General features: G+C 71.1%; 101 protein-coding genes, 4 tRNA genes and 1 pseudogene. 85 read left to right on the forward strand and 21 right to left on the reverse strand.

Translation table 11 applies throughout. The features are described from left to right. A partial coding sequence (locus tag ACFP3U_RS20970) for an HAD family hydrolase (RefSeq protein ID WP_380227135.1) occupies positions 1-620 on the reverse strand: 620 nt, incomplete at its 3' end. Positions 621-927: 307 nt separating this feature from the next. Here ACFP3U_RS20970 and ACFP3U_RS20975 point away from each other — a divergent pair. The 8 genes and pseudogenes from ACFP3U_RS20975 to ACFP3U_RS21010 form a co-directional block, all read left to right on the forward strand. Further along, positions 928-2,124, forward strand: a pseudogene (locus ACFP3U_RS20975) (APC family permease); the annotation flags it as partial. A 475-nt stretch (positions 2,125-2,599) separates the two neighbouring features. After that, positions 2,600-4,594: an APC family permease gene (locus ACFP3U_RS20980; RefSeq protein ID WP_380227204.1), complete on the forward strand. Its 1,995-nt coding sequence runs from the start codon at positions 2,600-2,602 to the stop codon at positions 4,592-4,594. A gap of 442 nt (positions 4,595-5,036) precedes the next feature. Beyond that, a complete protein-coding gene (gene kdpF / locus ACFP3U_RS20985; protein WP_380227136.1) occupies positions 5,037-5,126 on the forward strand; it encodes a K(+)-transporting ATPase subunit F in 90 nt (29 codons plus the stop codon). Between the two features lies 1 nt (position 5,127). Then, complete coding sequence (kdpA, locus tag ACFP3U_RS20990) at positions 5,128-6,789, forward strand: potassium-transporting ATPase subunit KdpA (RefSeq protein WP_380227137.1); 1,662 nt, start codon at positions 5,128-5,130, stop codon at positions 6,787-6,789. After that, positions 6,789-8,936, forward strand: a complete 2,148-nt coding sequence (kdpB, locus tag ACFP3U_RS20995) for a potassium-transporting ATPase subunit KdpB (protein WP_380227138.1) — start codon at positions 6,789-6,791, stop codon at positions 8,934-8,936. The genes kdpA and kdpB overlap by 1 nt, the downstream gene beginning before the upstream one ends. A gap of 16 nt (positions 8,937-8,952) precedes the next feature. After that, positions 8,953-9,576: a potassium-transporting ATPase subunit KdpC gene (kdpC, locus tag ACFP3U_RS21000; protein ID WP_380227139.1), complete on the forward strand. Its 624-nt coding sequence runs from the start codon at positions 8,953-8,955 to the stop codon at positions 9,574-9,576. Positions 9,577-9,712: 136 nt separating this feature from the next. Continuing rightward, complete coding sequence (locus ACFP3U_RS21005) at positions 9,713-12,421, forward strand: ATP-binding protein (RefSeq protein WP_380227140.1); 2,709 nt, start codon at positions 9,713-9,715, stop codon at positions 12,419-12,421. Further along, a complete protein-coding gene (locus ACFP3U_RS21010; RefSeq protein WP_380227141.1) occupies positions 12,418-13,098 on the forward strand; it encodes a response regulator in 681 nt (226 codons plus the stop codon). Before ACFP3U_RS21005 ends, ACFP3U_RS21010 begins: the two co-directional genes overlap by 4 nt. A gap of 55 nt (positions 13,099-13,153) precedes the next feature. Here ACFP3U_RS21010 and ACFP3U_RS21015 read toward each other — a convergent pair whose 3' ends face one another. After that, positions 13,154-14,425, reverse strand: a complete 1,272-nt coding sequence (locus tag ACFP3U_RS21015; RefSeq protein WP_380227142.1) for an amidohydrolase family protein — start codon at positions 14,423-14,425, stop codon at positions 13,154-13,156. Between the two features lie 239 nt (positions 14,426-14,664). Between ACFP3U_RS21015 and ACFP3U_RS21020 the strand changes: the two genes are divergently transcribed. The 6 genes from ACFP3U_RS21020 (at position 14,665) to ACFP3U_RS21045 (ending at position 17,223) form a co-directional block, all read left to right on the forward strand. Further along, positions 14,665-14,737 (forward strand) — tRNA-Thr (locus ACFP3U_RS21020). A gap of 43 nt (positions 14,738-14,780) precedes the next feature. Then, a tRNA-Met gene (locus ACFP3U_RS21025) sits at positions 14,781-14,853 on the forward strand. An 84-nt stretch (positions 14,854-14,937) separates the two neighbouring features. Beyond that, a complete protein-coding gene (gene rpmG, locus ACFP3U_RS21030; protein WP_006604855.1) occupies positions 14,938-15,102 on the forward strand; it encodes a 50S ribosomal protein L33 in 165 nt (54 codons plus the stop codon). A 129-nt stretch (positions 15,103-15,231) separates the two neighbouring features. Next, positions 15,232-15,693 (forward strand): FAS1-like dehydratase domain-containing protein, encoded by a 462-nt coding sequence (locus ACFP3U_RS21035; protein WP_380227143.1) that lies wholly within the window; start codon positions 15,232-15,234, stop codon positions 15,691-15,693. A gap of 5 nt (positions 15,694-15,698) precedes the next feature. Then, entirely contained in the window at positions 15,699-16,121 is a 423-nt protein-coding gene (locus tag ACFP3U_RS21040) for a MaoC family dehydratase (RefSeq protein WP_380227144.1), read from the forward strand. Between the two features lie 58 nt (positions 16,122-16,179). Beyond that, positions 16,180-17,223, forward strand: a complete 1,044-nt coding sequence (locus tag ACFP3U_RS21045) for a UDP-N-acetylmuramate dehydrogenase (protein ID WP_380227205.1) — start codon at positions 16,180-16,182, stop codon at positions 17,221-17,223. A gap of 21 nt (positions 17,224-17,244) precedes the next feature. Here the strand turns inward: ACFP3U_RS21045 and ACFP3U_RS21050 are convergent, their stop codons facing one another. Then, complete coding sequence (locus ACFP3U_RS21050; RefSeq protein ID WP_380227145.1) at positions 17,245-18,273, reverse strand: adenosine deaminase; 1,029 nt, start codon at positions 18,271-18,273, stop codon at positions 17,245-17,247. Positions 18,274-18,542: 269 nt separating this feature from the next. Beyond that, complete coding sequence (locus ACFP3U_RS21055) at positions 18,543-19,787, reverse strand: pyridoxal phosphate-dependent aminotransferase (RefSeq protein WP_380227146.1); 1,245 nt, start codon at positions 19,785-19,787, stop codon at positions 18,543-18,545. A gap of 308 nt (positions 19,788-20,095) precedes the next feature. Between ACFP3U_RS21055 and ACFP3U_RS21060 the strand changes: the two genes are divergently transcribed. The 18 genes from ACFP3U_RS21060 to ACFP3U_RS21145 all read left to right on the forward strand — a co-directional run bounded on the left by ACFP3U_RS21060 (position 20,096) and on the right by ACFP3U_RS21145 (position 41,426). Then, positions 20,096-20,168: transfer RNA gene (locus ACFP3U_RS21060), tRNA-Trp, on the forward strand. Positions 20,169-20,390: 222 nt separating this feature from the next. Beyond that, entirely contained in the window at positions 20,391-20,654 is a 264-nt protein-coding gene (secE, locus tag ACFP3U_RS21065; protein ID WP_380227206.1) for a preprotein translocase subunit SecE, read from the forward strand. A gap of 211 nt (positions 20,655-20,865) precedes the next feature. Further along, on the forward strand, positions 20,866-21,795 hold the full coding sequence (nusG, locus tag ACFP3U_RS21070; protein WP_380227147.1) for a transcription termination/antitermination protein NusG: 930 nt from the start codon (positions 20,866-20,868) through the stop codon (positions 21,793-21,795). A 165-nt stretch (positions 21,796-21,960) separates the two neighbouring features. Further along, positions 21,961-22,395, forward strand: a complete 435-nt coding sequence (gene rplK / locus ACFP3U_RS21075; protein WP_030232334.1) for a 50S ribosomal protein L11 — start codon at positions 21,961-21,963, stop codon at positions 22,393-22,395. Between the two features lie 78 nt (positions 22,396-22,473). Further along, positions 22,474-23,196, forward strand: coding sequence for a 50S ribosomal protein L1 (gene rplA, locus ACFP3U_RS21080; RefSeq protein WP_030311713.1), 723 nt, complete (start codon positions 22,474-22,476; stop codon positions 23,194-23,196). A 181-nt stretch (positions 23,197-23,377) separates the two neighbouring features. Further along, positions 23,378-24,265, forward strand: coding sequence for a hypothetical protein (locus ACFP3U_RS21085; protein WP_380227148.1), 888 nt, complete (start codon positions 23,378-23,380; stop codon positions 24,263-24,265). A 114-nt stretch (positions 24,266-24,379) separates the two neighbouring features. Next, positions 24,380-25,285, forward strand: coding sequence for an SCO4651 family lipoprotein (locus ACFP3U_RS21090; protein ID WP_380227149.1), 906 nt, complete (start codon positions 24,380-24,382; stop codon positions 25,283-25,285). 359 nt (positions 25,286-25,644) lie between these two features. After that, the gene (gene rplJ / locus ACFP3U_RS21095) at positions 25,645-26,208 is read left to right on the forward strand and encodes a 50S ribosomal protein L10 (protein WP_380227150.1); all 564 of its coding nucleotides are present in this window, start codon (positions 25,645-25,647) and stop codon (positions 26,206-26,208) included. Between the two features lie 91 nt (positions 26,209-26,299). Beyond that, a complete protein-coding gene (rplL, locus tag ACFP3U_RS21100; protein ID WP_380227152.1) occupies positions 26,300-26,683 on the forward strand; it encodes a 50S ribosomal protein L7/L12 in 384 nt (127 codons plus the stop codon). Positions 26,684-27,416: 733 nt separating this feature from the next. After that, positions 27,417-30,893, forward strand: coding sequence for a DNA-directed RNA polymerase subunit beta (gene rpoB, locus ACFP3U_RS21105; RefSeq protein WP_380227153.1), 3,477 nt, complete (start codon positions 27,417-27,419; stop codon positions 30,891-30,893). Positions 30,894-30,994: 101 nt separating this feature from the next. Next, positions 30,995-34,888, forward strand: a complete 3,894-nt coding sequence (locus ACFP3U_RS21110; RefSeq protein ID WP_380227154.1) for a DNA-directed RNA polymerase subunit beta' — start codon at positions 30,995-30,997, stop codon at positions 34,886-34,888. A 146-nt stretch (positions 34,889-35,034) separates the two neighbouring features. After that, a tRNA-Met gene (locus ACFP3U_RS21115) sits at positions 35,035-35,108 on the forward strand. A gap of 170 nt (positions 35,109-35,278) precedes the next feature. Next, complete coding sequence (locus ACFP3U_RS21120) at positions 35,279-35,956, forward strand: DUF4097 family beta strand repeat-containing protein (RefSeq protein ID WP_380227155.1); 678 nt, start codon at positions 35,279-35,281, stop codon at positions 35,954-35,956. Between the two features lie 91 nt (positions 35,957-36,047). Further along, positions 36,048-37,295 (forward strand): sensor histidine kinase, encoded by a 1,248-nt coding sequence (locus ACFP3U_RS21125; protein ID WP_380227156.1) that lies wholly within the window; start codon positions 36,048-36,050, stop codon positions 37,293-37,295. Next, entirely contained in the window at positions 37,292-37,972 is a 681-nt protein-coding gene (locus tag ACFP3U_RS21130; RefSeq protein ID WP_380227157.1) for a response regulator, read from the forward strand. Before ACFP3U_RS21125 ends, ACFP3U_RS21130 begins: the two co-directional genes overlap by 4 nt. Positions 37,973-38,114: 142 nt before the next feature. After that, positions 38,115-38,771: a hypothetical protein gene (locus ACFP3U_RS21135; protein ID WP_380227158.1), complete on the forward strand. Its 657-nt coding sequence runs from the start codon at positions 38,115-38,117 to the stop codon at positions 38,769-38,771. 114 nt (positions 38,772-38,885) lie between these two features. Next, the gene (locus ACFP3U_RS21140; protein ID WP_380227159.1) at positions 38,886-40,205 is read left to right on the forward strand and encodes a DUF2786 domain-containing protein; all 1,320 of its coding nucleotides are present in this window, start codon (positions 38,886-38,888) and stop codon (positions 40,203-40,205) included. A 111-nt stretch (positions 40,206-40,316) separates the two neighbouring features. Beyond that, positions 40,317-41,426, forward strand: a complete 1,110-nt coding sequence (locus tag ACFP3U_RS21145) for an ADP-ribosylglycohydrolase family protein (RefSeq protein WP_380227160.1) — start codon at positions 40,317-40,319, stop codon at positions 41,424-41,426. Between the two features lie 41 nt (positions 41,427-41,467). Here ACFP3U_RS21145 and ACFP3U_RS21150 read toward each other — a convergent pair whose 3' ends face one another. The 10 genes from ACFP3U_RS21150 to ACFP3U_RS21195 form a co-directional block, all read right to left on the reverse strand. Further along, entirely contained in the window at positions 41,468-42,790 is a 1,323-nt protein-coding gene (locus ACFP3U_RS21150) for a serpin family protein (protein WP_380227161.1), read from the reverse strand. Between the two features lie 120 nt (positions 42,791-42,910). Beyond that, positions 42,911-44,125 carry a cytochrome P450 gene (locus ACFP3U_RS21155; protein ID WP_380227162.1) on the reverse strand — a complete coding sequence of 405 codons (1,215 nt, stop codon included), beginning with the start codon at positions 44,123-44,125 and terminating at the stop codon, positions 42,911-42,913. Between the two features lie 128 nt (positions 44,126-44,253). Then, the gene (locus tag ACFP3U_RS21160) at positions 44,254-45,240 is read right to left on the reverse strand and encodes a hypothetical protein (protein ID WP_380227163.1); all 987 of its coding nucleotides are present in this window, start codon (positions 45,238-45,240) and stop codon (positions 44,254-44,256) included. Next, entirely contained in the window at positions 45,237-46,493 is a 1,257-nt protein-coding gene (locus tag ACFP3U_RS21165; RefSeq protein WP_380227164.1) for a protein phosphatase 2C domain-containing protein, read from the reverse strand. The genes ACFP3U_RS21160 and ACFP3U_RS21165 overlap by 4 nt, the downstream gene beginning before the upstream one ends. Before the next feature lie 13 nt (positions 46,494-46,506). Continuing rightward, positions 46,507-47,169, reverse strand: a complete 663-nt coding sequence (locus ACFP3U_RS21170; protein WP_380227165.1) for a vWA domain-containing protein — start codon at positions 47,167-47,169, stop codon at positions 46,507-46,509. A gap of 54 nt (positions 47,170-47,223) precedes the next feature. Beyond that, a complete protein-coding gene (locus ACFP3U_RS21175; RefSeq protein ID WP_380227166.1) occupies positions 47,224-47,748 on the reverse strand; it encodes a hypothetical protein in 525 nt (174 codons plus the stop codon). Next, positions 47,745-49,136 (reverse strand): methyl-accepting chemotaxis protein, encoded by a 1,392-nt coding sequence (locus ACFP3U_RS21180; protein ID WP_380227167.1) that lies wholly within the window; start codon positions 49,134-49,136, stop codon positions 47,745-47,747. Before ACFP3U_RS21180 ends, ACFP3U_RS21175 begins: the two co-directional genes overlap by 4 nt. 346 nt (positions 49,137-49,482) lie before the next feature. Continuing rightward, positions 49,483-50,223, reverse strand: coding sequence for an SIR2 family NAD-dependent protein deacylase (locus ACFP3U_RS21185; protein ID WP_380227168.1), 741 nt, complete (start codon positions 50,221-50,223; stop codon positions 49,483-49,485). Between the two features lie 99 nt (positions 50,224-50,322). Then, positions 50,323-51,984, reverse strand: a complete 1,662-nt coding sequence (locus ACFP3U_RS21190) for a transporter (protein ID WP_380227169.1) — start codon at positions 51,982-51,984, stop codon at positions 50,323-50,325. Next, positions 51,981-52,790 (reverse strand): ABC transporter ATP-binding protein, encoded by an 810-nt coding sequence (locus ACFP3U_RS21195; protein WP_380227170.1) that lies wholly within the window; start codon positions 52,788-52,790, stop codon positions 51,981-51,983. The genes ACFP3U_RS21190 and ACFP3U_RS21195 overlap by 4 nt, the downstream gene beginning before the upstream one ends. Positions 52,791-53,080: 290 nt before the next feature. Between ACFP3U_RS21195 and ACFP3U_RS21200 the strand changes: the two genes are divergently transcribed. From ACFP3U_RS21200 to ACFP3U_RS21240, 9 genes are all read left to right on the forward strand, one after another. After that, a complete protein-coding gene (locus ACFP3U_RS21200; RefSeq protein WP_380227171.1) occupies positions 53,081-53,713 on the forward strand; it encodes a DUF1707 and DUF4190 domain-containing protein in 633 nt (210 codons plus the stop codon). Between the two features lie 463 nt (positions 53,714-54,176). After that, complete coding sequence (rpsL, locus tag ACFP3U_RS21205) at positions 54,177-54,548, forward strand: 30S ribosomal protein S12 (RefSeq protein WP_014144289.1); 372 nt, start codon at positions 54,177-54,179, stop codon at positions 54,546-54,548. Between the two features lie 2 nt (positions 54,549-54,550). Beyond that, positions 54,551-55,021 carry a 30S ribosomal protein S7 gene (gene rpsG, locus ACFP3U_RS21210; RefSeq protein ID WP_188306747.1) on the forward strand — a complete coding sequence of 157 codons (471 nt, stop codon included), beginning with the start codon at positions 54,551-54,553 and terminating at the stop codon, positions 55,019-55,021. Positions 55,022-55,060: 39 nt separating this feature from the next. Beyond that, positions 55,061-57,166, forward strand: a complete 2,106-nt coding sequence (gene fusA, locus ACFP3U_RS21215) for an elongation factor G (protein ID WP_380227172.1) — start codon at positions 55,061-55,063, stop codon at positions 57,164-57,166. A gap of 195 nt (positions 57,167-57,361) precedes the next feature. Then, entirely contained in the window at positions 57,362-58,555 is a 1,194-nt protein-coding gene (gene tuf / locus ACFP3U_RS21220) for an elongation factor Tu (protein WP_380227173.1), read from the forward strand. Between the two features lie 186 nt (positions 58,556-58,741). Beyond that, on the forward strand, positions 58,742-60,802 hold the full coding sequence (locus ACFP3U_RS21225; protein ID WP_380227174.1) for a hypothetical protein: 2,061 nt from the start codon (positions 58,742-58,744) through the stop codon (positions 60,800-60,802). 194 nt (positions 60,803-60,996) lie between these two features. Next, the gene (locus ACFP3U_RS21230) at positions 60,997-61,977 is read left to right on the forward strand and encodes a glycosyltransferase family 2 protein (protein WP_380227175.1); all 981 of its coding nucleotides are present in this window, start codon (positions 60,997-60,999) and stop codon (positions 61,975-61,977) included. A gap of 40 nt (positions 61,978-62,017) precedes the next feature. After that, on the forward strand, positions 62,018-64,408 hold the full coding sequence (locus ACFP3U_RS21235; protein ID WP_380227176.1) for a hypothetical protein: 2,391 nt from the start codon (positions 62,018-62,020) through the stop codon (positions 64,406-64,408). A gap of 27 nt (positions 64,409-64,435) precedes the next feature. Beyond that, positions 64,436-64,873 carry a GtrA family protein gene (locus ACFP3U_RS21240; RefSeq protein WP_380227177.1) on the forward strand — a complete coding sequence of 146 codons (438 nt, stop codon included), beginning with the start codon at positions 64,436-64,438 and terminating at the stop codon, positions 64,871-64,873. Positions 64,874-64,946: 73 nt separating this feature from the next. Here ACFP3U_RS21240 and ACFP3U_RS21245 read toward each other — a convergent pair whose 3' ends face one another. The 5 genes from ACFP3U_RS21245 to rfbA form a co-directional block, all read right to left on the reverse strand. Further along, positions 64,947-66,272, reverse strand: a complete 1,326-nt coding sequence (locus tag ACFP3U_RS21245) for an acyltransferase family protein (RefSeq protein ID WP_380227178.1) — start codon at positions 66,270-66,272, stop codon at positions 64,947-64,949. Positions 66,273-66,394: 122 nt separating this feature from the next. Further along, positions 66,395-67,357 carry an NAD-dependent epimerase/dehydratase family protein gene (locus ACFP3U_RS21250; protein WP_380227179.1) on the reverse strand — a complete coding sequence of 321 codons (963 nt, stop codon included), beginning with the start codon at positions 67,355-67,357 and terminating at the stop codon, positions 66,395-66,397. 94 nt (positions 67,358-67,451) lie between these two features. Next, a complete protein-coding gene (locus ACFP3U_RS21255; RefSeq protein WP_380227180.1) occupies positions 67,452-68,348 on the reverse strand; it encodes a glycosyltransferase family 2 protein in 897 nt (298 codons plus the stop codon). A gap of 44 nt (positions 68,349-68,392) precedes the next feature. Further along, positions 68,393-68,992: a dTDP-4-dehydrorhamnose 3,5-epimerase family protein gene (locus ACFP3U_RS21260; protein WP_380227181.1), complete on the reverse strand. Its 600-nt coding sequence runs from the start codon at positions 68,990-68,992 to the stop codon at positions 68,393-68,395. Beyond that, entirely contained in the window at positions 68,989-69,864 is an 876-nt protein-coding gene (gene rfbA, locus ACFP3U_RS21265) for a glucose-1-phosphate thymidylyltransferase RfbA (RefSeq protein WP_380227182.1), read from the reverse strand. Before rfbA ends, ACFP3U_RS21260 begins: the two co-directional genes overlap by 4 nt. Before the next feature lie 116 nt (positions 69,865-69,980). On the opposite strand from rfbA, the gene rfbB reads away from it, so the two are divergent. From rfbB to glmM, 42 genes are all read left to right on the forward strand, one after another. Next, a complete protein-coding gene (gene rfbB, locus ACFP3U_RS21270; RefSeq protein ID WP_380227183.1) occupies positions 69,981-70,958 on the forward strand; it encodes a dTDP-glucose 4,6-dehydratase in 978 nt (325 codons plus the stop codon). After that, positions 70,955-72,304: a lipopolysaccharide biosynthesis protein gene (locus ACFP3U_RS21275; RefSeq protein ID WP_380227184.1), complete on the forward strand. Its 1,350-nt coding sequence runs from the start codon at positions 70,955-70,957 to the stop codon at positions 72,302-72,304. Before rfbB ends, ACFP3U_RS21275 begins: the two co-directional genes overlap by 4 nt. An 82-nt stretch (positions 72,305-72,386) precedes the next feature. Then, complete coding sequence (locus ACFP3U_RS21280; protein ID WP_380227185.1) at positions 72,387-73,076, forward strand: glycosyltransferase family 2 protein; 690 nt, start codon at positions 72,387-72,389, stop codon at positions 73,074-73,076. Next, positions 73,073-73,477 carry a DUF2304 domain-containing protein gene (locus ACFP3U_RS21285; RefSeq protein ID WP_380227186.1) on the forward strand — a complete coding sequence of 135 codons (405 nt, stop codon included), beginning with the start codon at positions 73,073-73,075 and terminating at the stop codon, positions 73,475-73,477. The genes ACFP3U_RS21280 and ACFP3U_RS21285 overlap by 4 nt, the downstream gene beginning before the upstream one ends. Positions 73,478-73,612: 135 nt before the next feature. Next, complete coding sequence (locus ACFP3U_RS21290; RefSeq protein ID WP_380227187.1) at positions 73,613-75,139, forward strand: hypothetical protein; 1,527 nt, start codon at positions 73,613-73,615, stop codon at positions 75,137-75,139. A gap of 80 nt (positions 75,140-75,219) precedes the next feature. Then, positions 75,220-77,046: a hypothetical protein gene (locus tag ACFP3U_RS21295; protein WP_380227188.1), complete on the forward strand. Its 1,827-nt coding sequence runs from the start codon at positions 75,220-75,222 to the stop codon at positions 77,044-77,046. A 392-nt stretch (positions 77,047-77,438) separates the two neighbouring features. After that, positions 77,439-77,747, forward strand: coding sequence for a 30S ribosomal protein S10 (rpsJ, locus tag ACFP3U_RS21300; RefSeq protein WP_012785157.1), 309 nt, complete (start codon positions 77,439-77,441; stop codon positions 77,745-77,747). Positions 77,748-77,761: 14 nt separating this feature from the next. Beyond that, entirely contained in the window at positions 77,762-78,409 is a 648-nt protein-coding gene (rplC, locus tag ACFP3U_RS21305; RefSeq protein ID WP_380227189.1) for a 50S ribosomal protein L3, read from the forward strand. Between the two features lie 5 nt (positions 78,410-78,414). Further along, positions 78,415-79,092 (forward strand): 50S ribosomal protein L4, encoded by a 678-nt coding sequence (gene rplD, locus ACFP3U_RS21310; protein ID WP_380227190.1) that lies wholly within the window; start codon positions 78,415-78,417, stop codon positions 79,090-79,092. After that, complete coding sequence (gene rplW, locus ACFP3U_RS21315) at positions 79,092-79,409, forward strand: 50S ribosomal protein L23 (protein ID WP_030300381.1); 318 nt, start codon at positions 79,092-79,094, stop codon at positions 79,407-79,409. The genes rplD and rplW overlap by 1 nt, the downstream gene beginning before the upstream one ends. A 36-nt stretch (positions 79,410-79,445) precedes the next feature. Next, complete coding sequence (rplB, locus tag ACFP3U_RS21320) at positions 79,446-80,282, forward strand: 50S ribosomal protein L2 (RefSeq protein ID WP_030393297.1); 837 nt, start codon at positions 79,446-79,448, stop codon at positions 80,280-80,282. A gap of 11 nt (positions 80,283-80,293) precedes the next feature. After that, positions 80,294-80,575, forward strand: a complete 282-nt coding sequence (rpsS, locus tag ACFP3U_RS21325) for a 30S ribosomal protein S19 (RefSeq protein ID WP_030055821.1) — start codon at positions 80,294-80,296, stop codon at positions 80,573-80,575. 57 nt (positions 80,576-80,632) lie between these two features. Continuing rightward, a complete protein-coding gene (gene rplV, locus ACFP3U_RS21330; protein WP_030055822.1) occupies positions 80,633-80,980 on the forward strand; it encodes a 50S ribosomal protein L22 in 348 nt (115 codons plus the stop codon). Continuing rightward, complete coding sequence (rpsC, locus tag ACFP3U_RS21335) at positions 80,980-81,804, forward strand: 30S ribosomal protein S3 (protein ID WP_030393298.1); 825 nt, start codon at positions 80,980-80,982, stop codon at positions 81,802-81,804. Before rplV ends, rpsC begins: the two co-directional genes overlap by 1 nt. 5 nt (positions 81,805-81,809) lie before the next feature. After that, the gene (gene rplP / locus ACFP3U_RS21340; protein WP_380227191.1) at positions 81,810-82,229 is read left to right on the forward strand and encodes a 50S ribosomal protein L16; all 420 of its coding nucleotides are present in this window, start codon (positions 81,810-81,812) and stop codon (positions 82,227-82,229) included. Then, positions 82,229-82,453 (forward strand): 50S ribosomal protein L29, encoded by a 225-nt coding sequence (rpmC, locus tag ACFP3U_RS21345; protein ID WP_049649042.1) that lies wholly within the window; start codon positions 82,229-82,231, stop codon positions 82,451-82,453. The genes rplP and rpmC overlap by 1 nt, the downstream gene beginning before the upstream one ends. After that, positions 82,453-82,725, forward strand: coding sequence for a 30S ribosomal protein S17 (gene rpsQ, locus ACFP3U_RS21350; RefSeq protein WP_042367669.1), 273 nt, complete (start codon positions 82,453-82,455; stop codon positions 82,723-82,725). Before rpmC ends, rpsQ begins: the two co-directional genes overlap by 1 nt. Before the next feature lie 102 nt (positions 82,726-82,827). After that, positions 82,828-83,199 (forward strand): 50S ribosomal protein L14, encoded by a 372-nt coding sequence (gene rplN / locus ACFP3U_RS21355; RefSeq protein ID WP_030055827.1) that lies wholly within the window; start codon positions 82,828-82,830, stop codon positions 83,197-83,199. Positions 83,200-83,214: 15 nt separating this feature from the next. Continuing rightward, on the forward strand, positions 83,215-83,526 hold the full coding sequence (gene rplX, locus ACFP3U_RS21360; protein WP_030055828.1) for a 50S ribosomal protein L24: 312 nt from the start codon (positions 83,215-83,217) through the stop codon (positions 83,524-83,526). Beyond that, positions 83,526-84,095, forward strand: coding sequence for a 50S ribosomal protein L5 (rplE, locus tag ACFP3U_RS21365; protein WP_030393302.1), 570 nt, complete (start codon positions 83,526-83,528; stop codon positions 84,093-84,095). The genes rplX and rplE overlap by 1 nt, the downstream gene beginning before the upstream one ends. Positions 84,096-84,098: 3 nt before the next feature. After that, a complete protein-coding gene (locus tag ACFP3U_RS21370) occupies positions 84,099-84,284 on the forward strand; it encodes a type Z 30S ribosomal protein S14 (protein ID WP_030393303.1) in 186 nt (61 codons plus the stop codon). 279 nt (positions 84,285-84,563) lie between these two features. Next, a complete protein-coding gene (gene rpsH, locus ACFP3U_RS21375; protein ID WP_030055831.1) occupies positions 84,564-84,971 on the forward strand; it encodes a 30S ribosomal protein S8 in 408 nt (135 codons plus the stop codon). Between the two features lie 22 nt (positions 84,972-84,993). Then, the gene (rplF, locus tag ACFP3U_RS21380) at positions 84,994-85,533 is read left to right on the forward strand and encodes a 50S ribosomal protein L6 (protein WP_380227192.1); all 540 of its coding nucleotides are present in this window, start codon (positions 84,994-84,996) and stop codon (positions 85,531-85,533) included. Between the two features lie 3 nt (positions 85,534-85,536). Further along, on the forward strand, positions 85,537-85,920 hold the full coding sequence (gene rplR / locus ACFP3U_RS21385) for a 50S ribosomal protein L18 (protein ID WP_327677862.1): 384 nt from the start codon (positions 85,537-85,539) through the stop codon (positions 85,918-85,920). A gap of 48 nt (positions 85,921-85,968) precedes the next feature. Next, the gene (rpsE, locus tag ACFP3U_RS21390) at positions 85,969-86,592 is read left to right on the forward strand and encodes a 30S ribosomal protein S5 (RefSeq protein WP_350542294.1); all 624 of its coding nucleotides are present in this window, start codon (positions 85,969-85,971) and stop codon (positions 86,590-86,592) included. Further along, on the forward strand, positions 86,592-86,774 hold the full coding sequence (rpmD, locus tag ACFP3U_RS21395; RefSeq protein ID WP_030300409.1) for a 50S ribosomal protein L30: 183 nt from the start codon (positions 86,592-86,594) through the stop codon (positions 86,772-86,774). The genes rpsE and rpmD overlap by 1 nt, the downstream gene beginning before the upstream one ends. 1 nt (position 86,775) lies before the next feature. Beyond that, positions 86,776-87,228 (forward strand): 50S ribosomal protein L15, encoded by a 453-nt coding sequence (gene rplO, locus ACFP3U_RS21400; protein WP_380227193.1) that lies wholly within the window; start codon positions 86,776-86,778, stop codon positions 87,226-87,228. Between the two features lie 330 nt (positions 87,229-87,558). Then, positions 87,559-88,869, forward strand: coding sequence for a preprotein translocase subunit SecY (gene secY / locus ACFP3U_RS21405; protein ID WP_380227194.1), 1,311 nt, complete (start codon positions 87,559-87,561; stop codon positions 88,867-88,869). Next, positions 88,869-89,522 carry an adenylate kinase gene (locus ACFP3U_RS21410; RefSeq protein WP_380227195.1) on the forward strand — a complete coding sequence of 218 codons (654 nt, stop codon included), beginning with the start codon at positions 88,869-88,871 and terminating at the stop codon, positions 89,520-89,522. The genes secY and ACFP3U_RS21410 overlap by 1 nt, the downstream gene beginning before the upstream one ends. 128 nt (positions 89,523-89,650) lie before the next feature. Beyond that, positions 89,651-90,490: a type I methionyl aminopeptidase gene (map, locus tag ACFP3U_RS21415; protein WP_380227207.1), complete on the forward strand. Its 840-nt coding sequence runs from the start codon at positions 89,651-89,653 to the stop codon at positions 90,488-90,490. 153 nt (positions 90,491-90,643) lie between these two features. Further along, the gene (gene mscL / locus ACFP3U_RS21420; RefSeq protein ID WP_380227196.1) at positions 90,644-91,084 is read left to right on the forward strand and encodes a large conductance mechanosensitive channel protein MscL; all 441 of its coding nucleotides are present in this window, start codon (positions 90,644-90,646) and stop codon (positions 91,082-91,084) included. Between the two features lie 171 nt (positions 91,085-91,255). Then, entirely contained in the window at positions 91,256-91,477 is a 222-nt protein-coding gene (gene infA / locus ACFP3U_RS21425) for a translation initiation factor IF-1 (protein ID WP_003956442.1), read from the forward strand. A gap of 34 nt (positions 91,478-91,511) precedes the next feature. Further along, positions 91,512-91,625 (forward strand): 50S ribosomal protein L36, encoded by a 114-nt coding sequence (rpmJ, locus tag ACFP3U_RS21430; RefSeq protein WP_003956441.1) that lies wholly within the window; start codon positions 91,512-91,514, stop codon positions 91,623-91,625. A 173-nt stretch (positions 91,626-91,798) separates the two neighbouring features. Beyond that, a complete protein-coding gene (gene rpsM / locus ACFP3U_RS21435) occupies positions 91,799-92,179 on the forward strand; it encodes a 30S ribosomal protein S13 (RefSeq protein ID WP_030393312.1) in 381 nt (126 codons plus the stop codon). A 72-nt stretch (positions 92,180-92,251) separates the two neighbouring features. Beyond that, the gene (rpsK, locus tag ACFP3U_RS21440; protein ID WP_014136257.1) at positions 92,252-92,659 is read left to right on the forward strand and encodes a 30S ribosomal protein S11; all 408 of its coding nucleotides are present in this window, start codon (positions 92,252-92,254) and stop codon (positions 92,657-92,659) included. A gap of 130 nt (positions 92,660-92,789) precedes the next feature. Then, a complete protein-coding gene (locus tag ACFP3U_RS21445; protein ID WP_030232516.1) occupies positions 92,790-93,812 on the forward strand; it encodes a DNA-directed RNA polymerase subunit alpha in 1,023 nt (340 codons plus the stop codon). 127 nt (positions 93,813-93,939) lie between these two features. Next, complete coding sequence (rplQ, locus tag ACFP3U_RS21450; RefSeq protein ID WP_359897505.1) at positions 93,940-94,419, forward strand: 50S ribosomal protein L17; 480 nt, start codon at positions 93,940-93,942, stop codon at positions 94,417-94,419. A gap of 246 nt (positions 94,420-94,665) precedes the next feature. Beyond that, positions 94,666-95,613 (forward strand): tRNA pseudouridine(38-40) synthase TruA, encoded by a 948-nt coding sequence (gene truA / locus ACFP3U_RS21455; RefSeq protein ID WP_380227197.1) that lies wholly within the window; start codon positions 94,666-94,668, stop codon positions 95,611-95,613. A 41-nt stretch (positions 95,614-95,654) separates the two neighbouring features. Next, positions 95,655-97,313: an ABC-F family ATP-binding cassette domain-containing protein gene (locus tag ACFP3U_RS21460; RefSeq protein ID WP_380227198.1), complete on the forward strand. Its 1,659-nt coding sequence runs from the start codon at positions 95,655-95,657 to the stop codon at positions 97,311-97,313. Between the two features lie 239 nt (positions 97,314-97,552). Continuing rightward, the gene (gene rplM / locus ACFP3U_RS21465; RefSeq protein ID WP_030055846.1) at positions 97,553-97,996 is read left to right on the forward strand and encodes a 50S ribosomal protein L13; all 444 of its coding nucleotides are present in this window, start codon (positions 97,553-97,555) and stop codon (positions 97,994-97,996) included. A 46-nt stretch (positions 97,997-98,042) separates the two neighbouring features. Further along, entirely contained in the window at positions 98,043-98,546 is a 504-nt protein-coding gene (gene rpsI, locus ACFP3U_RS21470; RefSeq protein ID WP_030300426.1) for a 30S ribosomal protein S9, read from the forward strand. A 169-nt stretch (positions 98,547-98,715) separates the two neighbouring features. Beyond that, the gene (glmM, locus tag ACFP3U_RS21475; protein ID WP_380227199.1) at positions 98,716-100,080 is read left to right on the forward strand and encodes a phosphoglucosamine mutase; all 1,365 of its coding nucleotides are present in this window, start codon (positions 98,716-98,718) and stop codon (positions 100,078-100,080) included. Positions 100,081-100,151: 71 nt separating this feature from the next. On the opposite strand, the gene coaA is transcribed toward glmM, so the two are convergent. Next, a complete protein-coding gene (gene coaA, locus ACFP3U_RS21480; RefSeq protein WP_380227200.1) occupies positions 100,152-101,147 on the reverse strand; it encodes a type I pantothenate kinase in 996 nt (331 codons plus the stop codon). Positions 101,148-101,246: 99 nt separating this feature from the next. Here coaA and glmS point away from each other — a divergent pair, with 99 nt between their 5' ends. Next, complete coding sequence (gene glmS / locus ACFP3U_RS21485) at positions 101,247-103,103, forward strand: glutamine--fructose-6-phosphate transaminase (isomerizing) (RefSeq protein WP_380227201.1); 1,857 nt, start codon at positions 101,247-101,249, stop codon at positions 103,101-103,103. A 32-nt stretch (positions 103,104-103,135) separates the two neighbouring features. Here glmS and ACFP3U_RS21490 read toward each other — a convergent pair whose 3' ends face one another. After that, positions 103,136-103,693, reverse strand: a complete 558-nt coding sequence (locus ACFP3U_RS21490) for a Uma2 family endonuclease (protein WP_380227202.1) — start codon at positions 103,691-103,693, stop codon at positions 103,136-103,138. Between the two features lie 177 nt (positions 103,694-103,870). Between ACFP3U_RS21490 and ACFP3U_RS21495 the strand changes: the two genes are divergently transcribed. Then, a partial coding sequence (locus tag ACFP3U_RS21495; RefSeq protein WP_380227203.1) for an NAD(P)H-hydrate epimerase occupies positions 103,871-105,039 on the forward strand: 1,169 nt, incomplete at its 3' end.

Below are 105,039 nucleotides of genomic sequence, written 5' to 3' on the forward strand. Positions count from 1 at the left end.
TCCCCGGTGTGGGTGGGGGTGGGGTGGGATGGGGGGAGGGGTGGGGGTGGGGAGGGGGTGATCCAGATGGAGCGGAGGCCGGTGGCGTGGGCGCCGCGGAGGTCGGTGGCGGGGTTGTTGCCGACCATCCAGTCGGTGGGGGTGAGGGTGCGGCCGAGGCGGGTGGCGGCTAGGTGGAAGATCGCGGGGTCGGGCTTGCGGGCGCCGGCCTCTTCGGAGACGCAGACGGCGTCGACGGCGGGGAGTAGGCCGGTGCGGGTGAGTTTGGCGCGCTGGATGTCGGTGGAGCCGTTGGTGACCACGGCGATGGTCCAACCGGCCGCGCGGAGGGTGGCGAGGGCCTCGGGGACGCCAGGGAGGAGGTGGGTGCGGGCAGCTTCCTGGGTGACGTGGTTCGCCCAGAGGGTGGCGCCGGTGTGCGGGAGGCCGTAGTGGGCGGCGATCCGGGCGAAGCCGGTGGGGGATCGGTCGGCGCGCAGGAGGGTGAAGACGGTGGGGGCGGCCTCGGGCGGCAGGCCGTGGGTGGCGCAGAAGGCCGGGGTCCAGGCGTCGGGGCCGCCGTCGCGTTCGACGAGGGTGTGGTCCAGGTCGATCAGGAGCAACGGGGAGCGATGGCGCATGTTCGGAGAGTAGTGGATTGCCGGGGAGGTGGGTTATTGCGAGCGACTTGCAATTACGTCAGCTGGGCAGCACAGTGGTGGGGCAGGGTGGGGTCGGACCGTTTCAGCTTGCGCGCCGGGAGTCCTCCGTCACGGCTGATCGTCTTCCCAACCGGCGCCCGCCGGGACAGCGGTCCGCCCACCCCGCCCAGGTCAGGGGCCCGTCAAGAGTGGCGGACGGGGCGTCAAGAACCCGTACGGACCGGGGCCGGCGGTGGAGCGCCGCCCGCAGGATCGGAGCAACCGATCACCGCGGAGGTCCCGTCCGATGTCCAGCCACCTAGCCGCCGAGCCCGACACCACGGCCGGGAAGGCCGGGAAGGCCGGCGCGCACGGTGACGACCGGCACCGGCTGACCGTGCTCGGCGGGCTCGCGGCGCTCTCCCCGGACGCGATGACCTCGGTGGCCTACGGGCCGGAGTCGATCGTGCTGGTGCTCGCGGCGGCCGGGTCGTACGGCCTGGGGTTCACGCTGCCGGTCACGGTGGCGATCGCGGTGCTGCTGGCCGTGCTGGTGGCCTCCTACCGGCAGGTGATCGCGGCCTTCCCCGACGGCGGCGGCTCGTACGCGGTGGCCAAGGCGCACCTGGGCCGCCGGACGGCGCTGACCGCCGCGGCCTCCCTGGTGGTCGACTACGTCCTGAACGTGGCGGTGTCGGTGACGGCCGGGGTGGCCGCCCTGACCTCCGCGGTGCCGGGCCTGTACGGGGGCCGGGTGTGGCTCTGTCTGGGCGTGCTGGGGCTGGTGACGGCGGTGAACCTGCGGGGGATCGCCGAGTCGGCCCGCTGGTTCCTGGCGCCGACCGCTGTCTTCGTGCTGTCGATCCTGGCCATCGTCGTGGTCGGCCTGTTCCGGGACGCGCCCGCGAGCACCGCGGCCGCCGCCGGGCACGCCTCGGTGCTGACGGAGAACGCCACCGCGGTGGGCGCGCTGCTGCTGCTCAAGGCCTTCGCGGCCGGCTGCTCGGCGCTGACCGGCGTGGAGGCGGTGGCGAACGCCGTCCCCTCCTTCCGCGCGCCGGGCGTGAAGCGGGCCCAGCGCACCGAGGTCGCGCTCGGCGCGCTGCTGGGCGTGATGCTGATCGGACTGGCCGTGCTGATCGGCCGCTTCCACCTCCAGCCGGTCGAGGGCGTCACGGTGCTCGCCCAACTGGCCGACGCCTCGCTCGGCCACGGCGCCGGCTTCTACCTCGTCCAGTTCGCCACCGTCGTCCTGCTCGGCCTGGCCGCCAACACCTCCTTCGGCGGACTGCCCGTCCTGCTCCACCTGCTGGCCCGCGACAACCACCTGCCGCACGTCTTCGCCCTGCGCGCCGACCGCCAGGTCCACCGCCACGGCGTCCTCTTCCTGGCCGTCGCCTCGGCCGTGCTGCTGATCGGCTCGGGCGGCGACGTCAACGGCCTGGTCCCGCTGTTCGCGATCGGGGTGTTCGTCGGCTTCACGATCTGCCAGGTCGGTATGGTCCCCGGATCGGCGAGCGCCTCGAAGCGGTCACCGCGATCACCCGCCTCGCCCGTGACGGCCTCTCCGCCGCCCTCTCTCTCGGCGACGAGGTCATGGCCGTCACCGTCGTCCACGACCCCGCCGAGAGCGACACCGACGCCGACACCGAGACCGACACCGAGGCTGAGACGTCGGGGGCAGGGAATGGCGCGGCAAGGCGGCAGGAAAATAAGACGATATGCCCCAAATGAGCGGGTCGATCGTCATATCTTGACGATGTCTTAACGGCCCCCCTTGACGCCCCCGAAACACCCCCGCCCCGCCCACCCCGCCCCGCCCATACCGCCTCTGACCTGCGCGAACATCCCGCCCATCGGGCGTTCCGGCCGCCCGGTACGCGCCGAGACGGCCCATTGCGCGCCCGGCGTGCGCCCTTACGCTCGCCCATGTGTTCAACGTGCCCCAGGCGCTCAAGCGCCTAGTGATCGGCAGAGCCATGCGCAGCGAGGAGCTCGGCGAGACGCTGCTCCCCAAGCGCCTGGCCCTGCCGATCTTCGCTTCCGACCCGCTCTCCTCGGTCGCCTACGCGACCCAGGAGATCCTGCTGGTGCTCACCGTCGGTGGCGCCGCCTTCCTCTCCCTGACCCCGTGGGTCGCGGCCGGCGTGGTCGCGCTGATGGCGGTCGTGGTGATGTCCTACCGCCAGGTCGTGCACGCCTACCCGAGCGGCGGCGGCTCCTACGAGGTGGTCTCCCGCAACCTGGGCGCCAACTCGGGCCTGGTGGTGGCTGCCTCGCTGCTGGTCGACTACGTGATGACGGTCGCCGTCTCGGTGGCCTCCGGCGTGGACAACATCATCTCGGCGCTGCCCTCGCTGGCGGACCACCGGGTGGAGATGGCGGTCGGCTTCGTCGTCCTGCTGATGGCGATGAACCTGCGCGGCGTCCGGGAGTCCGGCAAGGCCTTCGCCGCGCCGACCTACCTGTTCATCGGCGGCATCCTGCTGATGGTGGCCACCGGACTGGTGCGGATGCTGCTCGGCGACGCCCCGGTGGCGGCCAGTGCCGCGTACGGGATCGTGCCGGAGGGCGGCAACGACACCCTGGCCGGGCTGGGGCTGCTGATGCTGGGCCTGCGGGCGTTCGCCTCCGGCTGCACGGCGCTGACCGGCGTGGAGGCGATCTCCAACGGCGTGCCGGCGTTCCGGGCGCCGAAGTCGAGGAACGCCGCCGCCACGATGGCCGTGATGGGCACCACGGCCGTGGTCATGTTCGTCGGCATCACCGCCCTGGCGCTGGTCGCCGACGTCCACATCGCCGACAACGCCTGCCAGCTCACCGGCTTCCCCGGGGACTGCGCCACCGCGCCGCAGCAGACCGTGATCGCCCAGCTGGCGGCGGCGATCTTCGGCGGCGACGGGAGCGTCCTCTTCTACTTCATCCAGGCGGTCACCGCGCTGGTGCTGATCCTGGCGGCCAACACGGCGTTCAACGGGTTCCCGCTGCTCGCCTCGATCCTGGCCGAGCACCGCTACCTGCCCCGGCAGATGCACACCCGCGGCGACCGGCTGGCCTTCTCCAACGGCATCATCGCGCTCGCGGTGGTGGCCGGCGGCCTGCTCTGGCTGTACGACGCGGACGTCACCAGCCTCATCCACCTCTACATCCTGGGCGTCTTCACCTCCTTCACGCTGTCGCAGATCGGCATGGTGAAGCACTGGAACCGGACCCTGGCCACCGAGACCGACCCGGCGGCGCGCGGCGGCGCCCAGCGCTCCCGGGTGATCAACTCCTTCGGCGCGGTCATCACCGCGCTGGTGCTGGTCATCGTGCTGCTGACCAAGTTCACCCAGGGCGCCTGGCTGGCGGTGGTCGCGGCGGTGGTGCTGTGGGTGATGATGCGCGGCATCCGTCGGCACTACGACAGCGTCGCCGAGGAGTTGGCGGTGGACGACCCGGAGGCCGAGTCGGTCCGCCCCTCCCAGGTGCACGGCATCGTGCTGGTCTCCAAGGTGCACAAGCCCACCCTGCGGGCGATCGGCTACGCGCAGGCGTTCGCGCCGGACACCCTGGAGGCGGTCACCGTCGCGGTCGAGCCGGACGCCACCGGGGAACTGCGGCGCCGGTGGGAGGAGTTGGACCTCCCGGTGCCGCTGAAGGTGCTGGACTCGCCGTACCGGGAGATCGCCAAGCCGGTGGTCCAGTACGTGCGGGAGTACCGGCAGACCAGCCCTCGGGGAGCGGTGGCGGTCTTCATCCCGGAGTACGTGGTCGGGCACTGGTGGGAGCACCTGCTGCACAACCAGTCGGCGCTCTGGCTGAAGAGCCGGCTGCTGTTCACCTCCGGCGTGATGGTGATCAGCGTGCCGTGGCAGCTGTCCTCCTCCAGCCGGGCCAACCGGCCCTCGCGGCGCGCCCCGGGCGCGGTCCGGCGGGGTGAGCCGGCCGTGCGCTCGGAGCGCGAGAAGCTGACGGCGCCCGAGCACGCGTAGCAGCGGACCCGGGCGCGGCGGAACGCGGATCGGGCCCCGGACGGCACCTGCCGTCCGGGGCCCCGGCGTACCCGGTCACGGGGCCTCGGCGTATCCCGTCACGGTCCGAACAAGACCCCGGACAACGCCCGGACGAGACCCCGGTCACGGCCTGGACAACGCCCGGACGAGACCCCGGTCACGGCCCGGACAAGGCCCCGTATGGAGCCCGTCAACAATCGAACGGGCGCCGTATGGAGGGCGTCAAGAGCGCCGTTGACGCTCGGTGAGCGCGGTTGGCTGGCTCCTGCCGGCCTTCCGCCGGTGCCGTGCCGGCGGACGAACGCGGGCCGCGGCCACTTCCGAACCACCGTGGTGGAGCCATGTCCGATCTCATCTACGTCGCCGTCACGGTCGCCGTGTTCGGCGTCATCGCCCTGATCGCACGGGGGGTGGAGAAGCTGTGACCGCGGAGAACGTCGTAGGTCTCATCGTGGCCGTCGCTCTCGTCGGGTACCTCGTCGTGGCGCTGATCTACCCGGAGAAGTTCTGACATGAGCTCCACTCTCGCGGGCTGGCTGCAGGTCCTCGCCCTGGTGGGCGCCCTGGCCCTGTGCTACCGCCCCCTGGGCGACTTCATCGCCCACACCCTCACCACCTCCAAGCACCTGAGAGCCGAGAAGGCGCTCTACCGGGTGATCGGCGTGGACGCCGACGCCGATCAGCGCTGGCCGGTCTACCTGCGGTCGGTGCTGGCCTTCTCGGCCGTGTCCGTCCTCTTCCTCTACGCCCTGATCCGGGTGCAGCAGTGGCTGCCGCTGGGGCTGGACGTGCCGCAGATGTCGGGCCACCAGGCGTGGAACACCGCGATCTCCTTCGTGGCCAACACCAACTGGCAGTCCTACAGCGGCGAGGCCGCGATGGGGCACCTGGCCCAGATGGCCGGCCTGGCGGTGCAGAACTTCGTCTCCGCGGCCGTCGGCATCGCGATCGTCGCCGCGCTGATCCGGGGCTTCACCCGCAACCGGACGGACCGGCTGGGCAACTTCTGGGTCGACCTGACCAGGATCAGCGTCCGGCTGCTGCTGCCGATCTCGATCGTCTTCGCGCTGGTCCTGGTCGCCACGGGCGTGGTGCAGAACTTCCACGGCTTCCACGAGGTCGCCACCCTGGCGGGCGACCCGCAGGCGGTGCCGGGCGGGCCGGTGGCCTCGCAGGAGGCCATCAAGCTGCTGGGCACCAACGGCGGCGGCTTCTACAACGCCAACTCGGCGCACCCCTTCGAGAACCCGACCGGCTTCTCCAACCTGGTCCAGGTCTTCCTCATCCTGGTGATCCCGTTCGCGCTGCCGCGTGCCTTCGGGCGGATGGTCGGGGACAACCGGCAGGGCTACGCGATCGTCTCGGTGATGGCGCTGTTCTGGGTCGCCTCGACGGTGCTGATCACGATCGCGGAGTCGCGGCACGCCGGCAGTGCGCTGCAGGCGGCGGGCGGGGCGATGGAGGGCAAGGAGCAGCGGTTCGGCATCGCGGCGTCCAGCCTGTTCGCCGCCTCGACGACGCTGACCTCGACCGGCGCGGTGAACTCCTTCCACGACTCGTTCACGCCGTTCGGCGGCGGTCTGGCGATGTTCAACATGATGCTGGGCGAGATCGCGCCCGGCGGTGTGGGTTCGGGCCTGTACGGGATGCTGGTGCTGGCGATCGTCGCGGTCTTCGTGGCCGGTCTGATGGTCGGGCGCACCCCCGAGTACCTGGGCAAGAAGCTCGGCGGCCGGGAGATGAAGTTCGCCTCCCTCTACATCCTGACCACGCCCACCCTCGTGCTGGTCGGCACGGGTGTGGCGATGGCGCTGCCGGGTGAGCGCGCCGGGATGCTCAACTCGGGCGCCCACGGCTTCTCCGAGGTGCTGTACGCCTTCGTCTCGGGCGCGAACAACAACGGTTCGGCGTTCGGCGGCATCACGGTGAACACCGACTGGTACGACACCGCGATCGGTCTGGCCATGGTGTTCGGCCGGTTCCTGCCGATGGTCTTCGTCCTGGCCCTGGCCGGCGCGCTCGCGCAGCAGCAGCCGGTCCCCGCCACCCCGGGCACCCTGCCCACCCACAAGCCGCTGTTCGTGGGCCTGCTGTCGGGCGTCGTCCTGATCGTCGTCGGCCTCACCTACTTCCCGGCCCTGGCTCTCGGGCCGATCGCGGAAGGTCTCTCCTGATGTCGTCCACCCTTACCGAGAAGCCGGCCCCGCAGCCGGAGCCGGCCCCCCAGTCGCAGCCGGAGCCGGCGCCCGCCGCGCTCGCCCCGCACAGAGCGGCCGGCGGCCTGCTGGACCCGAAGCTGATCGCGGCCTCCCTGCCGGACGCGGTGCGCAAGCTCGACCCCCGGGTGATGGTCAAGAACCCGGTGATGTTCGTCGTCGAGGTCGGCTCGGTCGTCACCACCGTCTCCGCGATAGCCGACCCGTCGGTCTTCGCCTGGGCGATCACCGTCTGGCTCTGGCTGACCACCGTCTTCGCCAACCTGGCGGAGGCCGTCGCCGAGGGCCGCGGCAAGGCGCAGGCGGACACCCTGCGCAGGACCAAGACCGACACCATGGCCCGCCGGCTGCTCGACTGGCCGACGAGTCAGGCCGAGGAGGAGGTGGCCGGCACCGCGCTGCGGCTGGGCGACCACGTGGTGGTCGAGGCCGGACAGGTCATCCCGGGCGACGGCGACGTCGTCGAGGGCGTGGCCTCGGTGGACGAGTCGGCGATCACCGGCGAGTCCGCGCCGGTGATCCGCGAGTCGGGCGGCGACCGCTCCGCGGTGACCGGCGGCACCAAGGTGCTGTCCGACCGGATCGTGGTGAAGATCGCCTCGGAGCCCGGCAAGTCGTTCATCGACCGGATGATCGCCCTGGTCGAGGGCGCCGCCCGGCAGAAGACCCCCAACGAGATCGCGCTCAACATCCTGCTGGCCTCGCTGACCGTCGTCTTCCTGATCGCGGTCGTCACGCTCCAGCCGATGGCCACCTACGCCGGTGCGCCGCAGTCGATGGTCGTCCTGGTCGCGCTGATCGTGGCGCTGATCCCGACCACGATCGGCGCGCTGCTCTCGGCGATCGGCATCGCGGGCATGGACCGGCTGGTCCAGCGCAACGTGCTGGCGATGTCCGGCCGCGCCGTCGAGGCCGCTGGCGACGTCACCACCCTGCTGCTCGACAAGACCGGCACCATCACCCTCGGCAACCGCCAGGCCGCCGAGTTCCTGCCGGCCCAGGGCGTGAGCGTCGGGGACCTCGCGGACGCCGCGCAGCTGTCCTCCCTCGCGGACGAGACGCCGGAGGGCCGTTCGATCGTCGTCCTCGCCAAGACGGAGTACGGTCTGCGGGCCCGCGCCCAGGGCGAGTTGACGCACGCCACCTGGGTGCCGTTCACCGCGCAGACCCGGATGTCCGGCGTCGACCTGGCCGAGGCCGAAGGCGTGCACTCGGTGCGCAAGGGCGCGGCGGGCTCGGTCACCCACTGGGTCACCGAGAACGGCGGCACGGTCGGCGGCGACGTCGCCGAGCTGGTCGACGGCATCTCCGCCGCCGGCGGCACCCCCCTGCTCGTCGCCTCCCGGACCGGCGGTGCGGTGCCCAGGGCCCTCGGCGTGATCCACCTCAAGGACGTGGTGAAGGAGGGCATGCGGGAGCGCTTCGACGAGCTGCGCCGGATGGGCATCAGGACCATCATGATCACCGGCGACAACCCGCTGACCGCCAAGGCGATCGCGGAGGAGGCGGGCGTGGACGACTTCCTCGCCGAGGCCACCCCCGAGGACAAGATGGCCCTGATCAAGAAGGAGCAGGCCGGCGGCAAGCTGGTCGCGATGACGGGCGACGGCACCAACGACGCCCCCGCCCTCGCCCAGGCCGACGTCGGTGTCGCGATGAACACCGGCACCATGGCGGCCAAGGAGGCCGGCAACATGGTCGACCTGGACTCCAACCCGACCAAGCTGATCGAGATCGTCGAGATCGGCAAGCAACTGCTCATCACCCGCGGCGCGCTGACCACCTTCTCCATCGCCAACGACGTCGCCAAGTACTTCGCGATCATCCCGGCGATGTTCGCGGCGGTCTACCCGGGCCTGGACAAGCTCAACATCATGCAGCTGCACAGCCCGCAGTCCGCGATCACCTCGGCCGTCATCTTCAACGCCCTGGTCATCATCGGCCTGATCCCGCTGGCCCTGCGCGGGGTGAAGTACCGGCCGTCCGACGCCAGTTCGCTGCTGCGCCGCAACCTCGGCCTCTACGGCCTCGGCGGCCTGGTCGTCCCGTTCGTCGGCATCAAGCTGATCGACCTCGTCGTCCAGTTCATCCCCGGCCTGAGCTGAGAGAGGAGAACGCATCATGTCCAAGCCCCTGCCCACCACCGTGCGCACGCACTTCACCGCGCTGCGGATGCTGCTGGTGATGACGGTGCTCCTCGGCATCGCCTACCCGCTGCTGGTCACCGGAGTCTCCCAACTGGCCTTCGCCGACAAGGCGAACGGCTCGATCGTGAAGGTCGACGGCAAGGAGGCCGGCTCCAGCCTGCTGGGCCAGAACTTCAACCTGCCCAAGCAGAACCCGGACGACCCGAACGAGGCCCCGCGCCCCGACCCGCGGTGGTTCCAGCCGCGCCCCGGCGCCTACGACCCCAAGGCCTCCGGCGCCTCCAACCTCGGACCCAACAGCGCGGACCTCGCCAAGACCGTCGAGGAACGCCGCCAGGCGGTCGCCGCGTTCGACGGCGTCGACCCGGCGAGCGTCCCGGTGGACGCCCTCACCGCCTCCGGCTCCGGCCTCGACCCGGACATCTCCACCGCCTACGCCCAGCAGCAGGTCGAGCGGGTCGCCGCGGCCCGCGGGCTGCCGGCGGACACCGTCCGCAAGCTGGTCGAGAAGTACACCGACGGCCGCTCGCTGGGCTTCCTCGGGCAGTCGGGCGTCAACGTCGTCCTGCTGAACCGGGCGCTGGCGGAACAGAAGTGACGGTCGATCGGCTGAGCACCTGAGGCGGGCCGGTCCGGGCCGGGGCGAGCACCCCGCACCCGGACCGGCCCGCCGCCCGGCCCCCCAGCCCCCGTATGTCGCAGCAGACGAAGCAGCAGACGAAAGAGCAGCGCCCATGGCCCGCGACCTCACCCCCGGCACCGGACACCGACGTGGCCGGCTGAGGGTGTACCTCGGCTCCGCCCCCGGTGTCGGCAAGACCTACCGGATGCTGGACGAGGCACGGCGCAGACGGGACCGCGGCGCGGACGTCGTGGTCGGCTGGATCGAGTGCCACGGCCGCCGGCACACCGAGGCCATGCTCGACGGCCTGGAGGTCCTGCCCCCGGCCCACCGCTCCTACCGGGACGCCGAGTTCGCGGAGATGGACCTCGACGCCGTCCTCGAACGCGCCCCGGCCCTCGTGCTGGTGGACGAACTCGCCCACACCAACATCCCCGGCGGACGCAACGGCAAGCGCTGGCAGGACGTCGAGGAGCTGCTGGCCGCCGGCATCGACGTCATCACCACCGTCAACGTCCAGCACCTGGAGTCGCTGAACGACGTCGTCCAGAAGATCACCGGCATCCCGCAGCGCGAGACCGTCCCGGACGAGGTGGTCCGCCGGGCCGACCAGATCGAACTCGTCGACATGGCCCCCCAGGCGCTGCGCCGCCGGATGGCCCACGGCAACGTCTACCGGGCGGAGAAGGTGGACGCCGCGCTCTCCAACTACTTCCGGGTCGGCAACCTCACGGCCCTGCGCGAGCTCGGCCTGCTCTGGGTGGCCGGGCGGGTCGACGAGGGGCTGCGCGACTACCGGGCCAGCCACAACATCGACCGCGTCTGGGAGACCCGCGAACGCGTCGTGGTCGCCCTCACCGGCGGCCCCGAGGGCGAGACGCTGATCCGCCGGGCCGCCCGGATCTCCCGCCCGTCGCCCACCGCCACCCTTGGCCGAGACGCTCCGCGCCGCCCCTCTCTCCGCACCGCCGGCGGGGACCTGCTCGCCGTGCACGTCACCCGCAGCGACGGCCTGGCCGGCGCCTCCTCCGGCGCGCTCGCCCAGCAGCGGCAGCTGGTCGAGACCCTCGGCGGCAGCTACCACGTGGTCGTCGGCGACGACATCCCCACCGCGCTGCTCGCCTTCGCCCGCGCCCACGACGCCACCCAGCTCGTCCTCGGCACCAGCCGGCGCGGCCGGACCGCCCGCTTCCTCACCGGCCCCGGCATCGGCGAGACCACCGTGGACGCCTCCGAGGACATCGACGTCCACATGGTCACCCACGCGTTCACCGGCCGCGGCCGCCTCCCCGCGCTCGGCCGCCGCCACTCCCCGCGCCGCACCGCCGCCGGCTTCGTCGCCGGTCTGGTGGTGCCGTGGCTGCTGACCGCGCTGCTCTCGCACTTCCACGGCGGGGTGAACCTCACCACCGACGCGCTGATCTTCCAGCTCGGCGTGGTCGCGGTGGCCCTGCTCGGCGGCGCCACCTCCGCCCTGCTGGCCGCGCTGGTCGCCTCGGCGCTGCTCAACTACTTCTTCATCCCGCCCGTCCACACCTTCACCATCGGCGAGACCAACAACATCATCGCCCTGGTGGTCTTCGCCGCCGTCGCGCTGACCGTCTCCACCGTGGTCGACCACGCGACCCGGCTCACCGCCCGGGCCGCCCGGGCCACCGCCGAGGCCGAGACCCTCTCCACCCTGGCCGGCAGCGTGCTGCGCGGCGCGGACGCCCTGCCCGCGCTGCTGGAGAAGTCCCGCACCGCCTTCGGGATGCACGCCGTCGCCCTGCTGGAGCGCACCGGCGGCGAGGTGCTCGCCTCCTGCGACGCGGCCTCCTGCGACGCGGCCTCCGGCGACGCGGCCTCCGGCGACACCGCCGAGGGGGTCGCCGCCGGCACCGACGGCGACCCGGGCCGGATCCTGGAGACCACCGAAGTCCCGGTCGGCGCCGACGCCGTCCTCGTCCTCACCGGCCGCCGACTGCCCGCCGCCGACCAGCGCGTGCTCACCGCCTTCGCCGCGCACGTCGCCGCCGCCCTCGAACGCGACCGCCTCGCCGTGGTCGCCGCCGAGGTCGAGCCGATCAAGGCCGCCGACCGGATGCGCACCGCCCTGCTCGCCGCCGTCAGCCACGACCTGCGCACCCCGCTCGCCGCCGCCCTCGCCTCGGTCGGCTCGCTGCGCAGCCCCGACGTCGAGTTCTCGCCCGAGGACCAGGCCGAACTCCTCGCCACCGCCGACGAATCCCTCGTCAAGCTCACCCGACTGGTCGACAACCTGCTCGACATGAGCCGACTCCAGGCCGGCGCGCTCACCCTGCACCTCGCCGAGACCCACCTCGACGAGATCCTGCCGCGCGCCCTCGACTCGCTCGCCGACCCGTACGCCCCCGTCCAGCCGCTCGACCTGGAGAGCGTCCCACCCGTCCTCGCCGACCCGCCGCTGCTGGAACGCGTCCTCGCCAACGTGATCACCAACGCGCTGCGGCACAACGCGCCCGGCGCGCCCGTGCTGGTCGCCGCCAGCCACCACGCCGAACGGGTCGAACTGCGGGTGATCGACCGGGGCCCCGGCATCGCCCCCGAGGACCGCGACCGGGTCTTCCTGCCGTTCCAGCGGCTCGGCGACACCGACAACACCACCGGCGTCGGCCTCGGCCTCGCCCTCTCCCGCGGCCTCGCCGAGGCCATGGGCGGCGGCCTGGAGGTCGAGGACACCCCCGGCGGCGGCACCACCATGCTGCTCACCCTGCCCGCCGCACCGGCGCCACCCGGGCCCCCGCCCGCCGAGTACCCCGCCGACCACCCGTCCGCGTACCCGGGGGAGGTCCCCGTATGAGCGAGATCCTCGTCGTCGACGACGAGCCGGCGCTGCTGCGCACCCTGCGGATCAACCTCGGCGCCCGGCAGTACGCCGTCCGCACCGCCGCCACCGGCGGCGAGGCCCTGGACCGCGCCGCGCACACCGCCCCCGACGCCGTGCTGCTCGACCTCGGCCTGCCCGACCTCGACGGCATGGACGTCATCCGGCGCCTGCGCAGCCGCAGCGCGGTGCCGATCATCGTGCTCTCCGGCCGCGCCGGCACCGCCGATAAGGTGAACGCGCTGGACGCCGGCGCCGACGACTACCTCACCAAGCCGTTCCTGATGGAGGAACTGCTGGCCCGGCTGCGGGCCGTGCTGCGCCGCCCGCCGGTCACCGGCGCCCAGGCGGCGCCCGCGGCGGTGATCGGCGACCACACCGTGGACCTCGCCGCCACCACCGTGACCGGACCGGACGGGCCGGTGCGGCTCACCCCGACCGAGTGGCGGATCCTCGCCCTGCTGCTGGCCGACCCCGGCCGGCTGGTGCCCGGCCGGCGGATCCTGCGCGAGGTCTGGGGCCCGGCCCACGAGCAGCGCGGCAACTACCTGCGGGTCTACCTCGCCGGGCTGCGGCGGAAGCTGGAACGCGACCCGGCCCGGCCGCGCCACCTGATCACCGAACCGGGCATCGGCTACCGGTACGAGCCCTGAAGAGCGCTGTCGACGAGCCGTCAGGAGCCCCGTTCAGCCCCCGTTCAGCCCCCGTTCAGCCCCCGTCCGTGCCGTCCGACTGCCGGGGCAGCGCCAGGGCCACCGTGTCGGCGAACTCCCGCACCGCGCTGGTCCGGCTGACCACCCGCCCGCCGTGCACCACCAGCCGGCTGTGCCCGCCCGCCAGGGCGCCGGAGAGGCTGTCCCCGCGCACCGCCAGCAGCTCCGCCGGGAAGCCGGCGTCCACCCGCACCGGCGGCAGCCCGAGCGCCAGCCGCGCCTGGTTGGACACCGCGTCGTACGCGGCGTCCGGGTCCAGCACCCCGCCCGCCGCCAGCAGGTACGCGGCCTCCAGCGGATCCGCCCGCCCGACCGGGTTGGCGCCGTCGCGCAGCGAGCCGCTGCCCGCGACCAGCGGCACCCGGGCCTTCACCAGCTCGCGCAGCAACTCGGGCCGCAGGCCGCTCGCCAGGCCCTCCAGCCCCGCGCAGCCGCCGTTCTGCGGCAGGCAGACCACCCGGACCCCGCTGCTGGCCAGCACCGTCGAGGCGCCCGGCGCGAGCCCGCCGCACGGACCGACCACCACCCGGGGCCGCAGCGGCGCGAGCGCCCCGGCCAGCCGGGCCAGCTGCACCGGATCGGCGGCCGTGGTGTGCAGGTCCACCGCGCAGTCGGCCTCCCGGGCGGCCTCCAGCAGCAGCTGGACGTAGCCCGCCGGGTCCGGGTCCAGCTCGGGGCAGCCGCCGGCCGCCGTGGCGCCCAGCTTCAGCGCCTCCCGCAGCTGGACCCGGCCGTCCGCCCCGGCCCGGCCGGTGAGCAGCCGGGGCATCGCGACCGCCTGGAGGTCGGCGAGGCCGCGCACCGCCTGCTGGGCGGTGAGGACCGCCTCCAGCCGGCGCAGCCCGTGCACGTCGCCGATCCGGACGTGGGTGCGCTGGGCGGTGGCGCCGTAGCCGAGCGAGGTGAGCGCGGCCTCGGTCACCCGCCGGGTGAGCTCGGCGGGCGTCTCCGGCGGCGGGGTGGGCAGCGCGGCGGAGAAGGCGACGTCGTAGTGCGCGTGGGCCTCGGCCGGGGCCGGCAGCAGGAGGTAGCCGCGCAGGTCGATCCGGGCCCCGGTGGTGACGGTGGGGCCGCCGGGCAGGGCCGGCAGCGGGCCGAGTCCGCCCGAGGTGCCGACGGCCTGGATCCGGCCGCCGCTGATCCGGACGTCCACCACCCGGCCGTCCGCCAGCCGGGCCCCGGTGAGCAGCAGGACGGGTCCGTGCCCGAGCGGGTTGGCGGCCGGGCCGGATCCGGGGTGAGGTCCGTCGGCGGCTGCGCTGTCCATCGCCCGGCTCCTTCGTGCGTCCCGGTTCCTGCTCGGGTCAATGAGCGACGAGCCTACGGCGGGCGGGCCCGGGGCGCCGGGAGGCGGGCAATAGTCGTATCGGCTCGGGGCGCGCCCCCTGAGGCGGGCCGAACGCCCGGCCTTCGATCGTTCGCCCGTGCGCCTCGTCGACCTGCGGACTTCCCCGCGGGATACGGATTTCACCTCTGGGCGCGGAACGTGTAATCTCTTCCTCGTTCGCCCCTATAGCTCAGTCGGTAGAGCGTCTCCATGGTAAGGAGAAGGTCTGCGGTTCGATTCCGCATGGGGGCTCTGGTGAGAGTGAGTCGGCTTCGGCTGTGCTCAGGATCACCGTGGCGGTGTAGCTCAGTTGGTAGAGCAAGCGGCTCATAATCGCTGTGTCACCGGTTCAAGTCCGGTCACCGCTACCCCGCGTAGTCGGTCGGGAGATCGCACTCCCGGTCGGCTACTCTTGTCTGTGTTCTTATTCATTGTCCAAGGAAGGCACTCCCGTGGCTGCCACCGATGTCCGCCCGAAGATCACGCTGGCCTGCGTGGAGTGCAAGGAGCGGAACTACATCACCAAGAAGAACCGGCGTAACGACCCGGACCGTCTTGAGATGAAGAAGCACTGCCCCCGCTGCAACTCGCACACCGCGCACCGCGAGACCCGCTGACCCTGCTGCAGGGCAACGGGCCTGTGTGACCAGGTCTATGGCTCCGGGCCGCATCCCTCACTGGGGGATGCGGCCCGGAGTCTTTTCTGTTCGAACCGTTTGTCCACCGCGTTTGACGAGGAGCTGCCGATGGCACTCGACCCCTCCTTCATCGGGCGGACCTACCCGCCCACCGAGCCGTACGAGGTCGGGCGGGAGAAGATCCGCGAGTTCGCCGTCGCCGTCGGTGACGCCAACCCCGCGTACCTCGACCCGGAGGCCGCCAAGGCGCTCGGGCACCCGGACGTGATCGCACCGCCGACCTTCCCGATCGTGCTCACCATGCGGGCCGCCGGCCAGGTCGTCCAGGACCCGGAGCTGGGCCTGGACTACAGCCGGGTCGTGCACGGCGACCAGAAGTTCAGCTACACCCGCCCGGTGCGGGCCGGCGACCGGCTCACCGTGGCGGTCACCGTCGACAACATCAAGTCGCTGGCCGGCAACGACGTGCTCACCGTGCGCGGCGAGGTCGCGGACGTGACCGGCGAGCACGTGGTGACGTCCGTCATGACCCTGGTGGCCCGGGCCGCCGACGAGAAGGCGGGGGAGTGAGCCCGATGGCGATCGGATACGACGAGATCGAGGTCGGCACCGAGCTGCCGGCGCAGTCCTTCCCGGTGACCCGCGCCACACTGGTGCAGTACGCGGGCGCCTCCGGGGACTTCAACCCGATCCACTGGAACGAGAAGTTCGCCCTGGAGGTCGGCCTGCCCGACGTCATCGCGCACGGCATGTTCACCATGGCCGAGGCGATCCGGGTGGTGACCGACTGGGTCGGCGACCCGGCCGCGGTGGTCGAGTACGGCGTCCGGTTCACCCGTCCGGTGCCGGTGCCCAACGACGGGACCGGCTCGGTGATCGAGGTCACCGGCAAGGTGGCCAAGCTGCTCGACGACCGCAAGGTCCAGGTCGACCTGGTGGCCAGCTACGCCGGCCAGAAGGTGCTCGGCATGTCCCGGGCGGTCGTCCGGCTCGCCTGAGTCAGCACCTGGTCAGGGGGCGGTGGCGGTACGGGCTCCCCGTACCCTGGGGGGCGTGCTGGAAGAACTCGACGCCCCCCTCGCCCCGCTGACCACCCTGCGGCTCGGCGGCCCGGCCCGCCGCCTGGTGACCGCGCACACCGACGACGAGGTGATCGCCGCCGTCCGCGCCGCGGACGCGGCCGGGGAGCCGCTGCTGGTACTCGGCGGCGGCTCCAACCTGGTGATCGGCGACGCCGGCTTCCCCGGCACCGCGCTGCGGATCGCCACCACCGGCTTCGCCCTGGACGGCACCGCGCTGGAGCTGGCCGCCGGCGAGGTCTGGGCCGACGCGGTGGCCCGCACCATCGAGGCCGGCCTGGCCGGTGTCGAGTTCCTGGCCGGCATCCCCGGCTCGGCCGGCGCCACCCCGGTGCAGAACGTCGGCGCGTACGGCCAGGAGGTCGCGCAGACGATCACCGAGGTGGTCGCCTACGACCGCCGCGCCGACGAGGTGGTCACCCTCCCGAACGCCGCGTGCGCGTTCTCCTACCGGCACAGCCGTTTCAAGGCCGACCCGGAGCGCTACGTGGTGCTGCGGGTCCGCTTCGCGCTGGAGGACGCCGCCGGGCGCTCCACCCCGGTCCGCTACGCCGAGGTCGCCAAGCACTTCGGAGTGGCCACGGACGAGCGGGTCGACCTGCGCGAGGCCCACGCCGCAGTGCTGGGGCTGCGGGCCGGCAAGGGCATGGTGCTGGATCCGGCGGACCACGACACCTGGTCGGCCGGCTCCTTCTTCACCAACCCGGTGCTCGACCCCGAGCAGTACGCCGCCTTCCTGGCGCTCGCCACCGAGCGCGAGCTGACCGCCCCCGCCTACCCGGCCCCGGACGGGCACACCAAGACCTCGGCCGCCTGGCTGATCGACCGGGCCGGCTTCGCCAAGGGCTACGGGAGCGGCCCGGCGACCCTCTCCGGCAAGCACACCCTGGCACTCACCAACCGCGGCGCGGCCACCACCGAGGACCTGCTCGCCCTGGCCCGGGAGATCCGGGACGGCGTGCGGGCGGCCTTCGGGGTGGAACTGGTGAACGAGCCGGTGATGGTCGGCGTCAGCCTGTAGGGCCGCCCTCCCGGCGCGCGGCTACCCCGCCAGCCAGGCGTCGACGTCCGCCAGCAGTTCCTTCTTGACGCTGTCGGGCGCCATCGAGCCGCGCACCGACTGCCGGGCCAGCTCGGCCAGTTCGGGGTCGGAGAACCCCAGCACGTCCCGGGCCAGGCCGTACTGCTCGGCGAGCCGGCTGCCGAACAGCAGCGGGTCGTCGGCGCCGAGGGCGAGTGGCACCCCGGCGTCGAACAGCCGGCGCAGCGGGACGTCCTCGGGGCGCTCGTAGACGCCCAGCGAGACGTTCGAGGACGGGCAGACCTCGCAGGTGATCTGACGGTCGGCCAACCGCTGCATCAGCCGCTCGTCCTCGGCGGCCCGCACGCCGTGACCGATCCGGCCGGCGCCGAGGTCGTCCAGGCAGTCCCGGACGGACTCCGGTCCGGCCAGCTCGCCGCCATGCGGGGCGGCCAGCAGCCCGCCCCGGCGGGCGATGTCGAAGGCCCGGTCGAAGTCGCGGGCCAGGCCGCGCCGCTCGTCGTTGGACAGGCCGAAGCCGACCACCCCCCGGTCGGTGTAGCGGACGGCCAGCCGGGCCAGGGTCCGGGCGTCCATCGGGGACTTCATCCGATTGGCCGCGACCAGCACCCGGATGCCGACCCCGGTGGCCTCGGCGGCCTGCGCCACGGCGTCCAGGATCAGCTCCAGGGCGGGGATCAGACCGCCGAGCCGGGGCGCGTAGGAGGTCGGGTCGACCTGGATCTCCAGCCAGCGGGAGCCGTCCCGCCGCTCGTCCTCGGCGGTCTCCAGGACCAGCCGGCGGATGTCCGCCTCGTCGCGGAGCACCGAGCGGGCGGTGTCGTAGAGGCGCTGGAACCGGAACCAGCCGCGTTCGTCGGTGGCCCGCAGGCGGGGCGGCTCGCCGGAGCTGAGCGCCTCCGGCAGCCGGACACCGTGCTTGTCGGCCAGTTCCAGCAGGGTGGCCGGGCGCATCGAGCCGGTGAAGTGCAGGTGCAGGTGGGCCTTCGGGAGGTCCCTGACGTCGCGCGGATTCAGCAGGCGTTCCATTCACGAATCCTGCCGTATCGGGGGCCCCTACGGGAACCGCCCTCTTCCCGGCCCCCGAAGGGGTGAAAAGAGGGCGGTCCGGTCACCCGGCGTTGACGAGCCCCCACCTACCCGCCGTGACCCCCGCCGGGCACGACCGCGAGCGAGCCGAAGGGCCGCGCCGGTGCCGAAAGGGAGGAGCGAGGACGACGCGACGAAGGAGCGGCGTTGGAGCGACGACCGTCGGCACCGGGTCAAAGCGGCCCGGAGGCGAGCCGAGCCCCAACAAATCAGCGGGCCTCGGCGAGGAGGGTCTGGATGCGGCCGACGCCCTCGGCGAGGTCGGCGTCGCCCAGCGCGTAGGAGAACCGCAGGTAGCCGGGGGTGCCGAAGGCCTCGCCGGGGACGACCGCGACCTCGACCTCGTCCAGGATCAGCGAGGCCAGCTCGGCGGAGCTCTGCGGACGCTGCCCGCGGATCTCCTTGCCCAGCAGGCCCTTGACGGACGGGTAGACGTAGAAGGCGCCCTCGGGCTCGGGGCAGACCACGCCGTCGATCTCGTTGAGCATCTTCACGATGGTGCGGCGGCGCCGGTCGAAGGCGGTGCGCATCTCGTGGACGGCGGAGAGGTCGCCGGAGACGGCGGCCAGGGCGGCGCGCTGGGCCACGTTGGAGACGTTCGAGGTGGCGTGCGACTGCAGGTTGGTCGCGGCCTTGACGACGTCCTTGGGGCCGATCACCCAGCCGACCCGCCAGCCGGTCATCGCGTAGGTCTTGGCGACGCCGTTCACCACGATGGTCTTGTCGGCCAGCTCCGGCAGCAGGGCCGGCAGCGAGGTGAACTCGGCCTCGCCGTAGACCAGGTGCTCGTAGATCTCGTCGGTGAGCACCCACAGGCCGTGCTCCAGGGCCCAGCGGCCGATCGCCTCGGCCTCGGCCCGGGTGTACACGGCGCCGGTCGGGTTGGACGGCGAGACGAACAGCACGACCTTGGTGTTCTCGGTGCGCGCGGCCTCCAACTGCTCGACCGAGACCTTGTACCCGGTGGTCTCGTCGGTCACGACCTCCACCGGCACACCGCCGGCCAGCTGGATCGACTCGGGGTAGGTGGTCCAGTACGGCGCCGGGACGATGACCTCGTCGCCCGGGTCGAGGATCGCCGCGAACGCCTCGTAGATCGCCTGCTTGCCGCCGTTGGTCACCAGTACCTGGGACGCGTCCACCGCGTAGCCGGAGTCGCGCAGCGTCTTGGCCGCGATCGCCTCCTTGAGCTCCGGCAGGCCGCCGGCCGGGGTGTAGCGGTGGTTCCGGGGGTCGCGGCAGGCCTCGACGGCCGCCTCGACGATGTAGTCCGGGGTGGGGAAGTCCGGCTCGCCGGCGCCGAAGCCGATGACGGGCCGGCCGGCCGCCTTGAGGGCCTTGGCCTTGGCGTCCACGGCGAGGGTGGCGGACTCGGCGATCGCGCCGATCCGGGCGGAGACGCGGCGGTCGGCGGGGCGGACGGAACGGTCGGGCTGCGGGGTGGAAGCGCTCATGCCTGCATGGTCGCAGACCGCACACCGCCCGGGCATGGCGGTTTCACGATATGTACGGGCCCGTCCGGATGGCGGCCCGGTGGTGCCGGAGCGACAGCCCGGACGGCCGCCCGGGCGTCGGCCTGGGTCACGGCCCGTGCGTCGGCCCGGAAAAACAAGAGGTTCGACCAAACGCCCTTCGACCCCGTACACTCACTGCTCGACGGCCACCGAACGAACCGGAGCCTCCACCGCCGCACACAATCTGTGCGGACAATGGCGGAAGATGCGGTAGGTTGGTGGTCGCTACTGGGACCGCGAGGCCCCGTAGGGCAATAGCTCAATTGGTAGAGCACCGGTCTCCAAAACCGGCGGTTGGGGGTTCAAGTCCCTCTTGCCCTGCTGCTTGACCCGTAATCAGCCCGTTCGCTCCACAGAGCGAACGGGCTTGATGCGGAGAGGGCACCGATCAGCACCGCTAGCCGGCCGCTCGTGCCTCACCGGGTACGCAGTCGACGCTCGGCAGGACCCGGATTCAGGTGAGGACGAGTGACGGAGACCACGGGCTCCACCGCAACGCCTGAGAGCGGCAACCCCGAGGGGGCCGACGGCGCTGCCGAGACCATGTCCGCCGAGGGCGAGTCGCAGTCGCGTCGCAAGCGCTCTGGCGAGAAGAAGTCCGGCAAGCGGGCCAAGAAGGGCGTCTTCGCCCGGCTCGCCCTGTTCTACCGGCAGATCATCGCCGAGCTGCGCAAGGTCGTCTGGCCGAGCCGCAACCAGCTGGTGAGCTACACCACCGTCGTCGTCGTGTTCGTCGTGATCGTGATGGCTTTCGTCTCCGGTCTCGACTACGGCTTCTCCAAGGCGGCCCTCTGGATCTTCGGCTGACCAAGCCGTTCCGCCTGTGAATTCCACCTCCCGACCCGGGCCGGTCCTCGGCCCGGGTCGAGCTGTCTGCGTCGGGGGTACGAGGCCGCTACCGTTGACTCGGTACTGTTGAAGTCTTCGAGGCGAACTTCCGGCGACCGTGTCAGCGGAGCGGAGTCAGGTCGTCGCGGAGCGCGCCACCTTCACCATCTCCAGGAAAGAAGCAGCCACCGTGTCTGAGTCCCCCCTGTACGACGCCGACGAGACCGTCCGCGAGGCGGATGTCGCCGCCGAGGACGCGGCCGAGCTGGCTGACGCCGTCGAGTCCGACGAGCAGCAGATCGTGGACGCGGTCGACGCCGACCAGGACGAGGTCGAGGCGGCCGACGAGGCCGGGGAGCCGGCCGAGGTCGAGCTGCACGTGGAGGCCGAGGAGGAGTTCGACGAGGAGCTCGGCGAGGAGGCCACCGACGAGGAGGCCGCCGCCGAGGAGCTCGTCGAGGCGGACGACGAGACCGAGACCGAGACCGAGGACGAGGCCGAGGAGGCCGTCGAGGTCGACCCGGTCGCCAAGTTCCGCGAGGACCTGCGGTTCATGCCGGGCGAGTGGTACGTGATCCACACCTACGCCGGCTACGAGAACCGGGTGAAGCAGAACCTGGAGCAGCGCGCGGTCTCCCTCAACGTCGAGGAGTACATCTTCCAGGCCGAGGTGCCGCAGGAGGAGGTCGTCCAGATCAAGAACGGCGACCGCAAGACCATCCGCCAGAACAAGCTCCCCGGCTACGTCCTGGTGCGCATGGACCTCACCCCGGAGTCCTGGGGCGTCGTCCGCAACACCCCCGGTGTCACCGGCTTCGTCGGCAACGCCTACGACCCGTACCCGCTGACCCTGGACGAGGTCGTCAAGATGCTCGCCCCGGACGTCGAGCGCCAGGCGGCCAAGGAGGCGGGCAAGCCCTCGCCGATCAAGCCGAGCGAGATCCAGGTGCTCGACTTCGAGGTCGGCGACTCGGTCACCGTCACCGACGGCCCGTTCGCGACCCTGCAGGCGACCATCAACGAGATCAACCCCGACTCGAAGAAGGTCAAGGGCCTGGTCGAGATCTTCGGCCGGGAGACCCCGGTCGAGCTCTCCTTCGACCAGATCCAGAAGAACTAGTTCCCACGGTCTTCGGATTCGGGGCGGGGCCGTCGGCCCCGCCCCGAATCCGTTTTGGTCCAGCGACGCCGAGGCGTTAGCCTGGTCCGATGTGTGTGTGAAGGCCGGGTGTCGCCCCGGTTCCGCACGCACCAGCAATCACCTCTCGGAAGGACCCGGAGAGACATGCCTCCCAAGAAGAAGAAGGTCACGGGGCTTATCAAGCTCCAGATCAACGCCGGTGCGGCCAACCCGGCTCCGCCGGTCGGCCCCGCGCTGGGCCAGCACGGCGTCAACATCATGGAGTTCTGCAAGGCCTACAACGCCGCGACCGAGTCGCAGCGCGGCATGATCGTGCCGGTGGAGATCACGGTCTACGAGGACCGTTCCTTCACCTTCATCACGAAGACGCCGCCGGCCGCGCGCCTCATCCTGAAGGCCGCCGGTATCGAGAAGGGCTCCAGCGAGCCGCACAAGACCAAGGTCGCCAAGCTCACCAGCGCCCAGGTCCGCGACATCGCCACCACCAAGATGCCCGACCTGAACGCCAACGACCTGGACGCCGCGGAGAAGATCATCGCCGGCACCGCCCGGTCGATGGGCATCACGGTCGAGGGCTGATCACCCTTCTCGTCCACGTGGTAGGGCCCGCGCAGGCCCGCTGAACACCACAACTCCATTCACCATTCAGGAGCAGCTATGAAGCGCAGCAAGGCCCTGAAGGCCGCGGACGCCCAGGTCGACCGCGAGCGCCTTTACGCCCCCCTCGAGGCCGTCCGCCTCGCCAAGGCGACCAGCACCACCAAGTTCGACGGCACCGTCGAGGTCGCCATGCGTCTGGGTGTCGACCCGCGCAAGGCCGACCAGATGGTCCGCAGCACCGTGATCCTCCCGCACGGCACCGGTAAGACCGCTCGGGTCCTGGTCTTCGCGACCGGCGAGCGTGCCGAGGCCGCGCGTGCTGCGGGCGCCGACATCGTCGGTGCCGACGAGCTGATCGACGAGGTCGCGAAGGGCAAGCTGGACTTCGACGCCGTCGTCGCCACCCCGGACCTCATGGGCAAGGTCGGCCGCCTCGGCCGCGTGCTCGGCCCGCGTGGTCTGATGCCGAACCCGAAGACCGGCACCGTCACCCCCGATGTCGCCAAGGCTGTCAACGACATCAAGGGCGGCAAGATCGAGTTCCGCGTCGACAAGCACTCGAACCTGCACTTCATCATCGGTAAGGCCTCCTTCACCGACGAGCAGCTGGTCGAGAACTACGCCGCCGCGCTGGACGAGGTGCTCCGCGCCAAGCCGTCCGCCGCCAAGGGCCGCTACATCAAGAAGACCGCGTTCTCGACCACCATGGGCCCCGGTGTCCTGGTGGACCCGAACCGCACCCGCAACCTCCTCGTCGAGGAGGACCCGGCCGCGGTCTGATCGCAGTCGACGTCCGTACGGCGGGCCCGTACCCCCTTCGCCGGGGGTGCGGGCCCGCCGTCGTTTCCCGATCGATACCCCCGGCGGGGCGAACGGCCGCACGGTCCGTCGTACGCTCGGCCGGTCCGCCCGCGCGCTCCCGGTCAGGGGGCCCGCCGCCGTCCGACCGCCGGAGTGTGCCGTGCCCGCCCTTCGCCCCGCCGCCAAGGGGGCGGCCCTGCTGCTGCTCGCCGCAGGCCTCACCGCGTGCAGTGTGCTGGCCGTCTCCGGCGACCGCACCCCGATCAGCGACCGGCCGACCGTCCGCCCGCCCCGGCAGGTGCTGCTGTCCGCCTCCCAGCGGCTGGACGACGCCGGCGGGGCGCGCATCCAGGCGGTCGAGGAGGGCCCGGCGGGGCGGCGCAGCGCGAGCGGCACGCTGACCTGGGGCGCCCACGACGCGGCCGAGCTGACCGTCACCGACGAGCTGGGCACCGGGCAGCTGCGCGGCCGGGACGGCGTCCTGGACCTCGGGTACGCGGGGGCGGCGCCCCGGACCGCCGACCGGGACCGGGCCGAGTCCCTGGACCCGCGCGCCGTCCCCGGGGGGCAGACCGGCTGGGCGGGCGGCTGGATCACCGGCCTGCTCAGCAACCCGGGCGGGCCGGCCCGCACGATGGCGCTGGCCGGCAAGCTCACCCCGCTGGGCGGCGAGCAGCTGGACGGCGGGACGGTCGCGCACTACCGGGGCGCCGCGCCGGTGGCGGACTACTTCGGGGCCCAGGAGGGGCTGAGCCCCGCGCGGCTGAACGAGATGCTCGACTACTACGGGCGGCGCGGTGTCGGCACCGTCGAGTACGACTTCTGGGTGGCCCCGGGGGACCGGCTGCTGCGGGTGCGCTCCACGTTCCGGGGCGCCTCCGGTGCCGTGGTGACCACCACGGACGTCAGCGAGGGCGCCGAGCCGTCCGACGGCGCCACCGACGCTCCGGCCGACGGACCCGCCGCGGGAGCCACCGCCGGGCCGACCACCGGGCCGACCGCGGCGCCGGCCGCCGGGCCGACCGCGGCGCCGACTCGCGCGGGCTGAGCCCGCGGCCGCGAGCGGACCGTGCGGCCGAGTGGCGGGGGGTGCCACCGGGTGGCGTGAGGCCGGGTGGCAAGGTGGGCGGGAGTGGACGGGCCGCCCGGGTGGCCGTCCGACGTGGACGGAACCGACGGGGAGGCCTGGATGGCGGTGCGGCAGCGGTTGGCGGCGGTGGTCGCCGCCGCGGTGCTGGCGGGCGGCCTGAGCGGGTGCGGCGGGGCGGACGGCCCGGCGCCGGGCTCCTCGCCGAGCGCGTCCGGCGCCCCGACGCCGACGGCCGGCAGCTCCTCCCCGACCTGGCCGGCCAAGCCGACCGACCGCTCGCCGCACGGGGTGCTGCTCTCGGCCCAGCTGGCCATGCAGACCGCCCGCCGGGCCAAGGTGAACTACCGGCTGGGCTCGGACGCCGGCTCAGGGCCGCTGTTCTGGCAGCCGAAGACCGCGCTCCAGGTCAAACGTTCCACCCCGGCGGCGGCCGAGCAGCTGATCGTGGTGGACACCGTCGCCTACGAGGGCGGCGACGCGGCCACCGCGGCCCGGCTCGGCGGCAAGCACTGGGAGCGGTTCGCCGGGGCGCCCGGCCCGGACGGGCACCGCGAGGTCCCGTACGCCGGGCTGATCGACCTGCTCAACCCGGTGGTGGCGCTGGCCGCCGCGACCGCCGACGGGATCGGCGCCCAGTACGTGGGCGAGGAGCGGTTCGAGGACTCCGCGGTCGAGCACTACCGGGTGAACACCGACGCGGACCGCTACGCGGCGGCGCAGACCCAGCTGAGCCCGGCCCGCCGGGAGGGGCTGCGGACGGCGCTGGCGGGCGGCGGCTCGGCCTCCCTCACCCTGGACCTCTGGCTGAACGACAAGGACCAGCTGGTCCGGCTCCAGCGGACCGGGACGGGCGACACCGGCCGGCTGGACGACTCGGTGCTCTACACCGAGCCCGGCGGCCCGCTCTCGGCCCAGGCCCCGGCCGAGTCGGACACCGTGGACACCGGCACCCGCACCGTCTCCCCGCTGGCCCGCTGAGCCCGACCGGGGTCCGTGGGGCCCGCGGGGGCCCGATTTGCCCCGGGCGGCGGCGTCCGGCTACTGTGTCGGAAGCCAAAGACCGCTGGTTGTCGCAGTGCCCCCGAGAGGGAGTCCGCGACCGAAGGATCTGCGCTTCACGCGCAGGCAGCCCGCGCAGGACTGTTTGGAGCTTTGACTTCCGGGTCGCACATGTCCGCATGTGATCCCGTCGAGGTCGTGTCGAGCCCCGTGCGCCTGCGCACCGGGGCTCATCTGCTTTTCCGCAGGGGCTTTCCTTTCCTCCGGTGGTCCGAGGCACGAATGGTCGACTCTCGCGGTCGGCCGGACTTCGACATCACGGAAGGAGGCGTAAGCCTATGGCCAGGCCCGACAAGGCTGCTGCCGTCGCCGAGATCACGGAGCTGTTCCGTGGCTCGAACGCGGCCGTGCTGACCGAGTACCGCGGTCTCACGGTGAAGCAGGTCAAGACCCTGCGTCGCTCGCTGGGCGCCAACGCCCAGTACGCCGTGGTGAAGAACACGCTGACCAAGATTGCGGCCAATGAGGTCGGAATCACGGAGCTCGACGACCAGTTCACCGGTCCGACGGCTGTCGCCTTCGTCACCGGTGACCCGGTGGAGTCGGCGAAGGCTCTGCGTGACTTCGCCAAGGAGAACCCCGCTCTCGTCATCAAGGGCGGTGTCCTTGATGGCAAGGCGCTGTCCGCCGACGAGATCAAGCAGCTCGCGGACCTCGAGTCCCGCGAGGTGCTGCTCGCCAAGCTGGCGGGTGCCCTGAAGGCCAAGCAGTCCCAGGCTGCCGCGCTCTTCCAGGCCCTGCCGTCGAAGCTCGTCCGCACTGTGGACGCGCTGCGCGACAAGGTCGAGCAGGGCGGTGCCGGTACGCCGGCTCCCGCCGCCGAGGACGCGGCCGCCGAGTAATTCGGCAGGCTCACGCCTCGCTGCGGGCCCGTACGCCCGCCACCCCCGTACATACGGCACCACCTGCCGAATTAGTGGAAGGACGCCAATCATGGCGAAGCTGTCCCAGGACGAGCTGCTCGCGCAGTTCGAGGAGCTCACCCTCATCGAGCTCGCTGCCTTCGTGAAGGCCTTCGAGGAGAAGTTCGACGTCACCGCCGCCGCTCCGGTCGCCGTTGCCGGCATCGCCGGCCCGGGCGCCGTTGCCGAGGCCGTTGAGGAGCAGGACGAGTTCGACGTCATCCTCGACGGTGCGGGCGACAAGAAGATCCAGGTCATCAAGGAGGTGCGCACCCTGACCTCCCTCGGCCTGAAGGAGGCCAAGGACCTCGTTGACACCGCTGGTGCCAAGGTCCTGGAGAAGGTTGCCAAGGACGTTGCCGAGAAGGCCAAGGCCGCTCTCGAGGCCGCCGGCGCCAAGGTCACCGTCAAGTGACTTCCGGCCCCCTCTGAGGGGGCTGCGGGCCGGGCCGACCACCCTTGCGGGTGGTCGGCCCGGCTTTTTTCGTTCCCGGCCACGGACGTGTCGCGGTCGGGTCCTGGACCGGGCACCGAGGGGCCCGGTCCGGGGCGGACACGCGGGCGTGGCCGATCACGCACTCGGCACTGTCGGTGCGGACGGGTATGGTGATCGCTGTCACCGGCTGCGGCCCCGACCACGGCTTCTGTAACGCCGGGGTGCTCCGCAGCGATGAACGCGTCGAGGCCCGCACCGGAGGCGGGCCCTTGACGAACCCGGCACGGCGCGCGATTCTCGTGGCGCGAGTCCGCCCCGGGTTGGTCGACCGCCGGATGCATAACCGGCGGCTCCGGCGGGAAGTGACTCCACGTGAGTCGTGGGCCCGGGTGAGTCCGGGCCGATGCAGTACCCGGCGGGCGTTCGCGCCCGACGGCTACCGGGAGGAGTCTCCGATTCGGTCTCCGAATCAGAGCTGGACAGCAGTGTCGCCATTGGCTACACTGTCCCTTTGCGCTGCCTGTTAGCTGCTCCGTGACTCGTCGCCCGGAGTTTGCGTTGCCCTGAAGGGGTCTGGCACCGCCTCCGCAAAGCGGCTCTGACCTGGGGTTTCGACCTCGGCAGAGGCCAGTTGAGGGAGGCGGGACCAAGCCCGTGAAGGCCCGGCCGGTACGCGCGTAGTGAGCTCCGAGCCCTCGGAAGGACCCCCCTCTTGGCCGCGCCGCGCAACGCCTCGAACAATTCCGCCGCATCCACCGCCCCGCTCCGCGTCTCCTTCGCGAAGATCAAGGAGCCCCTCGAGGTACCGAACCTCCTGGCCCTGCAGACCGAGAGCTTTGACTGGCTGCTCGGCAACGCGGCCTGGAAGTCCCGGGTCGAGGAGGCGCTGGACAACGGTCTGGACGTCCCCACCAAGTCCGGTCTGGAGGAGATCTTCGAGGAGATCTCGCCGATCGAGGACTTCAGCGGGTCGATGTCCCTGACCTTCCGCGACCACCGTTTCGAGCCGCCGAAGAACTCCATTGACGAGTGCAAGGACCGCGACTTCACGTTCGCGGCCCCGCTCTTCGTCACGGCCGAGTTCACCAACAACGAGACCGGTGAGATCAAGTCTCAGACGGTCTTCATGGGCGATTTCCCGCTCATGACCCACAAGGGCACGTTCGTGATCAACGGCACCGAGCGTGTCGTCGTCTCGCAGCTCGTCCGCTCCCCGGGTGTGTACTTCGACTCCACCCTGGACAAGGTGTCCGACAAGGACATCTACTCCTGCAAGGTCATCCCCTCGCGTGGTGCCTGGCTGGAGATGGAGATCGACAAGCGCGACATGGTCGGCGTCCGCATCGACCGCAAGCGCAAGCAGTCCGTCACCGTGCTGCTCAAGGCGCTCGGCTGGACCAACGAGATGATTCTCGAGGAGTTCGGCGAGTACGAGTCGATGCGCGCCACCCTGGAGAAGGACCACACCCAGGGCCAGGACGACGCGCTGCTCGACATCTACCGCAAGCTGCGCCCGGGCGAGCCGCCGACGCGCGAGGCCGCGCAGACGCTGCTGGAGAACCTGTACTTCAACCCGAAGCGCTACGACCTCGCCAAGGTCGGCCGCTACAAGGTGAACCGCAAGCTCGGCAACGCCGAGTCGCTGGACTCCGGTGTGCTCACCGAGCCCGACATCATCAACGCGATCAAGTACCTGGTCAAGCTGCACGCCGGCGAGGTCGACTGGCGTGACGAGACCGGCCGCGACATCGTGGTCGAGGTCGACGACATCGACCACTTCGGCAACCGCCGCCTGCGCAACGTGGGCGAGCTCATCCAGAACCAGGTCCGTACGGGTCTCGCCCGTATGGAGCGCGTCGTGCGCGAGCGCATGACCACGCAGGACGTCGAGGCGATCACGCCCCAGACCCTGATCAACATCCGGCCGGTCGTCGCCTCCATCAAGGAGTTCTTCGGCACCAGCCAGCTGTCGCAGTTCATGGACCAGACGAACCCGCTGTCGGGCCTGACCCACAAGCGCCGTCTGTCCGCCCTCGGCCCCGGCGGTCTCTCCCGTGAGCGCGCCGGCTTCGAGGTCCGTGACGTGCACCCCTCGCACTACGGCCGCATGTGTCCGATCGAGACGCCCGAAGGCCCGAACATCGGTCTGATCGGCTCGCTCGCCTCGTACGGCCGGGTCAACGCGTTCGGCTTCATCGAGACCCCGTACCGCAAGGTCATCGAGGGTGTCGTCACCGAGCAGGTCGACTACCTCACGGCCGACGAGGAGGACCGCTACGTCATCGCGCAGGCCAACGCCCCGCTGACGGCGGAGCTGACCTTCGCCGAGCCGCGTGTCCTGGTCCGCCGCCGCGGCGGCGAGATCGACTACATCCCGGGCACCGAGATCGACTACATGGACGTCTCCCCGCGCCAGATGGTGTCGGTCGCGACCGCCATGATCCCGTTCCTCGAGCACGACGACGCCAACCGCGCGCTCATGGGCTCGAACATGATGCGCCAGGCGGTGCCGCTGCTGAAGAGCGAGGCCCCGCTGGTCGGCACCGGCATGGAGTACCGCTGCGCCGTCGACGCCGCGGACGTCATCACCGCCGAGAAGCCGGGTGTCGTCCAGGAGGTCTCGGCCGACTACGTCACCGTGGCCAACGACGACGGCACGTACACCACGTACCGCGCCGCCAAGTTCACCCGCTCCAACCAGGGCACCGCCTTCAACCAGAAGGTGCTCGTGGACGAGGGCGCCCGGGTCGAGGCCAACCAGGTGCTGGCCGACGGCCCGTGCACCGACGAGGGCGAGATGGCCCTCGGCAAGAACCTGCTCGTGGCGTTCATGTCGTGGGAGGGTCACAACTACGAGGACGCGATCATCCTGTCGCAGCGCCTCGTGCAGGACGACGTCCTCTCCTCGATCCACATCGAGGAGCACGAGGTCGACGCCCGTGACACCAAGCTCGGCCCCGAGGAGATCACCCGGGACATCCCGAACGTCTCCGAGGAGGTCCTCGCCGACCTCGACGAGCGCGGCATCATCCGGATCGGCGCCGACGTCGTCACCGGCGACATCCTGGTCGGCAAGGTCACGCCCAAGGGCGAGACCGAGCTGACCCCGGAGGAGCGCCTGCTCCGCGCGATCTTCGGTGAGAAGGCCCGTGAGGTCCGCGACACCTCGCTGAAGGTGCCGCACGGTGAGTCCGGCAAGGTCATCGGCGTCCGCGTCTTCGACCGCGAAGAGGGCGACGAGCTGCCCCCGGGCGTCAACCAGCTGGTCCGCGTCTACGTGGCCCAGAAGCGCAAGATCACCAACGGTGACAAGCTCGCCGGCCGCCACGGCAACAAGGGTGTCATCTCCAAGATCCTGCCGGTCGAGGACATGCCGTTCCTGGAGGACGGCACCCCGGTCGACATCATCCTGAACCCGCTGGGTGTCCCGTCCCGAATGAACCCGGGACAGGTCCTGGAGATCCACCTCGGCTGGCTCTCCAAGCAGGGCTGGGACGTCTCCGGCCTCGCCGACGAGTGGGCCCAGCGCCTGCAGGCGATCGGCGCGGACAAGGTCGAGGGCGGCACCAACCTCGCCACCCCGGTCTTCGACGGCGCCCGCGAGGACGAGATCACCGGTCTGCTGGACCACACCACCCTCACCCGTGACGGTGAGCGGCTGGTGAACTCCACCGGTAAGGCGCGGCTGTTCGACGGCCGCTCCGGCGAGCCGTTCCCGATGCCCGTGTCGGTCGGCTACATGTACATCCTCAAGCTGCACCACCTGGTCGACGACAAGCTGCACGCCCGTTCGACCGGTCCGTACTCGATGATCACCCAGCAGCCGCTCGGTGGTAAGGCGCAGTTCGGTGGTCAGCGCTTCGGTGAGATGGAGGTGTGGGCCCTTGAGGCGTACGGCGCGGCCTACGCGCTGCAGGAGCTCCTCACCATCAAGTCCGACGACGTCCTCGGCCGTGTGAAGGTCTACGAGGCCATCGTCAAGGGCGAGAACATCCCCGAGCCCGGCATTCCCGAGTCCTTCAAGGTCCTCATCAAGGAAATGCAGTCGCTCTGCCTCAACGTGGAGGTGCTGTCCTCGGACGGCCAGTCCATCGAGATGCGGGACTCCGACGAGGACGTCTTCCGCGCCGCCGAGGAGCTCGGCATCGACCTGTCCCGGCGCGAGCCGAGCAGCGTCGAAGAGGTCTGACGGAGGCCGGGCCGGCCGCTCACCGAGCGGCCGGCCCGCCCCCAGGCCCCCCTCAGACCACATGAACGACTCTCGACTTACGAAAGAGGGCTTGACGACCAGTGCTTGACGTCAACTTCTTCGACGAGCTCCGCATCGGCCTGGCCACCGCCGACGACATCCGCCAGTGGTCGCACGGCGAGGTCAAGAAGCCGGAGACCATCAACTACCGCACCCTGAAGCCCGAAAAGGACGGACTCTTCTGCGAGAAGATCTTCGGTCCGACCCGGGACTGGGAGTGCTACTGCGGCAAGTACAAGCGCGTCCGCTTCAAGGGCATCATCTGTGAGCGCTGCGGCGTCGAGGTGACCCGCGCCAAGGTGCGCCGTGAGCGGATGGGCCACATCGAGCTGGCCGCCCCGGTCACCCACATCTGGTACTTCAAGGGTGTGCCGTCCCGCCTCGGCTACCTGCTGGACCTGGCGCCGAAGGACCTCGAGAAGGTCATCTACTTCGCCGCCTACATGATCACCTGGGTGGACGACGAGCGTCGCCAGCGCGACCTCCCGTCCCTGGAGGCGCACGTCTCGGTCGAGCGCCAGCAGATCGAGAACCGCCGCGACTCCGACCTCGAGGCCCGTGCCAAGAAGGCCGAGACCGACCTGGCCGAGCTGGAGGCCGAGGGCGCGAAGGCCGACGTGCGCCGCAAGGTGCGCGAGGGCGCCGAGCGCGAGATGAAGCAGCTGCGCGACCGCGCGCAGCGCGAGCTCGACCGCCTCGACGAGGTGTGGGCCCGCTTCAAGAACCTCAAGGTCCAGGACCTCGAGGGCGACGAGCTGCTCTACCGCGAGCTGCGCGACCGCTTCGGCACCTACTTCTCCGGCTCGATGGGCGCGGCGGCCCTCAAGGACCGCCTGGAGACCTTCGACCTGGCGGAGGAGTCCGAGCGCCTGCGCGAGATCATCCGCACCGGCAAGGGCCAGAAGAAGACCCGTGCGCTCAAGCGCCTCAAGGTCGTCTCCGCGTTCCTGCAGACCACCAACAAGCCCAACGGCATGGTGCTGGACTGCGTCCCGGTCATCCCGCCGGACCTGCGTCCGATGGTGCAGCTGGACGGTGGCCGCTTCGCGACCTCCGACCTGAACGACCTGTACCGCCGCGTCATCAACCGCAACAACCGCCTGAAGCGGCTTCTCGACCTCGGCGCCCCCGAGATCATCGTGAACAACGAGAAGCGCATGCTCCAGGAGGCCGTCGACGCCCTGTTCGACAACGGCCGTCGTGGTCGCCCGGTCACGGGCCCCGGCAACCGTCCGCTGAAGTCCCTCAGCGACATGCTGAAGGGCAAGCAGGGTCGTTTCCGCCAGAACCTGCTCGGCAAGCGCGTCGACTACTCGGCCCGTTCGGTCATCGTCGTCGGCCCGCAGCTCAAGCTGCACCAGTGCGGTCTGCCCAAGGCCATGGCGCTGGAGCTCTTCAAGCCGTTCGTGATGAAGCGCCTGGTCGACCTGAACCACGCGCAGAACATCAAGTCGGCCAAGCGCATGGTCGAGCGCGCCCGCCCGGTCGTGTGGGACGTCCTCGAAGAGGTCATCGCCGAGCACCCGGTTCTGCTGAACCGTGCGCCCACCCTGCACCGCCTCGGCATCCAGGCCTTCGAGCCGCAGCTGGTCGAGGGCAAGGCCATCCAGATCCACCCGCTCGTCTGCACCGCGTTCAACGCGGACTTCGACGGTGACCAGATGGCCGTCCACCTGCCGCTCTCCGCGGAGGCGCAGGCCGAGGCCCGCATCCTGATGCTGTCCTCGAACAACATCCTGAAGCCGGCCGACGGTCGCCCCGTCACCATGCCGACCCAGGACATGGTGCTCGGTCTGTTCTTCCTGACCTCGGACCGCGAGAACGTGAAGGGCACCGACCGCTCCTTCTCGTCGACCGCCGAGGCGGTCATGGCCTTCGACGCCCGCGAGCTGGACGTCCAGGCCCCGATCGAGCTGCGCCTGCCCATCGGCACCGTCCCGCCCCGCGGCTGGACCCCGCCGCTGGACGAGGACGGCCAGTCGTCCTGGTACGAGGGCGAGTCCTTCCGCCTGAAGACCACCCTGGGTCGCGCGCTCTTCAACGAGCTGCTGCCCGAGGACTACCCGTTCGTCGACTACGAGGTGGGCAAGAAGCAGCTCTCCGCGATCGTCAACGACCTGGCCGAGCGCTACCCCAAGGTCACCGTCGCGGCGACCCTGGACAACCTGAAGGCGGCCGGCTTCCACTGGTCGACCCGTTCGGGTGTCACCGTCTCGATCTCCGACGTCGTGGTCCCGCCGAACAAGGGCCAGATCCTCGAGGGCTACGAGGCCCAGGCGGAGAAGATCCAGAAGCAGTACGAGCGCGGTCTGATCACCAACGACGAGCGCAAGCAGGAGCTCATCGGCATCTGGACCCGGGCGACCAACGAGGTCGCCGAGGCCATGAACGAGAACTTCCCGAAGACGAACCCCATCTTCATGATGGTCGACTCGGGTGCTCGTGGAAACATGATGCAGATGCGCCAGATCGCCGGTATGCGTGGTCTGGTGTCCAACGCGAAGAACGAGACCATCGCGCGACCCATCAAGGCGTCGTTCCGTGAGGGCCTCTCCGTGCTGGAGTACTTCATCTCCACCCACGGTGCCCGTAAGGGTCTCGCGGACACCGCCCTCCGTACCGCCGACTCCGGCTACCTCACCCGTCGTCTGGTCGACGTCTCCCAGGACGTCATCATTCGCGAGGAGGACTGCGGTACCGAGCGCGGCCTGAAGCTGGCCATCGGCTCGGTCGGCGCGGACGGTGTGCTGCGCAAGGCCGACGACGTCGAGACCAGCGTCTACGCCCGCATGCTCGCCGAGGACATCACGGTGGACGGCAAGCTGCTGGCCACCGCGAACACCGACCTCGGTGACGTGCTGATCGACGAGCTGATCCGCCACGGCATCAGCGAGGTCAAGACCCGCTCGATCCTGACCTGTGAGTCGGCCGTCGGCACCTGCGCCATGTGCTACGGGCGCTCGCTGGCCACCGGCAAGCTGGTCGACATCGGTGAGGCGGTCGGCATCATCGCCGCCCAGTCCATCGGTGAGCCCGGTACCCAGCTGACCATGCGTACCTTCCACACCGGTGGTGTGGCCGGTGACGACATCACCCAGGGTCTGCCGCGTGTCGTCGAGCTCTTCGAGGCCCGTACCCCCAAGGGTGTGGCCCCGATCTCGGAGGCGCAGGGCCGAGTCCGCATCGAGGACACCGAGAAGACCCGCAAGCTGGTCGTCACGCCGGACGACGGCACCGACGAGATCGCCTACCCGGTCTCGAAGCGTGTGAAGCTGCTCGTCAGCGAGGGCGAGGCGGTCGAGGTCGGCCAGAAGCTGACCATGGGTGCCACCAACCCGCACGACGTGCTGCGGATCATGGGCCAGCGTGCCGTCCAGATCCACCTGGTCGCCGAGGTCCAGAAGGTCTACAACTCGCAGGGTGTGTCGATCCACGACAAGCACATCGAGATCATCATCCGGCAGATGCTCCGCCGCGTGACGATCATCGAGTCGGGCGACGCCGAGCTGCTCCCGGGCGAGCTCGTCGAGCGCGGCCGCTTCGAGACCGAGAACCGTCGCGTGGTCTCCGAGGGCGGTCACCCCGCCTCCGGCCGTCCGCAGCTGATGGGTATCACCAAGGCCTCGCTGGCCACCGAGTCCTGGCTGTCGGCCGCCTCCTTCCAGGAGACGACCCGGGTCCTCACCGACGCGGCGATCCACGCCAAGTCGGACCCGCTGCTGGGCCTCAAGGAGAACGTCATCCTCGGTAAGCTCATCCCGGCCGGTACGGGTCTGCCCCGCTACCGCAACATCCGGGTCGAGCCGACCGAGGAGGCCAAGGCCGCGATGTACTCGGCCGTCGGCTACGACGACTACGACCTGTCGCCCTTCGGCGCCGGCTCCGGCCAGGCGGTTCCGCTGGACGACTACGACTACGGCCCGTACACCGGCTGAGTCGAAGGTCCTTGATCGCAGGGCGGTCACCCCGGACGGGGTGGCCGCCCTGCGGCGTTCCCGGCCTGCGCATTCCCCGGTTCGCGGGGGTTCGGGGAAACCGATTAGGTCTGCCGGCCGAAGTCGCGTAAGGTCGTGTTCACCGACGCGGGGTGGAGCAGCTCGGTAGCTCGCTGGGCTCATAACCCAGAGGTCGCAGGTTCAAATCCTGTCCCCGCTACTGCATCGAAGGGCCCGGAGGCATTCAGCCTCCGGGCCCTTCGGCGTTCCCCGGATCCGTCGTGCGGGGGAGGGCCGGAAACCGGTCCGGCGGGGGAGGTGCCGGACGGGGCGGGCGCGCCAGGCTCGGAGTCGTCGAGATGAGGACGAGGACGGGTGGAGGAGACGGACATGGGCGTGCGACGGGTGATGGGGGCCATGGCGATCACCGGGGCGGTGGCGCTGGGATCGGCCGGCCTGTTCCTGGACCGGTGGGACGACGAGCGGTTGACGGTCTCCTACGCGGTGGCCGAGCCGGTGCGGGAGCTGGTGGTGGACGGGCTGGCCGGCGGCATCGAGGTCCGCGCCGGGGACGCGGTGCGAGTGGTCGAGGAGCAGTCCTTCCGCGGTGATCCGCCGCGGACCCGGCACGAGGTGGTGGACGGCACGCTCCGGCTGGCCTACGACTGCTCAAGCTGCGGGGTCGGCTACCGGGTGACCGTCCCGGCCGGGACGGTCGTGCGGCTCAACAGCGGGGCCGGCGGGATCCGGCTGCGCGGGCTGGCCGGGGAGGTGCAGGCCACGGCCGGCACCGGCGGGGTGGAGGCAAGCGGCCTGACCTCGGCCAAGGTGCGGGTGACCGCGGAGACCGGCGGGGTCGACCTCTCCTTCGCCACCAGCCCGACCGCCGTGGAGGCGCGGTCGGCGGTCGGCGGGGTCCGGGTCTCGGTGCCCGGCGGCGAGCCGTACGCGGTGGACGCCGGGAGCGAGGTCGGCGGGGTCGAGGTGACGGTGCCCCGGCAGGACGGCGCGGCGCGCACCATCACGGCGCGGGCCGGGACCGGGGGCGTGGCGGTCACCGGTGCCTGAGCCCGCGGCCGGCCGGGGAGTGCCCACCGCGCTGCCGGTCGGGCATGATCTTCTCCGCGGGGGCGGATTCCCCGGACACGGGGGAGAGGCCATGACCGGACGGCTGGCACGGTGGCGGGCGCGGGTGACCGAGGTCGACCCGCACGTGGTGGACGGCCTGCTGGCGGCCGGCTCGGCGGCGGTCTCGCTCTGGTCGGTGTACTACGACGGGACGGCCTGGGCGTGGTGGGTCTATCTGTTGGCCCTGGGGACGGCCCTGCCACTGCCCTGGCGGCGGCGCGCACCGGTCACCGTGCTGGCGCTCAGCGGCGGGGTGTCGGTGGTGATCTCGGTGCTCGCCCACTCGGCGATGCCGCAGCTGCCGCTGTACGCGGTGATCGCCCTCTACACGGTGGCCGACCGGGCCCGCGACCGGGAGCGCTGGACGGTGCTGGCGGTGACCGTGGTCGCCAATGTGGTGGGCACCCGCTCGCCGAACGGCGCGCTGTTCTCGCTGCTCACCTCGGTCGGGGCGTTCGTCTTCGGCTGTCTGGTCCGGGAGCTGCGCCGGCTGGCGGCGGTGGAGGCGGAGCGGGCCCGGGAGGCCGGTCGGCGGGCGGCCAGCGACGCGGCCCGCGCGGTGGCCGAGGAGCGGGCCCGGATCGCCCGGGAGATGCACGACATCCTGGCGCACGCGGTCTCGCTGATGGTGATCCAGGCGGAGGCGGGGCCGGTGGTGGTGCGGGCCGACCCGGAGCGGGCGATCAAGGCCTTCGACACCATCGCCGACTCCGGGCGCGACGCGATGGTCCAGCTCCGGCGGGTGCTGGGGGTGCTGAAGGCGGAGGGCGCCGGACCGGAGCTGGCCCCGCAGCCCCGGCTGGCCGAACTGCCCGCGCTGGCCGAGCGGGTGCGCCGGACCGGGGTGCGGGTCGAGCTGGAGGTCGACGACCGGACCGGGGCGCTGCCCGCCGCCGTCGAGGCGGCCGGCTACCGGATCGTGCAGGAGGCGCTGACCAACACGGTCAAGCACGCGGAGGCCACCCGGATCGAGGTCCGGGTGGTCCGGGAGGGGGCGGAGCTGGCGGTGCTGGTGTCCGACAACGGCCGCGGGGTGCGGCTGCGGCCGGACCGCGTGGCGAGCGACTTCTCCGGCGGCCGGGGGCTGGTCGGTATCCGGGAGCGGGCGGCGGCCTGCGGCGGCCGGGCCGAGGCCGGTCCCGGGCCGAACGGCCGGGGATTCCTGGTGAGCGCCCGGCTGCCGCTGGGTGACGGGGTGGACGGGGTGGACGGGGTGGACGGGGTGGATGGAAGGGGCCCGGTGGACCGGGTGGGCACGGGGGGAAGGGCGGGCGGATGAAGCCGATCAGGGTGGTCGTCGCGGACGACCAGGAGCTGGTGCGGGCCGGGTTCGGGATGATCCTGGACGCGCAGCCGGACATCGAGGTGGTCGCCGAGGCGGCGGACGGCGCCGAGGCGGTCGAGGCCGTCCGCGCGCACGGCCCGGACGTGCTGCTGCTGGACGTCCGGATGCCGGTGATGGACGGCCTGGAGGCGGCCCGCCGGGTGTGCGCGGAGCACCCGGAGACCAAGGTGATCATGCTGACCACCTTCGACATCGACGACTACGTCTTCGACGCGCTGTACGCGGGGGCCAGCGGCTTCCTGCTCAAGGACGTCCGCCGGGACGACCTGGTGCACGGCGTGCGGATGGTGGCCTCCGGGGAGGCGCTGCTGGCGCCCTCGGTGACCCGCCGGCTGATCGGCGAGTTCGCCGCCCGCCGGCCGGGCTCCGCCGAGCGGGCGGCGCGGCCGCCGTCCCGGCTGCTGGAGCAGCTGACCGCGCGCGAGCGGGAGACGCTGGTGCTGCTCGCCCGGGGCCTGTCGAACGCGGAGATCGCCGCCGAGCTGGTGGTGAGCGAGCACACGGTGAAGACCCATGTCAGCAATGTGCTGGCCAAGCTGGGGCTGCGGGACCGGGTACACGCGGTGGTGTTCGCGTACGAGGCGGGCGCGGTGGTGGCGGGGGAGGGGTAGGCCCGCCCGGGGCCTCCCCCGCGCGGGGGAGCGGCCGGGTTCGCCGGTGCGGGCGATCCGCGACGAGAGCTCCGGCGGACAGGATCCGTGGTGTCGGAGCCACCGGAGTCACCGGTCTCCCGGATCCCGTCAGGAGCGCACCATGACCACCGCGACGCAGAGCACCGCAATGAAGAGCACGACGAAGAGCACCACGACGAACGCCCGCCTCACCACGGTCGCCGTCGTCGCCGCCCCCGTGCTGCTGGCGCTGTACGGCGGCATCCGGCTGCTGGACGGCTCGCGCGACCCCGGCCCGGGCTGGCTGATCGGCCACAGCCTGATGCTGCTGGGCCTGCTGCTGTTCGCCCCGCTGCTGGTCGCGCTGGAGCGGGCCCCCGGCCCGCGCCGGACCGCCGCCGCCCGGGTGGCCGGCCGGGCGGTGCTGGGCGCGGCGCTCACCGGACTGGCCGCCTCGCTGGGGCAGGTCGCGATCGACCTGTACGTCGGCGCGGTGGCGGTGGACAAGGCCGACCAGAACCGGATGTTCGAGGCGATCCAGAGCCGGCCGGGGGTCGAGCCGCTCTTCTACTCGGCGGTCCCGCTGCTGTTCCACCTGGGCCTGCTGGTGCTGCTGGTGGCCGCCTCGGTCGGCGCCGGGCGGGTGCTGCGCTGGTGGAGCCCGGTGCTGGTGGTCGCCGCGACCGTGCTCACCGCGGCCGACCTGGCGTTCATTCCGCTGGCCTCCGTCGGCTACCTGGTGGCGCTGGCCCCGCTGGCCGGGTTCGGCACGGCGGCGGCCCGTCCGGCCGCGGCCTGAGGCCGGTCCGGGGGAACGGCCGGCCCCGGGCGGGCGGTGGCCTCCGCCGGGCGGGGCGGTCCGGCATCATGGGCAGGAGGTGTACGGGACCGTTCGTGGGACGAGGTAGACGGCGTGGGCAGGCGTGGACAGAGTGGCGGCGGGGGTGGTGGCGAGGGCGGGAACGTCGGAGCACTGCTGGACACCGCGGTACGCGGGGTCGTGACCGCCCCCGAGGAGAGACTGGACCTCGCGTTGGACACCGGCGCCTCGCTGCTGGCGGCCTCCGCCGGGCAGTGGCCGGCCGTGAGCCGGGCGGTGCTGGGGTACGCCGACACGGCGGTCGGCCGGTGCTGGTCGGCCGGGTGGCGCCCGGCGGACCTCGCGCGGGTGGTGCGACGCGAGCTGAAGCCGGTGCACCTGGCCCTCGCCGTGGACCTCATCGCCGCCGAGGGGCGCCGCCACCCCGCCGCCGCGGCGGACCGGCGCTGGCAGGAGCAGCTGCGCGAGCTGGAGACGGAGGTCTGGTGGCCGTCCGACGAGGCGTACCTGGCCGGCTTCGCCCAGCGGCACCGGCTGGACCGCTTCGCGCTGGCCACCGCCCTGCTGGAGCTGCTGCGCAGCTGGGGCCGGCTGCCGCCGATCGCCCCGGTCGGCCCGGCCCCGGGGCGGTCGGGGAGCACGGCGCACACCGAGCACCGCTCGCGCGGCCCGGTGACGGGTGAGCCGCGGATGCTGTCGCGGATCCGCGCGCTGCTGGCGAAGGCCGAGTCCACCGACTTCCCCGAGGAGGCCGAGGCGCTGACAGCCAAGGCCCAGCAGTTGATGGCCCAGCACAGCATCGACGAGGCGCTGCTCGCCGTCGAGGGCGCGGACCCGCACGCGCCGGGCGCGCTGCGGATCGGCGTGGACAACCCGTACGAGAGCCCGAAGACGATGCTGCTGGACGCGGTGGCGGCGGCCAACCGGTGCCGGGTGGTGTGGGCCAAGGAGTTCGGCTTCTGCACCGTGATCGGCTTCGACGCGGACCTCGACGGCGTCGAACTGCTCTACACCTCGCTGCTGGTGCAGGCCACCCACGCGATGCAGCAGGCCGGCGCCCGCCAGCACCTGGACGGGGCCTCGCGCACCAAGGCGTTCCGGCAGTCCTTCCTGGTGGCGTACGCGGCGCGGATCCGCGAGCGGCTGGCCGAGGCGACCGAGCGGACGACCAGCGACGCGGCGGCCGGCCGGCACCTGCGCGAGGACGGCACGGCGGAGCAGCTCGTCCCGGACGAGCGGCTGCTGCCGGCCCTGAAGGCGCGCACCGAGGCGGTGGACCAGGAGGTGGACCGGATGTTCCCCAAGCTGGTGTCGCAGCGCGTGCGGGTCAGCGACGGCGAGGGCTGGGCGGCGGGCCGGGCGGCGGCGGACCGGGCCTCCCTGCGCGGCGGCTCCGGCGAGATCCGCGGCTGAGGCCCTATGGCCGGGGCCGGAGCCCTGTGACGGGGATCGCGGTGCGGATCCCCGGCCGGCATCCGGGTGCCTGGTAGAACAGGGCGCGGGCACGAGCGAGGGGCGGGCACTGTGAGCACGAGCAGTACGGAGACGGGGTACCGGGACCGGGTGCGCGGGGCGCTGCTCGGCGGGGCGGTCGGCGACGCGCTGGGCTGGCCGGTGGAGTTCCTGCAGCTGTACCAGATCCGGGAGCGCTTCGGACCGGACGGGGTGACGGGCCTGCCGGGCGGCGGACTGGTCGCCGAGGTCACCGACGACACCCAGATGACGCTGTTCACCGCCGAGGGCCTGATCCGCGGCTTCGTCCGGGGCTGGTCGGGTGGCGGCGGTTCGGTGCCGGAGGCCGTGCACGGCGCGTACCGGCGGTGGCTGCTCACCCAGCAGCAGGGCGCGCCGGACCGCGAGCCGCTGCCCGGCCCGTACGACGGCTGGCTGCTGCGCGAGCCGTTCCTGTACGCGCGGCGGGCGCCCGGCAACGCCTGTCTGACCGGGGTGCAGTACCACCCGGTGTTCGAGGCGCCGGTGGCGCTGGGGCAGCCGGGCCCGATCAACGCGCACTCCAAGGGCTGCGGCACGGTGATGCGCTCGGCGCCGTTCGGGCTGGGCCGGCTGGGGGTGGAGCAGGCGTTCGGGCTGGCCGCGCAGTGCGCGCAGCTGACCCACGGGCATCCGACCGGCTACCTGGCGGCGGGCGCCTTCGCGGCGCTGGTGGAGCGGCTGGCGGCCGGGACGGAGCCCTGGGCGGCGGTCGGCGAGACGGTGGACCAGACCCGGGAGTGGCCGGCCTCGAAGGAGACGGTGCAGGCGCTGGCCCGGGCGGTGCGGGTGGCCCAGGAGTCGGAGCCGTCGGCGGAGGCGGTGGAGCGGGTCGGGCTGGGCTGGATCGCCGAGGAGTGCCTGGCGATCGCGGTGTACTGCCTGCTGGCCGGGGCCGAGCGCCCCGAGCCGGCCCGGGCGGCGCTGCTGCTGTCGGTGAACCACTCCGGGGACAGCGACTCGACCGGCGCGGTCTGCGGCAACCTGGTCGGCGCGGCGTACGGCGCCTCGGGGCTGCCGGCCGACTGGGCGGAGGCGGTGGAGGGCCGGGAGGCGCTGCTGCGGACCGCCGACGACCTGCTGGTGCTGTTCGGCAGCCGCGAGCCGGGCCACCCGGCGCTCGGCGACCGCTACCCGGTCTGACCGGCCGCCGTCCGACCCTCCGGATCCTCGCGACCCGGCGGCTACTTCCCGGCCGACGGGTCGGTGACCTGGCCGAGGAAGAGCGGCAGACCGGAGGCGGTGTCCCGGATCAGGAAGAGGAACGGCCGGTCGATGTGCAGCTGGACGGTCTGCTTCGGCGGGGCCCCGGCCATGACCTCCACCCCGACGCCGCTGCCGGCCGCCGCGACCGTGCCCTGCTCGTCGACCTGGACGGTGGCCTTCTGCACCACCGTGCCGATCCGCAGCCGCTCGGTGCTCCCCGGCCCGGGGATGCCGGAGAGGTCGGCGGCGGCCCCGAACGCCGTGGTGACGCCGAGGGCCCGCAGGGTGGGCGTGAGCTCGTTGGCGGTGTCGAAGCGGAACTTCGGCAGGGTGAGGTCGACCGCCCGCTCGGCGAGCGCGCCCAGCACGAGGTCCAGCTGCGCCTGGTCCAGGCCCTTGCGGAACGCCTCGAAGCCGCCCTGCGCGGGCACCACCAGGTCCATCGCCAGGGTGCTGCCCGCGTAGGGGAGCTCGACGGCCTGCCAGGGCTGGCCGAGGATCCCGCCGGAGCCCTCCGCGTAGCGCAGCGGCTCGGTCGAGGCCATGGTGGGCACGGCGGCCTCGGAGCCGTCCAGGCGGTGGAACGGCCGGTCGGCGCTGTCCCCGGCCTTGAACGGCCGGGCCCAGTCGGCCTTGAGGTAGAGCGCGTCGGTGAGCGCGAGCCGGGTGCCGGGGTTGATCTGCCCCGGGCCGAAGAGGTCCTTGATCCGGCCGTCGGTGGCCTTCTCGACGGTGCTGTTGACGGCCTTGCGGGCCCCCTCCGGGTCGGCGCGGAAGTCGGCGGTGTGCACGCCGGTGTCGAAGGCGGCGGCCAGCACGCCGAGGTAGTGCGGGTCGAGCGGGGCGTCGCGCTGCGCCCAGAGGTCGTCCGACCGCCTGAGCACCGTCCCCTTGTCGGCGGCGGGCACGCCGCCGCGGTTCAGGGCGCCGGTGGCGAACGCGTACTGCTCCGGGGTGAGCTCGGTGTGCAGCGCCGCGGCGAGCTCGTCGGCGGTGGCGCCGCGGGCACCGGGCAGCACCATCGCGAGGGCGGTGGCCAGACCGGACGGCGACAGCACCAGATTGCGCCCGGCCGCGGCGGGGTCGGCCGTGAGGGTGTGCAGCAGGTCGAGCCCGAAGGCACCGGTCGCCGCCGCGGTGGCGGCGACCCGCGCGGGATCGACGGGCGGCGCCGACACGGGTTCGGCCCGGACCACCGGCGCCCCGCCGCCGGAGGACCCGCAGGCGGTGAGCAGAGCCGCGCAGCAGAGCATGAGCACCGCCGCGCGGCGGCTGCGGACGGTCGTGGCGGTGGCGGACATGACTGACCTCGCCCTGGAATCACGGCACAGGCCGACACCCGCACCTAGGTCCCACTTCGACGCACCACCCCCGAACCCGGTTCCCCGGCCCGGCCGCCGATGGCCGTTCCCCGCTCGTCGTCACACCTCGACCAGCAGTTCGTCCAGGCCTCGGATCACGTAGCCCGGGCGCCACTCGGGGTCGCGGACAAGGCGCAGGTTCGGGGCGCGGCGGAGGAGGGTGCCGTAGGACTCGGTGAGTTCCAGTCGGGCGAGTGGGGCGCCGAGGCAGAAGTGGATTCCGGCGCCGAAGGTGATGTGGGGGTTGTCGGTGCGGCCGAGGTCGAGGCGGTCGGGGTCGGGGAAGCGTTCGGGGTCGCGGTTGGCGGAGCCGAACAGCAGGGCGATCTCGGAGCCGCGGGGGACGGTCACTCCGCCGATCTCGATGTCCTCCAGCACCCAGCGCTCGAACATCTGCAGCGGGGTGTCCCAGCGCATCAGCTCCTCGACGGCGGTGGGGAGCAGGGCGTCCACGTCGGCACGCAGCCGGGCCAGTTCCGCGGGGTTGCGGAACAGTGCCCACCAGCCGTTGCCGGTGGTGTTGACGGTCGCCTCGTGGCCGGCGTTGAGCAGCAGCACGCAGGTGGAGATCATCTCCTGCTCGCTGAGCGCGTCCGAGCCCTCCTGGGCGTGGATGAGCGCGCTGACGAGGTCCTCGCCGGGGGCGGCCCGGCGTTCGCGGATCAGGCCGCGCAGGTAGTCGGAGAACTCGACGCTCGCGGTGACGGCCCGGCGGGCGGCCTCCTCGGTCGGGTTGAGCTCGAACATCCCGGTGATGTCGGCCGACCAGGGGCGCAGCAGGTGCCGGTCGGACTCCGGGATGCCGAGCATCTCGGCGATCACCGCGACCGGCAGCGGCTCGGCGACGGCGGCGATCAGGTCGCCGCCGCCGTCCGCGAGCAGTCCGTCGACGAGTTCGTCGGCCAGCCGCCGGACGGTGGGGCGCAGGCCCTCGACCATCCGCGGGGTGAAGGCCTTGGAGACCAGGCGGCGGATCCGGGTGTGGTCCGGGGCCTCCAGGTCGAGCAGGCCGTTGTCGTTGAGGGTGTGGAACGGCTCGTGCGCCGGGTCGGGTTCGGGGCGGCCGAACTCCTGGTGGCTGAACCGGTGGGTGTAGGTGCGGCCGAGGCGGCGGTCCCGCAGCAGCGCGCCGACGTCCGCGTAGCGCGGGACCAGCCACTGGTCGGTGGGCTCGAAGTACGTCACCGGGCCCTGTGCGCGCAGTTCGGCGTACGCGTCGTAGGGGTGGGCCACGAACGCCGCCGACCAGGGGTCGAACTTCACCGTCGTCGTCATCGGTCGATCACTCCAGGCCGTGAGGGGGGAGCCGGGAGGATCATCGTACGCAGGCGTGATGTCCGACCCCCCCCGGCCCCCGCCGGACCCCCGGCCCCCGCCGGACCCCCGGCCCCCGCCGGCCCTCGTCAGTCCGGCCGCTGGAGTCGGATGCTGCCCCGGGGCGCCCGGCCGTCGAAGAGCCGGGCGTCCACCGGCCGGGCCGGGCGCGGCAGCGGCGCAGCGCCCGGCGCGAGCGGGATGCTGCCCCGGCCGCCGAGCGCCAGCAGCCAGGCGGTCGGGTCCGGCCGCGTCCCGTACGGGCCGCCGGCCTGCTCCCAGACCCGGCGGACCATCCCTAGCTGCCGGTCCGTCAGCACCCCGGGCAGCGGGTCCAGCGGCGCCCCCGGCGCCACGTACGGGTCCTGCGCCAGGGTCCGGCCGACCAGCAGCGCCGCCTTGTAGCGGTCGCTGTCCACCGAGGCGGCGCTGCCGTGCGGGGAGAGCGGGTCCGACCAGTCGGGGGTGTCGGCCTGTTCCAGCACCGGCGCCGCCCCGACCCGCCGGATGCCGTCGCAGTCCAGCAGGTGCACCGCCGGCTCGGGCCGCACCGACCAGAGCACATTGGCGTGCGACAGGTCGCCGATCACCAGCCCCCAGCGGTGCAGCCGGTCGACCAGCCCCACCAGCTCCAGGACGAGGGCCAGCCGCTGCTCCGGGCCGGGGCGGACGACGCCCTGGGTGGCGGGCTTCTCCGGGTAGAGCAGGAACTGGGCCTCGGTGAGCTTGGCGGCGCCGCCGGCGGTCCGCCAGGTCATCGACGGCGGTGCCTCCCGCATGAGGAAGCCGACGCAGCGCGGGCCGTCCACCACCCGGCAGAGCGGCCAGGCGGCCTGCGCGTCCAACTGGTCCCGGTCGGCGGGCGGCAGCGCGAGCCGCAGGCCGACGAGTTCGGCCAGGGCCGGCCCGTGGACTCGGGCCGGATCCAGGTAGCGCTTGAACAGCAGGCCGGGGTAGCCGTCCAGCCGCTGCACCGAGCCCTGGCCGCCCCGGCCGGCCTCGGGGCCGACGGGGAGTAGCGCCAGTTCGACGTCCGCGCCGCCGGCCAGCGCGGTGGCGATGTCCGGGGCGGTCACGCCGGCGCCTCCCAGAGGCAGACGACCGAGCGGTCGTCGTCGTAGCTGCGCACCCGGACCTGGGCCTGCCAGAGGAACTCGGCCAGACCGGGCACCTCGCGGGCCCAGCGTCCGCCGAGGAACTCCCGCAGCTCGGGCTCCTTCAGCAGCGGGAGCGCGAGCCCGTCGGTGCAGAGCACCAGCAGGTCGCCGGGGCGGGTGTCGGTGATCAGCCTGGTCCGGGCGAGCTCGTACGCCTCGGGCAGGCAGTCCGTCCGGGTGCTGATCAGCGGGTCGTCGCCGTCCTCCTCGGCGTCCAGGTTGTCCCAGCCGCCCTCGCGCAGGCGCAGCAGACCGCCGTCGCCGACCGACACGAAGCCCCGGACCCGGACCTCCGGGTCGGCCGGCACCAGCAGCGCCCGCAGGGTCGTCGACCAGGACTTGGGCGGGTGTCCGGCCCGCTCGGCCTCCTGGGCGAGTTCGCCGGCCGCCGCCGCGACGAGCCGGCTGGTCAGACTGGCGAAGTCCGCGGCGCTGCCGGTCCGCAGGACGCCCAGCAGGGTCTCCGCCTTCGGTGCGACCTGCTTGGCCAGCAGCCGGAGGATGCCGTTGGAGCCGTGGTGGGAGTGCGGCTGGGAGCCGACGCCGTCGGCCACCGCGACCAGCAGCAGCTCGCCGACGCGGACGACCAGCGCGGCGTCCTGGCGGCACTCGGCGGCGTAGCGGTGCGAGTCGCCGCGGACGGAGGCGGCGCGGACGGTGACCGGGCCGAACCGGCCGCCGTCCACCACGGTGTCGGGCAGCAGGGCGCCGTAGGGGTCGCCGGCCCGGACGGAGGGGAGGTCGGTCGGCTCGGCGGGGTAGGCCGGGGGCTTGCGGCCGACGTGGGAGAGCGGGCCGGGCTCCCGGAACGAGGCCGGCCGTACGACCGGTCCGGATGCGGCCGTCGTGTCGGCCTCGGCGGGCCCGGCCGGTGGAGCGACGGCCGGTTCGACCGGGCCGCCGACCGGCGACACCGGGTCCGGCCGCGGCCCGTGGACCGCGGCCGGTCCCGGGCCGATCGGCCGCGGCAGGAACTCCTCGGGCGCCACCGGCCCGGGAGCGACGGCGGCCACCGCCGCGCCGACCGGGACGGGCGCCACCGGCTCCAGGTCCCAGCCGTGCTCGTAGACCGAGGAGGCGAGCTCGATCGGGTCGCCCTTGCGGGGCGGCGCGTGGTCCGGCCCGGGCTCCGGCACCCGGCCGGCCGGCGGGGCGTTCTCGTACGGGTTCATCCGGCGGCCCGGCTCAGAGCTTGTCGAGCGACACGGCGGTGAAGCCGGGCACGTGGTCGTCGACCTGGAGGCTCATGCCCGCGCCGGCGGCGGTCGCCCCGCTCACCGAGCGGACGATCGAGCGGGTCAGGCTGGCCGCGAACTCCCGCAGCGCGGGCGCCACGTCGGCGTTCCCGTCCTCCTGCATGAAGGCCTTGAACGTCGCGACCTGCGCGATCACGGCCCGGTCGGCCCCTTCGGTGATGCCGAAGGCGATGATGTGCGGCCGGAACGCGGAGGCGAGCAGCTCCTGGTAGGGCTGCTCCCAGTCGGAGTCGGTCGGCTCGCCGTCGGAGAGGAAGAAGACCACCGGCCGGTAGACGTCGTGGCCCTCCGCCTTCAGCCCCTGGACGTCCCGGTCGATCGCCTGGCGGAGCAGGCTGAACGCCCTGCCGTACGAGGTGAGGCCGGAGGCGTCGAGGGCCGGGAGCTCCTCGAGGTCGCTCAGGTCGACCAGCGGCTGGAGCTCGTGCGCGTCGGTGGAGAAGCCGATCAGCCCGAACCGGGTCTTGTCGGCGATGGTCGGGTTGGTGCTGATCTCCTGGTGGAGGGAGAACAGGGCCTTGTTGAGGGTGTCGATGTGCAAGGTCATCGACGAGGACTCGTCGCAGACGGCGTAGAACGGGAGGATCTGCACTGCACTTCTCCTTCGATGGGCAGGGCGTCGGCGGTCGGCCGGTGTGGTTGGCGGTCAGCCGGTGTAGAAGTAGATCTCCAGCGAGGCATGCCGGGGGTTGTCCGCGAGGGAGAGGAAGTCCCGGGTGGTGGTACCACGGAACATCTCCGGGCGGGCCTGTCCGAGCAGGCCGTTGACGGCGTGGGCGTAGGCCTGGCCGACGCCCGGGTCGCGGTTGCTGCCGAAGGTGAGGACCACGGCGGCCTGCCGTCCGGCGTACGGCTCGGTGGCCGCGCGGATCTGCGCGGTCAGGCCTGCGGCGTCCGAGGAGTCGCCGGTCACGTCGACGGTGACCGGGTCGTGCTCGACCCCGCGCGGGCCGGTCGGGGTGGGCGTGGGGGTGGCGCTCGCGGGGGCGCTCTCGGTGGCGCTCGCGCTGGGGACGGTGGTGGGTGCGGCGGCGGCCCGTTCGGCGGCCACCGGATCGCCCTGGTCGCCCATCGCGACCAGGGCGAGCACCAGCAGCATGTCGGCGAACAGCCAGCCGGCCAGGTGCACGCCGCGGGCCTTCGGCCGGGTACGCCGGAAGCGGCCCCTCATCGGCCCTGCCCGTGCACCGGCACCTCGTCCAGCTCCAGCAGCGTGCGGTCGTCCACGTCAGCGTCCGCATCGGGGGTCGCGCCGGAGGCGGCGGTCGTGCCCCGGGACCGGGCGGTGCCCGCGTCGGGGCCGGGGCCTGACGTGGTCTTCACCATGACGATCCCCGCCCGGTCGGCGGGCCCGGGGGCGCCGCCCAGCCGGTCCGCCGCCGCGGTGGCCGCCGAGGCCGCGGCGGCGACCCGGTCCGCCATCGCCGCGACCTCCCGGGTCAGCCCGTCGAGCCGCTCCAGCAGCTGCCCGCCGACGTCCGCGACGGTCTCCGCCCCGGTGGTGAAGCCGCGCTGGGCGACCGCGAGGTCCCGCACCGCGTCCTCCACCCGTTCGCCGGCGTCCGCGAGTTCGGTGCCGACCCGGTCGGTGGCCCGCCGGACCAGCTCGGCCGCGTCGGCGGCCTGCCGCCCGCTCCGCTGGACGAGGTCGTCGGTGGCCGCCGCGCCGTCCCGGACGGTCTCGGCGAGCCGGTCCCCGCTGTCCCGGACCGCCCGGCCGACGCCGTCGACGGCCTTGCCGATGCCGTCGACCGCCTGCTCCACGCCGTCGACGGCCCGGCGCAGCGGATCGACCGCCGCGCCCGCCTCGGCCAGCCGCTCCTCGGCCCCGGCGACCGAGCGTTCGACGGCCAGCGCCGCCGCGCTCAGCTCGCGCTGGGTGTCGGCGGCCTGCCGGCCGAGCCGTTCCAGGGTCTCCGCCGCGCCGGTGAGCTCGGCCGTGAAGCGCTGCGGCGTCGAGCGGCGGCGCTCGTTCAGCACCAGCTGGGCCCGGGTGAGCAGCGGCGCCAGCTCCGCCAGCAGGTCCTCCGCCCCGGCCTCGGCGGCCGCCTCGCGGCGCTCGGTGCCGGCCCTGCGCACGCCGTGGGCGACGGACAGCGCCAGCAGCAGCGCGATGAACAGGGTGGCGGACAGGGCGACGTCGCCGAAGGTGGCCCAGCCGGGCAGCCGGCCCTCGAAGCCGGTCTGCCAGAGCTGGAGGAAGGGGCGCGCGGCCTGCCGGGCGTCCGCGCCGATCAGCGCCCGGTAGGCGCTGGTGGCCTGCATCAGCCCGGCCCAGGTGACCAGCAGCGGGACGAACACCAGTGCGCCGAGCGTCACTTCGATCCAGGCCCAGAACCGCGGCTCGGGTCGGGGCCGCACCGCGGCCCGTACGCTCTCCGGCCGTACGAAGCTGTGCACCAGGTCGAGTTCGGTCCACCGGTCCAGATCTCCGGCGCCGGAGAGGGCCAAGCCAAGCTCCCGGAGCTCCTCCTGACGGTGCGCCAGCCCGGGGCGGTCGGCCAGTTTCCGCAGGTCGCCCCCGATCGCGGAGCGGTCCAGCAGCCGGCCTGAGGTCATGAGGGCTCCTTCGTACGCGCCGCCGCGGAGCAGGGCATGCCCGTGACCGGTGCGGCGTGCGGACGGAGCCGCCCGCGCGACCTCCCCCGGTGGCCGGAAACCGGCCACGGCCGCTCCGCGCGGCAGCGTAGCGCAGAACAGGCCGCCGGGACTTGGTAGTTCGGAACGCCGCAATCGCTTCGTCACCGAAGCCGCCCACCGACGCCGCCCAGCTGAATCCGCCGAGCTGAATCCGCCGAGCCGAAGCCGCCGAGCCGAAGCCGCCGACCGAAGCCACCGAGCCGAATCCGCTCAGCTGAATCCGCCCAGCCCCGGCGGCCTGTGCCACGCGCCGCCCGCGAAGAGGTCAGGCGTACCGGGCGACCAGCCGCTCGACCAGGGCCGGCAGAGCGGTCGAGATCGGCTCGCGGACGACCTCCTCGGCGGCCTCGTCCAACGGGGTCGGCTCGCCGTTCACCACGATCAGCCGGGCGCCGCCGCTGACCGCCTCGTACGGCAGCGCCGCCACCGGGAAGACCTGCAGACTGGTGCCGACGGCGATGAACAGCTCGCAGGCCTTGCTGATCGCGTCCGCCTGCCGGAGCACCTCCGGGTCCAGCTGTTCGCCGAACATCACGGTGCGCGGGCGCAGGATCCCGCCGCAGTCCCGGCAGGCCGGATCGGGCTCGCCCGCCGCGACGCGCTCCAGCACCTGCGTGGTCGGGCCCGTCGCCCGGCAGTCCACGCACTGCACCTCCCGGGCGGTGCCGTGGAGTTCGAGCACCTTGCGGGGGGTCTGGCCGGCCCGCTGGTGCAGTCCGTCGACGTTCTGGGTGAGCACCCGCACCGGCAGCCCGGACCGCTCCAGCGCGACCAGGGCCCGGTGTCCGGCGTTCGGCTCGGCGGCGAGCGCGCCCGTCTCGGCCCGCATCCGCCAGGCCTGCCGGCGGACCTCCGGGTCGGCCAGGTAGGGGCCGATGGTGACCAGCCGCTGCGCGTCCGGATCGCGCTGCCAAAGGCCGTTCGGGCCGCGGTAGTCGGGGATGCCGGAGTCGGTGGAGATCCCGGCGCCGGTGAGGACGGCGATCATCGGGCGCTTCGCGTTCATGCCCGGGACGCTACGGTCCGCACCGCCCGGCCGCCACCGATTACCGCCCCGGAGGAAGGCCGGGGCGGTAGTCGGTGGCGGAGGCGCCGTGCGCGGACCTCAGCGCTCGACGGCCTTGGCGAGGATCTCCGGGAGCCGCTCCAGCAGCCGGCCGGCGGCGAGCCGCAGACCGAGGGCGGCGACGGCGGCGCCGTAGAGCGGCCCGGCGAGGAGGACCGGCCAGGTCGCGGCGTCGGTCACCAGGGCCCAGACCAGGTAGCCGACGACCGGCGAGGCGACGAGGACGCTGCCGAACATCGAGCCGAAGCTGTTGAGCATCACCAGCCCGCCCTGCCCCGGGGCGGCGTTGCGCATCGGGTTGTTGTCGGCGGGCATGGTGTACGGCGCGAGCACGCTGAGCACGGCGCCGATCGCGAGGCCGCTGCCGAGCAGCGCGAACGCGACGCCGACGGCGGACGGCAGGCCGGACCAGTCGCCGGTGGCGGCGGCCAGCACGAGCGCGAGCACCAGGGTGACCGGGACGGCGTAGGAGAGCACCGCGAACGCGCGCCCGCGCAGCTCGTCCCGGGCGTCGGCCGGGGTGAGCATGGTGGCCGCGACCATCCAGAACGCGGAACCGTCCATGCCGAACAGGTTGAGCATCTGCAGACCGAGGAACATCCCGGTCATCGCCACCAGATAGACCGTCGACCAGCCCTGGACGATCGACAGCACGCAGATCACCAGCGTCATCCCGATGCTGGTGAACACGGCGGCCTTGGCCCGCGGCTCGCGCCAGGCGTAGCGCAGGTGGCGCTGCATCACCGCGCCGACCCGGCCCTCCGGCAGGAACCGCCGGCCGCGCCCCGAGTCCTGGACGCCGCGCACGACCTCCAGCGTCGAGGCGTCCGCGGTGACCATCAGCTGCTGCAGGCTGGAGCGCCACCACCGCAGCAGCAGGGCGAGCAGCGCGGCGGTCCCGGCGAGCTGGAGCAGGGCGAGCGGCCAGCGGCCCTCACCCGCGGTCCGGGCCGCGTCGACGGCGCCGATCGGCGGGACCCAGCGCAGCACGGAGGCGATCGGGGCCAGCGGGCCGAGGTCGACGCCGTTCTCGCCGGCCTTGCCGAAGACGCTCTGCGAGCCGACGTTGGCGATCTGCACCAGCAGCGCGAACAGCAGGCCGCCGAAGATGGCGAAGTCCTTGCCGCGCCGGCTGGAGAGCAGCCGGGCGTTGCCGGCGGCGACCGCGCGGGAGAGCGTCACCACGGTGAGCACCGCGAGCGGTACGCCGACCGCGCCGGCCACCGCCGAGGCGCCGCCGTTCGCGCCGGACAGCGCGGCGCCGGTGAGCAGCACCAGGCTGATCAGCGGCCCGGGGCCGAGCAGCGCGGCCAGCACCGAGCCGCGCAGCAGCGGGCCGGGCCGCAGCGGCAGCATGGTGAGCCGGGTGGGGTCGGCGCTCTCGTCGCTGCTGAAGAGGAACAGCGGGATCGCGGCCCAGCCGACGGTGAGCGCACCGGTCATGACGACGCCGGCGTCCCCGGCGGAGCCGTGCTCGATGTGGTCGCCGAGCAGCGCCAGCAGGACGGCCAGGCAGGCCGCGAACAGCACGCCGACGACGGCGCCGAGCACGTACAGGACGGCGCGGCCGCGGCTGCGGCGCAGGCCGTTGCGGAGCAGCCGGAGTTTGAGCGAGACGAGGGTGCGGACGACCGTCCGGTCCTCGGGCAGCCCGGCCGAGGGCAGCCCGGTCGCGGGGAGCCTGGTGGGGGAGGCGCTCACCGCTCGCCCCCGCCGAGCCAGCCGAGCGACCGGCCGTCGTCCTCGCGGACGCCGATCAGCTCCAGGAACGCCTCGTGCAGGCTGCGCCCGCCGCGGACGGTGTCCAGCGGGCCCTGCGCGATGACCTGGCCGGCGTTGACGACGGCGACCCAGTCGCAGAGCTGCTCGACGAGCTCCATGACGTGGCTGGAGAAGACGACGGTGGAGCCGGCCGCCGCGTACCGCTTGAGCACGCCGCGGATGGTCTGGGCGGAGACCGGGTCGACGCCCTCGAAGGGCTCGTCGAGGAAGAGCACGTCCGGGTTGTGCAGCAGGGCGGCGGCGAGGCCGATCTTCTTGCGCATGCCGGTGGAGTAGTCGGCGACCAGCTTGTCGGCGTCGCCGGCCAGGTCGAGGACGGCGAGGAGCTCCTCGGCGCGGCGGTCGACCTCGGCGCCCGGCAGGCCGCGCAGCCGGCCGTTGTACTGGAGCAGCTCGCGCCCGCTGAGCCGCTCGAACATGCGCAGGCCCTCGGGGAGGATGCCGATCCGGGCCTTGACGGAGACCGGGTCGGCCCAGACGTCGGCGCCGTGCACGAGCACGGTGCCCTGGTCGGGCCGGAGCAGGCCGGTGACCATCGACAGCGTGGTGGTCTTGCCGGCGCCGTTCGGGCCGACGAGCCCGATGAAGGCCCCGGTCGGCAGCTCCAGGCTGAGCCCGGCGACGGCGGCCTGGCTCCCGAAGTGCTTCCACAGCCCCTGGATGGACACGGCCGAGGGTGCGGGGGCGGTCGGGGCGGGGGACGGCGGCGGCGCTGAGGCCTGCATGGCGGCTCTCTCTACTGGTGGTCGGACCGGTCGGACCGGTGATCATTCCATGATCGAAACGGGCCCGACGACAGCCTGCCACCGCCCGGCCCGGCCTGTCTCCAGTCGCGGTGCCCCGGGTGTGTCCGGGCCGAACGGGTGAACGGTGGGGCGGAGGAGGGCGCGTGACGCCGACGGTGAGCCGGATCGGCAGAATCGGCAACTACTCAGAGCCCCCGTTCGTCCTGCACTATGAGAGTCCGACGGGCGGGCAGAGACCGTGGTCGCGCGGGGGTACCGGGAGGTGGCGGATGGCCGTTCAGCCGTGGGGTGAGCAGGACTTCGGGGCGGCGAAGCCGCCGGCGTCCACCCCGCACGCCCCCGTGGCGCCCCCGCCCACGATGCCGTACCACGCGATGCCGCCGGTCGCGATGCCCCAGGCCGCCATGCCGCAGTCCGCGATGCGCGCGGCGACCGCGGACCGCGAGCGCACGGTGGACGTGCTGAAGGCCGCCTTCGCCGAGGGCCGGCTGAGCGCCGCCGAGTACGGCGAGCGCTTCGAGGCGGCGAGCACCGCGCAGACCTACGGCCAGCTCGCCCGGCTGGTCGCCGACCTGCCGGCCGGGCCGATGGTGGCGCCCCAGATGGTGTCGCCGCAGCTGGCCGGGCCGCTCGTCGTCCCGGTGCCGCAGACCTTCCTGGCCCCGCCACCGCCGCGGCGGACCAACGCCGTCGCGGTGACCTCGCTGGTCCTCGGCCTGCTCTGCGTGCCCACCGGCGGCCTGCTCGGCGTGCCGGCCGTGATCACCGGCCACATCGGGCGCCGCCAGGCGGCGGAGCGGAACGAGGAGGGTGACGGCATGGCCGTCACCGGGATCGTCTTCGGCTGGCTGTCGATCGCCTTCTGGGGTCTGCTCTTCCTCCTCGCCGTCGCCTCCGGCTGACGGCACCCCCGGCACTGGTCCGGACCGCCGAACGGGTGTGACGGACGACACCGGTCGGCCGAGCGCCGGACGAGGGCCCGACGAGTTGCGGAGCGCGCGGTGGGGGAGTGTGCTATAAGCGGCGGACGCGGTGCCGGGGGCCTCGGGGGGCCTCGGCGGCACGGCCGCGACCTGCGACGTTCCATTTGTTTTGACCGAGCCGGATGCGCTAGGTACGCTCTGACCTTGTGCCTGGGGTGTCCCCGGGTCCTTGTGCGTGCATGCACACCGGTCGCCGCGCCGAGCCGGAGCGCCTTCACGGCGCGCCGCGCGTAGAGCGCCGTCGCTGTACATCAGCTCATGGGATTCCGTGCCGGAATAAATCCAACACACCCGACCGCGTGGGTCGACCACGGGGCCGTGTGTGAGGGAATCACCGCAGGTTAGTTCCACCAAGCCTTGGCACACAGAAAACGGAGAAACGGTGCCTACGATCCAGCAGCTGGTCCGAAAGGGCCGGCAGGACAAGGTCGAGAAGAACAAGACTCCCGCGCTGAAGGGTTCCCCGCAGCGCCGTGGGGTCTGCACGCGTGTGTACACGACCACCCCGAAGAAGCCGAACTCGGCCCTTCGTAAGGTCGCCCGTGTGCGCCTCACCAGCGGGATCGAGGTCACCGCTTACATCCCGGGCGAGGGCCACAACCTGCAGGAGCACTCCATCGTGCTGGTGCGCGGTGGTCGTGTGAAGGACCTTCCTGGTGTCCGCTACAAGATCATCCGCGGTTCGCTCGACACCCAGGGTGTCAAGAACCGCAAGCAGGCTCGCAGCCGCTACGGCGCCAAGAAGGAGAAGTAAGAATGCCTCGTAAGGGCCCCGCCCCGAAGCGCCCGGTCATCATCGACCCGGTCTACGGCTCCCCGGTCGTCACCCAGCTGGTCAACAAGATCCTGCTGCACGGCAAGCGCTCCACCGCCGAGCGGATCGTCTACGGCGCCCTCGAGGGCGTCCGTGAGAAGACCGGCGCCGACCCCGTCGTCGCGCTGAAGCGCGCGCTGGAGAACGTCAAGCCGGCCCTCGAGGTCAAGTCCCGCCGTGTCGGTGGCGCGACCTACCAGGTTCCGGTCGAGGTCCGTCCGGGCCGCGCCAGCACCCTGGCGCTGCGCTGGATGGTCGGCTACTCGCGCGCCCGTCGCGAGAAGACCATGACCGAGCGCCTGATGAACGAGATCCTCGACGCCAGCAACGGCCTCGGTGCTTCCGTGAAGCGTCGCGAGGACACCCACAAGATGGCCGAGTCCAACAAGGCCTTCGCGCACTACCGCTGGTAGTCCGTACCCCGTCACTAGACAGAGAGAGAACGAGCCACCATGGCTGCAACCTCCCTTGACCTCGCCAGGGTCCGCAACATCGGGATCATGGCGCACATCGACGCGGGCAAGACGACCACCACCGAGCGGATCCTGTTCTACACCGGTGTCTCGTACAAGATCGGTGAGGTCCACGATGGCGCTGCCACCATGGACTGGATGGAGCAGGAGCAGGAGCGCGGCATCACGATCACGTCGGCCGCGACGACCTGTCACTGGACGGTCGACGACGCCGACCACACCATCAACATCATCGACACCCCGGGCCACGTCGACTTCACCGTCGAGGTGGAGCGTTCGCTGCGCGTGCTCGACGGTGCCGTGACGGTGTTCGACGGTGTCGCCGGTGTCGAGCCCCAGTCCGAGACCGTGTGGCGGCAGGCTGACCGCTACGGCGTCCCGCGCATCTGCTTCATCAACAAGCTGGACCGCACGGGCGCGAACTTCTTCTTCTGCGTCCAGACCATCGTGGACCGCCTCGGCGCCACCCCGCTGGTCATGCAGCTCCCGATCGGTGCCGAGTCGGACTTCCAGGGCGTGGTCGACCTGGTCCGCATGAAGGCGCTGGTCTGGTCCGCCGAGGCCGCCAAGGGCGAGATGTACGACATCGTCGACATCCCGGCCGAGCTGCAGGAGCAGGCGGACGAGTACCGCGAGGCCCTGATCGACACCGTGTCCAACCACAGTGACGAGATCATGGAGCTCGCCCTCGAGGGCGAGGACATCCCGGTCGAGCTGCTGCAGGACGCGATCCGCAAGGGCACGCTGAACTCGGACTTCACCCCGATCTTCTGCGGCACCGCGTTCAAGAACAAGGGCGTCCAGCCCCTGCTCGACGCGGTCGTCAAGTACCTGCCGTCCCCGCTGGACATCGAGTCCATCGAGGGCACCAAGCCGGGCGACGACACCGTCAAGATCTCCCGCAAGGCCTCGGACGACGAGCCGCTCGCCGCGCTCGCGTTCAAGATCATGTCGGACCCGCACCTCGGCAAGCTCACCTTCGTCCGGGTCTACTCGGGCCGCCTGGAGTCCGGCACCTCGGTGCTGAACGCCGTCAAGGGCAAGAAGGAGCGCATCGGCAAGATCTACCGCATGCACGCGAACAAGCGTGAGGAGATCGACTCGGTGGGCGCCGGCGACATCATCGCCGTCATGGGCCTGAAGCAGACCACCACCGGTGAGACGCTGTCCGACGAGAAGCACCCGGTCATCCTGGAGTCCATGGACTTCCCGGCCCCGGTGATCCGCGTCGCGATCGAGCCCAAGTCCAAGGGTGACCAGGAGAAGCTGGGTGTCGCCATCCAGCGTCTCGCCGAGGAGGACCCGTCCTTCCAGGTCAACACGGACGAGGAGACCGGCCAGACCATCATCGCGGGTATGGGCGAGCTGCACCTCGAGGTGCTCGTCGACCGTATGCGCCGTGAGTTCAAGGTCGAGGCCAACGTCGGCAAGCCGCAGGTCGCGTACCGCGAGACGATCCGTCAGGCCGTCGAGCGCATCGACTACACCCACAAGAAGCAGACCGGTGGTTCCGGTCAGTTCGCCAAGGTGCAGATCGCGATCGAGCCGCTTGAGCAGGCCGAGGGCTACGAGTTCGTCAACCTGGTCACCGGTGGCCGCGTCCCGCGCGAGTACATCCCGTCGGTCGACGCCGGTTGCCAGGAGGCCATGGAGTTCGGCATCCTCGCCGGCTACCCGCTCCAGGGTGTCCGGGTGAAGCTGCTCGACGGTGCGGCGCACGACGTCGACTCCTCCGAGCTCGCGTTCAAGATCGCCGGTTCGATGGCCTTCAAGGAAGGCGCCCGGAAGGCCAAGCCGGTCCTCCTGGAGCCGATGATGGCCGTCGAGGTCACCACGCCCGAGGACTACCTGGGCGACGTGATCGGCGACATCAACTCTCGCCGTGGACAGATGAAGTCCATGGAGGAGCGTCACGGTGCCCGCGTCGTCTCGGCGCTGGTGCCCCTCTCCGAGATGTTCGGCTACGTCGGTGACCTGCGCAGCAAGACCTCCGGTCGCGCGAGCTACTCGATGCAGTTCGACTCGTACGCCGAGGTTCCGAGGAACGTCGCGGACGACATCATCGCGAAGGCCAAGGGCGAGTGACGTCCCGACTTTCGGGACGATAGCCACCCCTTAGGCTATTGGGAGGCAACTCGGGAGGATCCGGTCGGATCCTCCCGGGGCCTCCGGCCCCCCACCAGTGGGACGGCACGGGGTGTCCTCCGGACAGCCCACCAAAACCGATCAAAGACCAACTGACGTCACCACGGCGTACAGAACTGTCCTCAGGAGGACTCAGTGGCGAAGGCGAAGTTCGAGCGGACGAAGCCCCACGTCAACATCGGCACCATTGGTCACATCGACCACGGTAAGACCACGCTGACCGCGGCCATTACCAAGGTGCTGCACGACGCGTACCCGGACATCAACCCCTTCACGCCGTTCGACCAGATCGACAAGGCGCCGGAGGAGCGGCAGCGCGGTATCACCATCTCCATCGCGCACGTCGAGTACCAGACCGAGGCGCGTCACTACGCCCACGTCGACTGCCCGGGTCACGCGGACTACATCAAGAACATGATCACCGGTGCCGCGCAGATGGACGGCGCCATCCTGGTGGTCGCCGCCACCGACGGCCCGATGCCGCAGACCAAGGAGCACGTCCTCCTGGCCCGCCAGGTCGGCGTCCCCTACATCGTTGTCGCCCTGAACAAGGCCGACATGGTGGACGACGAGGAGATCCTGGAGCTCGTCGAGCTCGAGGTCCGCGAGCTGCTCTCCGAGTACGAGTTCCCGGGCGACGACCTGCCGGTCGTCCGCGTCTCCGCGCTGAAGGCGCTGGAGGGCGACAAGGAGTGGGGCGAGAAGCTCCTCGGCCTCATGCACGCGGTCGACGAGAGCATCCCGACCCCGGCCCGCGCCGTGGACCAGCCGTTCCTGATGCCGATCGAGGACGTCTTCACGATCACCGGTCGTGGCACCGTCGTCACCGGTCGTATCGAGCGTGGCATCCTCAAGGTCAACGAGACTGTCGACATCATCGGCATCAAGGAGACCAAGACCACCACCACGGTCACCGGCATCGAGATGTTCCGCAAGCTGCTCGACGAGGGCCAGGCCGGTGAGAACGTCGGTCTGCTGCTCCGCGGCATCAAGCGCGAGGACGTCGAGCGCGGCCAGGTCATCATCAAGCCGGGTTCGGTCACGCCGCACACCGACTTCGAGGCCCAGTCCTACATCCTGTCGAAGGACGAGGGTGGCCGCCACACCCCGTTCTTCAACAACTACCGCCCGCAGTTCTACTTCCGTACCACGGACGTGACCGGCGTCGTGACCCTCCCCGAGGGCACCGAGATGGTCATGCCGGGCGACAACACCGCCATGACGGTCGCGCTGATCCAGCCGATCGCCATGGAGGAGGGCCTGAAGTTCGCCATCCGTGAGGGTGGTCGCACCGTCGGCGCCGGCCAGGTCACCAAGATCATCAAGTAATTGGTGTTCTGACCTTCCGGCTCCAGGGCCGGTAAGGCCCGGTGGGCATGTCATATGCCCACCGGGCCTTCGGTATTTTCACATTAATGAATGACTTATGATCGTCCTGTATTGCCGGGGGGCCTCCGGCATGTCGCGCGTGTGCGGATCCGTGCACTGCCCAGGTCGGACGGAAGGGCCTTTGTCATGGCGACCACGCTCCCTGTGGCCGACAGGTTGCGGCCCGGCCGTAACGATCCTGGTGACACGAAGACATCGCCCGCCGCTCCGAGGCGGAGTCCCCTGGTCCTGGTCGGCGGCCTGGTCGCCGCGTGGCTGATCCCGCTCGCACTCGTCCCGCTCGGCCTCGGCGTCGTCGTCCTGCCGTTGCTGCTGCTCGCCGTCGGCTCCGTGATCCGGGTCGGTGGTGTGCTGCTCGACCGGCTGGTCGCGGCCGCCCTGGTGGTCGCCGGCGGTGTGGTCGTCCTCGGACTGCTGTTCTCGGTCTGGCCGTGGGGGATCGACCCGATACCCACCTCCGGGGTGCTGTTCTCCCTCGTGACCCTGGTGGGCTGGGCCTGCCGACGCGCACCGCGGCTGCCGATGCGGTTCCGGCCGTCCGACCTGATGGTGCTCGGCACCGGCGCCACGCTCTGGTACTACCTGCACAAGCCGCTGGTCGGCAAGGGTCCCGAGTGGCGGATGGAGTTCCTCGCCACCGCCGAGGACCGGCTGAACCACTTCTCCTACTTCGTGGGTATCGAGCACGTCGGCGGTTACAACTTCCTGCACCAGGAGGCCGCGCGGGCCTACCTGATGGGCCCCGGCGAGGTCACCTACCCGCAGGGCTCGCACTTCCTGCTCGCCTGGGTCGACTCCCTGGTCCGTTCCAGCACGGACCTGGGCACGCCGCTCGACGCGATGAACCGCTACCTGCTCTTCATTCTGGCCGTCTACGCACTGCTCGGCGCGGCGCTGGTCTGGGGCGCCCGCTGGATCGGCGGACCGCGGCTGCGCGGCTGGCGCACCGCGGCGGTCTGCGGGACGGTCGCCTCCCTGGTCCTCGCGAGCAACTACGCCGACCTCGTGCCGCACGGGTTCGACTCGACCGTCGTCGGTCTGCTGATGGTGGCCCTGCTGACCGCCTTCCTGATCCGCCCCGCCATGCGGACGCCGGAGCTCGTCCTGGTCGCCGCGCTCGGCCTGATCACCGTCACCTACGTCTACAACCTCTTCGGTGCGATAGCCGGGGTCGTGCTGGTCGCCGCCCTGGTCGTCCACCGGCGCCGCTTCCGGCTCCGGCGCTGGCCGCTCTACCTCGCGCTCGCGGTGGTCACCCTCGGTGTGGCCGGCCTGCCCAGCGCGATCTCCGTGCTCTCCGAGCTCGACGTGGCCGGTGCCTCCAACCTCGGCGGGCCGAGCGTCGCCGCCGACCGCGTCCTGCTCATCGGAGGCCTGCTGCTGGGAGTGCTGGTGGCCGCCGCGCCGGCCAACCGCAGGACCGGCACCGGCCGGGCGCAGCTGGCCGTGGTGCTCGGCGCCGGCGCGGTGGTCTGGGCCTTCTCCTGGTACCAGGTCCACACCATCGGCCACGTCTCCTACTACTTCGAGAAGCTGGCCGGCACCGGTGTGGTGATCGCGCTGGTCTCGCTGGGGTCGGTCGGTCCGCTGCTGGGGGCCGGCGCCCCGGCCCGGACCCCGGTGCTGCGGCGCCGGGTGGGCGACGCCGTCCTCGCGGGGGTCTCGGTGGCGACGGCGCTCAGCCTGTTCGCCGGGGTCCAGTGGGGCATGGAGTCCTTCAAGTCCGCGCCCTCGGCCTGGGACGGCAACCGGCTGGCGGCCTGGAGCCGGGGGGAGTCCTGGAGCGACATAGGGCCGCGGCACGGCGCCACGATCGCGGACGACCTCGCCGACATCTCCGGTGCGGTGATGGTGCTCTACTCGAACGACAGCTACAAGAACCTCAAGTCCACCTGGCTCGCCTCGCTGCTGCGCAACCGCGGCGGCGACATCCTGCCGCTGTACGAGACGCACTGGGTCAACATCGGTGCCTTCGAACAGCGGGAGGAGGAGTACCAGGCGTCCATGGAGCACGTCCGCAAGGGCGCGCGGCAGCTGGGCGAGCCGATGACGGTGGTCGTCGCCGACCCGGTCACCGGGGAGCGGATGCGCAAGGACGTCGAGGGCTTCCAGCCGGGGATCACCGTGGTCGTCAAGCCCGGCAACGCCTGGAGTCACCCGTGGGACCGAAGCTTCCCCGGAACCTGATCCGGCCGGCCCGGGGCACCGGGGCCGCGATCGTCCGGCGCGGGGCGCCGCCCTTCCGGGGGCGGCGCCCCGTCGGCGTTCCGCGGTGGCGCCGCCGGCCGCCGTTCCCGCGCCAGCGAGTCTCATCAGTGGCTCATCACCGGCTGCTATTGTCGGCGGCGATCGACCCCACCAGCGGAAGGCGGGACCAACTCATGACGACGGCGCCCGAGTTGTCGGTAGTCATGCCGATCTACAACGAGCAGGACGCGCTTCCGCTGACGGTCGAGCGGCTGCGGCCGATCCTCGACGGGCTCGGGGTCGAGTACGAGGTCGTCGGCGTCGATGACGGCAGTACCGATGCCACACCGCTGCAGATGCAGAAGATCCGCCAGGACTGGCCCGAGTTCCGGATCGTCCGCTTCTCCCGCAACTCCGGCCACCAGGCGGCGCTCAAGGCCGGGCTGCACCGGGCCTTCGGCGACTACGTGGTGAGCATCGACGCGGACCTGCAGGACCCGCCGGAGAAGATCCCCGAGATGCTGGAGCTCGCCCGCGAGCGGAGCCTCGACATCGTCTACGGCGTGCGCGGCGACCGCGGCACGGACAGCTTCTTCAAGCGCCGCACGGCCGGCGGCTACTACTGGCTGATGCGCAAGCTCGTCGGCAAGCGCATGCCGAACCAGGCCGGGGACTACCGCCTGCTCAGCCGGGCCGCGGTGGACGCGCTCAAGACGATGCCCGAGCACCAGCCGGTCTACCGGCTGCTGGTGCCGTGGCTCGGCTTCCCCAGCGGGGAGGTCGTCTACGTCCGCGAGGAGCGGGTGGCCGGGGCGACGCACTATCCGATCGGCAAGATGGTCCACCTGGCCCTGGACAGCGTGACCAACTTCTCCGCCGCCCCACTGCGGCTGGCCACCTGGCTCGGCCTGGGCAGCTTCCTCGTCTGCCTGGTGCTCGGCGCCTACACCGCGATCGAACACGCGATCGGCAACACCGTTCCGGGGTGGTCGTCGTTGTTCATCGGAATGCTGTTCATCGGCGCCGTCCAACTGATCTGCGTGGGCCTGCTCGGCGAGTACGTCGGCCGGATCTACTCGGCGGTCCAGGCCAGGCCCGCCTACTTCATCGGCTATGACTCGGCCGAGGAGAGCGCCGCGGCGGAGGCGGAGAAGCTGTCCGACTGCGTCCGTTAGCCCGCCGGCGGCGGCCCGGCACGGCAGAGGAGGCAGTACGGTGGACGGCTCCCCGACAACCGCGGCGGACCGCGACGCCGGAACGGCGCCGGACGGCCCGGTAGGGGCCTCGGCGCCGGGAACCGGAACCGACGGACGGCGCGCGGTCCGGCTGCTGCCGCCGCTGGCGGCCCTGCTCGTGGTCCTGGTGGTGCTGCTCGGTAGCGGCACGCCACCCCTGGACGTCGCGCGCTACGCGGGTTACGTGCTCTGGGCCGTGCTCCTCCCCGGCACACTGGTCTTTCGCTGCCTGCGCCGCCGCCCGCACACCCTGGTCGAGGACCTGGTACTGGGCGCCGTCACCGGCCTGGTGCTGGAACTCGCCGCCTGGGCGGTGCTGGTCCGCCTCGGCCTGCAGTCGGTGGCGGTGCTCTGGCCGCTCGCGGTGGTCGTCCCGTTCGCCCTGGTGCCGGCGCTGCGCCGGCACTGGCGTCCGCGCGGCTACACCCGTCCGCCGCTGAGCTGGTCCTGGACGGTCGCCGGGCTGGTCGCGCTGACCGTGGGCTACTTCGGCGAGGTCTTCCTGTTCCGCTTCCCGATCCTGCCGACGGGGGAGCCGAGCCGGATCTACGGCGACCTGCCGTACCTGATCTCGCTCGCCGGGAACGCCAAGTACCAGATGCCGCCGACCTTCCCGCAGGCCGCCGGGGAGCCGCTGCACTACCACTGGTTCACCTTCGCGCACATGGCGATGTCCTCGCTGGTCGGCGGTGTCGACCTGCCGGTGGTCGCGATGCGGTTGATGGTGCCCGCGCTGAGCGTGCTCATGGTGCTCGCCGTCGCGGTGGCCGCGCACCGGCTGACCGGTCGGCTCTGGGCCGGACCGGCGGCGGTCGTCCTGTTCATGGCGGTGGGCGAGTTCACGGCGGCGTATCCCAACTCCGTCGAGTCCTGGGCCTTCGGCGCCCCCGCGGTGGGGCTGCTGTCCTGGGCGAGCCTGTCGCTGACCTACAGTCAGCCGCTGCTCGTCGCTCTGGCCACCGCGGTCGGCGAGGTCCTGCGCGGGTGCGGCCCCGAGGCCGACCGGCGCGGGGTGCCCGCGCTCGGGCGGGGGGCCTTCGTTCTGGTGGGCCTGTTCGCGCTGGCCTCCAGCGCCGCCAAGGCCAGCACCCTGCCGGTCACGCTGGGCGGCCTGGCCCTGGTCGGACTGGTCCTGGCCGTCACCACCCGCAGAATCCCCCGGCCGGTGGTGCTGCTCGGCGGGATCCTGCTCGGGGCGCAGCTGTTCGCCACGGTGCTGGTCTTCGACTTCCAGAGCTACGGGCTGCAGCCCGGCCTGTTCGGGAGCATCCGGAAGTACTGGGCCGATCCGCAGCTGGGCCCCGCCCCCGCCCGGGCGGCGGTCGCGCTGGCGACGCTGGCGGCGTTCCTGCTCAACCACCAGCTGCGGCTGTTGGGCGCGGTGCCGCTGATCTGGCGGCGGCGGATGCGCCTGGAGCCGGTGCAGTGGTTCCTGCTCGGGGCCGCGCTCGCCGGGCCGGCGGCCTATCTGCTGATCGGCGGCTTCAACGCGAGCTACTTCACCATCGCCTCGGCCCCCTTCGCCGCGCTGCTCTCCGCCTGGGGCTGGTGCGAGCTGGTCGAGCGGGCGGCGCTGCCGCGCCGGGCCGCGGCCGGTCTGGCGGTCGGCGCGGTACTGACGGGCGCCGCGCTCACCTGGCTGACCTACCGGTTCTCGGACCGCTGGGCCGGGTTCGCGGTGCGCCTGCTGGGCCGGGGTACCGGGAGCCGCGCGCACTGGCCGCTGCTGCCGATGCTGGCCGCCGCGCTCGCGGTCGCGGCCGTGGCCGTCCTCGGCCTGCTGCTCTGGCGCGGTGCCCGCCGGGTGCTGCCGTCGCTGCGCGGTCGCGGCGGGGTCGTGGCGCTCACCGGTCTGTGCGCGGTGGCGCTGCCGGCGCTGCCGCTGGACGCCCTGCAGGGCCGGGAGTACGGCTGGGACTTCAGCTGGGCGCTGTCCGGGCGGCAGGTCGAGGCGGCCCGCTGGGTACGGGCGCGCAGCCTGCCCTCGGACGTCATCGCCACCAACAGCCACTGCTGGGAGTTCGACGACTACGCGGACGGCCCGGGCTGCGACAACTCCCGCTCGCAGTGGCTCAGCGCGTACTCCGAGCGGTCGGTGCTGGTGGAGGGCTGGGCGTACGCGCCGCGGCTGGTGGCCCGCTCCGGGGGCGGGGTGGTCGCCCGCGACGCCTTCTGGGACCAGCGGTTGTTCAGGCTCAACGAGGACGCGGTGTACCGTCCTACCGCAGAGGTGATCGAGCGGTTGCGGCGTGAGCACCGGGTGCGGTTCCTGGTGGTCGACCGGAAGGCAGGCGCCGAATCGCCCCGGCTGCGGGAGTACGCCGAGCCGGTCTTCGACAACGGACGGGTCGCCGGGTACCGGCTGCCCTGACCGGACGGAACGGACGGGTACTCCGCGATGCTTTCCACGGACGACAGAAGCGGGCAGCCGCAGACCGACGGGCGGCCGGTCCGCCGCCAGCTGCCCGCCTTCCTGGTGATCGGTGTGCTCAGCACCCTCTTCTACCTGGGGCTGTTCGTGCTGGCGCGGCGGTTCACCGACCCGCAGGCGGCCAATCTGATCGCCCTGGCGGTCAGCGCGGTCGCCAACACCGCCGCCAACCGCCGGTTCACCTTCGGGATCACCGGCTCCGAGGGAGCGGTGCGCCACCAGCTCCAGGGGGCCGTGGCGTTCCTGATCGGCCTGGGCCTCAGCGCCGGCGTGCTGGCGCTGCTCGACCTCGCGGTACCGGACGCCTCGCGGGGGGTCGAGGTGGCCGGGCTGGTCGTCGCCAACGGCCTGGCCACGGTGGCCCGCTTCCTGCTGATGAAGGTCTGGGTGTTCCGCGGGCGCTGAGCCGGTGCGCCGAACGCCGCAGCGCCCGCCCCGGAGGACCGGACGGGCGCTGCGCTGTTGTGCGGGGCGGTGGTCAGGCGGACACCTTGGGAGCCTCGCCGGCCGAGGGCGCCGCCGCCGGCGCGGTGAGCGGGTCGGCCTCGGCCGCGGCGGCGACCCGGGCGGCGCCGCGCTCCTTGAGCTTGCGCACCGGCCACGGCGTCCAGTTCTTGGCCTTCATCAGCGGCGACTCCAGCAGGTGCCAGGAGAGCGCGGCCAGCACCACGGTGCCGGCCATGGCGAGGGCCAGGTAGACCGGCTTGCCGTGCTTGGCGTAGCCCAGCATGGCCAGCGCCTGCTCGACGGTGAAGCCGTAGATGTAGATGCCGTACGAGTAGTCGCGCTTGCGGCCGACCTTCTGGAACGGGCGCGGCAGCCGGATGGCCAGCCAGAGCAGCAGGTAGGCGAAGGCCGGGTAGCCGAAGACGAACAGACCGCCGACCCAGAGGCTGAGGCCGAGCGTGACCGCGCTGATCAGCGCCAGTCCGTCGTGGATGACCAGCCGCTCGCGGTAGAGCTGGAAGGTCGCGCCGATCATGAAGATGAAGACCAGGTGGATGATGAAGTGCATCGACATCGCGCCGAGGAACGGCACGTAGACGACGGAGTTCATCTCGCCCGGGATGCCGCGCAGGGTGGGCATGTTCACCCAGTCGCGCAGGATGAGGACCCACAGGCCCAGCGCCAGCAGGGGCACGAACTTGCGGGCGCGCTGCAGTACGCCGCCCGCGGCCATCAGCCCGATGACGATGTAGCAGAGGATCTCGTACTTCAGCGACCACAGGGCGCCGTTGACACCGGCGTCGTAGTTGGTGCCCCGCTTGATACCGCCCTCGATCACCCCGGAGATGTCCCAGCCGGTGCTGATCGCGGTGTTCCAGGTGCCTTCGAGGTAGTTCACCGGGCCCTGCGGGTGGTTCCAGTACCCGTCGAAGGTCCCGTGCTGCCAGTGCCACAGCAGCGGGATGATCACCAGCGCCGACACCAGCAGCGAGCCCCACAGACCGGGCAGGATGCGCAGCGCGCGGTGCCAGGAGTAGCGCCCGATGGTCGACCGGGCGCCGCTGGCGCTGATCATGAATCCGGACAGCACGAAGAACCCGACGACCGCCATCTTCCCGAGGTCGGTCTGCTGGCCGCTCTTGATCCAGAGCGGGTCGAGGTGTCCCCACGCGATGGGGTACATGTGCGAGACGACCACCGAGGAGGCGAGCAGTAGCCGCAGCAGGCCGAAGCTGTTGGCCCGGCCCGAGTACAGCTCGGCGAGGGTCCCGCGCCGACCGGGCAGCGCGGACAGCCACCCGCCGGGTCGGTTGACGCGGGACCGGGGCGTACCCGACGAGGAGAGCCTGCGAGACATCGAGGGGATCATGCTTTCCTGGAAGTGGTGCCCAGGCGACGGCCTGGTGCACAGGCCCGATCGGGTCCTTGTCGGATCCTATCGATGCCCGCTGTCGGTCATCATGGGTGCTGTTCGAATCGTTAGCGCGCGGAACCGTCGGTGTCGGCCGACGCGGCGAGCCACAGCTCGGTGACGGCCGAGCGCAGGCTGCGTCCGGGCTGCCAGCCGAGCGCCTTGCCGGCGGCGGTGACGTCGAGCTGCTGCCACTCGGTCTCCGGGCCGCCGCCGTCCGGTGCCGGGACTTCGGTGATCGCGACCGGGACACCGCTGACCTCGATCAGCAGCTCGACCAGCTCGCGCGCCGAACTCGCCTTGCCGAGGCCGACGTTGAGCACCGCGGGGGAGGCCGGGTTGCTCGGCACGGCGGCGATGATCGCGTCCACGGTGTCCTGCAGGTCGACGAAGTCGCGCTGGGCCGTGAGCGGCTGCAGCGCGAGCTCGGCGGTGGTGTCGGCGGCCCGGGCGGCGGCGAGCTTCCCGGCCATCACGCCGAGCAGACTGTGCCCGGGCTGGTGGGCGCCGACCACGTTGCCCAGGCGCAGCACCACCGCGTCCAGGCCCTCGGTGCGCACGGCGTCCTCGATCAGCCGGGTCGCCCGCAGCTTCAGCTGCCCGTACACCATGGACGGGTTCGGCTCGGAGTCCTCGCTCAGGCTGACGCCGATCGGGCAGAGGCCGTACTCGTGCACCGTGCCGAGGTGGACCAGCCGGGGGGCGGCGGGCATGCTCCGCAGGGCCTCCAGCAGCTTGCCGACCATGCCGACGTTGGCGCCGACCATCTGCTCGTCGGTCAGGCCCCACATCCCGCCGGCGGCGTTGATCACCACGTCGATCCGGTGCGCGCCCAGCAGCGCGGCGAGCTCGGCGGGGGCGTCCTCGGTGAGGTCCAGTCGGGCGAACTCGCCGGGCAGCGGCTCGGCCGGTGCCTTGCGGGCGATGGTGAGCAGGTGGTGGCCCCGCTCGTCCAGGGCGCCCAGAATGGTGCGCCCGATGAAGCCGGTGCCGCCGAGGACGGCGATGCGGGGAAGGTCTGAGCTGCTCACGGCCATGGCCTCTGGTTCCGGTCTCGGTCGGATCTCGGTCGGATGGGGTCGCCGGGGTGTCGGCCCGGCGGGGGAGGGGAGGGGCCCCGGCCGCTCAGCGGCGGTCGTTGCCGGCGACGTGCCGCAGCAGGGTCTTGGCGCCCTCGCCGTTCCGGCTCTTGACCGCGCCGGGAACCATGGTCAGCGCGTGGATCCGGGACGACAGGTGCAGTCGGGAGGCCTTGGCGGCGTTCGACCAGCCGTGCGTGTCCAGGCGGTCGGCGACGTCGCGGAAGAAGCGGTTGGCCTCCTCGAAGCGGACGCCCGTGAAGGCCTGCGCCGAGGAGATGGAGACGGCGTGCCGGCGGTACTGGAAGCAGACCGTGTTGCTGATCATCATCTGCTCCCCGGCCTGCAATAGGTCGATGACCAGGGCGAGGTCCTGGGTGACCTCCAGGTTGTCCCGGAAGCCGGCCGCCCGGACGGCCTCGGTGCGCCAGCAGATCGACGGGAAGAACAGCCAGTTGCCGCGCAGCACGCTGATGGCGAGCTCCTCGCCGCCCATCAGCTTGCGGCCGTTGACCTTCGGCGCGTAGAGGCGCTTCTTGGCCTGGTCGGCGAGGCCGTCGGTGGGCTTGTCGTTGCCGTCGATGACCTGGACGCCCGGCTGGATCATGCCGATGTCCGGGTTGTCCTTGAGGATGCTCCGGACGGTGGCGACGTAGTCGGGCAGCATGATGTCGTCGGTGCCCATCATGACGAAGTTCTCTTCGCGCACCAGGCCGAGGCACTTGCGGTAGTTGCCCGTGACGCCGAGGTTCTGCTCGTTGCGCTGGTAGGAGACCCGGTCGTCCCCGAGCTGGGCGAACCAGCCGGGGACGTCCGGCTCCTTGCCGTCGTCCACCACGGTGAGCCGCCAGTTGGGGTCGCTCTGGGCCAGGATGCTGCGTACGGCGGCCTGCATCAGCGCGACGTTGCCGTAGTAGGGCAGCATGATGTCAAGAGTTGTCATGGGCGGCACACCAGGTTCCGGGGTAGTGGGGACGGCAAGGAAGGCTACTGGCCGCTGAGCGACCGGCGGAACTTCAGGCACTCCTCGTAGTCCGGCAGCAGGCCGGTCTCCAGGGCCTGGGCCAGCGTCGGAGCGGCGGCGTCGCGGGCCGACAGCTGCGGCACCTCGGCCGGCCACTCGATCGCGAGGTCCGGGTCCAGCGGGTGCACCGCGTGCTCGCCGGTCGGGTTGTACGTCTCCGAGCAGACGTAGGAGAGCGTGGCGTCGTCGCTCAGGGCGCAGAAACCGTGGCCGAGGCCCTCGGAGATGTACACCGAGCGGCGGTCCACGTCGTCGAGCCGGACGAACTCCCAGCGGCCGAAGGTGGGGGAGCCCACCCGCAGGTCGACGATCACGTCGAGCACCGCACCGCGCACGCAGCTGACGTACTTGGCCTGCCCCGGCGGGACGTCGGCGAAGTGGATCCCGCGCACCACGTCCTTGGCGGACACCGACAGGTTGCCCTGGGCCATCCGCAGCGGGTGGCCGACCGCCTCGGCGAGCCGGTCGAAGCGGTACCACTCCATGAACAGGCCGCGGGGGTCGCCGTGCTGCTGCGGCGTGACCTCCCAGGCGCCCTCGATGGACAGCTCGCGGAACTTCATCGGGCGGTCTCCTCGTCGAGCAGGTTCACCAGGTACTGGCCGTAGCCGCTCTTCAGCAGCGGCTCGGCGAGCTCCCGCAGCTGCTCGGCGGTGAGGAACCCGGCCCGCCAGGCCGCCTCCTCGACGCAGCCGATCTTGAAGCCCTGGCGCTCCTCGATGACCCGGACGAACTCCGAGGCCTGCACCATCGAGACGAAGGTGCCGGTGTCCAGCCAGGCGGTGCCGCGGTCCAGCACGGTCACCTGGAGGTCGCCGCTCTGCAGGTAGGCGTCGTTGACGGCGGTGATCTCCAGCTCGCCGCGGGCGCTCGGGGTGATGGTGCGGGCGATCTCCACCACGCGGTTGTCGTAGAAGTACAGACCCGGCACCGCGTAGCGGGACTTCGGCCGCTCCGGCTTCTCCTCGATGGAGATGACCTGGCCGGACTCGTCGAACTCGACCACGCCGTAGGCGGTCGGGTCGGCCACCGGGTAGGCGAAGACCATGCCGCCCTTGGGGTCGGTCCGCTGGGCGAGCCGGGTGCCGAGGCCGCTGCCGTGGAAGATGTTGTCGCCGAGGATCAGCGCGACGGGCTCGTCGCCGATGAAGTCGGCGCCGAGGACGAAGGCCTGGGCGATGCCCTCGGGCCGCTCCTGCACGGCGTACTGCAGGTCGAGGCCGAACTGCGAGCCGTCGCCGAGGAGCCGCTCGAACTGCTCGCGGTCCTGCGGGGTGGTGATGATCAGAATCTCGCGGATCCCCGCCATGATGAGCGTGGAAAGCGGGTAGTAGATCATCGGCTTGTCGAAGACCGGGAGAAGCTGCTTGGAAACGGCCCGGGTCAGGGGCCAGAGGCGGGAACCGGTGCCGCCCGCAAGAAGAATGCCGCGCATGGCGCACACCTTACGTGGCCCGGGGAACCGGGCGGCAACCAGCCGTCACGGGGCCGTCCGGCCTCGGGCACCTGGTGCGATGACGCCTGCGCGCGCGCACTATACTCAGCCGCATTATGCGCATCCTCGTCACCGGCGGCGCCGGATTCATCGGTTCCCAGTTCGTGCGCGCGCTGCTGGCGGGGGACCCCGCGGCTCGCGTCACCGTTTTCGACAAGCTGACCTACTCGGGTGTTGAGGAGAACCTCGCGCCGGTGGCCGACCACCCCGGCTACTCCTTCGTCCGCGGCGACATCTGCGACGTCGACGACGTCGACGCCGCGATGCCCGGCCACGACGCGGTGGTGCACTTCGCCGCCGAGTCGCACGTGGACCGCTCGATCGCCGGCGCCGGCCCGTTCGTGATGACCAACGTGGTGGGCACCCAGGTGCTGCTCGACGCGGCCCGCAAGCACGGCGTCGGCCGCTTCGTCCACGTCTCCACCGACGAGGTCTACGGCTCCATCACCGAGGGCTCCTGGACCGAGGAGTGGCCGCTCTCGCCGAACTCCCCGTACTCCTCCTCCAAGGCGGCCTCGGACCTGCTGGCGCTGGCCTACCACCGGACCCACGGCATGGACGTCGTGGTCACCCGCTGCTCCAACAACTACGGGCCGTACCAGTTCCCCGAGAAGGTCATCCCGCTCTTCACCACCAACCTGATCGACGGCAAGAAGGTCCCGCTGTACGGCGACGGCGGCAACGTCCGCGACTGGCTGCACGTCTCGGACCACTGCCGCGGCATCGACCTCGCCCTGCGCAAGGGCCGCGCCGGTGAGGTCTACAACATCGGCGGCGGCACCGAGGCCACCAACAAGGAGCTCACCGGGCTGCTGCTGGAGGCTGCCGGGGTCGGCTGGGAGATGGTCGAGTACGTCGAGGACCGCAAGGGCCACGACCTGCGCTACTCGATCGACATCAGCAAGATCCGCGAGGAGCTCGGCTACGAGCCGCAGGTCCGCTTCGAGGACGGCCTCGCCGAGACCATCGCCTGGTACCGCGAGAACCGCGCCTGGTGGGAGCCGCTCAAGGTGAGGGCCGCGCAGCAGTCGTGAACAGCGAGGGCAGCACGGCGACCGGACGCCGTTCACCGCTGGCGAAGCTGCTCAGCGCGCTCCCCCCGGGCACCCAGCTGGTGATCGGGGGGACCGTGCTGCTCGGTGCGGCCTCCTACGTCCACCTGATGGCCGCGGGCTACACCCTGAGCAAGCCGGCCATGGCGTCGGTCTCGCTGCTCTGGACCATCCTGATGTCGGTCGGCCTCGGCCTGTTCTTCCCGGTCGAGCAGGAGCTCACCCGGATCGTGGCGGCCCGGGTCGTCGCCGGGCAGGGTGTCGCCCCGGTGCTGCGCCGCACGCTGGCGATCACGGTCGGCATGCTCGTGCTGCTGGTCGGCGGGATGGCGGTCGCCGTCGGCCCGCTGGCGGACACCTTCTTCGACGGCCGCAAGGACATGGTCCTGGCCCTGGCCGCCGCGTTCGTCGCCATGGCGGCGGGAAACGTCACCCGCGGCGTGCTGGCCGGCCTCGGCCGATTCGGCGCGTACGGCACCCAGCTGGCCGTCGACGGCGCGCTGCGGATCGCGATCGCGGTCGGCTGCGCGGTCGGCCATGTGCGTTCGCCCCTGGTGTTCGCGCTGATCCTGGTCGTCGCGCCGATCGTCGCCGCCCTGGTCACCCTGCCACCGCTGCTGTCGGGCGTGCGCCAGGGCCCGCAGGCGGCCTGGTCGGCGCTCACCTCGGGGCTGGCCCCCCTCGTCGCCTCGACCCTGCTCTCGCAGGTCGTGGTCAACGCGGCGGTGGTCAGCACCCAGCTGCTCGCACCCGACAACGCCGCCCTGGTGGCCGGTCTGCTGAACGCCGTGGTGCTGGCCCGGGTGCCGTTGTTCGTGTTCGGCTCGCTGCAGGCCTCGCTGCTGGCCGGGCTGTCGAGCACGGCGGCCGCCGGCGACCGCGCGGGCTTCTCCAAGCTGCTCGGCAGGACCTGCGTCGTGGTCACCGTCCTCGGCCTGGCCGGCGGCATCCCCGCCACCGTCCTCGGCCCCTGGCTGATCCAGGTGCTGTTCAAGGCGGACGACGTCCTCGGCTCGCTGGACTTCCTGTTGATGTCCGCCGGCACGCTCTGCTACATGCTCGCGATGGTTCTCGGTCAGGCCCTGCTGGTGCTGCACCGGCACCGTCTCCAGTTGCTCGGCTGGGCGTTGGGAACTGTTGCGCTGATCGTGATCACCCTGGTACCTGGGCCGATCGCGACCCGGGTCTGCCTCGCATACACTTTGGGTTCGCTGACCGCTGTCGTATGCATGTTCGCCGCTGTTCGGCTGACCTTTCTGCGCGAGCCCCCGGCCGCTCAGGCCGGCGCCGACCCGTCCGCGCGCCCCTCACTCGTGGACACGGTATGACACCGCCGACACTGCCGACGTCCGCGTTCGCCGATCCTCGCACCTCGAAACTCGCGGCCTACCGCTGCGGCATGGAGTCATGATGTCCGACTATGACGATGTGTGGCTGGTCATCCCGGCCTACAACGAGGGGCCCGTCATCGCCGACGTGATCGAGGCCGCTCGCAAGACGTTCCCCAACATCGTCGTCGTGGACGACGGGAGCACCGACGACTCGGTCTCGTCGATCATGAAGACCGGTGCGCACCTGGTCCAGCACCCGGTCAACCTCGGCCAGGGCGCGGCCCTGCAGACCGGCCTGAACTACGCGCTCAAGCAGCCGGGGGCCGCGTACTTCGCGACCTTCGACGCGGACGGCCAGCACCAGACGCACGACGTCGAGCGCATGGTGGCCCTGCTGCGCACCGGCGACTTCGACGTCGTCCTGGGCTCCCGGTTCATCGAACAGACCGGCCAGGTGCCGTGGATCAAGCGGGTCGTCCTGCGGACCGCGGCGACGGTCAGCCCGACCGCGCGCAAGCTCAACCTGACCGACTCGCACAACGGTCTGCGCGTGATCAACCGCGCGGCGGCCGAGAACGTCCGTATCACCATGAACGGCATGGCTCACGCTTCGGAGATCGTCGCCTTCCTGGCCTCCTCCGAGTTGCGGGTCACCGAGGTGCCGGTGGACATCCTGTACACCGAGTACTCGCGTTCCAAGGGCCAGTCGCTGATCAACGGCGTCAACATCCTCTTCGACATCTCGCTCCGGGAGCGTGGCCGCAAGTGAAGTACATCTGGATTCAGCTGGTACTGCTGGTCGGTACCGGCACGCTTGTCCTGGCGTTCGTCCGCAACTGGGACCGCGCGCACACCCGCGCCTGGAAGCGCATGGCGTTCTTCGCGTTCGTCCTGGCCAACGTGTACGCCGTCTTCCGGCCCCAGGACGTGACCTGGGTCGCCAACCAGCTCGGCGTCGGCCGCGGCACCGACCTGGTGCTCTACCTGCTGGTCGTCGGCATGGCGTTCATGACCCTCAACACGTTCATGCGCTTCCGCTCGCTGGAGAAGAAGCTCACCGACCTGGCACGGTCGGTCGCCGTCAACGACGGCCAGCGGGTGAACAACGACCGCTTCGGTGACGAGCTCGGGGCCGTGCGGGCCGAGAGCGAGAAGGTCTCCCGGAACTAGCGGGTCGGTCAGGGCCACAGGGGGGCAAGTGACGGGCCCGTCGACCCGATAACCGTTCGGAGGCAAACAACCATGTCCAAGCGGGCCGCGAGGCCTCGAATAGCCTTTGTCGCGCGCCGGGCCGGCCTGGTGGGGGTGGAGGCGTCAGCGGGAACGCTGATCGCTCTCGGGTTCACCTGGCTCTGCACGCGGATCGAGGTCAACCCGCTGACCCGGACCGGTCAGGTCAGCGGTCTCGCGGCACTCCAGTTCCGCTTCCTGCTGGTGTTCGTCGGCCTCGCGCTCGTCTGGTGGGCCGTCAGCAGGCGGATCTCCCGCCCGCTCGCCCTGCGGCTGGCGTGCTGCTCGCTGGCCGGACTCGCCACCGGGCTCTACGCCGGCGGCATCGCGGTGGCCCTGACCGGTACCACCTGGCCGCTGAACGGCCCGTTCGGCGACTCCGGCCAACTCCAGATCTGGGTGGGGGAGATCCAGGAGGGACGGCCGATCTCCGGGGTCTACCCGCCGCTGTTCCCGCACACGCTCGCCTACTGGACCGAGCTGTTCTACCCGGGCGAGCCGCATGCCGCGCTCAAGACGCTCGGCCTCGTCCTGCTCGCCATGACCGGCCCCGCGGCCTACCTGGCCTGGCGGATGGTCCTGCCCCCGCTGTGGTCCCTCGGCATCGGCGTGGTCTCGGTGTTCCCGATCGTCCACGCGGGCAAGCCGTACGTCGACATCGTGCTGATCATCCTGATCCCGGTGCTCGCCAAGCTGATGTCGACCCTGCGACGGGCCGGCGGGCTGGGCACCCGCCTGCTCCTGGTGCTGGGCGCCTCGTACGGCCTCGGGCTGGCTGTGCTGTTCCTGTGGTACTCCGGCTGGTTCGTCTGGTCGGCCCCGGGTGCGCTGGCCGCGTTCGCGCTGATGCTGATCCACCTGTACCGGGACGGCGGCGTGGCGGCCCTGCGGCGCGGCGCCCTGCTGCTGGGCGTCACCGGCGGAGTCTTCCTGGCGCTGACCGGCCGCTACCTTGGCCGGATGCTCGCCGGTTCGGGCACCCCGGACGTCTACTTCTACTTCGACACCGACGTCGACCCGGCCTACTTCCTCATGTGGCAGGGCGATCAGCCGAACAACCTGGCCAAGGTGGCGTGGCCGCTGCCGGGTGAACTCGGTGGCGTCGGTGTCTTCGCGCTCCTGCTGGTGGCGGGCGTGGCCGTGTCGCTCTGGCTCGGCCCGCGGCTGCCGGTGGTCCAGATCGCCGGGCTCTGCATGCTCGGCGCCTTCGGTCTGCGCTACTGGTTCGCCTCGCACATGGAACGCGACCAGGTGGTCCAGCTCTACCCGCGGACCTCGGCCGAACTCCTCTACTGCTCCATCGTGTTGTGCGGCATGGCCGGTTACCTGGTGACCCAGAAGCTGACCGGCCGTTCGGCGTACGCCATCATCAACGGCCGCAAGGGCCCGGTGCCCTCGCTGCGCGCCAGCGGAGCCGTGCTCTGCGCACTCGCCTTCTTCTTCTCGATGGCGGGCTCGGCCACCGTCGACCGCTTCATGCCGTTCAACGGGGCCTGGGGACAGCTCGCCTGGAACTCCCACACCACGGTCCAACCCGACGGCACCTGCCCGCGGTTCGCGCCCCAGGGGAAGTGCGACCAGCAGCCGGCCCCCGCGGGCTGATCGCCCGTGGGGACGGCGTTGTGCCACAGTGGTCTGGCCCTGCCCAGCACCCGTCCGCAGTCCTACGGAAGTGAAGCGACATGACCGATCTGGCAACCGACCGGCTCGACGGGCCGGAGACGTCATCCGGCGAGCCCGCCCGGGACCGGTCCGCCGACCTGGCGGGCGCGCCCCACTGGTCCGAGCGGCGCGGGATCCTGGTGGCCGGGGAGATCCTGGTCGGTGTGGTGGCCGCGCTCGCCTTTACGCTGCTCTGCGGGCACATCAGCGTCAATCCGCTGAACCGGATCGGCCAGGTCAGCGGACTCGCCAAGATCCAGCAGTACGTCGCCCTGCTCGGCCTGCCGATCCTGGCGGTACTGGTCTACACCGCCTGGCGCGGCGGCTCGCGCCGGCACGCGACGGTCCAGCGGCTGGTCTGCGCGGCCCTGGCGGGCCTGGCGACCGGTGTGGTCGCCGGCGGCGTGGTGGTCGCGCTGCGCGGCACCCCGTGGCCGCTCGGCGGCCAGGAGGGCGACCCCAGTCAGCTGATCCACATGGGGACGTCGTTGCTGGACGGCAAGGGGCTGCCCGGCGTCTACCCGCCCCTGTTCCCCGCGCTGATCGCGCTCTGGGCGAAGCTGAACTACGGGGGGAAGGGCGGCGAGGGCTTCGCCCTGCACGACCTGCAGATCTTCTTCACCGCGCTGGCCGGGCCGATGAGCTACCTGGCCTGGCGGCTCATGCTGCGGCCGTTCTGGGCGCTGGCCGTCGCGGTCCCCTCGGTGCTGGTCTTCCTGGACCCGATCCGGCCGTACAGCCACGTCACGATGATCATTCTGGTGCCGCTGCTGGCGGCCTGCCTGCGCGAGCTGCGCCGGGCGGGCGAGCTGTCCACCCGCTCCGTGCTGCTGCGCGGCGCGGGCTTCGGCGTGATCTTCGGCGTGCTCTTCCTCTACTACTCGGGCTGGTACCTCTGGTCGGCGCCGGGCATCTTCGTGCTGACGCTGTTCCTGTTCCCCTGGCGCGGCGGCGGCTTCGTCGTCCGGCGGACGCTGCTCTTCGTGGGCACCACGGTGGGCATCGCGGGCGTCATCGGTTCGCCGCTGCTGTACCAGATCGTGAAGGAAGGGGCGACGACCCCGGACCGGTACGCCTACATCGTCAACTACGTCGACCCGGCCTACGTGCTCGGCTGGATGTCGGACCGCTCCGGCGACGCGACGTACCACAACTGGCCGCAGGCGGGTGAGTTGGCCGGCCAGACCGGGTTCGCGCTGATGCTGGTCGCCGCGGTCGGCGTCGGTGTCGGGCTGGGACTGCGCAACATGGCGGTCCGGGTGGCGGCGGCGGTGCTCGCCGGCGCCTGGCTGATGCGCTTCTGGTACGCCTCGCACATGGCGCACGAGCAGATGGTGCAGCTCTACCCGCGGACGACCTGGATCATCATGTACTGCCTGATCATCCTGGCGGTGGTCGGCCTGATGGCCGCCACGGACCGGGGGAGGGGCTGGTTCGAGCGGTCGTTCCGTGCCGCCGCCGGCACCGTGGCCGGCCCGGTCGTGCCGGCCCGGGCCACCCGGCAGCTGGCCGCCGGCCTGGTCTGCGCCCTCGCGCTGTTCGCGACCATGGGGGCGTCCTGGTCGGTGGACCGCTACATGCCGCAGGACGAGAAGACCAACACGATGGGCATCGACGCCTGGCGGGCGCACAACATCAAGAAGCAGGACGGCAGCTGCCCGCGGTTCGCCCCGGTGAAGACGGAGACGCCGCCGAGGCCCTGCGCCGACCCGATCATCAAGGACTGGGAGCCGGAGCAGGACAAGAAGACGCTGCACTGCGCCAACGTCCAAACCGAGGACTGGCCGGCCGTCTGCGGCCGCGAGGCCCCGTGGCTGAAGGAGCAGAAGGCGAACGGGCAGAAGTAACCGCTCGGGCGCGTTTCAGGTCGGGGTCGGTGAGGTACGCCTCACCGGCCCCGATTGGATTTCCGGCTCCCGCCTGTGGCAGTATGTCCAAGTTGCTCGGTTGAGTGCCGATGCTGCGCGCCTCCCGCCGGGAGGACCGGAAGCGAGTCCCATGTACTCGTCGTTCCCGTGATGGCCGTCAAGCGTGTCTGTTACGCCACGGCAGCTGCGGGGCGAAAGTACGGGAATCTTCCGGGAAGCGTACGCGGGGTCTCGACCCGGCTCCCCCTTCCCCGAAAGTTGGAAACCGACGAGTCAATCGCCGGTTTTTTGCAAGCGCGAGTGCGACACGCCCGAGCGCGGGGGTCGGAAGGGGTCGCGAGGCAACTAGGACAAAGGACTACAAAGTAGCCATGGCGGGACAGAAGATCCGCATCCGGCTCAAGGCCTACGACCACGAGGTCATCGACTCTTCGGCGAAGAAGATCGTCGAGACGGTGATCCGTACTGGTGCGCAGGTCGCGGGCCCGGTGCCGCTGCCCACTGAGAAGAACGTGTACTGCGTCATCCGCTCGCCGCACAAGTACAAGGACTCGCGCGAGCACTTCGAGATGCGTACTCACAAGCGTCTGATCGACATCCTCGACCCCACGCCGAAGACGGTTGACTCGCTCATGCGTCTCGACCTGCCGGCTGGCGTCGACATCGAGATCAAGCTCTGAGAGGCGCACCGAAGATGGCTAAGCAGATTAAGGGCATCCTGGGCGAGAAGCTCGGCATGACCCAGGTCTGGGACGAGAACAACCGGGTTGTCCCGGTGACCGTCGTCAAGGCTGGGCCCAATGTCGTGACCCAGGTCCACACCGCCGACAGCCCGGCCGGCTACGACGCCGTCCAGATCGGCTTCGGCGAGATCGACCCCCGCAAGGTGAACAAGCCCCTCGCGGGTCACTTCGCCAAGGCCGGTGTCACCCCGCGCCGCCACCTGGTCGAGCTCCGTACCACGGACGCGTCCGAGTACACCCTGGGCCAGGAGATCACCGCCGAGCTGTTCGAGGCGGGTGTCAAGGTCGACGTGACCGGCACCTCCAAGGGCAAGGGCTTCGCCGGTGTCATGAAGCGCCACAACTTCCGGGGCCTCGGCGCCGGTCACGGCGTGCAGCGCAAGCACCGTTCGCCCGGTTCCATCGGTGGCTGCGCCACCCCGGGCCGCGTGTTCAAGGGCCTGAAGATGGCCGGCCGGATGGGTCACGAGCGTGTGACCACCCAGAACCTGACCGTGCACGCGGTTGACGCGGAGAAGGGTCTGCTCCTGATCAAGGGTGCGATCCCGGGCCCGAACGGCGGCCTCGTCCTCGTCCGCACCGCGGCGAAGGGGCTGTGAAGGATATGAGCACCATTGACATCCTGTCGCCCTCGGGCGACAAGACCGGCAGCCTCGAGCTTCCGGCCGAGATCTTCGACGCGAAGGTCAGCGTTCCGCTGATGCACCAGGTCGTCGTGGCGCAGCTCGCTGCGGCCCGTCAGGGCACCCACAAGACCAAGACTCGTGGCGAGGTCCGCGGCGGCGGCAAGAAGCCGTACCGCCAGAAGGGCACCGGCCGCGCCCGTCAGGGCTCGACCCGTGCGCCGCAGTTCGCCGGCGGTGGCGTCGTGCACGGTCCCGTGCCGCGCGACTACTCGCAGCGGACCCCGAAGAAGATGATCGCCGCCGCCCTGCGCGGTGCGCTCACCGACCGGGCCCGCCACAACCGCATCCACGTCGTCACCGACGTGATCGCGGCCGAGGCGCCGTCGACCAAGGCCGCCAAGAGCCTGTTCGGCAAGATCACCGACCGCAAGAACGTCCTCCTGGTCGTCGAGCGTGCGGACGAGCTGGGCCTGAAGTCCGCTCGCAACCTGCCGAACGTCCACATCCTGGACGCCGGTCAGCTGAACACCTACGACGTGCTCGTCTCCGACGATGTGGTCTTCACCCAGGCCGCCTTCGAGCGTTTCGTGGCCGGTCCGGCCGCGTCCGCCAAGGCCGTTGCCGCTGAGGGCGAGCTCGAAGGGAGCGCCGCCTGATGAGCGACGTTACGAGCAAGACGTTCACGGACCCCCGTGATGTCCTGGTGAAGCCGGTCATCTCCGAGAAGAGCTACAGCCTTCTCGACGAGAACAAGTACACGTTCATCGTGTCGCCGGGCGCCAACAAGACCCAGATCAAGCAGGCCGTCGAGGCGGTCTTCTCGGTCAAGGTCGAGGCTGTGAACACGATCAACCGTCAGGGCAAGCGCAAGCGCTCCAAGACGGGTTTCGGCAAGCGCAAGGACACCAAGCGCGCCATCGTGACGCTGGCCGAGGGCAACCGCATCGACATCTTCGGTGGTCCGACCTCCTGACGGAGGCCGTGATCGTCGATCAAGACGAGGACGAAAATGGGTATCCGCAAGTACAAGCCGACTACGCCGGGCCGCCGTGGCTCGAGCGTGGCCGACTTCGTCGAAATCACGCGGTCCACGCCGGAGAAGTCGCTGGTTCGCCCCCTGCACAGCAAGGGCGGCCGTAACAACGCCGGTCGGATCACCGTTCGCCACCAGGGTGGCGGTCACAAGCGCGCCTACCGTGTGATCGACTTCCGTCGTCACGACAAGGACGGCGTGCCGGCCAAGGTCGCGCACATCGAGTACGACCCGAACCGCACCGCGCGCATCGCGCTCCTGCACTACGCGGACGGCGAGAAGCGCTACATCATCGCGCCGCGCGGCATCACGCAGGGCGACCGGATCGAGAACGGCGCTGGCGCCGACATCAAGCCGGGCAACAACCTGCCGCTGCGCAACATCCCGGTTGGTACCACCATCCACGCGGTGGAGCTGCGTCCCGGTGGCGGTGCCAAGCTGGCCCGCTCCGCCGGCTCCGGCATCCAGCTGCTGGCGCGTGAGGGCAAGATGGCGCACCTGCGCATGCCCTCCGGTGAGATCCGCCTGGTGGACGCGCGCTGCCGCGCGACCGTCGGCGAGGTCGGCAACGCCGAGCAGTCGAACATCAACTGGGGCAAGGCCGGCCGTATGCGCTGGAAGGGCGTTCGCCCGACCGTGCGTGGTGTCGCCATGAACCCGATCGACCACCCGCACGGTGGTGGTGAGGGTAAGACCTCCGGTGGTCGCCACCCGGTCTCGCCGTGGGGCCAGAAGGAGGGTCGCACCCGTCGCCCGAAGAAGGCCTCGGACGCTCTCATCGTGCGCCGCCGCAAGACCAACAAGAAGCGCTAGGAGCAGGTCAGATGCCGCGCAGTCTCAAGAAGGGCCCCTTCATCGACGGCCACCTTCTCAAGAAGGTGGACGCGCAGAACGAGGCGGGTACCCAGAACGTCATCAAGACCTGGTCCCGCCGCTCCGTGATCTTCCCGGCCATGCTCGGCCACACGATCGCGGTTCACGATGGTCGCAAGCACGTCCCGGTGTTCGTCACCGAGTCGATGGTCGGCCACAAGCTGGGCGAGTTCGCTCCGACCCGCACCTTCCGCGGCCACGTCAAGGACGACCGCAAGTCGAAGCGTCGCTAGTCGCCTGAGCTTCACCGCCAGAACGACTCAATGACTTACTCCATTAAGGGGACAACCATGGAAGCCAGGGCCCAGGCGCGGTACATCCGCGTCACGCCCATGAAGGCCCGCCGCGTGGTGGACCTCATCCGTGGCCTGCCGGCCACGGAGGCCCAGGCCGTCCTGCGTTTCGCTCCGCAGGCCGCCACCGTGCCGGTCGGCAAGGTGCTCGACAGCGCCATTGCCAACGCCGCGCACAACTACAACCACTCCAACGTGGACGACCTCGTCATCAGCGAGGCGTACGTTGACGAGGGTCCGACCCTGAAGCGGTTCCGCCCGCGTGCCCAGGGCCGCGCCTACCGGATCCGCAAGCGGACCAGCCACATCACCGTGGTCGTCAGCAGCAAGGAAGGGACCCGGTAATGGGCCAGAAGGTTAACCCGCACGGGTTCCGCCTCGGCATCAGCACGGACTTCAAGTCCCGCTGGTACGCCGACAAGCTGTACAAGGACTACGTCAAGGAAGACGTCGCCATTCGTCGCATGATGACGAAGGGCATGGAGCGCGCCGGCATCTCCAAGGTCGAGATCGAGCGCACCCGCGACCGCGTCCGCGTCGACATCCACACCGCTCGCCCCGGCATCGTCATCGGTCGCCGTGGCACCGAGGCCGACCGCATCCGCGGCGACCTCGAGAAGCTGACCGGCAAGCAGGTCCAGCTGAACATCCTCGAGGTCAAGAACCCCGAGCTGGACGCCCAGCTCGTGGCTCAGGGCGTCGCGGAGCAGCTGTCCTCCCGCGTCTCCTTCCGTCGTGCCATGCGCAAGTCGATGCAGGGCACCATGAAGTCCGGCGCCAAGGGCATCAAGGTCCAGTGCTCCGGTCGTCTCGGCGGCGCCGAGATGAGCCGTTCGGAGTTCTACCGCGAGGGCCGTGTGCCGCTGCACACCCTGCGCGCGAACGTCGACTACGGCTTCTTCGAGGCCAAGACGACCTTCGGCCGCATCGGCGTGAAGGTCTGGATCTACAAGGGCGACGTCAAGAACATCGCCGAGGTCCGCGCTGAGAACGCCGCTGCCCGCTCGGGCAACCGCCCGGCCCGTCCCGAGGGTGGTCGTCCCGCCCGCGGTGGCGAGCGCCGTGGTGGCGAGCGCGGTGGCCGTGGCCGTCGCCCCGCCGCTTCCGAGGCCCCCGCGGCCCCGGTCGCGGAGGCTCCGGCCGCCGAGAACACCGGAACGGAGGCCTGACCCCCATGCTGATCCCCCGTAGGGTCAAGCACCGCAAGCAGCACCACCCCAAGCGTCGCGGCGCTTCCAAGGGTGGCACCGAGCTCGCCTTCGGCGAGTACGGCATCCAGGCCGTCACCCCGGCCTACGTGACGAACCGGCAGATCGAGTCCGCTCGTATCGCCATCACCCGTCACATCAAGCGTGGCGGCAAGGTCTGGATCAACATCTACCCGGACCGTCCGCTCACCAAGAAGCCGGCCGAGACCCGCATGGGTTCCGGTAAGGGTTCGCCCGAGTGGTGGATCGCGAACGTGCACCCGGGTCGGGTCATGTTCGAGCTGTCGTACCCCAACGAGAAGGTGGCTCGTGAGGCGCTGACCCGCGCAGCTCACAAGCTCCCGATGAAGTGCCGGGTCATCCGGCGCGAGGCAGGTGAGAGCTGATGTCGGCCGGCACCAAGGCTGCTGACCTCCGCGAGCTGGACAACGAGGGTCTCGTTGCCAAGCTCCGTGAGGCCAAGGAGGAGCTGTTCAACCTCCGCTTCCAGGCGGCGACCGGGCAGCTCGACAACCACGGACGGCTCAAGCTCGTCCGTAAGGACATCGCGCGGATCTACACCCTGATGCGCGAGCGCGAGCTGGGCATCGAGACGGTGGAGAGCGCCTGATGACTGAGAACACCAACGAGACGCGCGGTTTCCGCAAGACCCGTGAGGGTCTCGTCGTCAGCGACAAGATGGACAAGACCGTCGTCGTCGCCGTCGAGGACCGCGTCAAGCACGCGCTGTACGGCAAGGTCATCCGCCGTACGAACAAGCTGAAGGCGCACGACGAGGCGAACGCCTGCGGCGTCGGCGACCGGGTCCTCCTCATGGAGACCCGCCCGCTGTCCGCGACGAAGCGCTGGCGCGTCGTCGAGATCCTCGAGAAGGCCAAGTAACGAAGTTGATGCGGTACGGCCGTATGTGCACCAGGCCCCTCGCGGGCGCTGGTGTGAGCAGCGGCCGGCCCGTCAGCTCTCGTTGACGATCAGGAGAAAGCTGTGATCCAGCAGGAGTCGCGACTGCGTGTCGCCGACAACACGGGCGCGAAGGAAATCCTTTGCATCCGCGTTCTCGGTGGTTCCGGTCGCCGCTACGCCGGTATCGGGGACGTCATCGTCGCCACAGTCAAGGACGCGATCCCCGGCGGTTCGGTGAAGAAGGGTGACGTCGTCAAGTGCGTCGTCGTCCGTACCGTGAAGTCGCGCCGTCGTCCCGACGGTTCGTACATCCGGTTCGACGAGAACGCTGCCGTCGTCCTCAAGAACACCGAGGGTGACCCCCGCGGTACCCGCATCTTCGGCCCGGTGGGCCGCGAGCTGCGCGACAAGAAGTTCATGAAGATCATCTCGCTTGCGCCGGAGGTGCTCTAACCCATGGCGAACAGCATGAAGATCAAGAAGGGTGACCTGGTTCAGGTCATCACCGGCAAGGACCGCGGCAAGCAGGGCAAGGTCATCCAGGCCATGCCCGCCGAGAACAAGGTCCTGGTCGAGGGTGTGAACCGGGTCAAGAAGCACACCAAGCCGGGCCCGGGTACTCAGGGTGGCATCGTCACCGTCGAGGCCCCGGTGCACGTCTCCAACGTCCAGCTGGTCGTGGAGAAGGACGGCAAGAAGGTCGTCACCCGCGTTGGCTACCGCTTCGATGACGAGGGCAACAAGATCCGCGTTGCCAAGCGAACCGGTGAGGACATCTGATGTCTGAGACGACTGTTGAGAAGGTGACCCCCCGTCTCAAGGAGCGTTACAACTCCGAGATCAAGGGTCAGCTGCAGGAGCAGTTCTCGTACGAGAACGTCATGCTGACGCCCGGCCTGGTCAAGGTCGTCGTCAACATGGGTGTCGGCGAGGCCGCCCGTGACAGCAAGCTGATCGAGGGCGCGATCCGCGACCTGACCGCGATCACCGGTCAGAAGCCGGCCGTGACCAAGGCTCGCAAGTCCATCGCGCAGTTCAAGCTGCGCGAGGGCCAGCCGATCGGCACCCACGTCACCCTCCGCGGTGACCGCATGTGGGAGTTCCTGGACCGTCTGGTTTCGCTGGCCCTGCCGCGAATCCGTGACTTCCGCGGCCTCTCCCCGAAGCAGTTCGACGGCCGTGGCAACTACACCTTCGGTCTGACCGAGCAGGTCATGTTCCACGAGATCGACCAGGACAAGGTCGACCGTCAGCGCGGTATGGACATCACCGTCGTGACCACCGCCCAGACCGACGACGAGGGCCGGGCGCTCCTGCGCGCTCTGGGCTTCCCGTTCAAGGAGGCGTAACACATGGCGAAGAAGTCCCTCATCGCGAAGGCCGAGCGGAAGCCGAAGTTCGGCGTCCGGGCCTACACCCGGTGCCAGCGCTGCGGCCGTCCGCACTCGGTGTACCGCAAGTTCGGCCTCTGCCGTGTCTGCCTCCGTGAGATGGCGCACCGCGGCGAGCTGCCGGGCGTGACCAAGAGCTCCTGGTAATCCAGTAGTCCTAGGTACGAGGTACACCTGCGAAGCAGAGGTGCCCGATCCCACACCGCCCGTTTTTGGGCTCCCGTACGGAATCCCGTAAGGTTGTGGGGTCGGGCCCCCTGTCACGGCGTCTCCATGGACGTCCGTGAGCCTTCCGTGAGGAAGGGCTCGCATCCCAGTCTTACTACGTCGCAGGTCCCCTGCGCTTGTGCCTCTGTCGCACTCCTCGTGAGTGCGACAGGGGGACCTGGTGCGGAGAAACCACGGCGAGAGAGGCCTGAGGCCATCATGACCATGACCGACCCCATCGCAGACATGCTCACGCGTCTGCGTAACGCGAACTCGGCGTACCACGACTCCGTGGCGATGCCGGCCAGCAAGATCAAGGCGCACGTCGCCGAGATCCTGCAGCAGGAGGGGTACATCTCCTCCTACAAGGTTGAGGAGCCCGTCGAGGGCGAGGTCGGCAAGAAGCTGACCATCGAGCTCAAGTTCGGCCCCAACCGTGAGCGCTCCATCGCCGGCATCAAGCGCATCAGCAAGCCGGGTCTGCGCGTTTACGCAAAGTCCACCAACCTGCCGAAGGTTCTCGGCGGCCTGGGCGTGGCGATCATCTCCACGTCCTCCGGCCTCCTGACCGACAAGCAGGCCGCCAAGAAGGGCGTAGGCGGAGAAGTTCTCGCCTACGTCTGGTAATTCGGGAAACGGAGGTACAGCAATGTCGCGAATTGGACGGCTGCCCATCCAGGTTCCCGCTGGTGTGGACGTCACCATCGATGGCCAGGCGGTTGCGGTGAAGGGCCCCAAGGGCTCGCTCACCCACGTTGTCGCTGAGCCGATCGAGATCGGCAAGGGCGAGGACGGCACCGTTGTCGTCACCCGCCCGAACGACGAGCGTCGCTCGAAGGCCCTGCACGGCCTGACCCGCACGCTGGTGGCGAACATGATCACCGGCGTGACCGCGGGCTACCGCAAGTCGCTGGAGATCAGCGGTGTTGGTTACCGCGTCGCGGCGAAGGGCTCCGACATGGAGTTCTCGCTCGGCTACAGCCACCCGATCCTGGTCACCGCGCCGGAGGGCATCTCCTTCGTCGTCGAGTCCCCCACCAAGTTCCACGTGGACGGCATCGACAAGCAGAAGGTCGGCGAGATCGCCGCCAACATCCGCAAGCTGCGCAAGCCCGACCCGTACAAGGCCAAGGGTGTCAAGTACGCGGGCGAGGTCATCCGCCGCAAGGTCGGAAAGAGTGGTAAGTAAGCGATGAGTGTCTCTGTCAAGATCGGCAAGGGCAACGCCTACAAGAGCGCCGCTCGCAAGCGCCGCGCGATCCGCGTGCGCAAGCGCGTCGTCGGCAGCGAGGTGCGTCCGCGCCTCGTCGTGACGCGCTCGAACCGCCACATGGTCGCCCAGGTCATCGACGACGCCAAGGGTCACACCCTGGCGTCGGCGTCCACCCTCGACGTGTCCATCAAGGGCGCCGAGGGCGACAAGACCGAGCTGGCCAAGAAGGTCGGAAGCCTGGTCGCCGAGCGCGCCAAGGCTGCCGGCATCGAGTCGGTCGTCTTCGACCGCGCGGGCAACCGGTACGCCGGCCGCATCGCCGCCCTGGCGGACGCGGCCCGTGAGGCCGGGCTCGACTTCTAAGCCGCTCGTCGACTCTGTCGGCGGACGTAATCGAGAGAGGTAATTCCAATGGCTGGACCCCAGCGCCGCGGTAGCGGCGCCGGCGGCGGCACCGGTGGCGAGCGGCGCGACCGTAAGCGTGACGACCGGGGCAACGCCCCCGCCGTCGAGAAGACCGCTTACGTGGAGCGCGTCGTCGCGATCAACCGCGTCGCCAAGGTAGTCAAGGGTGGTCGTCGCTTCTCCTTCACCGCGCTGGTCGTGGTGGGCGATGGCGAGGGCACCGTGGGTGTTGGTTACGGGAAGGCGAAGGAGGTTCCGGCCGCCATCGCCAAGGGTGTTGAGGAGGCCAAGAAGAACTTCTTCAAGGTCCCCCGTATCCAGGGCACCATCGCTCACCCCGTTCAGGGTGAGAAGGCCGCCGGCGTCGTGCTGCTGAAGCCCGCCGCCCCCGGTACCGGTGTTATCGCCGGTGGTCCGGTGCGCGCCGTCCTGGAGTGCGCCGGCGTTCACGACATCCTGTCGAAGTCGCTCGGCTCGGACAACGCGATCAACATCGTGCACGCCACCGTTGCCGCCCTGAAGCAGATCCAGCGCCCCGAGGAGGTGGCCGCTCGCCGCGGTCTGCCGCTCGAGGACGTGGCTCCGGCCGGTCTGCTCCGTGCTCGGGCTGCTGCTGGGGTGAGCGCCTGATGGCTCGCCTGAAGATCACGCAGACCAAGTCGTACATCGGCAGCAAGCAGAACCACCGCGAGACGCTGCGCTCGCTGGGTCTGAAGCGCATGCATGATGTGGTCGTCAAGGAGGACCGTCCCGAGATCCGCGGGATGGCCCAGACCGTGCGTCACCTCGTCACGGTCGAGGAGGTGGACTGAGATGGCTGACTCGCCGATCAAGGTGCACAACCTGCGTCCCGCCCCGGGTGCCAAGACCGCCAAGACCCGTGTTGGTCGTGGTGAGGCGTCCAAGGGTAAGACCGCGGGTCGTGGTACCAAGGGCACCAAGGCCCGCTACCAGGTTCCGCAGCGCTTCGAGGGTGGCCAGATGCCGCTCCACATGCGCCTGCCGAAGCTGAAGGGCTTCAAGAACCCGTTCAAGATCACGTTCCAGGTCGTCAACCTCGACAAGCTGGCCGAGCTCTACCCGCAGGGTGGCGCGGTCACGGTCGAGGACCTGGTCGCCAAGGGCGCGGTTCGCAAGAACTCCCTCGTCAAGGTGCTCGGCACCGGCGAGATCTCGGTCGCCCTGCAGGTGACGGTTGACGCCGTCTCCGGCTCGGCCGCCGAGAAGATCACCGCCGCCGGCGGTACCGTCACCGAGCTCGTCTGAGCCCGCTGACTTCACGAGCCCCGCGTTTCCCGTTCAGGGAAGCGCGGGGCTCGTGCCTTTTCCGGACTTTCCCGCCCCGGGGCGGTCCGGATTGCGGTGATCGGGCCCTCGTTCTTTTGTGTGGCAAAACCGGGCATCCCGTACCCCGTGAGTGGGGGAGCGGGCGTACGCGCTTCTTTCGAGTGGCCGCGCACTGTTAGAGTCCGTGGAGTTCCCTTGTAGGCTGCGCGTAGGCTCGCCTGTGCCGTCTGTACGGGGGCCCGAACCGCAAACTCCCCATTCCAGGACCGACCCTCCCGCCGACGACGTGCGGGAGGCGCAGGAGGCACCGTGCTCAGTGCGTTCGCGCGGGCGTTCCAGACGCCCGACCTGCGCAAGAAGCTGCTGTTCACGCTGGGCATCATGGTGCTGTTCCGGCTGGGCTCGCACGTTCCCGTCCCCGGGGTCGACTTCGAGGCGGTTCACGCCTGTATCAAGGCGACCAAGAACAACGGGCTCTTCGGCCTGGTGAACCTGTTCTCCGGTGGCGCTCTGCTGCAGTTGACGATCTTCGCCCTCGGCATCATGCCGTACATCACGGCCAGCATCATCCTCCAGCTCCTCACCGTCGTGATCCCGCGACTAGAGGCGCTGAAGAAGGAGGGTCAGGCCGGCCAGGCGAAGATCACCCAGTACACCCGGTACCTGACCATCGCGCTGGCGGTGCTCCAGGGCACCGGCATCGTGGCGACGGCGTCCAGCGGCGCCCTGTTCTCGGGCTGCCCGCAGGCCAACCAGATCGTCCCGGACACCGGCGTCTTCCGGATCGCGGTGATGGTCCTGACCATGACCGCCGGCACCACGGTGATCATGTGGCTCGGTGAGCTCATCACCGACCGGGGCATCGGCAACGGCATGTCGCTGCTGATCTTCACCTCGATCGCCGCCCAGTTCCCCACCTCGATGTGGGCGATCAAGCAGTCCGGCACCATCGGCGACGGCTGGGTCGAGTTCCTCTCGGTCATCGCGATCGGCGTCATCGTGGTGATGCTGGTCATCTTCGTCGAGCAGGCGCAGCGCCGGATCCCGGTGCAGTACGCGAAGCGCATGATCGGCCGCCGGGCGTTCGGCGGTACTTCGACCTACATCCCGCTCAAGGTGAACCAGGCCGGTGTCATCCCGGTCATCTTCGCCTCGTCGCTGCTGTACATCCCGGCCCTGGTGGTTCAGCTGACCAACAGCCAGGCGAGTTGGGCGGTCTGGATCAGCAAGCACTTCGTACGCGGTGACCACCCGGTCTACATGGCGACGTACTTCCTGCTGATCGTCTTCTTCGCCTTCTTCTATGTCGCGATCTCCTTCAACCCCGAAGAAGTTGCCGACAACATGAAGAAGTATGGTGGGTTCATCCCGGGTATCCGGGCGGGCCGGCCGACGGCCGAGTACCTGAACTACGTGCTCACCCGCATCACGTGGCCTGGTTCGCTCTACCTGGGCCTGATCGCGTTGATCCCGATGATCGCCTTGGTCGCCTTCGGACAGCAGACCAACTTCCCGTTCGGTGGCACCAGCGTGCTCATCGTCGTCGGCGTCGGCCTCGAAACTGTGAAGCAGATCGAGAGCCAGCTCCAGCAGCGCAATTACGAAGGGTTCCTCCGCTGATGCGTATCGTCCTCGTCGGACCCCCCGGGGCCGGGAAGGGTACTCAGGCGCACCTGCTCGCCAAGACCCTGTCCATCCCCCACATCTCGACCGGCGACCTGTTCCGCGCCAACATCGGCCAGGGCACCCCGCTGGGTGTCGAGGCCAAGAGCTACATGGACGCGGGCCGCCTGGTGCCCGACGAGGTCACCATCGGGATGGCCAAGGACCGCATGCTCCAGGAGGACGCCGCCGACGGCTTCCTGCTGGACGGCTTCCCGCGCAACCTGGGCCAGGCGAAGGCGCTGGACGAGTTCCTCGCCGAGCAGGGCATCGCGCTGGACGGCGTGCTGGACCTGGAGGTCCCCGAGGACGAGGTCGTCCGCCGCATCGCCGGTCGCCGGCTGTGCCGCAACGACGGCGGCCACGTGTTCCACGTGGACTACAACCCGCCGAAGGCGGAGGGCGTCTGCGACGAGTGCGGCGGCGAGCTGTACCAGCGCTCGGACGACACCGAGGACAAGGTGCGGACCCGGCTGGAGGTCTACCACACGGAGACCGAGCCGATCATCGAGTACTACCGCCTGCAGGGCCTGATCGCGACGATCCCGGCCCTCGGCAAGGTGGACGAGGTCACCCAGCGCGCGATCGAGGCGCTGAAGCAGGACCGCTGATTTTTCGGCGACGTACGTACGGCCGCGCAGCCCCGCCCGGGCAGCGCGGCCGTACGGCGTCGTACGGTGGAACGAGTGCACGGCCGCCGGCAAGGACCGCGCGGGAACCCAAGGAAGGCGTGACCCAGATGGTGGAGATCAAGACCCCCGAGCAGATCGCGAAAATGCGAGCGGCCGGGCTGGTCGTCGCCGAGGCGCTCAAGGCGTGCCGCGAGGCGGTGGTCCCGGGAATCACCACCCAGGAGCTCAACGACATCGCGGACAAGGTCATCACCGACCACGGCGCCACCTCGAACTTCCGGGCCCACCACGGCGGCCTGTGGTTCCCCGGCGTGATCTGCGCCTCGGTGAACAACGAGGTCGTGCACGGCGTCCCCGGTGACCGGGTGCTCCAGGAGGGCGACTTCATCTCGATCGACTGCGGCGCGATCCTGGACGGCTGGCACGGGGACGCGGCGATCTCCGTCGCGGTCGGCGAGGTCAGCCCCGAGGTCGCGATGCTGAGCCGGGTGACCGAGGGCTCGATGTGGGCCGGCATCGCCCAGATGAAGAAGGGCAACCGCCTGGTCGACGTCTCCAAGGCGATCGAGGGCTACATCCGCCGCCAGCCGCTCCCGCCGAAGGGCAAGTGGGGCATCACCGAGGGCTACGGCGGCCACGGCATCGGCACCGCGATGCACATGGAGCCGCACGTGCTGAACTACGTCGAGCGCGGCCGCGGCAAGGGCCCGAAGCTGATCCCCGGCACCGTGCTGGCGATCGAGCCGATGGTCTCGCTGGGCACCCCGCACACCACCGTGCTGGAGGACGACTGGACCGTGGTCACCAACGACGGCACCTGGGCCTCGCACTGGGAGCACTCGGTGGCGGTCACCGAGCAGGGCCCGCTGGTGCTGACCGCCTTCGACGGCGGCAGGGAGATGCTGGCCACGCTGGGTGTGACGGCCGCGCCGGACCCGCTGGCGTAGCTCCGCGACGGCCCGGCGGTGGCCGACTGCCGTCGCTGACAAGGGATCGGAGCCCTGGAGGTTTGGACCTCCAGGGCTTTTGTCCTATTTTTATGCGCTGGCAGTGGTTCAGGGCTGCAGGGCTTCAGGGTTTCGAGCGAGCAGGAGACAGCAGTGTTCAAGGGATTCCGCGACTTCATGATGCGCGGCAACGTCGTCGACATGGCGGTCGGTGTGGTCATCGGTGCCGCGTTCACCGCGGTGGTGACCGGCTTCGTGTCCGCCTTCCTCACCCCGCTGGTGGGTGTGGTGGTCGGCGCCGCCGGCGACTTCGGCTCGTACAAGGCCACCGTCGCCGGGGTGACCTTCCCGTACGGGCAGTTCCTCAACGTGCTGATCGCGTTCCTCATGACCGCGGCCGTGCTCTACTTCTGCGTGGTGCTGCCGGTGACCAAGGCGACCGCCCGCTATCTGCCGAAGAAGCCGAAGACCCCGAAGCGTCCCTGCCCGGAGTGCCTGACCGAGATCCCCCAGGCCGCCCGCCGCTGCTCCGCCTGCACCGCCCACGTCGAGCCGCTGACCGCCCCGGTGGCCCCGGTGGGCAGGCTCGGCTGACGGGGGACGCCGTTTTGGTGCATCCCTCGCGCTGGCGTAGGATGGACCGTCGGCTCACTCGTAGCGTGCTCCAGCACGCCCTCTTCCCCCTCGTCGGGGTCGGGGTGGACCCAGGTTCGCACGAGCGTTCCGCATACGGTAGCCGGTCCCGGAAGGTGGATCTCGCAGTTCATGGCTAAGAAGCAAGGCGCCATTGAGATCGAGGGCACCGTGATCGAGTCTCTTCCGAACGCGATGTTCAAGGTCGAGCTGCAGAACGGTCACAAGGTCCTCGCGCACATCAGTGGCAAGATGCGCATGCACTACATCCGCATCCTGCCGGACGACCGGGTCGTGGTGGAGCTCAGCCCCTACGACCTCACGCGCGGCCGGATCGTCTACCGCTACAAGTAAGCAACGCCAGATCTAGACCCGGAGAACCTGAAACATGAAGGTCAAGCCGAGCGTCAAGAAGATCTGCGACAAGTGCAAGGTGATCCGCCGCCACGGCCGGGTCATGGTGATCTGCGACAACCTGCGCCACAAGCAGCGCCAGGGCTGATCTCTCCCCCAGCATTTCTCGTAGTACTTCGCGCGACGCGAAAAACGTCATAAGCGGGCCATCCGATCCGTCCCCGACGGACTGCCGCCCCCGGTCAGAGGCCGGGGCTCCCTCACCGTGAGGTGTCGGAGTAGGTGGCACGCCAGACCTCTGAAAAAACACAGGAGCCATGAATGGCACGCCTCGCCGGCGTTGATCTCCCCCGTGAGAAGCGGATCGAGATCGCCCTTACCTACGTGTACGGCATCGGCCGTACCCGCGCCCAGCAGACCCTCGCCGAGACCGGTGTGAGCCCCGATGTCCGCGTTCGCGACATCGCCGAGGACGACCTGGTCAAGCTGAGCCAGTACATCGACGCCAACTTCACGGTCGAGGGTGACCTCCGCCGCGAGGTGGCCGCCGACATCCGCCGCAAGGTCGAGATCGGCTGCTACGAGGGTCTGCGTCACCGCCGGGGCCTGCCGGTCCGCGGCCAGCGCACCCACACCAACGCGCGTACCCGTAAGGGCCCGCGTCGCGCGATCGCCGGCAAGAAGAAGCCGGGCAAGAAGTAGTCCGTCCCGTCACCGGACATCCCTCCGGCCCGCGGGTCAGCGGACCGACCACCTCAGTAGGAGAACAGACTTATGCCCCCCAAGGGTCGTCAGGCTGCCGGCGCGAAGAAGATCCGCCGCAAGGAAAAGAAGAACGTCGCTCACGGCCACGCGCACATCAAGAGCACGTTCAACAACACCATCGTTTCGATCACCGACCCGTCGGGCAACGTGATCTCCTGGGCCTCCGCCGGCCACGTCGGCTTCAAGGGCTCGCGCAAGTCCACCCCGTTCGCCGCGCAGATGGCCGCCGAGGCCGCTGCCCGTCGCGCGCAGGAGCACGGCATGCGCAAGGTTGACGTCTTCGTGAAGGGTCCGGGCTCCGGCCGCGAGACCGCGATCCGTTCGCTCCAGGCCACCGGCCTGGAGGTCGGCTCGATCCAGGACGTCACCCCCACCCCGCACAACGGCTGCCGTCCGCCGAAGCGCCGCCGCGTCTGACGCAGCGCCTTCGGGCACGCGGGTCATGCTCTAAACCTCGTACGGGGTCTCGTTCTCTGCGGGACCCCGTACGCTGGTTCTGTTCGGCATCAAATAGTGGGTGCCGAAAACCACTGGAGGATCTGAAAACATGCTGATCGCTCAGCGTCCCTCGCTGACCGAAGAGGTCGTCGACGAGTTCCGCTCGCGGTTCGTGATCGAGCCGCTGGAGCCGGGCTTCGGCTACACCCTCGGCAACTCTCTCCGTCGTACCCTCCTGTCGTCGATCCCGGGTGCCGCTGTCACCAGCATCCGCGTCGACGGCGTCCTGCACGAGTTCACCACCGTGCCGGGCGTCAAGGAGGACGTCACCGACCTCATCCTCAACATCAAGCAGCTGGTCGTCTCCTCGGAGCACGACGAGCCGGTCGTGATGTACCTGCGCAAGCAGGGCCCTGGTGTGGTCACCGCCGCCGACATCGCCCCGCCGGCCGGTGTCGAGGTGCACAACCCCGAGCTGGTCCTCGCCACCCTGAACGGCAAGGGCAAGCTGGAGATGGAGCTGACCGTCGAGCGCGGTCGCGGCTACGTCTCCGCCGTGCAGAACAAGGCCTCCGGCCAGGAGATCGGCCGCATCCCGGTCGACTCGATCTACAGCCCCGTGCTGAAGGTCACCTACAAGGTCGAGGCCACCCGTGTCGAGCAGCGGACCGACTTCGACAAGCTGATCGTCGACGTCGAGACCAAGCCCGCCATGCGTCCGCGCGACGCCATGGCCTCGGCCGGCAAGACCCTGGTGGAGCTGTTCGGTCTCGCCCGCGAGCTGAACATCGACGCCGAGGGCATCGACATGGGCCCGTCCCCGACGGACGCCGCCCTGGCCGCCGACCTGGCGCTGCCGATCGAGGAGCTGGAGCTCACGGTCCGCTCCTACAACTGCCTCAAGCGCGAGGGCATCCACACCGTGGGTGAGCTCGTCGCCCGCTCCGAGGCCGACCTGCTCGACATTCGCAACTTTGGTGCGAAGTCGATCGACGAGGTCAAGGCGAAGCTGGCCGGCATGGGCCTGGCCCTCAAGGACAGCCCGCCCGGGTTCGACCCGACCGCCGCCGCCGACGCCTTCGGCGCCGACGACCTGGACGACGCGGGTTACGCGGAGACCGAGCAGTACTGAGAGACTTGACCGCGGGGGCGGTTCCCCGGAACCGCCTCCGCTGTCGTGAAAGTCGTACGGGCACCGTGCTCGTACGCCCGCTGCGGTACCTGGTACGGCCGCAGTCGGAGATTCGAGGAGTAATTCCATGCCGCGTCCCACCAAGGGTGCCCGCCTCGGCGGCGGCCCGCACCACGAGCCGCTGCTGCTCGCCGGTCTGTGCCGGGAGCTGTTCCAGTACGGCCGCATCACCACGACCGAGGCGAAGGCCCGTCGGATGCGCCCGCTGGCGGAGAAGCTGATCACCAAGGCGAAGAAGGGCGACATCCACAACCGTCGCCTGGTGCGCAAGACCATCACCGACATCTCGGTGCTGCACACCCTCTTCACCGAGATCGCGCCGCGCTACGAGAACCGCCCGGGTGGCTACACCCGTATCACCAAGATCGGTCCCCGTCGTGGCGACAACGCCCCGATGGCCGTGATCGAGCTGGTCGAGGCGCTGACCGTCGCGCAGACCGCCGTCGGCGAGGCCGAGGCCGCCACCAAGCGTGCCGTCAAGGAGGCCGATGAGGCCGCCGCTGTGGAGACCAAGGCCGACGAGGCCGAGGCCGCCGAGCAGGCCTGACGCCGTTAGGCCCTGTCCGGCCGATCTTGCCGGGCGCGCGACGCCGGGCATCCCGCCTGGACGCACGCCCGAATCACCCAAGTACGTCCAGTACGAGGGCGATCCGGGCGCACGCCCAGCCGGGCGCCCACCGCCGCGCGCTGATCCGCCAAGATCGACCGGACAGGGCCTAGGTGTTCCGCGGGCCCGCTTCCCCATCCGTGGGGGAGCGGGCCCGTTCCTCATCCCCGGGAGATGTGAGAAGCAGTGGTCAACGATTGCGCCGAGCAGCCGCCGGTGAAGGACGGCCCGGCCGACGGGTATGTCCGGGTCCGGCTGGACCTCGCCTACCACGGCGCCGAGTTCTCCGGCTGGGCCCGCCAGAAAGGCGGCCGGCGGACGGTCCAGGAGGAGATCGAGACCGCGCTGCAGATCGTCACCCGGAGCCCGGAGCTCTTCCCGCTCACGGTGGCCGGCCGCACCGACGCCGGTGTGCACGCCCGCGGCCAGGTCGCCCACGTGGACCTGCCGGCCGAGCTGTGGGAGGCGCACCGGGAGAAGCTGCTGCGCCGGCTGGCCGGGCGGCTCCCCGGGGACGTCCGGATCTACCGGGTCGGCGAGGCCCCGGCCGGCTTCGACGCCCGCTTCTCGGCCGTCTGGCGCCGGTACGCCTACCGGGTCGCCGACCATCCCGGCGGGGTCGACCCGCTGTTGCGCGGCCATGTGCTCTGGCACGACCGGCCGCTGGACGTCGACCGGATGAACGAGGCCGCGAAGCTGCTACTCGGCGAGCACGACTTCGCCGCGTACTGCAAGAAGCGCGAGGGCGCGACGACCATCCGCACCCTGCTGGAACTGCACTGGGACCGCGTCCCGGTGGACTCCTACGCCGCCCAGGAGGGCTCGCTCGCGGTCGCCACCGTCCGGGCCGACGCCTTCTGCCACAACATGGTGCGGGCCCTGGTCGGCGCGATGCTGCTGGTCGGCGACGGCCACCGGCCGGTGGAGTTCCCCGGCGAGGTGCTGGCCGGCGGGGTGCGCAACTCCGCCGTCAACGTGATCCGGCCGTACGGGCTGACGCTGGAGGAGGTCGGCTACCCGGCCGACGACCAGCTCGCCGAGCGCAACCGCGCCGCCCGCCGGATGCGCACCCTGCCCGGCGTGACCGCCCCCGCGGCGGGCCCCGCGGAGGCCCCGGAGCCGGCGGCCGGTTAATCGGTTTTGGTCCGGGGCGGCGGCTTGGGACAATCGCTCCCATGGGACACGTCGAGATTTCGCACCTGGAGTACTACCTGCCGGACGGGCGGGTGCTGTTCGACGACGCGTCCTTCCGGGTGGGGGAGGGCGCCGCGGTCGCCCTGGTCGGCGCCAACGGCGCGGGCAAGACCACCCTGCTGCGGATGATCGCCGGGGACATCCAGCCGCACGGCGGCACGGTGACGATCAGCGGCGGGCTCGGCGTGATGCGCCAGTTCGTCGGCACCACCGGCCGGGAGGACCAGGAGGCCACGCCCGGCGCGCTGCCGGCCGACGCCTCGGTGCGCGACCTGCTGGTCTCGGTCGCCCCCGCGCGGATCGCGGTGGCCGCCCGCGCGGTGGACGCCGCCGAGCTGGCGATGATCGCCCAGGACGACGAGAAGACGCAGATGGCCTACGCCCAGTCGCTCTCCGACTGGGCCGACGTCGGCGGCTACGACTACGAGACCGACTGGGACGTCTGCACCATGGCGGCCCTCGGTATGCCCTTCGACAAGGCCCAGTGGCGCGGGCTGAACACCCTCTCCGGCGGCGAGCAGAAGCGGCTCGTGCTGGAGGCGCTGCTGCGCGGGCCGGAGGAGGTGCTCCTCCTCGACGAGCCCGACAACTACCTGGACGTCCCGGCCAAGCGCTGGCTGGAGGAGGCCATCAAGGCCACCCCGAAGACCGTCCTGTTCATCTCGCACGACCGCGAGCTGCTCTCCCGCACCGCCGACAAGATCATCAGCGTCGAGACCGGCGCGGCCGGCAGCAGCGTCTGGGTGCACGGCGGCGGCTTCGACACCTTCCACGAGGCCCGCAAGGCCCGCTTCGAGCGCTTCGAGGAACTGCGCCGCCGCTGGGACGAGGAGCACGCCAAGCTCAAGAAGCTGGTCGTCAACCTGCGCCAGGCCGCGTCCGTCAGCCACGACATGGCCTCCCGCTACTCCGCCGCCCAGACCAGGCTGAAGAAGTTCGAGGACGCCGGCCCGCCGGAGGCGCCGCCGCGCGAGCAGAGCATCACCATGCGGCTCAAGGGCGGGCGCACCGGCGTACGCGCCTTCACCATGGAGCGGCTGGAGCTCACCGGGCTGATGCAGCCCTTCGACCTGGAGGTCTTCTACGGCGAGCGGGTCGGCGTGCTGGGCGCCAACGGCGCCGGCAAGTCGCACCTGCTGCGGCTGCTCGCGGGCGACGAGACGGTGGCCCACAGCGGCGCGTGGAAGCTCGGCGCCCGGGTGGTGCCCGGCCACTTCCGGCAGACCCACGCGCACCCGGAGCTGTTCGGCCGGACGGTCCGCTCGATCGTCGAGGAGGAGCACGCGCTCAGCCGCGGCGCCGCGATGGGCGCGCTGCGCCGCTACGAGCTGGACCGCCAGGAGGAGCAGAAGTTCGAGTCGCTCTCCGGCGGCCAGCAGGCCCGGCTGATGATCCTCAAGCTGGAGCTGTCCGGCGTCACCGCGCTGCTGCTCGACGAACCGACCGACAACCTGGACCTGGAGAGCGCCGAGGCGCTGCAGGCCGGGCTTGAGGCCTTCGACGGCACGGTGATGTGCGTCACCCACGACCGGTGGTTCGCGCGGACCTTCGACCGCTTCCTGGTGTTCGGCGCGGACGGCCGGGTCTACGAGTCCTCCGAGCCGGTCTGGGACGTCACCCGGGTCGATCGGGACCGCTGATCGGGGGTCGCGCCACCGGCTCCGGCCGGGGGGATTTTGACCCTCCCGGCCGGGCCCGGTAATCTGGGCGCTTGATGTGCGTATTGGCTCGCTCTATCTCACGTGAGAGGTCGGTACGCCGGAGACATCAGGTCGACGACCAGCGGCTCCCCCTTGAATTGCGTCCAAGGCGGCCAGGCTGATCCCTCCTCCAGGTGCTCCTGTCAGGACTCACTCACTGAAAAGCGAAGGCTACGACCGTGCGTACGTACAGCCCCAAGCCCGGCGACGTCCAGCGTCAGTGGCACGTCATCGACGCGACTGACGTCGTGCTCGGCCGCCTGGCCTCCCAGGCCGCCAACCTCCTCCGGGGGAAGCACAAGGCGATCTACGCGCCGCACGTTGACACCGGTGACTTCGTCATCATCATCAACGCGGACAAGGTGCACCTGTCGGGTAACAAGAAGACCCAGAAGCTGGCGTACCGCCACAGCGGTTTCCCGGGCGGTCTCCGCTCGGTCCGCTACGACGACCTCCTGGCCAACAACCCGGAGAAGGCCGTCGAGAAGGCCATCAAGGGCATGATCCCCAAGAACAGCCTGGGCCGTCAGATGCTCTCGAAGCTGAAGGTCTACTCGGGCGACCAGCACCCGCACGCTGCCCAGCAGCCGGTGCCGTTCGAGATCACCCAGGTCGCGCAGTAACTCCGGCCACCTAGCCCCCCATCACTGAAAAGAGCTGAGGAACACCGTGGCCGAGACCACCGAAACCCTTGAGGTCGACTTCGACGAGACTGTCGTCGAGGGCGAGTACACCTCCGAGGAGAGCTACACCTCCGAGTCCCTGGCCGGCCGCTTCGGCGAGGCCGTCCCCGGCGCCGGCCTTGGCCGTCGCAAGGAGGCGATCGCCCGCGTGCGCATCGTCCCGGGCACCGGGCAGTGGAAGATCAACGGTCGCACCCTGGAGAACTACTTCCCCAACAAGGTGCACCAGCAGACCGTGAACGAGCCCTTCAAGCTCCTTGAGCTGGACGGCCGTTACGACGTCGTCGCCCGCATCACCGGCGGCGGCGTCTCCGGCCAGGCCTACGCGCTGCGCCTCGGCGTGGCCCGTGCCCTGAACGAGGCCGACGTGGACAACAACCGCGGCGCCCTCAAGAAGGCCGGCTTCCTGACCCGTGACGCCCGTGCCGTCGAGCGCAAGAAGGCCGGTCTGAAGAAGGCCCGCAAGGCGCCGCAGTACAGCAAGCGCTAGTCGCGCCCTGGGGGTGCGTACCGCCCTGGTGGTGCACGCCCCCGGATGCGCTCCAGACGCCCCGGAGTACCTCGCGTACTCCGGGGCGTCGTGCTCCCCGGCCGTTGTGCGGAGGCCGGGGATTCGATCGGATTCACTGCAAGGCATTGCGGCGATGGAGGACGGGACAATGGGACGACTCTTCGGTACGGACGGCGTACGCGGTGTGGCCAACGAGGGACTGACGGCGGAGCTGGCGCTCGGCCTGTCGGTCGCGGCGGCGCACGTGCTCGGTGAGGCGGGGGCCTTCGACGGCCACCGGCCGGTCGCGGTCGTCGGCCGCGACCCGCGCGCCTCGGGCGAGTTCCTGGAGGCCGCGGTCATCGCCGGCCTGGCCGGCGCGGGCGTCGACGTACTGCGGGTCGGCGTGCTGCCCACCCCGGCCGTGGCCTACCTCACCGGCGCGCTCGGCGCCGACTTCGGCGTGATGCTCTCCGCCAGCCACAACGCCATGCCGGACAACGGCATCAAGTTCCTCGCCCGCGGCGGCCACAAGCTGGACGACCGGATCGAGGACGCCATCGAGTCCCACTACCGCAAGCACGCGGCGGGCGGCGAGGACTGGAACCGCCCGACCGGCGCGGCCGTCGGCCGGGTCCGCGAGTACACCGAGGGCTTCGACAAGTACGTCGCCCACCTGATCGGCGTGCTGCCCAACCGGCTGGACGGCATCCGGGTCGTCATCGACGGCGCGCACGGCGCGGCCGCGTACGTCGCCCCCGAGGCCTTCGCCCGGGCCGGCGCCGAGGTCGTGCACACCCTGGGCGCCGAGCCCACCGGCCTCAACATCAACGACGGCGTCGGCTCCACCCACCTGGACCGGCTGCAGACCGCGATGCGCGAGCACGCGGCCGACCTCGGCATCGCCCTCGACGGCGACGCCGACCGCTGCCTGGCCGCCGACGCGGACGGCAACGAGGTCGACGGCGACCAGATCATCGCGATCCTGGCCGTCGCCATGAAGGAGGCCGGCACGCTGCGCGGCAACACCGCGGTCGCCACCGTGATGTCCAACCTGGGCTTCAAGCTGGCCATGGAGCGCGAGGGCGTCGACCTGGTCGAGACCGCGGTCGGCGACCGGTACGTGCTGGAGGCGATGAAGGAGCACGGCTTCGCGCTGGGCGGCGAGCAGTCCGGCCACGTCATCCTGCTGGACCACGCGACCACCGGCGACGGCACCCTGACCGGTCTGATGCTGGGCGCCCGGCTGGCCGCCACCAAGCAGCCGCTGGCCGACCTGGCCGCCGTGATGACCCGCCTGCCGCAGGTGCTGATCAACGTCAAGGGCGTCGACAAGAGCCGGGTCGGCACCAGCGAGGAGCTGGCCGCCGCGGTCGCCGCGGCCGAGGCCGAGCTGGGCGCCACCGGCCGGGTCCTGCTGCGGCCCTCGGGCACCGAGCCGCTCGTCCGGGTGATGGTCGAGGCGGCCGACGAGGCGCAGGCGCAGACCGTCGCGGAGACGCTCGCCGAGGCGGTGCGCAGCTCCCTGGGCTGACGGCCCGGAACGCCGGAAGGCCCCCTGAAAACCGCCGGTTCGCGGTTTCCAGGGGGCCTTCCGGCGTTCCGTCAGAGCTTGCGCAGCAGCGCCCGGCGGACCTTGTGGTCCCCGCCCTTCTGCAGGATCAGGGTGGCCCGGCCGCGGGTGGGCAGCACGTTCTCCAGCAGGTTCGGCCGGTTGATGGTGCGCCAGACCTGGCGGCCGTACTCCATCGCCTCCTCCTCCGGCACCTCGGTGAAGCGGCGGAAGTAGGAGTTCGGGTCCTGGAAGGCGGTCTGACGCAGCTTGCGGAACCGGTCCAGGTACCAGCTCTCGATGTCGTCGGTGCGGGCGTCGACGTAGATCGAGAAGTCGAAGTAGTCGGCCACCGCGAGGCGGGTGCGGCCGTCCGTGCCGGGCAGGGCCGGCTGGAGCACGTTCAGGCCCTCGACGATGAGGATGTCCGGGCGCTCCACGGTGAGCCGCTGCTCCGGCACGATGTCGTACACCAGGTGCGAGTAGACCGGCGCGGTGACCAGCTCCCTGCCGGCCTTCACGTCCGCGACGAAGCGCGTCAGCGCCCGGCGGTCGTACGACTCGGGGAAGCCCTTGCGGGCCATCAGGCCGCGGCGGCGCAGCTCGGCGTTGGGCAGCAGGAAGCCGTCGGTGGTGACCAGCTCGACCCGGGGGTGCTCCGGCCAGCGGGCCAGCAGCGCCTGGAGCAGCCGGGCGGTGGTCGACTTGCCGACCGCGACCGAGCCGGCCACGCCGATGATGAACGGCGTGCGGGTGCGCTCGGTGTCCGGGGTGTCCAGGAAGGTGCCCAGTGTGCCGCGCAGCTCGTGCGTGGCGTGGATGTAGAGGTTGAGCAGCCGGGACAGCGGCAGGTAGACGTCACGGACCTCGTCGAGGTCCAGTGCGGTGCCGAGACCGCGCAGCCGTTCCACCTCCTCGGCGGTCAGCGGCAGCGGCGTACGCTCGCGCAGCGCGCTCCACTCGGCCCGGCTCAGGTCGACGTAGGGGGACGGCGACGGGCCGGGCGCGGCGGCGCCCCGCGTACAGAGTTCGGTCAGCACATGCTCCATTGTGGGCCGTAGCGCCGTTCGTGGTGGTTGTGGTGTCGGTCACGGCCCGGGGGCGAACCGTGCGGATGGGGCGTCCGGAGCGCCCTTATGCTGGCACGCATGTGCGGAATTGTTGGATACGTGGGCGCCCAGCCCGCCCTTGATGTAGTAATCGCAGGCCTGCAGCGGCTGGAGTACCGGGGTTACGACTCCGCCGGTGTCGCGGTGCAGGTGCAGGACTCCGACGGGCAGTGGAGCCTCGCCACGGACAAGCGGGCCGGCAAGCTCGCGAACCTCGAGAAGTCGCTCGCCGAGACCCCTCTCCCCGGCGGCACCACCGGCATCGGTCACACCCGCTGGGCCACCCACGGCGGCCCGACGGACGCCAACGCCCACCCCCATCTGGATGACGCCGCCAGGGTCGCGGTGGTCCACAACGGCATCATCGAGAACTTCGCCCAGCTCCGCGCCGAGCTGGCCGAGCGCGGCCACACGCTGCGCTCGGAGACCGACACCGAGGTCGTCGCGCACTTGCTCGGCGAGCTGTACGAGGGCGACCTGGCGGACGCCATGCGGGCGGTCTGCCGCCGGCTGGAGGGTGCGTTCACCCTCGTCGCGGTGCACGCCGACGCCCCGGACGTGGTGGTCGGCGCCCGCCGCAACTCGCCGCTGGTGGTCGGGCGCGGCGAGGGCGAGAACTTCCTCGCCTCCGACGTGGCCGCGTTCATCGCGCACACCCGTGAGGCGATCGAGCTGGGCCAGGACCAGGTCGTCGAGCTGCGCCGCGAGGGCGTGACGGTGACCAACTTCGACGGCACCCCGGCCGACGTGCGCGAGTACCACGTCGACTGGGACGCCTCGGCCGCCGAGAAGGGCGGCTACGACTACTTCATGCTCAAGGAGATCGCCGAGCAGCCGAAGGCCGTCGCCGACACCCTGCTCGGCCGGATCGGCACCGACGGCCGGCTGACCCTGGACGAGCTGCGGATCTCCGACGCCGACCTGCGCTCGGTCGACAAGGTCGTCATCGTCGCCTGCGGCACCGCCTTCCACGCGGGCATGATCGCCAAGTACGCGATCGAGCACTGGACCCGGATCCCCTGCGAGGTCGAGGTGGCCTCGGAGTTCCGCTACCGCGACCCGATCATGGGCCCGGGCACGCTGGTCATCGCCATCTCGCAGTCCGGCGAGACCATGGACACCCTGATGGCGCTGCGCCACGCGCGCGAGCAGGGCGCCAAGGTGCTGGCGATCTGCAACACCAACGGCTCGACCATCCCGCGCGAGTCGGACGCGGTGCTGTACACCCACGCCGGCCCCGAGGTGGCCGTCGCCTCCACCAAGGCGTTCCTGACCCAGCTGGTCGCCTGCTACCTGGTCGCGCTGTACCTGGGCCAGGTGCGCGGCACCAAGTGGGGCGACGAGATCCACGCCGTCATCAAGGAGCTCGGCGACGCGCCGAAGCAGGTCGAGCAGGTCCTGGAGACCATGGAGCCGGTGCGCGAGCTGGCCCGCTCCCTGGCCGACGCCAAGTCGGTGCTGTTCCTGGGCCGGCACGTGGGCTTCCCGGTCGCCCTGGAGGGTGCGCTCAAGCTCAAGGAGCTGGCGTACATGCACGCCGAGGGCTTCGCGGCGGGCGAGCTGAAGCACGGCCCGATCGCGCTGATCGAGGAGGGTCTGCCGGTCGTGGTCGTCGTGCCGTCGCCGCGCGGCCGCTCGATCCTGCACGACAAGATCGTCTCCAACATCCAGGAGATCCGGGCCCGCGGCGCGCGGACCATCGTGATCGCGGAGGAGGGCGACGAGGCGGTCGTCCCGTACGCCGACCACCTGATCCGCATCCCGGTCACGCCGACCCTGCTCCAGCCGCTGGTCTCCACCGTGCCGCTCCAGGTCTTCGCCTGCGAGCTGGCCACGGCCAAGGGCCACGAGGTCGACCAGCCGCGCAACCTGGCGAAGTCGGTCACCGTCGAGTAGTGACGGCGTGGTGCCCCTGCGGTGGCTGCGTCCTACCGCAGGGGCCCCGTGTCGAGCGTGAACGAGAACGGGGCGGGCAGGTCCAGCGGCTTGCCGAAGGCGACCTGGATGTGGACGGTGTAGTCCTCGCCCTCGGGGGTCGTGAACAGCGTGACCGTGCCCTCACTGCGGTCGACCAGCAGGTAGCAGGGGATCCCGGCGGCGGCGTAGCCGTGCCGCTTGGGCCCGCGGTCCTTGTGGGGGTTGGTGGACGTCACCTCGAACACCAGCAGGACTCCCGTTGCCGGGGCCCAGGAATCCGCGTCGATGAAGTGTTCGACGGGACTTACGGTGCCGTCCGGGATGTATCGGCCCTTCGGTGTGATCAATCCCTTGTTGGGGGAGAGATCGAGGTCGATCGCAGCTTTGCGATAGAACTGCCTGGCAAGCAGCGAGAACGCCGTCTCATGTGCTCCGTCCGGCGGTGGCGTCACAGTGATCTCCCCTTCGATGAGCTCGGCCTTGAAGCCCGGCGGAGTGTCCAGCTCCAGGAATGCCCGGAGGACGTTGTCCTCGCCCAGCGGGTGCTCGACTGCCGGCATGGCGACCATGGCCCTTCTCCCTCCTGCTGGTCCGTACCGGGCGACACAGTAGGGGCGCGGACCGGAGCCGGTGGGGGATCGAAGTTGGTGTCACTCGAAAGTGTGCCGCAAACCCCGGGGCGCCGTCGGGAGCGCGTTCGCGTAGCGTCGGCGGGAGTTGCCGCCGAGTCCGGGGGAGAGCCCGTCATGCGCAGTGCCCACCGTGTCGACCAGGTCCGTGCCGCCGAGGCGGAGCTGATGGCCCGGCTCCCGGAGGGCACGCTGATGCGGCGGGCCGCCGCCGGGCTGGCCGTGACCTGCGCGCGGCTGCTGACACGTCGTCGCGGCCGGGTGTACGGCAGCCGGGTGGTGGTGCTGGCCGGCAGCGGGGACAACGGCGGCGACGCGCTGTACGCCGGTGCGGCGCTGGCCCGGCGCGGGGCCCGGGTGACGGCGGTGCTGCTCGCCCCCGACCGGGCGCACGGCGACGGCCTCGCGGCGCTGCGCGCGGCGCACGGGCGGGTGGTGCTGGAGCAGGAGGTCGGCCTGGCCGACTTCTCGTCCGCGGACCTGGTGCTGGACGGCATCGTCGGCATCGGCGGGCGGGGCGGCCTCCGGCCGGAGGCCGAGCCGTACGCCAGGGCCGGGCGGTCCGGGGTGGTGGTGGCCGTCGACGTGCCCAGCGGGGTGGACGCCGACACCGGCGAGGTCGCGGGCGCGGCGCTGCGGGCGGACGTGACGGTCTGCTTCGGTACGTACAAGCCCGGGCTGCTGATCGACCCGGGCGCCTCGTACGCCGGGGTGGTGCAGTTGGTGGGGATCGGGCTGGACCTGCCGCCGGCCGAGGTGGCGGCCCTGCAGCACGCGGACGTGGCCGGGCTGCTGCCGCTGCCGGGGGCGGAGAGCGACAAGTACCGGCGCGGGGTGGTCGGGGTGGCCGCCGGGTCGGCGCGGTACCCGGGGGCGGCGCTGCTCGCGGTCGCCGGGGCGCTGCGCGGCGGCGCCGGCGCGGTGCGGTACGTGGGGACGGCGGCCGAGGAGGTGGTGCGGCGCTTCCCGGAGGCGCTGGTCACCGAGGGCGGTCCGGCCGGGGCCGGCCGGGTGCAGGCCTGGGTGGTCGGACCGGGCGGCGGCGAGGGCGCCGCGCGGGCGCTCGCCGAGGCGCTGGCCGCCGACGTGCCGGTACTGGTGGACGCGGACGGGCTGACCGAACTCGCCCGGCTCGGGCCGGGCGCGCTCGCCGGGCGGACGGCGCCGACCCTGCTCACCCCGCACGCGGGGGAGGCGGCCCGGCTGCTCGCCGGGGCGCGGGACGACGGCGGCGCCGGTTCGGCGCGGGCCCGGCCGCCGGCCGCCGACGACCTGGCGGGGGGCCG

Origin of the sequence: Kitasatospora misakiensis, assembly GCF_042656005.1 — a bacterium.
Taxonomy (GTDB): domain Bacteria; phylum Actinomycetota; class Actinomycetes; order Streptomycetales; family Streptomycetaceae; genus Kitasatospora; species Kitasatospora misakiensis.

Coding starts and splice junctions, on each gene's coding strand:
- ACFP3U_RS20980 (WP_380227204.1), top strand. CDS start 2,600: ATGCGCAGCGAGGAGCTCGGCGAGACGCTGCTCCCCAAGCGCCTGGCC.
- kdpA (WP_380227137.1), top strand. CDS start 5,128: ATGAGCTCCACTCTCGCGGGCTGGCTGCAGGTCCTCGCCCTGGTGGGC.
- kdpB (WP_380227138.1), top strand. CDS start 6,789: ATGTCGTCCACCCTTACCGAGAAGCCGGCCCCGCAGCCGGAGCCGGCC.
- kdpC (WP_380227139.1), top strand. CDS start 8,953: ATGTCCAAGCCCCTGCCCACCACCGTGCGCACGCACTTCACCGCGCTG.
- ACFP3U_RS21005 (WP_380227140.1), top strand. CDS start 9,713: ATGGCCCGCGACCTCACCCCCGGCACCGGACACCGACGTGGCCGGCTG.
- ACFP3U_RS21010 (WP_380227141.1), top strand. CDS start 12,418: ATGAGCGAGATCCTCGTCGTCGACGACGAGCCGGCGCTGCTGCGCACC.
- ACFP3U_RS21015 (WP_380227142.1), bottom strand. CDS start 14,425: ATGGACAGCGCAGCCGCCGACGGACCTCACCCCGGATCCGGCCCGGCC.
- ACFP3U_RS21035 (WP_380227143.1), top strand. CDS start 15,232: ATGGCACTCGACCCCTCCTTCATCGGGCGGACCTACCCGCCCACCGAG.
- ACFP3U_RS21040 (WP_380227144.1), top strand. CDS start 15,699: ATGGCGATCGGATACGACGAGATCGAGGTCGGCACCGAGCTGCCGGCG.
- ACFP3U_RS21050 (WP_380227145.1), bottom strand. CDS start 18,273: ATGGAACGCCTGCTGAATCCGCGCGACGTCAGGGACCTCCCGAAGGCC.
- ACFP3U_RS21055 (WP_380227146.1), bottom strand. CDS start 19,787: ATGAGCGCTTCCACCCCGCAGCCCGACCGTTCCGTCCGCCCCGCCGAC.
- secE (WP_380227206.1), top strand. CDS start 20,391: ATGTCCGCCGAGGGCGAGTCGCAGTCGCGTCGCAAGCGCTCTGGCGAG.
- rplK (WP_030232334.1), top strand. CDS start 21,961: ATGCCTCCCAAGAAGAAGAAGGTCACGGGGCTTATCAAGCTCCAGATC.
- rplA (WP_030311713.1), top strand. CDS start 22,474: ATGAAGCGCAGCAAGGCCCTGAAGGCCGCGGACGCCCAGGTCGACCGC.
- rplJ (WP_380227150.1), top strand. CDS start 25,645: ATGGCCAGGCCCGACAAGGCTGCTGCCGTCGCCGAGATCACGGAGCTG.
- rplL (WP_380227152.1), top strand. CDS start 26,300: ATGGCGAAGCTGTCCCAGGACGAGCTGCTCGCGCAGTTCGAGGAGCTC.
- ACFP3U_RS21120 (WP_380227155.1), top strand. CDS start 35,279: ATGGGCGTGCGACGGGTGATGGGGGCCATGGCGATCACCGGGGCGGTG.
- ACFP3U_RS21125 (WP_380227156.1), top strand. CDS start 36,048: ATGACCGGACGGCTGGCACGGTGGCGGGCGCGGGTGACCGAGGTCGAC.
- ACFP3U_RS21130 (WP_380227157.1), top strand. CDS start 37,292: ATGAAGCCGATCAGGGTGGTCGTCGCGGACGACCAGGAGCTGGTGCGG.
- ACFP3U_RS21135 (WP_380227158.1), top strand. CDS start 38,115: ATGACCACCGCGACGCAGAGCACCGCAATGAAGAGCACGACGAAGAGC.
- ACFP3U_RS21150 (WP_380227161.1), bottom strand. CDS start 42,790: ATGTCCGCCACCGCCACGACCGTCCGCAGCCGCCGCGCGGCGGTGCTC.
- ACFP3U_RS21155 (WP_380227162.1), bottom strand. CDS start 44,125: ATGACGACGACGGTGAAGTTCGACCCCTGGTCGGCGGCGTTCGTGGCC.
- ACFP3U_RS21165 (WP_380227164.1), bottom strand. CDS start 46,493: ATGAACCCGTACGAGAACGCCCCGCCGGCCGGCCGGGTGCCGGAGCCC.
- ACFP3U_RS21175 (WP_380227166.1), bottom strand. CDS start 47,748: ATGAGGGGCCGCTTCCGGCGTACCCGGCCGAAGGCCCGCGGCGTGCAC.
- ACFP3U_RS21180 (WP_380227167.1), bottom strand. CDS start 49,136: ATGACCTCAGGCCGGCTGCTGGACCGCTCCGCGATCGGGGGCGACCTG.
- ACFP3U_RS21185 (WP_380227168.1), bottom strand. CDS start 50,223: ATGAACGCGAAGCGCCCGATGATCGCCGTCCTCACCGGCGCCGGGATC.
- ACFP3U_RS21195 (WP_380227170.1), bottom strand. CDS start 52,790: ATGCAGGCCTCAGCGCCGCCGCCGTCCCCCGCCCCGACCGCCCCCGCA.
- ACFP3U_RS21200 (WP_380227171.1), top strand. CDS start 53,081: ATGGCCGTTCAGCCGTGGGGTGAGCAGGACTTCGGGGCGGCGAAGCCG.
- rpsG (WP_188306747.1), top strand. CDS start 54,551: ATGCCTCGTAAGGGCCCCGCCCCGAAGCGCCCGGTCATCATCGACCCG.
- fusA (WP_380227172.1), top strand. CDS start 55,061: ATGGCTGCAACCTCCCTTGACCTCGCCAGGGTCCGCAACATCGGGATC.
- ACFP3U_RS21225 (WP_380227174.1), top strand. CDS start 58,742: ATGGCGACCACGCTCCCTGTGGCCGACAGGTTGCGGCCCGGCCGTAAC.
- ACFP3U_RS21230 (WP_380227175.1), top strand. CDS start 60,997: ATGACGACGGCGCCCGAGTTGTCGGTAGTCATGCCGATCTACAACGAG.
- ACFP3U_RS21240 (WP_380227177.1), top strand. CDS start 64,436: ATGCTTTCCACGGACGACAGAAGCGGGCAGCCGCAGACCGACGGGCGG.
- ACFP3U_RS21245 (WP_380227178.1), bottom strand. CDS start 66,272: ATGTCTCGCAGGCTCTCCTCGTCGGGTACGCCCCGGTCCCGCGTCAAC.
- ACFP3U_RS21255 (WP_380227180.1), bottom strand. CDS start 68,348: ATGACAACTCTTGACATCATGCTGCCCTACTACGGCAACGTCGCGCTG.
- ACFP3U_RS21260 (WP_380227181.1), bottom strand. CDS start 68,992: ATGAAGTTCCGCGAGCTGTCCATCGAGGGCGCCTGGGAGGTCACGCCG.
- rfbA (WP_380227182.1), bottom strand. CDS start 69,864: ATGCGCGGCATTCTTCTTGCGGGCGGCACCGGTTCCCGCCTCTGGCCC.
- rfbB (WP_380227183.1), top strand. CDS start 69,981: ATGCGCATCCTCGTCACCGGCGGCGCCGGATTCATCGGTTCCCAGTTC.
- ACFP3U_RS21280 (WP_380227185.1), top strand. CDS start 72,387: ATGTCCGACTATGACGATGTGTGGCTGGTCATCCCGGCCTACAACGAG.
- ACFP3U_RS21295 (WP_380227188.1), top strand. CDS start 75,220: ATGACCGATCTGGCAACCGACCGGCTCGACGGGCCGGAGACGTCATCC.
- rpsJ (WP_012785157.1), top strand. CDS start 77,439: ATGGCGGGACAGAAGATCCGCATCCGGCTCAAGGCCTACGACCACGAG.
- rplC (WP_380227189.1), top strand. CDS start 77,762: ATGGCTAAGCAGATTAAGGGCATCCTGGGCGAGAAGCTCGGCATGACC.
- rplD (WP_380227190.1), top strand. CDS start 78,415: ATGAGCACCATTGACATCCTGTCGCCCTCGGGCGACAAGACCGGCAGC.
- rplW (WP_030300381.1), top strand. CDS start 79,092: ATGAGCGACGTTACGAGCAAGACGTTCACGGACCCCCGTGATGTCCTG.
- rplB (WP_030393297.1), top strand. CDS start 79,446: ATGGGTATCCGCAAGTACAAGCCGACTACGCCGGGCCGCCGTGGCTCG.
- rpsS (WP_030055821.1), top strand. CDS start 80,294: ATGCCGCGCAGTCTCAAGAAGGGCCCCTTCATCGACGGCCACCTTCTC.
- rplV (WP_030055822.1), top strand. CDS start 80,633: ATGGAAGCCAGGGCCCAGGCGCGGTACATCCGCGTCACGCCCATGAAG.
- rpsC (WP_030393298.1), top strand. CDS start 80,980: ATGGGCCAGAAGGTTAACCCGCACGGGTTCCGCCTCGGCATCAGCACG.
- rplP (WP_380227191.1), top strand. CDS start 81,810: ATGCTGATCCCCCGTAGGGTCAAGCACCGCAAGCAGCACCACCCCAAG.
- rpmC (WP_049649042.1), top strand. CDS start 82,229: ATGTCGGCCGGCACCAAGGCTGCTGACCTCCGCGAGCTGGACAACGAG.
- rpsQ (WP_042367669.1), top strand. CDS start 82,453: ATGACTGAGAACACCAACGAGACGCGCGGTTTCCGCAAGACCCGTGAG.
- rplX (WP_030055828.1), top strand. CDS start 83,215: ATGAAGATCAAGAAGGGTGACCTGGTTCAGGTCATCACCGGCAAGGAC.
- rplE (WP_030393302.1), top strand. CDS start 83,526: ATGTCTGAGACGACTGTTGAGAAGGTGACCCCCCGTCTCAAGGAGCGT.
- ACFP3U_RS21370 (WP_030393303.1), top strand. CDS start 84,099: ATGGCGAAGAAGTCCCTCATCGCGAAGGCCGAGCGGAAGCCGAAGTTC.
- rpsH (WP_030055831.1), top strand. CDS start 84,564: ATGACCATGACCGACCCCATCGCAGACATGCTCACGCGTCTGCGTAAC.
- rplF (WP_380227192.1), top strand. CDS start 84,994: ATGTCGCGAATTGGACGGCTGCCCATCCAGGTTCCCGCTGGTGTGGAC.
- rplR (WP_327677862.1), top strand. CDS start 85,537: ATGAGTGTCTCTGTCAAGATCGGCAAGGGCAACGCCTACAAGAGCGCC.
- rpsE (WP_350542294.1), top strand. CDS start 85,969: ATGGCTGGACCCCAGCGCCGCGGTAGCGGCGCCGGCGGCGGCACCGGT.
- rpmD (WP_030300409.1), top strand. CDS start 86,592: ATGGCTCGCCTGAAGATCACGCAGACCAAGTCGTACATCGGCAGCAAG.
- rplO (WP_380227193.1), top strand. CDS start 86,776: ATGGCTGACTCGCCGATCAAGGTGCACAACCTGCGTCCCGCCCCGGGT.
- ACFP3U_RS21410 (WP_380227195.1), top strand. CDS start 88,869: ATGCGTATCGTCCTCGTCGGACCCCCCGGGGCCGGGAAGGGTACTCAG.
- map (WP_380227207.1), top strand. CDS start 89,651: ATGGTGGAGATCAAGACCCCCGAGCAGATCGCGAAAATGCGAGCGGCC.
- infA (WP_003956442.1), top strand. CDS start 91,256: ATGGCTAAGAAGCAAGGCGCCATTGAGATCGAGGGCACCGTGATCGAG.
- rpmJ (WP_003956441.1), top strand. CDS start 91,512: ATGAAGGTCAAGCCGAGCGTCAAGAAGATCTGCGACAAGTGCAAGGTG.
- rpsM (WP_030393312.1), top strand. CDS start 91,799: ATGGCACGCCTCGCCGGCGTTGATCTCCCCCGTGAGAAGCGGATCGAG.
- rpsK (WP_014136257.1), top strand. CDS start 92,252: ATGCCCCCCAAGGGTCGTCAGGCTGCCGGCGCGAAGAAGATCCGCCGC.
- ACFP3U_RS21445 (WP_030232516.1), top strand. CDS start 92,790: ATGCTGATCGCTCAGCGTCCCTCGCTGACCGAAGAGGTCGTCGACGAG.
- rplQ (WP_359897505.1), top strand. CDS start 93,940: ATGCCGCGTCCCACCAAGGGTGCCCGCCTCGGCGGCGGCCCGCACCAC.
- ACFP3U_RS21460 (WP_380227198.1), top strand. CDS start 95,655: ATGGGACACGTCGAGATTTCGCACCTGGAGTACTACCTGCCGGACGGG.
- glmM (WP_380227199.1), top strand. CDS start 98,716: ATGGGACGACTCTTCGGTACGGACGGCGTACGCGGTGTGGCCAACGAG.
- coaA (WP_380227200.1), bottom strand. CDS start 101,147: ATGGAGCATGTGCTGACCGAACTCTGTACGCGGGGCGCCGCCGCGCCC.
- glmS (WP_380227201.1), top strand. CDS start 101,247: ATGTGCGGAATTGTTGGATACGTGGGCGCCCAGCCCGCCCTTGATGTA.
- ACFP3U_RS21490 (WP_380227202.1), bottom strand. CDS start 103,693: ATGGTCGCCATGCCGGCAGTCGAGCACCCGCTGGGCGAGGACAACGTC.